General features: G+C 58.8%; 104 protein-coding genes, 2 tRNA genes and 1 riboswitch. Of the genes, 38 read left to right on the top strand and 68 right to left on the bottom strand.

The genetic code is table 11. The features are described 5' to 3' along the window. Positions 1–146: 146 nt before the first annotated feature. Positions 147–386 (top strand): hypothetical protein, encoded by a 240-nt coding sequence (locus tag HUU60_02675; GenBank protein NUL81611.1) that lies wholly within the window; start codon positions 147–149, stop codon positions 384–386. Between the two features lie 57 nt (positions 387–443). Here the strand turns inward: HUU60_02675 and HUU60_02670 are convergent, their stop codons facing one another. Both HUU60_02670 and HUU60_02665 read right to left on the bottom strand, forming a co-directional pair. Beyond that, the gene (locus HUU60_02670) at positions 444–1,091 is read right to left on the bottom strand and encodes a MerR family transcriptional regulator (GenBank protein NUL81610.1); all 648 of its coding nucleotides are present in this window, start codon (positions 1,089–1,091) and stop codon (positions 444–446) included. Between the two features lie 132 nt (positions 1,092–1,223). After that, positions 1,224–1,300 (bottom strand) — tRNA-Pro (locus HUU60_02665). A gap of 38 nt (positions 1,301–1,338) precedes the next feature. Here HUU60_02665 and HUU60_02660 point away from each other — a divergent pair. Then, on the top strand, positions 1,339–2,037 hold the full coding sequence (locus HUU60_02660; protein ID NUL81609.1) for an MTAP family purine nucleoside phosphorylase: 699 nt from the start codon (positions 1,339–1,341) through the stop codon (positions 2,035–2,037). On the opposite strand, the gene HUU60_02655 is transcribed toward HUU60_02660, so the two are convergent. From HUU60_02655 to HUU60_02645, 3 genes are read right to left on the bottom strand one after another with little or no spacing between them, the layout of a single operon-like run. After that, the gene (locus tag HUU60_02655; GenBank protein ID NUL81608.1) at positions 2,027–3,079 is read right to left on the bottom strand and encodes a hypothetical protein; all 1,053 of its coding nucleotides are present in this window, start codon (positions 3,077–3,079) and stop codon (positions 2,027–2,029) included. The two genes, HUU60_02660 and HUU60_02655, sit on opposite strands and share 11 nt — an antisense overlap. Before the next feature lie 49 nt (positions 3,080–3,128). Beyond that, a complete protein-coding gene (gene flhA / locus HUU60_02650) occupies positions 3,129–5,225 on the bottom strand; it encodes a flagellar biosynthesis protein FlhA (protein NUL81607.1) in 2,097 nt (698 codons plus the stop codon). Positions 5,226–5,275: 50 nt separating this feature from the next. Next, complete coding sequence (locus tag HUU60_02645; protein ID NUL81606.1) at positions 5,276–6,352, bottom strand: site-2 protease family protein; 1,077 nt, start codon at positions 6,350–6,352, stop codon at positions 5,276–5,278. Positions 6,353–6,427: 75 nt separating this feature from the next. Between HUU60_02645 and HUU60_02640 the strand changes: the two genes are divergently transcribed. Further along, complete coding sequence (locus tag HUU60_02640; protein NUL81605.1) at positions 6,428–6,883, top strand: DUF1801 domain-containing protein; 456 nt, start codon at positions 6,428–6,430, stop codon at positions 6,881–6,883. A gap of 4 nt (positions 6,884–6,887) precedes the next feature. Then, a complete protein-coding gene (locus HUU60_02635; GenBank protein NUL81604.1) occupies positions 6,888–8,237 on the top strand; it encodes a PQQ-binding-like beta-propeller repeat protein in 1,350 nt (449 codons plus the stop codon). On the opposite strand, the gene HUU60_02630 is transcribed toward HUU60_02635, so the two are convergent. Further along, complete coding sequence (locus tag HUU60_02630; GenBank protein ID NUL81603.1) at positions 8,238–8,903, bottom strand: prolyl oligopeptidase family serine peptidase; 666 nt, start codon at positions 8,901–8,903, stop codon at positions 8,238–8,240. A 62-nt stretch (positions 8,904–8,965) separates the two neighbouring features. Between HUU60_02630 and HUU60_02625 the strand changes: the two genes are divergently transcribed. The 3 genes from HUU60_02625 to hslV are packed head-to-tail and all read left to right on the top strand — an operon-like array spanning position 8,966 to position 12,083. After that, complete coding sequence (locus HUU60_02625) at positions 8,966–9,847, top strand: tyrosine recombinase XerC (protein NUL81602.1); 882 nt, start codon at positions 8,966–8,968, stop codon at positions 9,845–9,847. Continuing rightward, a complete protein-coding gene (locus HUU60_02620) occupies positions 9,844–11,535 on the top strand; it encodes a hypothetical protein (GenBank protein ID NUL81601.1) in 1,692 nt (563 codons plus the stop codon). The genes HUU60_02625 and HUU60_02620 overlap by 4 nt, the downstream gene beginning before the upstream one ends. Before the next feature lie 14 nt (positions 11,536–11,549). Next, on the top strand, positions 11,550–12,083 hold the full coding sequence (hslV, locus tag HUU60_02615; GenBank protein NUL81600.1) for an ATP-dependent protease subunit HslV: 534 nt from the start codon (positions 11,550–11,552) through the stop codon (positions 12,081–12,083). Here hslV and HUU60_02610 read toward each other — a convergent pair. From HUU60_02610 to HUU60_02595, 4 genes are all read right to left on the bottom strand, one after another. Continuing rightward, entirely contained in the window at positions 12,080–12,655 is a 576-nt protein-coding gene (locus tag HUU60_02610) for a hypothetical protein (GenBank protein NUL81599.1), read from the bottom strand. The genes hslV and HUU60_02610 overlap by 4 nt on opposite strands. A 103-nt stretch (positions 12,656–12,758) precedes the next feature. Then, positions 12,759–12,834: transfer RNA gene (locus tag HUU60_02605), tRNA-Asn, on the bottom strand. A 37-nt stretch (positions 12,835–12,871) separates the two neighbouring features. After that, positions 12,872–13,852: a Gfo/Idh/MocA family oxidoreductase gene (locus HUU60_02600; GenBank protein NUL81598.1), complete on the bottom strand. Its 981-nt coding sequence runs from the start codon at positions 13,850–13,852 to the stop codon at positions 12,872–12,874. Positions 13,853–13,864: 12 nt separating this feature from the next. Beyond that, entirely contained in the window at positions 13,865–16,219 is a 2,355-nt protein-coding gene (locus HUU60_02595) for an AAA family ATPase (protein NUL81597.1), read from the bottom strand. Positions 16,220–16,285: 66 nt separating this feature from the next. Between HUU60_02595 and mscL the strand changes: the two genes are divergently transcribed. Then, entirely contained in the window at positions 16,286–16,702 is a 417-nt protein-coding gene (gene mscL, locus HUU60_02590; protein NUL81596.1) for a large conductance mechanosensitive channel protein MscL, read from the top strand. Here mscL and HUU60_02585 read toward each other — a convergent pair. The 15 genes from HUU60_02585 to flgF form a co-directional block, all read right to left on the bottom strand. Next, a complete protein-coding gene (locus HUU60_02585; protein ID NUL81595.1) occupies positions 16,699–17,373 on the bottom strand; it encodes a hypothetical protein in 675 nt (224 codons plus the stop codon). The two genes, mscL and HUU60_02585, sit on opposite strands and share 4 nt — an antisense overlap. Continuing rightward, entirely contained in the window at positions 17,370–18,806 is a 1,437-nt protein-coding gene (locus HUU60_02580; protein ID NUL81594.1) for a hypothetical protein, read from the bottom strand. Before HUU60_02580 ends, HUU60_02585 begins: the two co-directional genes overlap by 4 nt. Continuing rightward, positions 18,803–19,264, bottom strand: coding sequence for a hypothetical protein (locus HUU60_02575; protein ID NUL81593.1), 462 nt, complete (start codon positions 19,262–19,264; stop codon positions 18,803–18,805). The genes HUU60_02580 and HUU60_02575 overlap by 4 nt, the downstream gene beginning before the upstream one ends. A gap of 9 nt (positions 19,265–19,273) precedes the next feature. After that, on the bottom strand, positions 19,274–20,947 hold the full coding sequence (locus tag HUU60_02570) for a YHS domain-containing protein (GenBank protein ID NUL81592.1): 1,674 nt from the start codon (positions 20,945–20,947) through the stop codon (positions 19,274–19,276). A 472-nt stretch (positions 20,948–21,419) separates the two neighbouring features. After that, positions 21,420–21,653, bottom strand: coding sequence for a carbon storage regulator CsrA (gene csrA / locus HUU60_02565; protein ID NUL81591.1), 234 nt, complete (start codon positions 21,651–21,653; stop codon positions 21,420–21,422). A 29-nt stretch (positions 21,654–21,682) separates the two neighbouring features. Next, positions 21,683–22,147 (bottom strand): flagellar assembly protein FliW, encoded by a 465-nt coding sequence (locus HUU60_02560; protein NUL81590.1) that lies wholly within the window; start codon positions 22,145–22,147, stop codon positions 21,683–21,685. Between the two features lie 8 nt (positions 22,148–22,155). Further along, positions 22,156–23,040, bottom strand: a complete 885-nt coding sequence (gene flgL, locus HUU60_02555) for a flagellar hook-associated protein FlgL (GenBank protein NUL81589.1) — start codon at positions 23,038–23,040, stop codon at positions 22,156–22,158. Positions 23,041–23,042: 2 nt separating this feature from the next. After that, a complete protein-coding gene (flgK, locus tag HUU60_02550) occupies positions 23,043–24,395 on the bottom strand; it encodes a flagellar hook-associated protein FlgK (GenBank protein NUL81588.1) in 1,353 nt (450 codons plus the stop codon). A gap of 2 nt (positions 24,396–24,397) precedes the next feature. Beyond that, positions 24,398–24,778 (bottom strand): hypothetical protein, encoded by a 381-nt coding sequence (locus tag HUU60_02545; protein ID NUL81587.1) that lies wholly within the window; start codon positions 24,776–24,778, stop codon positions 24,398–24,400. Further along, positions 24,775–25,056: a rod-binding protein gene (locus HUU60_02540; protein ID NUL81586.1), complete on the bottom strand. Its 282-nt coding sequence runs from the start codon at positions 25,054–25,056 to the stop codon at positions 24,775–24,777. The genes HUU60_02545 and HUU60_02540 overlap by 4 nt, the downstream gene beginning before the upstream one ends. A 4-nt stretch (positions 25,057–25,060) precedes the next feature. Beyond that, positions 25,061–26,170, bottom strand: a complete 1,110-nt coding sequence (locus tag HUU60_02535; protein ID NUL81585.1) for a flagellar basal body P-ring protein FlgI — start codon at positions 26,168–26,170, stop codon at positions 25,061–25,063. 11 nt (positions 26,171–26,181) lie between these two features. Then, positions 26,182–26,775: a flagellar basal body L-ring protein FlgH gene (locus HUU60_02530; GenBank protein ID NUL81584.1), complete on the bottom strand. Its 594-nt coding sequence runs from the start codon at positions 26,773–26,775 to the stop codon at positions 26,182–26,184. Further along, positions 26,772–27,518 carry a flagella basal body P-ring formation protein FlgA gene (locus HUU60_02525; protein ID NUL81583.1) on the bottom strand — a complete coding sequence of 249 codons (747 nt, stop codon included), beginning with the start codon at positions 27,516–27,518 and terminating at the stop codon, positions 26,772–26,774. Before HUU60_02525 ends, HUU60_02530 begins: the two co-directional genes overlap by 4 nt. A gap of 12 nt (positions 27,519–27,530) precedes the next feature. After that, positions 27,531–28,319: a flagellar basal-body rod protein FlgG gene (gene flgG, locus HUU60_02520; GenBank protein NUL81582.1), complete on the bottom strand. Its 789-nt coding sequence runs from the start codon at positions 28,317–28,319 to the stop codon at positions 27,531–27,533. Positions 28,320–28,414: 95 nt separating this feature from the next. Further along, entirely contained in the window at positions 28,415–29,137 is a 723-nt protein-coding gene (flgF, locus tag HUU60_02515) for a flagellar basal-body rod protein FlgF (protein ID NUL81581.1), read from the bottom strand. Positions 29,138–29,326: 189 nt separating this feature from the next. Between flgF and HUU60_02510 the strand changes: the two genes are divergently transcribed. Further along, positions 29,327–30,493 (top strand): Fic family protein, encoded by a 1,167-nt coding sequence (locus tag HUU60_02510; protein ID NUL81580.1) that lies wholly within the window; start codon positions 29,327–29,329, stop codon positions 30,491–30,493. A gap of 4 nt (positions 30,494–30,497) precedes the next feature. Here HUU60_02510 and HUU60_02505 read toward each other — a convergent pair whose 3' ends face one another. From HUU60_02505 to HUU60_02440, 14 genes are all read right to left on the bottom strand, one after another. Continuing rightward, positions 30,498–31,103, bottom strand: coding sequence for an NADH-quinone oxidoreductase subunit C (locus HUU60_02505; GenBank protein NUL81579.1), 606 nt, complete (start codon positions 31,101–31,103; stop codon positions 30,498–30,500). A gap of 1 nt (position 31,104) precedes the next feature. Continuing rightward, positions 31,105–31,554: an NADH-quinone oxidoreductase subunit A gene (ndhC, locus tag HUU60_02500; GenBank protein ID NUL81578.1), complete on the bottom strand. Its 450-nt coding sequence runs from the start codon at positions 31,552–31,554 to the stop codon at positions 31,105–31,107. A gap of 426 nt (positions 31,555–31,980) precedes the next feature. Next, complete coding sequence (locus HUU60_02495) at positions 31,981–33,411, bottom strand: hypothetical protein (protein NUL81577.1); 1,431 nt, start codon at positions 33,409–33,411, stop codon at positions 31,981–31,983. Between the two features lie 71 nt (positions 33,412–33,482). Beyond that, entirely contained in the window at positions 33,483–34,751 is a 1,269-nt protein-coding gene (locus HUU60_02490) for a hypothetical protein (GenBank protein ID NUL81576.1), read from the bottom strand. A gap of 717 nt (positions 34,752–35,468) precedes the next feature. After that, the gene (locus HUU60_02485) at positions 35,469–36,473 is read right to left on the bottom strand and encodes a diacylglycerol kinase family lipid kinase (protein NUL81575.1); all 1,005 of its coding nucleotides are present in this window, start codon (positions 36,471–36,473) and stop codon (positions 35,469–35,471) included. A 42-nt stretch (positions 36,474–36,515) separates the two neighbouring features. Beyond that, positions 36,516–37,850, bottom strand: coding sequence for a neutral/alkaline non-lysosomal ceramidase N-terminal domain-containing protein (locus HUU60_02480; protein ID NUL81574.1), 1,335 nt, complete (start codon positions 37,848–37,850; stop codon positions 36,516–36,518). A 10-nt stretch (positions 37,851–37,860) separates the two neighbouring features. Further along, positions 37,861–39,300: a leucyl aminopeptidase gene (locus HUU60_02475; GenBank protein NUL81573.1), complete on the bottom strand. Its 1,440-nt coding sequence runs from the start codon at positions 39,298–39,300 to the stop codon at positions 37,861–37,863. Between the two features lie 102 nt (positions 39,301–39,402). After that, positions 39,403–40,605 (bottom strand): hypothetical protein, encoded by a 1,203-nt coding sequence (locus HUU60_02470; GenBank protein ID NUL81572.1) that lies wholly within the window; start codon positions 40,603–40,605, stop codon positions 39,403–39,405. Between the two features lie 38 nt (positions 40,606–40,643). Further along, positions 40,644–41,066, bottom strand: coding sequence for a hypothetical protein (locus HUU60_02465; protein NUL81571.1), 423 nt, complete (start codon positions 41,064–41,066; stop codon positions 40,644–40,646). Between the two features lie 77 nt (positions 41,067–41,143). Continuing rightward, on the bottom strand, positions 41,144–42,598 hold the full coding sequence (locus HUU60_02460; GenBank protein NUL81570.1) for a ComEC/Rec2 family competence protein: 1,455 nt from the start codon (positions 42,596–42,598) through the stop codon (positions 41,144–41,146). Next, positions 42,571–43,110, bottom strand: coding sequence for a DUF721 domain-containing protein (locus HUU60_02455; protein NUL81569.1), 540 nt, complete (start codon positions 43,108–43,110; stop codon positions 42,571–42,573). Before HUU60_02455 ends, HUU60_02460 begins: the two co-directional genes overlap by 28 nt. Beyond that, on the bottom strand, positions 43,097–44,221 hold the full coding sequence (recF, locus tag HUU60_02450; protein NUL81568.1) for a DNA replication/repair protein RecF: 1,125 nt from the start codon (positions 44,219–44,221) through the stop codon (positions 43,097–43,099). The genes HUU60_02455 and recF overlap by 14 nt, the downstream gene beginning before the upstream one ends. A gap of 287 nt (positions 44,222–44,508) precedes the next feature. Beyond that, positions 44,509–44,901 carry a VOC family protein gene (locus HUU60_02445; GenBank protein NUL81567.1) on the bottom strand — a complete coding sequence of 131 codons (393 nt, stop codon included), beginning with the start codon at positions 44,899–44,901 and terminating at the stop codon, positions 44,509–44,511. Between the two features lie 43 nt (positions 44,902–44,944). Continuing rightward, positions 44,945–45,883 (bottom strand): zinc metalloprotease, encoded by a 939-nt coding sequence (locus tag HUU60_02440; protein NUL81566.1) that lies wholly within the window; start codon positions 45,881–45,883, stop codon positions 44,945–44,947. 134 nt (positions 45,884–46,017) lie between these two features. Between HUU60_02440 and HUU60_02435 the strand changes: the two genes are divergently transcribed. After that, positions 46,018–46,875 carry a prepilin-type N-terminal cleavage/methylation domain-containing protein gene (locus tag HUU60_02435; GenBank protein NUL81565.1) on the top strand — a complete coding sequence of 286 codons (858 nt, stop codon included), beginning with the start codon at positions 46,018–46,020 and terminating at the stop codon, positions 46,873–46,875. Further along, entirely contained in the window at positions 46,876–47,085 is a 210-nt protein-coding gene (locus tag HUU60_02430; GenBank protein ID NUL81564.1) for a hypothetical protein, read from the top strand. 1 nt (position 47,086) lies between these two features. On the opposite strand, the gene HUU60_02425 is transcribed toward HUU60_02430, so the two are convergent. The 3 genes from HUU60_02425 to HUU60_02415 are packed head-to-tail and all read right to left on the bottom strand — an operon-like array spanning position 47,087 to position 50,275. Next, positions 47,087–48,580, bottom strand: coding sequence for a diguanylate cyclase (locus tag HUU60_02425; protein ID NUL81563.1), 1,494 nt, complete (start codon positions 48,578–48,580; stop codon positions 47,087–47,089). Positions 48,581–48,589: 9 nt separating this feature from the next. Beyond that, positions 48,590–49,810, bottom strand: coding sequence for a (Fe-S)-binding protein (locus HUU60_02420; GenBank protein ID NUL81562.1), 1,221 nt, complete (start codon positions 49,808–49,810; stop codon positions 48,590–48,592). Positions 49,811–49,828: 18 nt separating this feature from the next. Then, entirely contained in the window at positions 49,829–50,275 is a 447-nt protein-coding gene (locus HUU60_02415) for a hypothetical protein (GenBank protein NUL81561.1), read from the bottom strand. 76 nt (positions 50,276–50,351) lie between these two features. Between HUU60_02415 and HUU60_02410 the strand changes: the two genes are divergently transcribed. From HUU60_02410 to HUU60_02400, 3 genes are read left to right on the top strand one after another with little or no spacing between them, the layout of a single operon-like run. Continuing rightward, positions 50,352–51,359, top strand: coding sequence for an NAD(P)-dependent oxidoreductase (locus HUU60_02410; GenBank protein NUL81560.1), 1,008 nt, complete (start codon positions 50,352–50,354; stop codon positions 51,357–51,359). An 18-nt stretch (positions 51,360–51,377) separates the two neighbouring features. After that, positions 51,378–51,854: a 2-amino-4-hydroxy-6-hydroxymethyldihydropteridine diphosphokinase gene (gene folK / locus HUU60_02405; GenBank protein NUL81559.1), complete on the top strand. Its 477-nt coding sequence runs from the start codon at positions 51,378–51,380 to the stop codon at positions 51,852–51,854. After that, entirely contained in the window at positions 51,835–53,076 is a 1,242-nt protein-coding gene (locus tag HUU60_02400) for a type II secretion system F family protein (protein NUL81558.1), read from the top strand. Before folK ends, HUU60_02400 begins: the two co-directional genes overlap by 20 nt. A 214-nt stretch (positions 53,077–53,290) precedes the next feature. Here HUU60_02400 and HUU60_02395 read toward each other — a convergent pair whose 3' ends face one another. From HUU60_02395 to HUU60_02350, 10 genes are all read right to left on the bottom strand, one after another. Next, positions 53,291–56,758: a hypothetical protein gene (locus HUU60_02395; GenBank protein ID NUL81557.1), complete on the bottom strand. Its 3,468-nt coding sequence runs from the start codon at positions 56,756–56,758 to the stop codon at positions 53,291–53,293. Positions 56,759–57,110: 352 nt separating this feature from the next. Next, positions 57,111–57,983, bottom strand: a complete 873-nt coding sequence (locus HUU60_02390; GenBank protein ID NUL81556.1) for a ParB/RepB/Spo0J family partition protein — start codon at positions 57,981–57,983, stop codon at positions 57,111–57,113. Continuing rightward, positions 57,961–58,731, bottom strand: coding sequence for a ParA family protein (locus HUU60_02385; GenBank protein NUL81555.1), 771 nt, complete (start codon positions 58,729–58,731; stop codon positions 57,961–57,963). The genes HUU60_02390 and HUU60_02385 overlap by 23 nt, the downstream gene beginning before the upstream one ends. 27 nt (positions 58,732–58,758) lie before the next feature. After that, complete coding sequence (gene flgM / locus HUU60_02380; GenBank protein ID NUL81554.1) at positions 58,759–59,049, bottom strand: flagellar biosynthesis anti-sigma factor FlgM; 291 nt, start codon at positions 59,047–59,049, stop codon at positions 58,759–58,761. Between the two features lie 36 nt (positions 59,050–59,085). Next, positions 59,086–59,179: riboswitch (cyclic di-GMP riboswitch) on the bottom strand. A gap of 115 nt (positions 59,180–59,294) precedes the next feature. Then, positions 59,295–61,088 carry an elongation factor 4 gene (gene lepA / locus HUU60_02375; protein ID NUL81553.1) on the bottom strand — a complete coding sequence of 598 codons (1,794 nt, stop codon included), beginning with the start codon at positions 61,086–61,088 and terminating at the stop codon, positions 59,295–59,297. A 15-nt stretch (positions 61,089–61,103) separates the two neighbouring features. Beyond that, positions 61,104–62,174 (bottom strand): tetratricopeptide repeat protein, encoded by a 1,071-nt coding sequence (locus tag HUU60_02370; GenBank protein NUL81552.1) that lies wholly within the window; start codon positions 62,172–62,174, stop codon positions 61,104–61,106. Then, positions 62,164–63,288 (bottom strand): shikimate dehydrogenase, encoded by a 1,125-nt coding sequence (locus HUU60_02365; protein ID NUL81551.1) that lies wholly within the window; start codon positions 63,286–63,288, stop codon positions 62,164–62,166. The genes HUU60_02370 and HUU60_02365 overlap by 11 nt, the downstream gene beginning before the upstream one ends. Positions 63,289–63,349: 61 nt before the next feature. Beyond that, positions 63,350–64,648: a Gfo/Idh/MocA family oxidoreductase gene (locus HUU60_02360; protein NUL81550.1), complete on the bottom strand. Its 1,299-nt coding sequence runs from the start codon at positions 64,646–64,648 to the stop codon at positions 63,350–63,352. 69 nt (positions 64,649–64,717) lie between these two features. After that, positions 64,718–65,914: a homogentisate 1,2-dioxygenase gene (locus tag HUU60_02355; protein NUL81549.1), complete on the bottom strand. Its 1,197-nt coding sequence runs from the start codon at positions 65,912–65,914 to the stop codon at positions 64,718–64,720. A 29-nt stretch (positions 65,915–65,943) separates the two neighbouring features. Further along, positions 65,944–67,464 carry a D-aminoacylase gene (locus HUU60_02350; GenBank protein NUL81548.1) on the bottom strand — a complete coding sequence of 507 codons (1,521 nt, stop codon included), beginning with the start codon at positions 67,462–67,464 and terminating at the stop codon, positions 65,944–65,946. Positions 67,465–67,508: 44 nt separating this feature from the next. Here HUU60_02350 and HUU60_02345 point away from each other — a divergent pair, with 44 nt between their 5' ends. The 5 genes from HUU60_02345 (at position 67,509) to HUU60_02325 (ending at position 73,930) form a co-directional block, all read left to right on the top strand. Next, a complete protein-coding gene (locus HUU60_02345) occupies positions 67,509–68,729 on the top strand; it encodes a GAF domain-containing protein (GenBank protein ID NUL81547.1) in 1,221 nt (406 codons plus the stop codon). Between the two features lie 4 nt (positions 68,730–68,733). After that, a complete protein-coding gene (locus HUU60_02340) occupies positions 68,734–69,675 on the top strand; it encodes a hypothetical protein (protein ID NUL81546.1) in 942 nt (313 codons plus the stop codon). Between the two features lie 14 nt (positions 69,676–69,689). Next, entirely contained in the window at positions 69,690–70,568 is an 879-nt protein-coding gene (locus HUU60_02335; protein ID NUL81545.1) for a site-specific DNA-methyltransferase, read from the top strand. Further along, positions 70,528–71,271 carry a cytosolic protein gene (locus HUU60_02330; GenBank protein ID NUL81544.1) on the top strand — a complete coding sequence of 248 codons (744 nt, stop codon included), beginning with the start codon at positions 70,528–70,530 and terminating at the stop codon, positions 71,269–71,271. The genes HUU60_02335 and HUU60_02330 overlap by 41 nt, the downstream gene beginning before the upstream one ends. A 178-nt stretch (positions 71,272–71,449) precedes the next feature. Further along, the gene (locus HUU60_02325) at positions 71,450–73,930 is read left to right on the top strand and encodes an ATP-dependent Clp protease ATP-binding subunit (GenBank protein ID NUL81543.1); all 2,481 of its coding nucleotides are present in this window, start codon (positions 71,450–71,452) and stop codon (positions 73,928–73,930) included. Positions 73,931–73,954: 24 nt separating this feature from the next. Here HUU60_02325 and HUU60_02320 read toward each other — a convergent pair whose 3' ends face one another. The 3 genes from HUU60_02320 to argH are packed head-to-tail and all read right to left on the bottom strand — an operon-like array spanning position 73,955 to position 77,295. After that, complete coding sequence (locus HUU60_02320; GenBank protein ID NUL81542.1) at positions 73,955–74,347, bottom strand: DUF4259 domain-containing protein; 393 nt, start codon at positions 74,345–74,347, stop codon at positions 73,955–73,957. 1 nt (position 74,348) lies between these two features. Continuing rightward, the gene (locus tag HUU60_02315) at positions 74,349–75,857 is read right to left on the bottom strand and encodes an acyl-CoA dehydrogenase family protein (GenBank protein NUL81541.1); all 1,509 of its coding nucleotides are present in this window, start codon (positions 75,855–75,857) and stop codon (positions 74,349–74,351) included. Between the two features lie 22 nt (positions 75,858–75,879). Further along, on the bottom strand, positions 75,880–77,295 hold the full coding sequence (argH, locus tag HUU60_02310) for an argininosuccinate lyase (GenBank protein NUL81540.1): 1,416 nt from the start codon (positions 77,293–77,295) through the stop codon (positions 75,880–75,882). 65 nt (positions 77,296–77,360) lie between these two features. Between argH and gnd the strand changes: the two genes are divergently transcribed. Then, positions 77,361–78,272: a decarboxylating 6-phosphogluconate dehydrogenase gene (gene gnd / locus HUU60_02305; GenBank protein ID NUL81539.1), complete on the top strand. Its 912-nt coding sequence runs from the start codon at positions 77,361–77,363 to the stop codon at positions 78,270–78,272. Then, positions 78,269–79,642 (top strand): glucose-6-phosphate dehydrogenase, encoded by a 1,374-nt coding sequence (gene zwf, locus HUU60_02300; GenBank protein NUL81538.1) that lies wholly within the window; start codon positions 78,269–78,271, stop codon positions 79,640–79,642. Before gnd ends, zwf begins: the two co-directional genes overlap by 4 nt. A gap of 305 nt (positions 79,643–79,947) precedes the next feature. Here zwf and HUU60_02295 read toward each other — a convergent pair whose 3' ends face one another. The 3 genes from HUU60_02295 to HUU60_02285 all read right to left on the bottom strand — a co-directional run bounded on the left by HUU60_02295 (position 79,948) and on the right by HUU60_02285 (position 82,670). Next, positions 79,948–80,844 carry a CehA/McbA family metallohydrolase gene (locus HUU60_02295; protein NUL81537.1) on the bottom strand — a complete coding sequence of 299 codons (897 nt, stop codon included), beginning with the start codon at positions 80,842–80,844 and terminating at the stop codon, positions 79,948–79,950. Then, entirely contained in the window at positions 80,841–81,740 is a 900-nt protein-coding gene (locus HUU60_02290; protein ID NUL81536.1) for a ChbG/HpnK family deacetylase, read from the bottom strand. Before HUU60_02290 ends, HUU60_02295 begins: the two co-directional genes overlap by 4 nt. A gap of 108 nt (positions 81,741–81,848) precedes the next feature. Next, positions 81,849–82,670 carry a hypothetical protein gene (locus tag HUU60_02285; protein ID NUL81535.1) on the bottom strand — a complete coding sequence of 274 codons (822 nt, stop codon included), beginning with the start codon at positions 82,668–82,670 and terminating at the stop codon, positions 81,849–81,851. On the opposite strand from HUU60_02285, the gene HUU60_02280 reads away from it, so the two are divergent. Beyond that, positions 82,657–83,265 carry a hypothetical protein gene (locus tag HUU60_02280; protein NUL81534.1) on the top strand — a complete coding sequence of 203 codons (609 nt, stop codon included), beginning with the start codon at positions 82,657–82,659 and terminating at the stop codon, positions 83,263–83,265. The genes HUU60_02285 and HUU60_02280 overlap by 14 nt on opposite strands. Before the next feature lie 189 nt (positions 83,266–83,454). Beyond that, positions 83,455–83,748 carry a hypothetical protein gene (locus HUU60_02275; protein NUL81533.1) on the top strand — a complete coding sequence of 98 codons (294 nt, stop codon included), beginning with the start codon at positions 83,455–83,457 and terminating at the stop codon, positions 83,746–83,748. On the opposite strand, the gene acs is transcribed toward HUU60_02275, so the two are convergent. After that, positions 83,745–85,697 carry an acetate--CoA ligase gene (acs, locus tag HUU60_02270; GenBank protein NUL81532.1) on the bottom strand — a complete coding sequence of 651 codons (1,953 nt, stop codon included), beginning with the start codon at positions 85,695–85,697 and terminating at the stop codon, positions 83,745–83,747. The two genes, HUU60_02275 and acs, sit on opposite strands and share 4 nt — an antisense overlap. 87 nt (positions 85,698–85,784) lie before the next feature. Here acs and HUU60_02265 point away from each other — a divergent pair, with 87 nt between their 5' ends. From HUU60_02265 to HUU60_02215, 11 genes are all read left to right on the top strand, one after another. Continuing rightward, the gene (locus HUU60_02265) at positions 85,785–86,693 is read left to right on the top strand and encodes a fructose-bisphosphate aldolase (GenBank protein ID NUL81531.1); all 909 of its coding nucleotides are present in this window, start codon (positions 85,785–85,787) and stop codon (positions 86,691–86,693) included. A 6-nt stretch (positions 86,694–86,699) separates the two neighbouring features. Next, the gene (locus HUU60_02260; GenBank protein ID NUL81530.1) at positions 86,700–87,821 is read left to right on the top strand and encodes a hypothetical protein; all 1,122 of its coding nucleotides are present in this window, start codon (positions 86,700–86,702) and stop codon (positions 87,819–87,821) included. Between the two features lie 7 nt (positions 87,822–87,828). Further along, the gene (locus HUU60_02255) at positions 87,829–89,130 is read left to right on the top strand and encodes a nodulation protein NfeD (GenBank protein NUL81529.1); all 1,302 of its coding nucleotides are present in this window, start codon (positions 87,829–87,831) and stop codon (positions 89,128–89,130) included. Positions 89,131–89,146: 16 nt separating this feature from the next. Continuing rightward, a complete protein-coding gene (locus tag HUU60_02250; protein NUL81528.1) occupies positions 89,147–89,692 on the top strand; it encodes a rhodanese-like domain-containing protein in 546 nt (181 codons plus the stop codon). Between the two features lie 3 nt (positions 89,693–89,695). Then, positions 89,696–90,574 (top strand): galactose-1-phosphate uridylyltransferase, encoded by an 879-nt coding sequence (gene galT, locus HUU60_02245; protein NUL81527.1) that lies wholly within the window; start codon positions 89,696–89,698, stop codon positions 90,572–90,574. 10 nt (positions 90,575–90,584) lie between these two features. Next, complete coding sequence (locus HUU60_02240) at positions 90,585–91,988, top strand: aspartate ammonia-lyase (GenBank protein ID NUL81526.1); 1,404 nt, start codon at positions 90,585–90,587, stop codon at positions 91,986–91,988. Positions 91,989–92,089: 101 nt separating this feature from the next. Next, positions 92,090–92,524, top strand: a complete 435-nt coding sequence (locus HUU60_02235; GenBank protein ID NUL81525.1) for an Rrf2 family transcriptional regulator — start codon at positions 92,090–92,092, stop codon at positions 92,522–92,524. Beyond that, the gene (locus HUU60_02230; protein NUL81524.1) at positions 92,521–93,393 is read left to right on the top strand and encodes a 4Fe-4S dicluster domain-containing protein; all 873 of its coding nucleotides are present in this window, start codon (positions 92,521–92,523) and stop codon (positions 93,391–93,393) included. Before HUU60_02235 ends, HUU60_02230 begins: the two co-directional genes overlap by 4 nt. A gap of 13 nt (positions 93,394–93,406) precedes the next feature. After that, positions 93,407–94,585: a polysulfide reductase NrfD gene (nrfD, locus tag HUU60_02225; protein NUL81523.1), complete on the top strand. Its 1,179-nt coding sequence runs from the start codon at positions 93,407–93,409 to the stop codon at positions 94,583–94,585. Positions 94,586–94,587: 2 nt separating this feature from the next. Continuing rightward, positions 94,588–97,857, top strand: coding sequence for a molybdopterin-dependent oxidoreductase (locus HUU60_02220; protein ID NUL81522.1), 3,270 nt, complete (start codon positions 94,588–94,590; stop codon positions 97,855–97,857). 76 nt (positions 97,858–97,933) lie between these two features. Continuing rightward, positions 97,934–98,962, top strand: a complete 1,029-nt coding sequence (locus tag HUU60_02215; protein ID NUL81521.1) for a hypothetical protein — start codon at positions 97,934–97,936, stop codon at positions 98,960–98,962. 6 nt (positions 98,963–98,968) lie between these two features. On the opposite strand, the gene HUU60_02210 is transcribed toward HUU60_02215, so the two are convergent. Genes HUU60_02210 through HUU60_02200 form a run of 3 tightly spaced genes read right to left on the bottom strand, consistent with a single transcriptional unit; the run spans position 98,969 to position 102,467 of the window. Continuing rightward, positions 98,969–100,573: an alkaline phosphatase family protein gene (locus HUU60_02210; GenBank protein ID NUL81520.1), complete on the bottom strand. Its 1,605-nt coding sequence runs from the start codon at positions 100,571–100,573 to the stop codon at positions 98,969–98,971. Positions 100,574–100,598: 25 nt separating this feature from the next. After that, positions 100,599–101,432, bottom strand: coding sequence for a pantoate--beta-alanine ligase (locus HUU60_02205; GenBank protein NUL81519.1), 834 nt, complete (start codon positions 101,430–101,432; stop codon positions 100,599–100,601). A gap of 3 nt (positions 101,433–101,435) precedes the next feature. Continuing rightward, positions 101,436–102,467 (bottom strand): SIS domain-containing protein, encoded by a 1,032-nt coding sequence (locus tag HUU60_02200; GenBank protein ID NUL81518.1) that lies wholly within the window; start codon positions 102,465–102,467, stop codon positions 101,436–101,438. Between the two features lie 126 nt (positions 102,468–102,593). Between HUU60_02200 and HUU60_02195 the strand changes: the two genes are divergently transcribed. The 3 genes from HUU60_02195 (at position 102,594) to HUU60_02185 (ending at position 107,911) form a co-directional block, all read left to right on the top strand. Further along, positions 102,594–104,777, top strand: coding sequence for a hypothetical protein (locus HUU60_02195; protein ID NUL81517.1), 2,184 nt, complete (start codon positions 102,594–102,596; stop codon positions 104,775–104,777). 84 nt (positions 104,778–104,861) lie between these two features. Then, positions 104,862–105,554 carry a hypothetical protein gene (locus tag HUU60_02190; GenBank protein ID NUL81516.1) on the top strand — a complete coding sequence of 231 codons (693 nt, stop codon included), beginning with the start codon at positions 104,862–104,864 and terminating at the stop codon, positions 105,552–105,554. Next, positions 105,551–107,911: an MFS transporter gene (locus HUU60_02185; GenBank protein ID NUL81515.1), complete on the top strand. Its 2,361-nt coding sequence runs from the start codon at positions 105,551–105,553 to the stop codon at positions 107,909–107,911. Before HUU60_02190 ends, HUU60_02185 begins: the two co-directional genes overlap by 4 nt. Here the strand turns inward: HUU60_02185 and HUU60_02180 are convergent. Genes HUU60_02180 through HUU60_02165 form a run of 4 tightly spaced genes read right to left on the bottom strand, consistent with a single transcriptional unit; the run spans position 107,908 to position 110,939 of the window. Further along, entirely contained in the window at positions 107,908–108,381 is a 474-nt protein-coding gene (locus HUU60_02180) for a nucleoside deaminase (GenBank protein NUL81514.1), read from the bottom strand. The genes HUU60_02185 and HUU60_02180 overlap by 4 nt on opposite strands. Then, positions 108,378–109,313 (bottom strand): sugar kinase, encoded by a 936-nt coding sequence (locus HUU60_02175; GenBank protein ID NUL81513.1) that lies wholly within the window; start codon positions 109,311–109,313, stop codon positions 108,378–108,380. Before HUU60_02175 ends, HUU60_02180 begins: the two co-directional genes overlap by 4 nt. 3 nt (positions 109,314–109,316) lie before the next feature. Then, the gene (gene dnaJ / locus HUU60_02170) at positions 109,317–110,429 is read right to left on the bottom strand and encodes a molecular chaperone DnaJ (GenBank protein NUL81512.1); all 1,113 of its coding nucleotides are present in this window, start codon (positions 110,427–110,429) and stop codon (positions 109,317–109,319) included. Between the two features lie 21 nt (positions 110,430–110,450). After that, positions 110,451–110,939 (bottom strand): DNA-directed RNA polymerase subunit omega, encoded by a 489-nt coding sequence (locus tag HUU60_02165; protein ID NUL81511.1) that lies wholly within the window; start codon positions 110,937–110,939, stop codon positions 110,451–110,453. Between the two features lie 140 nt (positions 110,940–111,079). On the opposite strand from HUU60_02165, the gene aspS reads away from it, so the two are divergent. Then, complete coding sequence (gene aspS, locus HUU60_02160) at positions 111,080–112,852, top strand: aspartate--tRNA ligase (GenBank protein NUL81510.1); 1,773 nt, start codon at positions 111,080–111,082, stop codon at positions 112,850–112,852. A 274-nt stretch (positions 112,853–113,126) separates the two neighbouring features. Here aspS and HUU60_02155 read toward each other — a convergent pair whose 3' ends face one another. Beyond that, positions 113,127–113,891: a hypothetical protein gene (locus tag HUU60_02155; GenBank protein NUL81509.1), complete on the bottom strand. Its 765-nt coding sequence runs from the start codon at positions 113,889–113,891 to the stop codon at positions 113,127–113,129. 13 nt (positions 113,892–113,904) lie between these two features. Next, positions 113,905–114,938, bottom strand: a 1,034-nt coding sequence (locus HUU60_02150; protein NUL81508.1) for an alpha/beta hydrolase, incomplete at its 5' end; no start/stop codon positions are given.

Genomic DNA, 114,938 nt, shown 5'->3' with positions numbered 1-114,938 from the left:
AGCGGAAAGGCGTTCCAGATGGCCGGCGAGGACGCCGGCGGTACATTGGGGGCGTTCGAGAAGCAAAGGGCCAGGCGGAAGCCTGGCGGTCCGGGGCAGGATTGGAAGCAAGGGCGAAGAACAGAAGACCCACGGAGGCGCATATTATGGCAAGGGTTACCTTATTGGTCGGGTTGCAGAACGGGCTTGAAGTGGACTGCCCGGTCAACTCGCGCGAGCAGGCGGACGAGGTGCTGGGCAATCTAAAATCGAGCGACAAGCTGGTGCGGCTGCCCGGGATCTGCTTTGTGCGGCGCAGCGGTTCGACGGAACTGGGCGCTCGCGGGCTGGTGGACGTTCATCCTCTGCATGTGTCTTACACGCAAATATTAGGAGCGGATGAATAAGCGGCGGCCCGACACTGCCGGACCGCCGCACGAAAAACGTCTTTCTGATTGTCGGGTTTAGCCCGCTTTCTTCTGCTTTATGGGCGACCGTCTCTCTTTGGCCGGGTCGTAGGCCTTTTGCATGGCCAGTTTCACCAGTTCGGCCAATCGGTTGAGCTCGGTCGCGTTTTGCGATCGCGCGGCCTCGCGGATGACGGTAACTTCCATCCATTCGGTGATGGGGAAGCGGTCAAGCGTTACAGGCGCTGCATAGGGATCGCCCGTGGGGGAAGAGTTGAGCCACGATACGTGGGACCCTTTCATGTCATGTCCGGCGGCCTCGGCCATGCCGGTTACGATCGGCTCATGCCGCGAGTTGAGCACGCTGTCCAGCAACGACTCGAGCTCTTTGACGGATTTGCCTTCGATCATGCGTCGCACGGCGCGCAAAGGAATGTACTGCGCTTGCAGAACCTTGAGCACGATGATCTGAAGCAGGTGATGGTAGGTGTACAGCACGCGGTTGCCCATTCGTTTGGTGGGCGGATCGATAAGGCGCTGGGCCCCATAGAAGCGCACTGTACGCACGTCTGGGTAGGCGACCACTTTGTACCGAGGTTGTCGCGGCGCCCACTTTTCGAGCAACGAACTGGCGACTGCGACGAGTTCCTCAATCGTGAACTCGTTCGTGTCGCGGTAGGGTTTCAGCAGGTCGATCGGTTTCATAGCGTATGGAATAGTACCTAACCCTGGGCGCTCTGTGTCAAGACTTGATAGGGGATTTTTACAATTCAACTGAGGGTTTTTGAGAAATCGCCGAGTTAGTGACACGACTTGCGTTGGCGACAGACTGCTTGCTGGTCGGGGCGCCCGGACTCGAACCGGGGACCTCCGGCACCCAAAGCCGGCGCGCTAGCCAACTGCGCTACGCCCCGCAAGAGCCATAGATTATACCGAGAAGTAAACTATAGGCATGAGAGCGGCTTTGATCGGCGGAACGGGGATGGAGAAGGTAGAAGGTTTCGAGGCGGAGACCAGCGGTCCGATAGTGCAGGGTCGATTGCTCGGGCAGCCTGTCGGCCTGTTGCCTCGACACGGCGCCGGCCACGTTGTGCCGCCCCATCGGATCGATCATGTCAAGCATGTTGCTTTGCTGAAAGAGGCGGGGTGCGATGCGGTTTTTGCGACGGCGGCGGTCGGTTCGTTGCGCGAAGATTGGCCGCCCGGCGCGCTGGCGCTCTGTTCTGATTTTATCGATCTTATGCGATCCGTAACCACGCTCTATCACGACAAGCCGGTGCATACCGATTTTTCGGAGCCTTTTTCGACCGTTCTTCGCGATGCGCTTATAGAAACGGCGAACGAGATCGCGGTCGTCCTGCACCCCGAAGCGGTTTATGCGAGCGCTCCGGGGCCGCGATTCGAAACGCCGGCCGAGATTCGGATGATGCGGCTGTTGGGCGCCGATGTGGTCGGCATGACAGTCGGGCCAGAGGCGATCCTGTGCAGAGAGGCGGGACTGCCCTACGCGGCAATCGCGATTGTAACCAACTTTGGCACAGGATTGACCGATCAGAAACTGGCGCACGGCGAGGTAGAGGCCGTTGTCGCCGAAGCCCAAGGTATCGTCGTTCGGTTGATCGCCGGAGCGATCGCCAAGCTTAGCGCCTAAGCGCGAGGCTGGCTATCGCCATCTGAGCAAAGGCGGATGGACCGACGATCTTCAGGTCGTCCGGCACGCGGTCGCCCGTTCCAAGAGGCCCTAACGGCGTGCGATGCTCGGCGAACAGGCTGACGAGCGGACCGAGTCGGGCAGCCTGGTCCGTCTTGGTCGCAATGATCCGGACCGGTCGGAATCGCTCGTACCGCTTGGCGGCCTGAATCAGGCTGTGCGAATCGGCGTCCGCAGAGAGAACGAGCCAATTTTCTGCGCTCACCGCATCCAGCGTCTGCACCAAGCCAGTTAGGCGGTCTTCCTCTCGAAGCGCGATTCCGGGCGCATCGATGAAGATTTGGTCGCAGTCGCTCATCGTCTCAAGCGTTTCGGCAGCTTCATCGGCGTCGTAAGCGATGCCGAACTGGGCGCCCAGAATCTCTGCGTAGGATCGAAGCTGCTCGATAGCGCCCAGGCGATAGCCGTCCAGCGATACAAGGCCGATGCGTTTGCCTTGCGTCAGGCTGGCTTCTGCCGCCAGTTTGGCCAAAGTCGTGGTCTTGCCGCTGCCGTTCGGGCCAATCAACGCGACGAGTCTGGATTGTGGAAGCCCCTCGACGATCGGCACAAAGTCGGCAACGAGCGCTTTGAGGCGTTCGAGTTGGTTCAGCTCGGTCTCATCCGAAGGAATCTTGTCCAAAAAGCCGACGGCCAGTTCTGGGTCGATGCCCAACTCGGCGAGCGCGGATGCCATGGGGTGGCTCGGCTGGCCGGATTCGGCGTCGGGCGCCTGCCTTCGGGCGCGGACCATGGCGACGGCCTCGCGAAGTTCGGCTTCTAACTGATCGAGCCGGGATTGAACCTCGAGTTTAGCCTCGTTCGCCTCTCGCTGTTGCTCGATTGCGGCAACGATCTCGAACTGCGGTCGCTTGAAGGCCTTTTGGATCCCCGATGGTTGCACGCGGCGTTCGGACAAGACGACGGCCTCTTGGCCCAATTCTTGCCGCATTCGCATCAGCGCCTCTAACTTTGTAGGCGCAGAGTAAGTTTTGACGTCCATTGTTGGCGGTGCCTCCCCGTAGGATTATCGGGTATCGGCGGTTTGGCCTTTAGGCCGCCAGCGCTGTATCAGAGGCGATTTCCACTTGGCCGACGATTCGAAGTTCGGTGTCGGCAGAGACCTCGTGATAGGCCAGCACGCTGAGATTGGCGAATCGTCTGGACAGCAAACGGCGCAAGGGAAGCCGAACGGCGCCCGAACAGAGCAGCACGGGCGGCGAGCCAGCAGCGGTCATGCGCTGAAGCTCGGGCTCCATGGCGGTAAACAGGCGTTCGGCAATGTCGGGCGAAACGAGCAACGAGACACCGTTTGGCCCATGTTGCACTGTCTGGCGCAATTCGGCTTCAAATTGTGGCGCCAAGGTAAGCGCGTCCAGACGCGGGCCTCCGCCGGTCGCTCGATGGGTGATGGCCCGTGCCAAAGCGGCGCGAGCGCTTTCGACCAAGGCGTCCGGGTCTTTGTTCTTGGCGGCGCAATCGGCGAGCGATTCTAAGATCGAGACCAGGTTGCGGATCGGCACGCCTTCCTCGAGCAGCCCCTGGAGCGCTTTCTGAACCTCGCCGAGCGAGAGCAGCCCGGGCACAAGCTCTTCCACGACGACTGCGTTCTGACGCTTTAAGTTCTCCAGCAACTGTTGGGTTTCTTGGCGGCCCAAAAGTTCGGCGGCGGAACGACGGACGACCTCTGTGATGTGCGTCGCGATCACCGCGGACGGTTCGACGATCGTGTAGCCATTGCGTTCGGCGCGGTCGCGTTCGGCCGGCTCGATCCAGTAGGCGGTCATATTGAAGACGGGGTCTTTGGTTTCTGAGCCTTGCAAGGGCGGCGCGTCGGAACCGCTGGGCATGGCAAGCAGAGAGCGCGGCAAGACTTCGCCTTCGGCTATCTTCTCTCCGCGAAGCTTGATTTGGTATTGGTAGGTTTTAAGCTTCAGGTTGTCCCGTACGCGAAGGGTGGGCATGACGAAGCCGAGTTCGACGGCCAGTTGTCGTCGGACCGCGGCGATGCGCTCGAGCAAGTCGCCCCGCTGTCCGCTCTCGACCAACGGCATGAGGCCATAGCCGATCTCTAGCTCTAGCACATCTACTTTGAGAAGCGACATGGCTGCCTCGGGCCCGGATAGCGGCGGCGGAGCCTCGGGTAACGCTTCCGGTTTGGGCGCGGTTCCCGGCATCTGGATGACGCCTCTCGAAGCGAAGAAGCCGATCGCCGCGATGAGGCCGCCGATGACTATGAACTGGAGTTTTGGAAAACCTGGAACCAGGGACATCGTCATGACCGCGGCGCCCGCCGCGAGCAATGCGCGGGGTTGCGATCCGATTTGACTAAGAAGGTCTTGCCCCATGGCTTGGTCGGATGCGGCTCGGGTTACCATTAAGCCTGTTGCAGTGGAGATGAGAAGGGCGGGCACTTGGGCGACCAGACCCTCGCCAATGGTGAGCAACGTATAGGTTTGCAGAACGGTAACCGCATCGCCTTGGCCCCGCATGTATCCGACGGCGAAGCCACCGACGATGTTGATAATGATCATGATAATGGCGGCAATCGCGTCGCCCTTGACGAACTTGCTCGCGCCGTCCATCGCGCCGTAAAAGTCGGCTTCTTGCTGAACCTTTTTTCGCCGTTCCTTGGCTTCGGTTTCATCGATCATGCCCGCGCTGAGGTCGGCGTCGATGCTCATTTGCTTGCCGGGCAAGGCGTCCAGAGTAAAGCGGGCGGCGACTTCGGCCACTCGACCGGCGCCATTGGTAATGACCACGAACTGCACAACGACCAAAATTAGAAAGGCGACCACGCCGACGATGAAATCGCCTTGCACGACGAACTTGCCAAACGTCTCGATGACATGGCCGCCCTGGCCGGTGCCTAGAATGAGCTTGGTAGCTGCGACGCTGAGACCGAGCCGGAAGAGCGTTGTTACGAGCAGCAACGACGGAAAGACCGAGAACTGTAGCGGCGCGGTGATGTTGACCGAGATGAGAGCGATAATGACCGCGACCGTGATGTTGACCACAAGCGCAGTATCGATCAACCAGATGGGCAGCGGCAGTATCAGCATGACCACGATGGCCAAAACCGCCATCGCGATCATCAGATCCGAATACTTGAACCACCGAGCGAGCCTGTCCGACCAATCGGCGTTCATGCTCGCCCCTCGTATGATTGCGGGGACATCCAATTAGGATTGTCGGAGGTTCAGTCTCGTCTATCCAGGGCGGTTCGGACCATCAGGTACTCGCCGACGTTTTCTCGAGTCAGGAGGCCGACCAGCCGCCCGCCAAGGATCACAGGCACGGTGTTGTGCTGTTGCAGCAGCGGGAGTACCGCGGTCAAGATCTGGTCGGGACGGGCGGAAGGGATGTCGCGCTGCACAATCTCCCCTGCGGTCGCGTTCAGCTGCCCCTTAGCCAGCGCGTTGATCAAGTCGTTTCTTGTAACGATCCCTATTAGGGAGTCGCCAAACATTACGGGAAAGTCTTGCTGAGAACCTCGCAGCATGACTTGCACGACTTCGTCCAGCGTGTCTTCTGGCGAAATGGTTTGGAACTCGGTGATCATAGCGTTCTGAACCGGTTCGCCTTCCAAAGCGATCCGGGTGAGTGTGGCCGAAGCTTCCTGTCCCGCTCCTATCCAAACGAACAGGGCTATGAAAATGAGAAACGGATTGAAGAAGATGCCGATAAAGCCGAACAGAAGCGCCATTCCCTGTCCAAGTTGTGCGGCGATCTGAGTGGCACGCCCGTAGGCCATGCGCATGGCCAAAATCGCTCGCAATGCGCGCCCCCCGTCCATGGGGAACGCTGGCAACATATTGAAGACGATTAGGAAGAGGTTGACGACCAACAGCCTTTCGAGGAAAGAGCCCCTCGCAATCTCTAGCGTGGACCATTCTTGAGCGGCGTCGAAGAGCAGAATCGAGACGCCCAATGCAATGGCGATAATAACGTTGACCGCGGGCCCTGCCAGTGCAACAACCAGTTCTTGCATCGGCTTTTCCGGCATCCTCTCCAATTGGGCCAGACCGCCTATGGGCAGCAGCGTGATATTGCGCGTGCGAATGCCATAGCGTTTGGCTGCCAATGCGTGGCCTAGTTCGTGAAGCACCACGCATCCAAAGACGGCCAGTATAAACAGAGCGCCACGAAGAGCCGAAGCCCATGAGCCATCGATCTGCCAGTGTTGGACGGCAACGAACGCGATGATGAATAGGAAAGTCGCATGGACGTAGATCGCGATGCCAGCAATGGTCCCTAATCGGATCGACCATGGCAGCGCGCCCTCGGATTTTCTTTCTTTGTCCATACGTTTGAAAGGTATACCCCTAAATCGAGGTAGAATCTTAGGGCTATGGCCACCAAAGCGACATCGGTCGATCAGTATTTGGCTGAATTGCCTGAAGATCGAAAGGAACTCGTCTTGGCGGTTCGCGATGCGATTCTTAAGAATCTGCCAAAAGGAATGGAGGAGACGATTCAATATGGGATGATCGGGTACGTTGTGCCGCATTCGATCTATCCCAAGGGCTATCATTGCGACCCGAAGCAGCCATTGCCATTTGCTGGATTGGCTTTGCAAAAGAACTATGTTTCGCTCCACTTGATGAGCCTCTATGGCCATTCGCCGACTCTGGCGTGGTTTCAGAAAGCATGGGCCGATTCGGGAAAGAAGTTGGACATGGGTAAAGGCTGCGTTCGCTTAAAGTCTCTCGATCAAACGCCGCTGGACGTGATCGGCCAAGTTATCGGTCGAATGACCACCGAAGAGTATGTCGCGATGTTTGAGAGGTTGACGAGCAGAAAATAGGGCGATGAGGGTCGCTGCACTGGCCTGGCTCGCCATAGCGATTGTAGCAACTTCGGTCGCACAGGGTTGGCCGATGGGGCTGGGCGGCAATTCCGCTAGGGACGGACGTTCATCAGAGATTGGGCCGACGTCCAATAGACTCGAGTGGGAGCATCCGGGCAGCACGCTCGCACCGTTGGCCACTTGCGACGGAAATCTCTTTGCGGCGGTTTACGTAACCAACATCCAAGACCCTTTTAATGGGGCCTCGCTTCAGGTGAGGGATATCAGGAACGGAACGTTGGTGAGAACGATTGCTTGTCCAATTGACGATCAGACGCGAGATTGGCGACCGAACATCTCGGCATTTAAGGATGGGCGGATATATGCTTCACGATCGGGGAACAGCTGGGCGACCTTTCTCTACTGTTACAACGCTTCGAACGGGCAGATTGTTTGGAGATCTGAGATTCGAGTTTTGGAGGAGTTGGGCGAATCGGCGGCATTTGCGCCGGATGGCGATCTGTTGGTGAACACGGAGTTTGGTCTTGCCAAGCTCAATCGGTTCAACGGGACGACCGTTTGGCTAATGGAGAGGGACTCTGCCGCTCCTGGAAGCCGGGCAGCTGCCGTCAGCGGGAACCGAGCTTATATGATCGAAAGCGGGGCTGGGGGCGACCGTCTGACATCGTTCGATCCAATAACCGGTCAACGGTGGAGAGCGGCGATCATCGGCAGTTCGAGCACTTTTCGAGCCTCGCCAGTGGCCGTCGGCGACTTGGCCTATGTTTATCAGAATACCGGAGTCTTGATCAGTCTATGGGACGAAGGGACTTCGATGATTGAGTTCTGGCGAAGGCCGGTCGCGGCTCTGTCGGGCGCCTGTCCGGTGGTAGATGCCGAAGGCATGGTCTATGCCTATGGATCAAACGGCAAGATCGAAAAGATTCACCGATGGACTGGGGAAGTCTTGGCCTCCTCGCCATATATGGGCGCGTGGGGACGCCCAAGAATGGCGATCGACAGGGCTGGGCGTGTCTACTTGGCGCACGGGCTGGACAGCGAATTTCGCGTCGCGGCGTTCGATTCAAGCTTGAACATGCTGTGGTCTCGCGCGTTTCAAGGGGGATTCGCGGCAGGGCCGGCTCTCTGTTCTGGCGGGCTGATGGTTGTGGTTGGTCAATCGGCGATGGGGTTTCGGTCCTCAACGCCTGGCGATGCGAACGGCGACGGTTGCACGGACGATTTGGACTTGGCCATTGTGCTGGCGGCGTTTGGTTCAAGCGGCCCTCCGGAGGCCGACTTTGACCAGAACGGCATCATCGACGATGCGGATCTGGCGGTCGTTCTAGCAGCGTTTGGTTTGGGTTGCTGATCAACGGCCTGACTTCTTCTGCGCCAGAAGCCAATCCCATACCTCTTGGTTGTTATACGTTTCTGTCCAAGAATCGTGACCGGCCGACGGATAGACGGTGAGCTTAGCGCCGCCGCCCGCTTTTTGCACGGCCTCGACCATCGTTCTGGACGCATCGGTTGGAACGACATCGTCCTTTGCGCCGTGAAAAGCCCAAATGGGAGTGTCTTTCATCTTGGGAGCAGCGTTTGGGTCGCCCCAACCGCAGATTGGTATTGCCGCGGCCGCTTTGCCAGGATGTATCGCGAGGAAGTTCCACACGCCGTTTCCTCCCATGCTAAGGCCGGTTATATATAATTTTGCAGGGTCGATCTTATATTTTGCGGCACATTCGTCCATCAGCGCGCCCAGAGCTCGAACGTCCCATCCGCGCACGGGGCTTTGCGGCGAGACAAGAACAAAAGGGAAATCTCTGCCCTGCTCGACCATCTTGGGCGGGCCGTGATACTTGACCATGTTAAGGTCGGAGCCTGTTTCGCCAGCGCCGTGGAGGAACATAACGAGCGGCCATCTGTTTTGCGACCTCTGGTACTCGCGGGGGAGATAGAGCAGGTATTCGAATCGGACGGGAACGCGAATTTCCTTCTCGAAGCGCTCCGCTGTCTGTCGTTTGTCTTGTCGGGCCATGACTCAAACATACGGCGGGCCAGGCCAATATCCTACTTCGATGCGCCATACTTTAACAAAAGATGGCGTTTGACGAGGCGATTGAGACCTATCTAGTGCATTTGGGCGCGAACAAGTCGGCGCACACAGTGAAGGCCTATGCGACCGACTTGGCGCAACTCGCCGCCTACTTAGAAGATCGTGGCCTTAGCGGCTTTGGCGAGACGACCGAAGAGGTTCTTCGGCAGTTTCTGGTTCTGTTCAAAGATTATCAACCATCCAGCCGACAGCGGAAGGTCTATGCGTTGCGAGCTTTCTTCGCCTTTGCCCAAGCCATGGGTTGGATCGATGTCGACCCGATGGCAGACATTGCCGCGCCAACAGTGCGCAAGCGGTTGCCGAAGGTCCTCAGCCAGAGCGAGGCCGAGGCGTTGGTCGAGGGCGACGAGCAGACCAATCCTCGCGATCGAGCCGTGTTGGAACTTCTGTATGGCGCTGGGATGCGAGTGAGCGAACTGGCCAGCTTGAACATTGAGGACGTTGATTTTGAGCGATGCACGGCGAGCGTCCGAGGCAAGGGGAACAAGCCCCGCATGGTGGTTTTTGGGACGCCGGCTCGTGAGGCTCTGTTCGAGCACTTGGGCGCACGAAGAAAGAAGCGGCGCGAACCGGTGTTCGTCAACGAAGAAGGGCGGCGGCTGAGCGTACGGACTTTTCATAGAATAGTAGTCCGTGCGGGCACAAAGATCGGCAAGCGCGCCCATCCCCATGCGCTGCGGCATTCGTTCGCGACGCATCTGATGGAGGGAGGGTCCGACCTGCGCGTCGTGCAAGAGCTCTTGGGCCATGCCAGTCTACGGACCACGCAGGTGTACACTCATTTGAACTTGGATCGCCTGAGAAACGCAATGGAATCGGCGCACCCAAGAGGGCGAGAGGATGAAGGAGGAAGGGGAAAGAAATGATCGGGCTGGAGACGGTTCTGGCTGCGTTGCTGTTTCAGACCAAGACCATCGCACCGGGAGTTTACACCTTCCAACAATTAGCCTCGTTGGTCAGCGAGGAAGACTTCAAACTCTCCGCATCCCCAGAGCTCCAAAATCGAGCGGCCGCGGTGTCGATAAGGGATCGCAAACCGGAGCAGATCCGGCAGATTCTCAGCGACGCTTTTGATCTGGAGGTCGCGCCGATCGAGGGCCGAGAGGGGGAGTACCTCTGGCAGCCCCATCGGGACAAAGAAGCGGCGCACAAAGCGACATTGAAGAGATGCCTTGCAGCGATCGAAAAGGAGTTGGCCAAGAAAGCAGACGCAAGCCGCCATGCGCTCAAGTTAAGTCCGAAGGAGCTATCGGATTCTGTAGAATCAATCGACATACCAAGCCTCCTATCGGAAGAGGCCGCCGCAAGTTTTTACATAGATTTGAAGTCGCTCGCTTTGCCGACGCACCGCCTGGCTCATCTGTGCCTGACTAGGCGACCGCCCGAAATCTCGAAGTTGATGCGCGCGCCTTGGATCGAGGCGAACGTCTCTCAAGAAACGGGCTCGGAGCGAGCGCTGATCGATCGACTTTGGACGGAGTGGCCGAACTACACGGTCGTTGGCTATAGCGACGACCTGCCTCGACCTGGCAAAGGCCCCGTTCCTCAGGACATGCGCGTCCGACTCACCTATGCGTGGAGCCCGATCGATTTTACGCTGACAGGCATCGTGCACTGGTCTGGAGGCGGCTACTCAGAGACGCACTCTGTCAACCTGATTCGATTCGAGCCCGAATGGCTTTTGAAAGAAGCCTTTGGCGACGAATATGAAAGCGCGATCGCCCGACAGCGAAAAGCGACCAATGAGACGCTGAAAGCCTATGCGGAAAACAGGAGGCCTTCCGGCAGAATGCCTACGAACGCATCCTTCTTTCTTCTCCAATTGGCGCGAGACACGGGAACAGAGATCGTTATGGAACTGTTTCCTCAGCGGGAAACCATCTGGTCGGACAACTACGCCAAGCCAAGAAGTCTTGCCAACATGCTGACCGAGCCGCCCTATTGGTCGGCGGCGACTTTGGACGGCGTCTTAGCGGTTCGCAACCTGTTCGCTTTTCTAGATCGAGAAATGGCGTTTCCTCTCGACCGATTTGCACGGCTCGCCGCCGAAGACGCCGGCGGAAGCGATTTCGATCCGCCAATTTGGCATCCATTTAGGAGATTCTTGCAAGGAGACGGCGACGATTCGCTGTGGGCGCTCAGCGGCTATTACTATTCTTATCCGTCTTGGCAGTGGAGCGGCGCGAAGATCGTGTTTCCTTTGATACAAGCCGTTGGCCAAGCCGGACTCGAGCGCTGTTTTCGCGCGACGCTGGAAGCGGGCGTCCCGACGATCGAAATCCCGCTCAGCCGATTCCCCCCTGCGATAGTCGCACAGGTCGAGTCCGGCATTGTTGACTTTTGTGCCAGAGGCGGCTATTATCTTTATAGCCAAAGCATGGGGTCAAAGCCATGGACGCGATCCCCAGACGATTGGGCGCTGAAACTGGGCTGGACTCGAATAGGCGATCGCAATGAGTACAAGTTTTCAGCTCTGATCGCGCCTGCAACAAAAGAAGGGCCGGCAGGCGCGATCTTTAACGGCTGGGAGTTGGGCCGTTGGCCCATGCGCTAAGGTATCCTTGGCGCATGGTTATACGCAGCACCACGGTACTGGCCGTACGGCGCAATGGGGTTACGGCGATGGCCGCCGATGGTCAGGTTACGCTTCAAGATCGCACCATCAAGCATACCGCTCGAAAGGTCAGATCGATCAACAATGGCTCGGCGCTGATCGGCATTGCAGGCTCGGCAGCGGACGCTCAAACGTTGGCCGATCGGATCGAGTCTAAGCTTCAAGCATCGAACGGCAACCTGAGGCGGGCCGCTGTGGAGTTTGCCAAGGAGTGGCGGTCGGACAAAGTATTGCGCCATCTAGACGCGATGATCTTGGCGGCGGACAAGGAATGCGTATTGGCGATCGGCGGGGATGGAAACGTGTTGGAGCCGGACGAAGGCGTGATCGGTATTGGGTCTGGCGGAGGCTACGCCCACGCGGCTGCGCTGGCGCTCATTCGCGGAACGGAGTTAGGCGCGGAGCAGATAGCTAGGGCTGCGCTTGAGGTATCCGCCGAAATCTGCATTTTCACGAACGACAAAATCATCATCGAAACGATCGGTTAGTCAGCGTCCCGAGTCATGCCCAAGATTCGGGCGGCGCGCTCCCAAGAATTTTCCCAGCGGTCGTAAGTCCAATAGAGATCCTGGCATCCTGCGTCTCGGAGTTTTTCGATCACATCGAGCGCATGATCGTAGGTTGGAATGTACTGAAAGGTGTCGATGTCCGCCGCAAGGTGCAGACGGTCGTAGGCAAGATAGTAGGCATAGGCGCCGCCCATCCAGATAGCGCCCAGCGCGAGAAGGCGAATGGGATTGGGAAAGCGCGCGGCCATAAAGTGAGCGATCGCGCCCGCGGCAAAGAGCACGGCGAGAACGATTCGAAGTTTTGACACGGCAGCCATGTGGGCCAGATAGTTAGCAATGACAAACCTCAGTTCTTCTTCGTCCAGCGAGACGGCAACATCTCGGTCTACGATGAGGCGGCGCTTTCCAGAGAGGCGTATGGGCGGGAGTTCGTCGTCTGGGCGGGAGATTGCTTCTGCGGCGCCTTCTAGTTTATATCCGACAAGCCCCGCGGCTTCGAGCGCTATTCGCTCCAAACCCGGGTTGTAGATGATGTCGAATCGCTCGTCCATGGGTCTATTAGGGTACACCATCGACAATGGTCGGTTAAATTGACGATTTGCACGTATTCTGCGCCTACGGCGCGAGACGGGGGGGTTGATAACAGGAGGGTCGTGGCTCCCGGGGCAGGACTCGAACCTGCGACCTGGTGGTTAACAGCCACTCGCTCTACCGACTGAGCTACCCGGGAACGCAAAGGATAATATACCACCCCGGGGGTACGGATGTCAACGAGAATTGCTGGCGAGCCCCATTGACACTATCCGCTGAGCCATCAGGCCGATCTCGGGGCTGACCATGCCCTCGGCCGCTCGACCGCGCTGAAGCAGGCCATAGAAGTACTCTGCCGGGTTGCGTTCGCCTTCGGGCAACGGATCGGGATCTTCGAAGGTCGCGCCGGACCACTTGCGATCGATGCGGAGCTTGCCGTCGATAACGGTCGCGGTCGCTTCTGTGCCATAGACGATTGGGTTGCCCGCGCCGTCCGATCCTTGCTGGCTCCAGGTGGCTTCCAACACGGCGGTCGCCTTTGGATAGCCCAGCAAGAAGGCGGCGTTGTCGTCGCAGACATCATACTCTTTGGTAAAGTTCCCCCTGAACGCGACGACCCGGTCCGGCATGCCCAGCAGATAGGCCGACATCTTGGCGCCGTATCCGCCAAAATCGGCGCTGGCGCCGCCGCCGTTGAGGCGCTCATCGTACAGCCATCCTACAAAGAACTCGTCGCAACCGATCTCTTTGGGTCCGCCGTGCCCTGTTCGGAATCGAAATCCAAAAATCTGCCCGAAGTCGCCTCGTTTGGCTCGGTTCAGCAGCAAGCGAAGGGCCGGTTGCCAGTTAGTGGGCCAGTTGATCATGAGGGTCGCTCCGCTCTCTTTCCACGCGTTGTAGAGCGTCTCAGCGCCTTCGGCATCGGCAGCCATCGGTTTTTCGACCAAGGTGTGGATGTCGCGCTTTATCGTCTCTCGTGCAATCTCGGCGCCCGTACGGTTGTCCGACGTTACGACCACTGCATCGATTTGTTCGGTATCGAGCATCTCGCGCCAATTGCGGTACGGTCGCTCAAAACGCGGCCCTGCCTTCTCAAGCAGAGGTGTTTCATCGGCGACAGCAACGAATTGGTACCCGCCATGCTTTTCAAACTGATCCAGCAATCCCCAAACATGCCCGTGCGTAAGGCCGGCAACGGCCAATCGATATCGATCCATAGGGAAATGGGTTCACGGTCGCTTCTCCAAGTCCTTCAAGACTTCGGCAAAGTCGGTCAATCGCTTTCGAGCCAGGTTGTGCACTTCGTCCGCCTTGCGTCCGGTTAGCAGTTGGATGCCGTCGTCGAGAGTCGCGGCCGTCCAAACTCGAAAATCGCCCTTGGCGGCGGACTCCAACGCCTCGTCGCTCAGCATCAGGTTCTTGGCGTTGCTTTCCGGGATCACGACGCCTTGCTCTCCGGTGATGCCCTGAAGCTTGCACGAGGCGAGAAAGCCTTCGATCTTCTCGTTGACGCCGCCAATGGCTTGGATCTCGCCTTGTTGATTGATGGAGCCGGTAATGGCGATGCTCTGTTTGATCGGAACCTCTGAAAGCGCCGAGATGAGCGCGATCAGTTCCGCGCACGAGGCGCTGTCGCCCTCGACGCCTTCGTAGCTCTGTTCGAAGGCAAGTCTTGCGCTTAGGCTGAGCGGTTTGTGGCGGCCGTATAGGCGCATTAAGCATCCGTGCAGGATCATGACTCCCTTGCTGTGGATGGGGCCGCCCAATTCGACTTCGCGCTCGATATCGACGATGCCCTCTTGTCCGGGGGCGACGGTCGCTGTAATGCGGGTTGGTCGTCCGAACGAATAGTCGCCCAGCCCGATGACCGTCAGACCGTTCACTTGACCGACCCGTTCTCCGTGAGTATCGATTTTGATGAGGCCCTTTTGTGTCGCTTCGCGGAGTTTTTGCTCGATCAGATCGGAACGAGCGATGTGGGCATCCTCGGCCCGCTTGACGTGCTCGCGCATGATGCGCTCAGAACCATCTTGCGCGGCATAGTGATCGGCTTCCCGCACCAAGTCTGTCAAAAGGCCGAAATGGGTCGAGATTTTGGATTGGTCGCCCGCGGTTCGAGTCGCATAGCGCAGGGTTTCCTCTGCGCCGCAGGCCGAAAGGTGGCGCAGGGCGCCGTTCGTGCTGAAGCGGCACATGAAAGATAGCATTCCCATAATGTTCGCGTCGGTGCGATCCATCTCGGTATCGAACTCGGCTTTGATCTTGAAGAGCTCGGCGTACTCTTCGTCGTATGCGTAAAGCAGGTGGCAAAGGTAGGTGCGGCCGACCAGGATCACTTTCACGTCGAGCGGGATGGGGTTCGGACGAAGCCCTTTCGAGGTCATATAGCCTGAGCGCTCGCCCGGATCCTCGATATAGGCGCTCTCTGTTTGCAGGCATCGCTTTAGGCCGTCCCAAACATAAGGGTCCCTGATGACGTCCTCGGCCGGCAGCACCAGGAACCCGCCGTTCGCACGATGGATAGCGCCTGCTTGGATCAGCGTAAAATCGGTGTAAAGCGAGCCGAATTGGGCCTCTTTTTCCGCCTTCCCAAAGAGCTCCGTGTAGGTGGGGTTAAAGTCGATCACGACCGGCGCGCCGTGCGAGCGGGCGTTGTCTACCAGAAGGTTCACTTCGTACTTTCTGGCGGAAAGGTCGGGGCCTTGGGTCAGCGCCGTCATCGGTTCCTCGGGCTGGGGGGAGGGTCGAAAGTCGCCGATGTTCTTGAGGGCGTGATCTAGAAGCGAGGAGAGGTAAGCTACCGCATCGGACACGTCCTCGTACTTTTCGGAAAGGTCTTCGATCAGGCCTCCCAAGATGAAGCGCGCGATGTTCTCATCGATCTCCTGAAGCCGTTCCTGCGCTTTGAGTTCTAAGTCGCGAGTCTCCTTCATGCCCAATTTCAGCAAGGGGTCGAGCGACTCGCGCTTTGCGCCAAGAGCCTTGCGCTCTTCCAAGGGGAGCGCGTTGAACTCCTCTTCGGCCATCGGTCGGTCGCCTGCAAGCGGCACCAGAGCCAGGCCATAGGGCGTCGGCTGGAAGGCAAAGCCCTCTTCCTTGCATTGGGCGGCGATACGTTCGAACACCTCGTTGCGCGCCCTTTCGAGCTCCTTGGTAATGCGTTCGCGGCTGGCCGAATAGTCGTCGCTCTCGAAAGCGCGCTTGAGACCCCTCTTGGCGGCTTGGACGAGTTTGGAAACGTCTTCTTTGAGTTCGCGGCCTCTGCCAGCGGGCAACCCAATAGCGATCGGGCGGTAGGGGTCTTCGAAGTTGTTCACATAAACCCAATCTTTGGGCGGAGGCATCTTTTGGGCTTCGGCATGGAGGAAGCTCTCGATCATCGACATCTTGCCGATACCGGGAGGGCCGGCAGCGTAGATGTTGAAGCCCTTGTCCCGAATACCTATGCCGACGATCAATGCCTGCATGGCTCGCTCCTGGCCAAGAATGCCGGAGAGGGGCTCGACCTCGTCCGTACAGTCGATGCCGAAGCGCTTGAGATCGTATTTGTAGCAGAGTTCGTTGACGCCGAGAGGCTGTGCCATGGAAGGAATGAGTCTACCTGTCAAGAATGCCTAAAGTACTTTCGCCGTTGAACGGAGGATTGCAGGATGCTCAAGGAATTCAAGGAGTTTGCGCTAAAGGGCAATGTGGTCGATTTGGCAGTGGGCCTTGTTATCGGAGCGGCTTTTGGTCGGATCGTGTCGTCGCTGGTCGACGATGTGATCATGCCCCCCATTGGTTATCTGTTAGGCAAGGTGGACTTTAGCAGCCTGTTCGTAAGCCTGACCGGCCAGAGCTACGCTTCGTTGGACGAAGCAAAGAAGGCTGGCGCTCCCGTAATAGGCTATGGCTCTTTGATCAACACCATTGTCTATTTTGTGATCGTGGCGTTTGCGATGTTTATGGTCGTTCGCGGGATGAATCGGATGAAGCGAGCCGAAGCCGAAGCGCCGCCCGCTCCATCCGAGCCGCCTGCACAGGAGAAGCTCCTGGCCGAGATTCGCGATCTGCTGAAACAGCGTTAGATTGCGCTGGACCAGCCCAGACGGGCGCGAATCTCGTTCTTGTTCGACAACCGGCGGAACTCGATGCCCGCGTCGATCACCGACTTGGGATCTGCTTGGTGCCGTATTCCTAATCCGAACCAGGCTTCATCGCCGATCGAGCGCGCGCCGACTTCGGCGACGAACGTTGAGTCAAATCGTCTCGGTACGCCCAGGGGCTTCGAGTAGGCGAGGATGAATGCCGCACCCTCTTTTGGGCCTGTTTCAAGGTCGATGTTAAAGTGGATTCGGTCGTACCGTTGCGCGGTTTTGGATGCGATAAGCCTTAGCTTGGCATGCGCTTTGTCGTTGTCGGATGGCGCAAAGACCTCGATCTTGTAGGCAAGGGCCGGGTCGCCTCTGATTTCCCTGCGGATCCCTGCGAAGTAGCTCAGTTCGATGCCTGAACCCGAATCTGCGCTAACGAGCCTGATCGCCGCATGGCGGTTAGGCGCAAAGCCGGACTTGAGCTCGACCGAGAACTCCGATTGGTCGTCTCCAGCCATGACGCCCAGGCTAACCGAACGCTCGCCAAACTTTGCGCTCATAGCATCGTCAAACCTCAGCGGCCTATTCGACTCCAAGTTGGCGTGGTCGGTTGCGAATGCGGTCGCAACCATGAATAAACCCATTACGGATGTTAGGTTTTTCATGATCTATAGGGATTTGGCCGCTCAATCCGCCTAAAGGTTTCCGGCTTTCCGCCGCTCATACCTGACCAGTCCTCCAGAGAGATCGGTTTTTCGCCCGCGTATTCGGCGTTCTCGCGAACATAGCGATCGAAGGCGCTGGCGCTGGTGAACGCCCTGGACCAACGGTGGCACGTTGGATGCTCGCCCTGTTGCTCAAGAAAGACTACGGTGGAAATGTTCGATGTTAAGTTGCCCATCTCGTCCGAAATGAGCACCAGCGTCTTGTCTGGGTCTTCGGTCGCGGCCCTGATGATCGCTTTGCCGATGGTCTCGGCTGCCATGTCGCGAGCGCACATGATGCATCGCACGAGCATGGTCCAGCCGTTGGCGGTAACCGATGCGCCCCAATTGTCGCCGGACGGCAATGGGACGGAGCAGTGCGCGCACTCCCACATGCGCATCCAGCCCATGCCGGGCATATACATCGTCTCTTCGTCGCTGCCTTTCATCATGCCCATGCCGGGCATTCCCATGGGGTGGCGGTGATCGTGCAGGCCGATCGTTTCGCCTTCGCCCGGTTTGCACTTATGGTGGGTTGAAGACAGAACTTCCCAAATGGCTAGGTCGATCTCGTTTTCCGTCCATTCTCGACCCTTGTTCGCCGCAAGGGCATCGTTTACCCTATCGTGCAGCATGTGCAGGTTGTCAAATGCATTGGCAATGTGCGGAAAGCGCTTGGCAAATCGCGGGCTGACTTCGGCAAACATCGGCATGAACTCTCGGTCTGTCTTGAGAAGCTCGATTGCATGGTATCGCTCGCCGATCACCTTGTACTGAGGCTGGTGAGTCTGCCAGGGCGTTCGATAGAGCATATCGTACATCGCGCCTTGAAGCCAATGATAGCCCCAGAAGAGACCGTTGACCCTTGGGAATCGCTTTCTGAAGGCGCCGCTGTGCGGACGTCCGTCCAGATGCTCCATGTTGAGCGGCAGGCCCGTGATGGCGAAGGGCGCTCTGTTGTAGCGGACCCAAAGGCGTTCGATCTCTTTGTCTTTTTGGGAGTCGCTCATTCTGCGGTCGGCCAAAACGTCGACGGTCTGGGCGTGGAGCGTGTGCGCCCAGTCGAAGACCTTTTGCAGCGTTCCGTAATGCCTAACGAATGTGGGCGATATCGTCGCCTCGTCCGGCATCAACCTGGGAGGCCTTTTCAGCACGGCCCATATTCGATCGTAGGTCTTGGTTTCTAACGTCTCGGCTTCGCCTCTTACAAGGTCTTCGTACGCTATCGCATGGCCGACGGCGACGGCGTTCAGGTCTCGCGCTAAGGCCGGCACGTTGTAGACAGCGTCGTTGTGGCGGGCCTGCAGCCGTGCCCAGTGATCGGCCTGCTTTGAGTTCATCCAGGCAGGCAGATCGGGCTGCAGAAAGATTGCAAGCGCTAGAAGCAGGGTCATGCGCCCTCCTTTTGTCGCTTGATCTCGGCCAAGAGTTGATCGATGGTCAGCGCTTTCGCATTTTCGGGCTTCAGCTCTGCTACGTAAGCGTCAAGGGCTTCTTTCTTCCAGAATCCGCGGCTCAGGTCGGCGCAATCGGCGTGCTTTTTAAACGCGTTCAAGAAGACTGCGCCTTCGGGCGCGCTCCATTGGCCGTCCTTTCGGCGCACAGGCACCGGCTCGCCCTTCTTTTCGCTGGGGGCATAGATAAGGATGTCGCCGTTGTAGCGGCCAGAGTCGACCAAGGCGCAGTTGACGCAGCGATACTCGATCTTCTTGTTGCCAAAGCGCAGAACGACCTCATAATCCAACTTGTCGGTGTTCTGCTTGACGGTCAGTTTGCAGACTGGGCAATCGACCTCGTGAGCGACCGCTGCCAGCAGCGCCATCGACAAGGCTATTAGAATCAGATTTTTCATGGTTGCCTCCTACAAACTCAGTGTGAAGGGGAGCGTTACGATCTGCCCGTTCCTTTTGAACTGTGCGAAGGCGCGATAGAGGCCCGGCTTGGGTATGCGGCCGTTGAATCGTATCTCGCCTTGCTTGACCAGTCTGTCCATCGCCTCGCTCTCTTCGGGATGGCTGTGTACCACTGTTTGGCCGTCCTGGCTGAAGATCATGAGGTGCCCCCAAGCGCCCAGCCACTTCTGCAGGTCGCTGATGGGTCGTCCCGTGTCAGCCTCGGTCAGTTTGATCGTGAAGGTCGCCATTTTGCCGACGGGCGAACCGGCTTCGGGCAAGTTAAATCGACCAGATATGCCGTGCGCTATGGATGGACCAAGGTTCGGTTCCCAACTCACAGGCCATGTCGGCTTAGGGCCATCGGTCTCTATCGAGGCGATGAGGATTTGTGAGCCTTTGCCGACAGGGGCGACATCGCCATAAATCCAGTACTTGCCGCCAGCCGGAAACTCGATCGGTATCGACCATTCGCCCTTGTCGTTCATGGTCGGGTGTTCGTGCAAAAACCATTGAAAGTCCTCGCTGGCGATCAGCAAATGGAACTTTTCTTCGTGCACGACCTGGAAGTGGGTTTCGGGCTGGCCGCTCTTGGTCTCTCTGACGATGAGGACGAGGTTGAACGGTTGTCCGGCTCTGGGTCTGCCGGTCGAGGCGACTTCGAGCCCATAAGGCCTTCGGGCAGAGCGCCCCGTCTCGTCGTTGACCATAACCATGAAGTTGACGGTGAAAGGCGATTCGCCCGACGGCTCAATCTCGATCTTGATCTGATAGACGCCGCCGTGCGGAAAGAAGGCCTCAAACGCATAGTCGCCAGGCACACCGGTGCGGCGGACGGTTGGCGTCGCTTCTGGCATTCCCGGCATTTCGGGCATTGATATGACCGCTCGGGCCTTGGCGTTGGGGACGCCCTTGTGGCCGCCTTCGTAGAGGTCTTCTTGAGTGGTATCGACCAAGCGGATTTCCATCGCGATCTCCTCCCCAGCGAAGAAGCCCTCGTCTGGCGTCTGGAGAGTAGCGATGTACTTGCCTGAAGCGACTTTTGTGGTCGGCTCGAACTCGGGCTTCGGCGGCGCATGGCTGAGGACGGCTGTTGTCTGAACACGAGCATTGCCGATGAACTTGACCGGTGATTCTATGAACGGCTCCTCGCATCCTGCGCAGCAGAAGTAGTAGCGAACGCCCTCATGGTCTGCATAGCCGGACGCCTCAGCATGGTCTCGCACGGCTTTCTTGCCGACCGGGCAGACGAGCGATTCTTTGCTCGGTCGAGTTGCATATCTGTCGGGCGATGCCTTGAAGAGGCTCATGTTCGCCTGGCTTTCGAAGCAGTACCGCAGGCCTGCATGATCGATGTGGCCGACAGCCTTTGCCTTATCAATCCGGTTCTTTGAGACGGGGTCGAACAGAAACAGGCCGACGGTGCGACCCTCTTTAGCAGCCCCATTCAGAGCGGCTTGCGGGTCGGCTTTGAACTTCGGCTCGCAGCTAGAGCAGCACAACCGAAATTCGCTTCCGGCAAAGTAAAAGGGCACCGATTCCTCATCGGCGGGGTGAGACATGATCGGACATTCCAGCGACTGGGCGCCGGCCAGTCCGATGAGCAATGATGCGCTGAAGAGCGCGGTGACTTTGTAAAGCATTTCAATCCTCCTGTAGATGTGCCGAAACGATAAGGCTTACAGGCAGGAATGAGGAGGCGCGCGGCAAGGGCCGGTGCGCGGAGGCGAACAGTCTCTAGCCTCGACGTCTTGTGAAACTAAGGGCTGAGCGCTGACGATTGGAGCGTCGAACCGCGCTGGTTCAGCCTGAACGGCGGGTTCAGAGGCTTTATGAGCCGGAACCGCCTTCTCTTGCTTAGGCAGTTCGGTCAGAGCGCAGTCGCATTCGTGATCGACTGGCTGGGTCTCGCAGCACGACCGGACCGGCTCGATCGGCTTGCAGCATGAGTGGTCAGCGTCGGCAGAACATGCGCACATTGAGGCCAACTGCGCAAAGAGGGGCGCTGCCGCGACCGACAGGCCCAGGCAGAGTACGATCAGCCATCCTCGAAGTCCGACCGGTTTCATCCTCTATCCAGTATACACGAAAGCGGGATCCGTGAAGTTCCTGCGGTTAGGCCGTGCGCATTCCGGTCGAGCCGTCGGTGGGCACGTCTTCGGGCTGAGTCTGAGAGGCTTCTACATTCTCCTGGCTAATGGCTTCGTAAATCTCTCGTCGGTGCACGGGCACGTCTCGCGGCGCCTTGATCCCCAAGCGCACCTGTTCGCCGCGCACTTCCAGCACGACGATTTCGACCTCGTCCCCCACCATTATGCTCTGGTTGACCTTTCTTGTCAAAACTAACATTGATTTGCCCTCCTTGGCTCATCGATGCACTAACCGGCCAGCTTCGTCTGATCTGCCGACCGCCACATCTCCGTCAATAGCGCATGCTTGGTGTGATAGTTGGAATCCTCCATCGCGATCTGCCTCGCCTGTCTCGTATCGCAGTTGAAGATCAGCGGCGCAAGCAGATTGGCGGTCATGGCTTGCGGCTGTCCTGGCGGTATTGTAACCGTAACGTATACCCATCTCGGCGTCTCCTCGGTCAGACCTAATGCTTTGACATCGATGTCCGACAGGATCGCCTCATAATCGCTCACATACTCCCAAGGGTCCGTCAGGAGAAGAGCGAAACCAGGTTCTTCTACCGACTGGAGCCATCTAAACGGGCTGTTCTCAGCGGTCTGCACGATTACGAACTTCTTTAGGAATCGCAGGCCGTACAGCCCATCGCGAAACGTGTAAATCTCGTTTTCGTCTATCTCTATAGTACCAAATCGGGTCGTTGAAAGTTCCATTTTCGCCCTTATCCTCCGCGCAGGAAGTCGAACAGGCTCATGCTGTGGGCATTGGCTGCCACTTGGAGCGCGGCCTGATAGCTGGTTTCTGCGCGTTTCATCTCGTAGATAGCGGTCGGCAAATCGATCTCTTCTTTTGAAGCCAAAAGTTCAGATAGATGTTCCGTTTGCGCTTCGTACTGCAGTCTAAATCGGTCGGTTTCTTGAAGCCTTGCGCCCAGGTCTCCCCGGAGGCGCGAGATCGCTTCCATCTGGTTTTGCAGGGCCTGGATGTCCTCTTGCCCCAGCCTCGTTAGATTCGAGGTTTCTAGATCCTGCTTGACTTGCACGAGCGCCGCATAGAGGCCTGTAAGGAAACTGCCCGGCAGGCTCATGGGAAGGTGTCGGTCGTCGCCCACTTTGGCGGTTAGCGAGTTGTCGTCGCCATTATAGACCAGTTGGTCGCCGTTGACTTCGAACGGTTTGGTCGAGGTCATGTGGCCAGAAAAGAGGTATCGCTCGTCGTCCACGCGCTGGTTGGCCAATTGAACAATGCTGGCCATCGCCTGGCCGACCTGCTGTCCGATCGCATCCCTCTCTGCGGAACCCAAGGTGTCGTTGGCGCCTCGAACAGCGTCTTCTCGCACCTTTCGAACAATTTCGTTGATCTCACCGAGGGCAACTTCGCTGCTAGAGAGAAAGAGCTTGGCTTCGCGAAGATTCCTGGCCCACTGATCATGCCGCGAGATCTGCTCTCGCAGGCTGAGCGCATGACCGGCGGATGTGGGATCGTCCGAAGGGGCTTCAAAGCGGCGGCCGGTTACGACCTTGCCCTGTGCCGAGGCAAGGCGCTCCAAGGCGCTCTTCAGCGCTCGCTCCGTCGATGCGTATTGAAGCTGATTGGTTATTCGCATTTTTAGACTATGCGAAGCAGGTCTTCGATCATCGAGTCAAACGTCGAAATAAGTTTGGCAGCCGCTTGGTAGCTTCGCTGGTAGCGCACCATGGCCGATGCCTCCTCGTCCAAGGAGACGCCTGAGACTGATTCTCGAAGATTTTCAAAGTGCTCCGTTACTAATTTTTGCGCTTCCGCGCTGTTTTTGTAGGTCTGGGCGTCATTGGCGATAAGCGAGACAAGGCTTCGATAGCCTGCCGAGAGACTTAGGCCGCCCAAACTGCCTTGCGGATCGGAACGAAGTTCGGCCAGTTGACGCGCCAAATCGCCATTGCCCGGTGCGCCCGATACAGAGGCCGCGGCCAGGTTTCGAGGATCGATCAGCTCTGTATTGAGGGCGATATCGGAGGCTCCGGCGCCGGTAAAGAAGACCCTGCCCGTGCCGCCGTTTAGGTCGAATCCGGCTTGATGAAGCTCATTGAAGCGCTCTATCATCGTTTGGGCAACGGCGTCCAGCTCCTTCTGATAGCTTCGCGCAAGTTTGGCGGTCTCTAACTGTCCGGCGATCTGCCCGACTGCAAGTTTGACATTGCCCGAGGCGCCGGTCAATCCAGGCTGATCGACATCAAGGTTGGTCGGCAGCGCGTTCGCTTGATAATCTTGTACCAGCGTATGCTCGCCGACAAAGAGAGTTACTGTGCCGTCCGCAGCGTAAAACGCGCGAGCGCCCGTCAAACCAGTCAGCTTGTTCACCAACGCATCCCGTTGGTCCAACAGGTCGTTCGGGCTGTTGTTGGTCGCTTGAGCGGCGCGGATGTCCTGATTCAACCGGGCAACTTCCGACGCTATGCGATTGGCCTCGGTTACATAGGAGGAAGCCAAGTCGAGCGCTTCCTGCTCTTGCCGCTTCATTCCCGCAAAGATCCGCTGGAATCCGGCGGCGACCGCTTGAGCCTTCTGAGCGACGTTTTGCCTTACGGCGATGCTGTCGGGCCGAGTAGCGAGTTCGTCTAGCGAGTTGAAGAAAGCGTTCATCAGCGAGTTGAGGCCTTGATCCGAAGGCTCCTGCAAAACGCCCTCGATGCCCCGCACGCCGTCGCGGAGGGCTGTGAATCGAGACAGTCCGGCGCCGTTCTCGTTGGCCCTTTGCTCCAAGAATAGATCCCGCGCCCGCTGGATGCTGACGGCCAACACGCCCGTGCCCTGCAACAGGCGATTGCCGGCTCTAAACTCTGGCGAGGCTTGAAGCTCCAAACGCTGGCGCGTATAGCCAGGGGTGCCCACGTTGGCGATGTTGTGGCCGGTAACGTTGAGCCCCAACTGAAACGCCCGTAGGGCGCGGCTACCCAGCTCGATGCCAAAAAAGCTGGACAAACTCAGGCCTCCTGATTGAGCAGGCTGCCGAGCGAGGTCGGCTCGCCGGTAGCCTCTTCTTGAATGGCCGCGGCGATCGACATCAGCGCTTGCTGATACTCAAACTCGTTAAAGATCAGAGCGAAGCAGTTTTCTAACTTGCCCCGCGCCTGCAGCGCCAGTTCTTTTGCTTCGCTCGACAGCGGATGCCCGCCTTGGATAACCTGAAGCAGGCCGGCTTCGGCGGCCAACTTCTGAAGCCTGTCCACACGGGCCTGCACGGCCCCGTTCATCCGATCCACGCTGCCAACGTCTCGATGGCACAACACCTCGGCCCACCCGTCCAATATCGGGATAAGCCGCTTGGCCTCGTCGAACCACTGATTCAATGCCCGCTCGTTCATTCGTCCTTTGTCTCCTTGGCTTGAAGGTACGCCAGTTGCCGTTGGAGCGAGTCCGCTAAACCTATGCCGCCCGCTTTGGCCAATCCCTCGGCAAACTGCAGATCGAACATCTCGACCATATTTCCTCGTTCCGGCTTCTGCTGCAGCGTACTCTGCATCGCGCGCCACACTTGCGCCAGCAACAGCGACTCGAAGTCTTGGCAAGCCTGCTTCAGCTTGGCTTGCTCCTGTGAGGCTGGTTGGCCAACAACTTCTATCTTCGGGCTAATGGGTCGCATGGCTCTATTGAATCTCGATCTCGCCGTGCAGCGCGCCGGCTGCCTTTAACGACTGCAGGATCGCTATCAGGTCCGTAGGGGTTACGCCGAGCGCGTTGAGCGCCTTGACCAGCGATTCGACCGATGCGCCCTCGTTCAGCAGAGCGACTTGAGCTGTCTTTTCCTCCACCTTGACGTTGGTTTTGTTGACTACGGTCGTCTGCCCTTCGCCCAGCGGGTTGGGTTGCGAGACGAGCGGAGTAACGCTAATCTTGACCTGGATTCCGCCGTGCGCAATGGCGACCGGCGCGATGCGGGCGTTACCGTTGATGACGACCGTGCCCGTTCGCTCGTTGACCACGACTTTGGCCGAGACGTCCGGCTCTACGCGCAGCGCCTCGAGCGAGGCGACGAGCATCACCGGGTCTTGTCGCTCGTCCTCAGGAAGTTGGATTCGCACGCTGCCGGGGCTGGGCGCGGTTACTTCCAATTTAGGAAACTGCTTTTGAATGGCCGTTGCGATGCGGATGGCGGTGGTGAAATCGGGCTGGAGCAGCTCGATGTCGATCTGATTGTTGGGGCGCACGAAGGTCATGGGCGCTTCTCTTTCGACCGACGCGCCGCCTGGCACTCGCCCCACAGTTGGATGATTCTTGGCGGCGGACGCGCCGCCGGACGAGACTGAGAAGCCGCCGATCGAGACGGCGCCCTGAGCAACGGCATAGACCTGCCCATCGGCGGCCTGCAGTTCGCTCATCAGCAACATTCCGCCCTGCAGACTCCGCGCGTCGCCGATAGCCGAGACGGTTACATCGATGCGCGATCCTGGTTTGGCAAAGGGCGGCAACTCGGCGGTTACCATCACCGCGGCGATGTTCTTAACTTTGATGTCGCGCGCCGGCACGCTCATCTGAAACCGCTCGAGCATATTGGAGACGGCCGCGGGCATAAAGGGCGCCGCCTTGCTGTCGCCGGTTCCGTTCAGTCCAATAACCAAGCCGTAGCCAAGCAGCTGATTGGAGCGCACGCCCTGCACACGAGCGATGTCTTTAATTCTTGCCGCGCCCGCTGCGTCTAATTGCGCGCCCGATGCGCAATAGAGGAGCGCGGCAATAGCCGTTAAGATCAGTTTCATCGGCTTCCTCCTTAGAACAGAATCTTGAAGAGGCGCGTGATAAGACCCTCTTGTTGTCGGCTGCCGATTACGCCTTTGCCTTCGAACTTGATCTCGGCGTTGGCGACGAGGGTGGATTGAATCGTGTTGTCGGGCGCAACGTCTCGCAGCCTCACCATGCCGCCGATGGTCAGCTTCTGGGTTTCGCCGTTGATCTGAACGGTGCGCAACCCCTCGATTTTGACCAGGCCGTTGGGAAGTTCCTCGACGACAAGCGCGGTGATTCGGGCGATGAGGCTCCCTGATCGGGTCGTGGATCCGGAGGCGTTGAGCGATGTGCGTCCGGACGCGCCTAATTCGGGCAGCAACGCCCTAAGGATGGGGCCGATGCCCGGATCGGCAGAGGCCGATTCGGCTTTCGCGGTCTTTGTGTCGGCCTGAGAAGTGGCCACTGCGCTTTCAGACACGATGATCGTTATGATGTCTCCCTTTTTTCGCGCCTTTGCATCGGCATAGAGCGAGACGCCGTTTGGCGGATAGAGCGACCCGCTGGGCTGGTTGGGCTCGTGCGCCATGGACGAAAGAGCAATGAGCACGGCGCCTAACAACAGGATGGCTCGTTTCATAAGATCGCCTCCACTATTCCGCGCTCGACAACGCGCGCTTTGAGCATCTTCTTAGTTTTTGCGACGTAGACCGTGATGATCTGGCCCGTCTGTCCGGCCGAACGAGCGATTGCGGTCGCTTCGAGCGTTACGCCTTCGACCTGCAATCGAAGCAATACCTCTTCGCCCGACTTGACGCCTGGGATAGCGGGCTTCTTGGGCGCTTGGAACTCATATTGCAGACGCCGTTGCGCTTTGCCGTCAACCATGGCCACCACTGTAACCGTGGCCGAGGTCAGCCCGATGCGCGGCTCGCCTTCGATTTTCAGTTCGAGGTCGCCTGCGGGCGCTTCGGTTGGGCTTGGTTTGTGGCGAAGGGCGTAAGCGTCGGCCTCGTCTCCAAGGGCGGCTTTCAGCGCATCCCGAGCGATTTGCTCGGCTCGGTCGGTCTCGATTTTTTTGGAGAGTCGCGCAACGATAACCTTATCGGGCATGTTGAGGGCTGCTGTAAGGCTAGCCTGCCTTAGCCGCATTTCGACATGGCTTTTGAGCAAAGTCCTCTTGAGACCGGGCAATGGAGAAGCGCCCAACTCGATCGCCGAGACTTTGTCGACCAGGAGAGAATCGCCCGAGACGACGGCAACTTCGCCTAACTTCATGCGCTCGCCGCTAACTTCGATCGTAGCTGGTATGTCGATTACAACGCCTTTCTGCTGGGCGCCGGCAATGGCGCCCAATGCAAGCATTGCTAAGAGGGTCTTCATGGCGCTGTCTCCTTATCGCTTGATGTCCTTGGCAACGGCCAGCATGTCGTCTGCCGTCTGGATGGATCGAGAGTTGACCTCGTAGGCTCGCTGCGCCATGATCAGGTTGACCATCTCCTCGACCACTTGTACGTTGGAGAACTCCAGCGTGCCTTGGCTGACCTGTCCGATGCCATTGGTTCCTGGGGCGCCTTCGACCGGCTCGCCCGAAGCGGGCGTCGCTCGATAGAGGTTTTGCCCGACGCGCTGCAGACCCGCCGGATTCACAAACCTCGCGATAGTCAATGTGCCCAATTCTTGAAACTCGTTCTCGCCGCCGCGCCGAGCCGCCACATTGCCGTCTCGGCCTATAGTGATCTCGATGGCATCTGCGGGGATGAGAATCTCCGGTTCGACCGCGTAGCCGGAGGCTGTAACCAAACGCCCTTGACCGTCGATCTTGAAACTTCCGTCGCGGGTGTAACCTGAGGAACCGTCCGGCAACAGAATCTTGAAGAATCCCTCCCCCTCGATAGCCATATCTAAAGGGTTGCCTGTGGTTTGGATTGCCCCGGGAGAGAAAACGCCATAGGTGGCCGCCGGCTTGACGCCCAATCCGATCTGTATGCCGGTCGGCGATTGCGCGCCTGCCGCAGTGCTGGCGCCAGCTGGACGCACCGTTTGATACAGAAGGTCCTCAAAGTCGACGCGCTGCTTCTTAAATCCGCTGGTATTGACGTTCGCCAAATTGTTGGCAATGGTGTCGATGTTCATCTGCTGGGCGCTCATGCCCGTCGCGGCGGTGTGCAAGGCTCTTAACATTCGGTTTGCCTCCGTCGTTATGTAAAAAATAGGCGCAGCCAAAGAGAGATGCTGGCTCTCCATAGCCGCGCCTGGTGCGTCCGTTCGTTCTGTTTTTAGAGCTTAGCCAGTTCGTTAACCGCCAGACCCAAGGCATCGTCGTGCGCCTTGAGGACTTTCTGGCTGGCTTCGAAGGCTCGGAAGTTCTCGATCATCGAGATCATTTCTTTGACGACTGACACGTTGGACGCCTCTAAGGCGCCCTGTGCGATTATCGGCGATTCGACCGGCTGAACTTGACCGACGAATCGGCCCTGGTCGTTCTTCCGCAGATTCCCGTCCACTATTTGAATCTTGTCGATGGTTTGCCCTTCAACGCTGATAGTTCCGTCTGCCGCAACGGTAATCGGCTTGCCGGCAGGGATTGTAATCTCGCCTTGTTCGCCCTTGACCGGATGGCCGTGCTTATCGACCAGCCTGCCTTCCGCATCGAGCATGAAGCTGCCGTTGCGAGTGTAGCGCTCGCCTTGGGGCGTTTCGACTACAAAATAGCCCGGGCCCGAAATAGCGAAGTCCAATGGATTGCCCGTAGTCATCAAAGCGCCTTGTTCATTGGCAGTGTGCGCCGATCCGGCTCGAGAGCCAAAGGCCAAGGAACCGATCGTCTGGGTTTGATCGCCCTCTCGCCGATTGACCGAGCGATTGAGGGCGACCGAGAAGACGGGTCGGTCGGCTTTGAAGCCGCTGGTGTTGGCGTTGGCGATGTTGTTAGCGATCACGTCCTGTGCGTTTTGCCGCGCGATCATCCCTTCGGCGGCGATATGAATGCCTCGTATCATAGCCAGGTCAGATTATCGGCGCGGGGCGCACTGAGGGTTAGGCTGGGATTTGAACGGTATAGTTTTGAGCCGTGGACTATACCAATGGCGACGAATGGTATAGTCCACGATACCATTCCGGCCGAATGGTATAATCTTGGAACGAAAACTGTACCATTCGAGGGGATAGGGATAGTCGGCTATACCATCTTGAAACGCGGAACTCAAGGCGAGTATCGATATGTTGGCCAAGGCGAAGCACGATACCGGGCTTTTCTGCCTTTGCCTTTGCCGCCAAATCCACCTTTGAGAATCGACGCGAAACTGCTCGAGTTGTTGGGCGATGCCGATAGATCGCTCGGCCGTCTTGACATCATCTCCGACCTAATACCCAATCCCAAAATGTATCTGAGACAGATGGTGTTCAAAGAAGCTCTATTGTCTTCGCAGATTGAGGGGACTCAGTCGACCTTTTCTGATGTCTTGATGTTTGAAACCAGTTTGGGCAGACCGCCGAACGACGATGTTAAGGAAGTCTCCAACTATATCGAAGCCCAGACCGAGGGAATCAGGAGAATTAAAGAAGGCGACCCGATTACGTTGCGTCTTCTTAACGACCTTCACGCGATTCTGCTCAGATCCGGCAGGGGCAACAACCGTCAGCCGGGCGAGGTTCGCTCATCGCAAAACTGGATCGGCGGCACGATGCCTTCGGATGCTGTCTATACGCCGCCGCCCCATACGGAAATTGGTCCGATGATCAACGAACTTGAGAAGTTTATTCACGACGTCCCTGACCGAACTCCGCCTCTCATTAAAGCGGCGCTGGCTCATCTACAGTTCGAATCGATCCATCCTTACTTGGATGGAAACGGCAGGCTCGGCAGAATGTTGATCTCGCTCATTCTGTTGCGCGAACGAGCGTTCTCGAGCCCTGTGTTGTATCTCAGCCTCTATTTCAAAAAGAACCGCGACATCTATTACAGCCACCTTCAGTCTGTTCGTGAGACCGGCGACTGGGAGAGTTGGCTGGTGTTTTTTCTTCGCGGGATCGTGGAGACTGCCGAACATACAGTCGACGCGATCAAGAGAATTCGTTCGCTTTTTGTAGCGGATCAAGAGAGAATTCGACAAGACCATTCAAAGTCGTCGGCAACACTCCGGCTGTTCGAGCTGCTTCAGCGCCAGCCCCTGGTAACTCCAGTCATTGCTCAAAAGGAAATGAGGGTTACAAAGGTTACGGCGCTCAAAGCGATTAAGCGGTTGCAAGAAGCAAGCATCCTCAGCTTAGCTATGGTGCGCGGCAGAAGCACCTTCTATCTCTATGATCGATACGTCGAAATCCTACAAGAGGGCGCCGAACCGCTCCCCCGCTAGCTCGCTACCTCCCGCTTACTTCTTCGGTACCGGTGCGGCCCTCGAACGAATCGCCCGCGTGGGGGTGCGTCATTGCCTCGATCGACGGCCCCCAACTCCCCTGGGCAAAAGGTATCTCCTCTCCGCCCAAGGGGAAGTCCTTTCGCAACGGGAAGCCGACCCAATCGTCCGGCAAGAGGATGCGCTTGAGATCGGGGTGGCCTTCGAACTGGATGCCGTACAGGTCAAAGGTCTCGCGCTCTGGCCAGTTAGCGCCTTCCCAGACGGCTGTCAGCGAGGGAATCGGCTCGTTCTCGTCAGCCTCGACCTTAAGAAAGGTGTTGCAAAAGTGAAGGTGGGAGTAGAGCGTGTAGACCACCTCGAATCGCTTGGCCTTCTCGCCAGCCTCCCATTGATGGAGCCAATCCAAGCCTAAAGCGTCGGAGAAATATGCGTATCGGAGTTCTGGGTCGTCTCGAAGCAGTCGGCCGACATCGAGCAGGCGCTCCTTCTTGACATAGATCCAGGTTTCGCCTCGAAACTCGTAGATTCGATCGATGGCATCGGGATAGGCAGCCTGAATCTTGGCGATTTCTAAACGTTGGCCATCAGGAGCGAAGGGCTTTGGCATCTTATCGAACGGGCAGCGCCTCTCCCGCAGGTCTTCGGTCGTCGATGGCCGGCGCGCCCTTTGCTCTTTGGCGCGTGGTAGGCCGTTCCCAATCCAGCGCGCCTTTGTAGAGGACGTAAACATAGCCGACGACCACAAACAGCAAGAAAACGGAGACTTCGATAAAGCTGAATCGCTGTAGATCGGTCTCTGCGCCTCTAAACATCACGAACCATGGGAAAAGGAAGATCGATTCGACATCGAAGATGATGAAAAGCATGGCCACCAGATAGAAATGAATAGGGAAGCGCTCTCGGGCGCCGCCCACAGGTGTAACGCCACATTCATAGATCGAACGTTTGGCCAGCGTTGGGCGTTTTGGGCCGAGCAACCAGGAGCCGACCACCATGACCAAGGCGATAACAGCACCGATGGCGAACAGCATAAGGACAGCGGCGTAATCGGAAACCATGTTCGCGCCTGATTTTGAACGATAGAGAGGTTCAAAGTCAAGGCAGACCGATCGAAAGGACGGCGCTCCAGTCGGAACGCCAGGCTCCCGCCTGGCAGACGAAACGGGGCCGCCCGGGAGGGCGAGCGGCCCCGCGAGCCGAATCGCAGGGAGTTTACATCCCTCCGCGCCTGCGGACGTGGAGGGTCCTGGCCAGGCTGGAGCCTGGCGTTCCGACGGCATGGGCTCGCGGGGACGCTCGCCCTCCCGGCTTGATTCGTGCTCAAAATTGTGCTACATTTTGAAAAAATCCCGTTCGTAAAAGGCGGACTGCCCGGGAGCGGCTTTGTGCAGGGGCTAACGGAGCTTACGGCCAGGCAGGGGGCGGCGTTCTGAGCGTGCGAGGGGGCTGGGCCAGGCAGAAGCCTGGCGTTCCGGACGACCCCTCTACCCCGCGCACCCCAATCCAAAGTTCCTTAAGACGCGCTCTAAATCTCGGTCGTCTACGATGCCGTTGGAGTCGAAGTCGGCGAACGGGTCGTTGGTTCCGAACGCTTCGAGCGTCATCGCCAGGTCTTTGTCGTCGATGCAGCCATCCCCGCTCGCATCCCCCTCCACAAAGACGGCGAGAATCCGCCACTTCTGAATGCGGCTCGGGCCGATCAGGTAGAGATTGTTCTGGGAGTCAAAGATAACTTGGTGAAAACTCTCGGGTACCAGATCTGTCACTTCTATGCCCCAAACGAGATTCCCGTCCTCGTCTAACTTGTGCAGGTGGGACTCGTATCTCGGTGGAGCGCCATACATGCCCCACAGCAAATATGGCGATCCATAATAGTCATAGTATATGCCCCCTGCCACCGTACGCTGGTCGGGCGCGTCATACCTAACAACTCTCAACGACGATCCGTCGGCAGGGTCGAGAATGTGGATGCGGAACGTCTGATCCGTAGGCTTGATCCACAGCCATGGACGACCGGCTTTCGGACTAGCGAGCAGTCCGTTGCCTAACCCGTTGATCAGCCCGATATCCCTGTCCCAGAGGATTTGGCCCGTCGGACTGGACTTGAGCAGAGTCCACCAGAAGGAGTAGCCGCCGTCCGGCGCCGTGCGGTGATAAGCGATGTACCGGTTGCCCTCCTCGTCGATCACGTTGTCCAAGTACATGCCAACGGGCACGTTTTGCGTCCAGATGGTTTGGCCGTCGGGCGTTAAGGAGAACCAAAAGGCTTGACCCGAGAAGTCGGTCTGGCGCAGAAAGGCTGTCGGGTTGATCGTATCAAGAAGGTTCGTCCGCATGTTGGAAGGAAACTCGGGCGATAGCGCACCGCCAGACATGGGCGCGGTGATCGTGGTCGACCAGTCCGGTTCGGTCTGACCCCATCGCCAGCGGTCGATCGTCCACTGATTCGTCGTGCCCTGCGGACCGAGTCCGCCCACGACCAGAGAGCCGTCTTGTTGCAATTGGCCGCGGCGGTAATAACCGCTTTGACTAATCGACACCATAACCTGAGACGAGGTCAGCATAAACAGATTGAAGCCGCTGGTCCATGACGTGCGGCAAATTGAGCACTGCACGAACGCAAGCCCATGATCGATCGGATGCAACGCAATCAAGTCAATAAAATCATCGCTTGCAAATATGAGCAATGTGCTGACAACTTGGCCGTTACTGTCAATTGCTCGCGCATAAGCTCTACCGGGCTCCGTAAATGGTTGGCCTATCATCAAAACGCCTTCGCTGACTTGAGTTCGGGCATCGGCAATGTAGCGAACGCTGGTCGGCCAGCTATATTCCCGATCCCAGAGCAGTTGCATCTGGGCTACGGAAGCGCAAAGGCTTGACAATACCGCTACGACGGTTGCTATGGTCTTCATTTCAAGGCTCCTAAAAATGTCTGTCTTGGAGATGCGCGGCCGGAGCCTTCGGGTCCGGCCGCGTCTGTCTCTTAGTCCCCCTGCCTTCCCAGGTTCCACAGGGCGATGGTCAGGTCGGCCGCATCGATCCAGCCGTCCTTGTTCAGGTCTCTCTTGTCGTCTTGTGCGTATTGACCGGCGGCGGCTATCCGAAACATCTCCTCGGCATCCACAACATTGTCGAACGCCGAACCGGGCGCTACCGAACGGAGCGCCCATCCAGAAGAGGGCGCCGCGGGGTCAAAAAGATAGACCCTCGAATCGGGCCCCGCATAGACCGCGCGATAATGGAGTGTCTGATTGGGCGGGCTGCCCGTTGCCCACGTCGCGCCGTGCAGACGCGGGTACTCGTTGCCGAGCGTAAAGCGCTGATCCGCCTCGTCAAAGTTGTACCAAGCGGCATGGCCGTCGCACCCTCCTACGACGTTGAGGTTGTAGGTTGAAAACGCGTTCGCGTCTGGATCGTAGATCTGGTAGGTGGTGTTGAGGCCATCCGGATGAGTGCACAGGCGATTCGCTTCTGCCTGGGTGGTGCCGCCTGCGATCAGCATCTTCTTGTCCGGCAAGAGCAAGGTCGAAGGGTACCAGCGGCGAACGCCCATGCCAATGCGCTGCGAAGGATGAGACCCATAGGGACCAAGCGGCAGCGACCAGCCGTTGTGCGCAGGCTGGCCGTCAGCGTTTCTCCATTGGGCGCTGTCGAATAGATAGCAGGCCCTGGTGCCGTGAACTTCTGTTGGAGCAGTCGCGTTCTCCTTCCAATAGTGGCTGCCGCCCGACACGCAGAGCTTGCCGTCCGGCATAAAGGAGTGCCCGGAACAGAAGATGTTCGCAACGTCCATGTAGCGAACGGATGTCGTCGTCGTGTCCGGATCTTTGGTGTAGCCCACAAAACCGAACAACAGCCGATCGGCCGACCCGTTGCCGTGGAGCAAAGGGTTCCAGAGCAGAAAGGATGAGTAGGAATAGTTGTAGGTGCGGGGATCGTTAATGGGTGGTTCGGGAAACGTGTACCCGGTGCCGTTGCCCCATAGCATGACCGTCCCCCGAACGCCGACCGGATCCAGATTGGGGAAATAGACCTTGGTGGGCAACACCGCCGCATGGATGCCGTAGGTGTCGTAGATGTCGATCCGATCGCCGCCGTTGTAACTCGACTTCGGATCCTGATACGGGCTACTCAGGATGTCGTTTCGCCACCGAACGCGATAGTCGGTACTGGCGGTCAGGTACTCCCAATTGCCGGTCTGGCTGTAATGGGGCTGGGCGGGGGATTGCTGAAAAAGGGTCGAGGCGAGCACGAAGGAAAGGGCGGTCAGGCTAATTCGCCTCCGTGTCGGTAGAGTTGAGCGGGATCGGCGCGGAAGTCGGTTCGGCGCACAGAGAGCCGTTCCGTTCCGTTCCGTTAAGACGATAGCGCATTTCAACGCCTCCTTGATTTAGATTATAACCCCGATTTTGCCATCCATGACTCAATTCCTGCTTTTTGTTGCGCGTTACTGTTTCGGCTAACTTTCTCATCCTGTCATCGCCGTTATGCTTATAGAAGGTGCGCCCGGCTCCCGCCGGGCAGGACAGAGCTGCAACGGCAGGTTTCGCGCAAAGGGCGCGAAGACCGCCAAGGCGAGCCGCCCGGGAGGGCGAGCGTCCTCGCGAGCCGAATCACAGGGAGTTTACATCCCTCCGCGCCTACGGACGTGGAGGGTCCTGGCCAGGCAGGAGCCTGGCGTTCCGACGGCATGGGCTCGCGGGGACGCTCGCCCTCCCGGCTTGATTCGTACTCAAAATTGTGCTACATTTTTGCAAAAGGCCGCTCAGCGGCGAGCGCTCGGTCTGACAACATCCTCCACAGGACGCGGGACGGCCTGCTTCGAAAGATTCGGTCGTCTCGGCGGCCTGCGGAGGCAACTGAGATCGTGTTTTAGGATGTAACTTATTTCATCAACCGTCTCTAAGTACGGAACGCCAGGCTCCTGCCTGGCCCGGTCTTTCGCCTCGCGGGGGTGCTCGTCCGCTTGTTAAACTTCGGCCGGCGCTCTGTCGGCTTGCTCTCGGGTCGCGATAGGCGGGGTTTCGTCCAGTTCGTCGTAGAGGATGGCGTTAGAGTAGCAGCGATCGGGGAGCAGGAAGGGCACGCCGCGGGGCATGACCTCGATCTTGCAGGGAGCGCAACCCAGCGATTCGCCGTCGACGCTGAGGGGTTGGGGCGGATCGACCTGTATCTCGATCGAACGGGCGCGCATCATTCGAATCTTGGGGTGCGAGAGGTGCGTGCCGCGAAAGACCTTGGGGAAGTTGACAGCCAGTTCTATACGGCCCACTTGTTCGACAATGATCACGTCCAACATGCCGTCGTTGAACTTGGCCAGTGGCGCGACTTTCATTCCGCGGCCGTACATGGGGCCGTTAGCGATAGCAATGAGGGTTACCGGCGCTTCGTATTCGATTTGATCGAGCGTTAGCCGCACATGGATGGGATGGAGCTTGGCGAGCGTTTTGGCGACGGCGGCGAGATAGGCGACCAGGCCGAAGCGCTTTTTGAAACGCACGTCCATGTTAGCGTTGACTTGGGCGTCGAAGCCGACGCCGCAGATGTCGATGTAGAACTGTTCGGGCTTGTCTGGTTGGATCAGTTTGGCAACATCAAGCATCACAGCGCGCCCCGTTTCAAGGCGGCTGAGGTTGGCAAGCGGGTCGCGCGGGAGGCCGAGCGCCGCCGCAGTGTCGTTGCCCGTGCCCAAGGGGATGACGCCAATGCAGGCTTCCGGGTGGATCGGGCCGCTCTGTTTGGCCTGCATGAAGCCGTTGAGCACGCTACTGAGAGCGCCGTCGCCGCCTACCGCGATGCAACATCGCTCGCCGTCCAAAAAGAGCTGTTTGGTTTGGCGAACCGCGGCCTCGAAGCCCGATGTGAAGAATGTTCGCCACCTTGAGTTAGCCGCGGTTACGAGCGCTCCCGAGCGCTTGGCGGCGCGTTTGCCGCCCGCGTTTGGGTTGATGATCAGCGAGCCGATGGGCTTCATGTTGGTTCCCGTTTCGCTCTGATGGGCGCGGCTTCCTGCCTCTTAGGGCAGATGCGAGGCTTTGAGCGGCGTCCAGTCGGGTTGCGCGACGCCCATTATTGTATACGCGGCTTCGCGCGTTTCTTGCTCGCATTTTTCGGGGTCTAAGAGGGGTTGTCCATAGAATTGAGGCGCCGTTTTGACCTCGTATCCGCCGAGAGGGGCGTCAGATTTAGCGAAGAGATAACCTATGGAAGCATTGCAGTAACCGGCGACCAGGGTTGCCGGGCAAGGCGATTGCCGCCGAAAGTCGATGCCGTAGGATTGAAACGGCTCGCAGGCCAGGCCAAGAAGCGCGAAGTCGCCCGCGCGAAAGAACGCAACTCGCATGGACGGATTGGGCGGTACCAGCATGTCCCATTCGACCTCCATGCGCCTGTATTCGACCTCTCCGCGCCAATACTCTAGCGCCCCGGGCGGCTTGTTACCTCGTTCAGCCTCTTCTAGAAGCAGTTCGGAGTTGCTCAATCGCATGGGCGCGCCGGGCGGCGGCGGGAGCGGGGTGAGTTCGACTACGGACTCTCTGGCGCCAAAGATGCCTTCGGCGCTCACTGGGATCGCGATTTCTAGCGCTCTTAGGGCGGCGTGTGCCAATTCGGCGCCGATCGGTTTGGGGTCTCCGCCTCTGATTTTGGGGTTGAGGTCGCCCGCGCAGCCGTTGACAAAGAAAGGAACGGCGCCCGTGGCATTGCGGATCTCCGTATAAAGCCCTGATGGATAGTCGGCCGAGATCTGACGATTGTCCGGGCCGAGGACGACGGGGTGCATGGCGTAATTGACGAGCACTGCCAGGGGTTTGCCCGATTCGTCGCTAAACTGGACGACGCGGACGTTGGGGTCGGCAAAGGCTTCTGGATTCGGCTCTAGAGCAGCGACCTGAAGGTGCGGCTTTCGCCGGACGATATTGAGTCGGGCCTCGCCTTCGCTGAAGGCGATTTTGCCCGGCGTTTCGGTTTCGATCGTCTGGTCGGCCAGCATGATCAATCGCTTTGCCAGTTCGCGCTCGTATCCGTGATGCTGCTGACCGAGGCCCAGCAGGCGCTGCGTTGCGGGCGAAGAGTGAGTGTGAGTGCAATGGAGGAGGATATGGTGATCGGGACTGCCTTGTCTCTTGCCGATCTGAGCGCGCACAAAGTCGACCAAGTTGGGATTGAGGCCGATCAGGTCGCAGGCGATGAACGCAAGGCGGGTTCGGTCGTCGCGGATGGTGAGACACCGGGCGGCGAGACGGTCGAGAATGCCGATGGACGGTCCTTCGCGGAAGCCGAAGCCTCCCAGCCAGACGGGTTCTTCGGGCGTTATGTCTATTTCGGCAACGCCAATGTGCAGGGCGCCCATGTCTAGATCGTTAGACGAGCGATTCGGCCAGTCGCACTAGTGCGCGCACCGGCACTCCGGATGGTCCTTGGGCCATTCCTGGCTGGTGCTCGCCGACGGTCGCTGTCGAGGCGATGTCAAGATGCACCCAGGGTCGGTCCTCGACGAACTCCTTTAGGAAGACGCCGCCGGCAATGGCTCCTGCGCGTCGATTGGCAGAGGCGTTCTTGAGATCGGCGATGGGGCTTTTGATAAGTTGAGAGTAGTCGTCCCACGCGGGAAGTTCCCAAATGCGCTCGCCGACCGATTCTCCTGCCGAGCGGACGAGTTCGAGCAGTTCTGGGTTGTTGGTCATTGCGCCCGTAGCATAGGGGCCGAGCGCAATGCCGACCGCGCCTGTGAGGGTGGCCAGGTCTACTATTCGTTCGGCGCCTTGCCTGGCGGCAAAGGTGAGGGCATCGGCGAGGGCAAGGCGGCCTTCGGCATCGGTAGTGATGATTTCGACGGTTTTGCCGTTCATCGCTTTGATCACGTCGCCCGGGCGATAGGCGGCGCCGTCGGGCATGTTTTCGACCGCGGGGGCGACGCCCAGAACGTTTATAGGCAGATTGAGGCGCCCGATGGCCTCCATAGCGGCGATGGTTGCGGCCGCGCCGGCCATATCGCCCTTCATGGCTCCCATGCCTTCGGTCGGTTTGATGGAGATGCCGCCCGTGTCGAAGGTAACTCCCTTGCCGACCAGCGCGAGCTTATAGGGCTGGTCGGGATTTGGGCGATGGCTCATAACGATCAGCTTGGCACGCTTTTCGGATCCGCGACCGACAGCGAGCAGACAGCACATACCCAGCCGGTGCATGTCGTCTTCGTCCAACACCGTCAGGCTGAGCCCGGATCGCTCGGCGGCTTGCTGGGCTTGATCGGCCAGAGCGGTCGGCGTTAGGCTGTTTGCAGGCTCGTTGACCAAGGTTCGGCAGAAGTTGATCGCTTCGCCGACGATGCGGCCCTTTTCAACTTCCGATTCGTTCGCGTTGGCGAAGCAGAGCGTCGAGATGGTGGTCGTCTTGCGTTCCTTGTGATAGGCATCGGGCTCGAACAGCGCCATGTAGGCGCCTTCGACGATCAAGCGAGGATCGCCCGGGAGATCGATGGCGACTTCGGCGATGCCCTTGTCTTTCAGCTCGCGAACGGCGACGGTCGCCGCGTGGGTGAGGGTTCTTGGGTCTAGGTCGGCTTGCTTACCGAGTCCGACTATGGCGATTCGTTTGGCGGAGATTCGACCGAGAGGTGTGAGGACGGTTACAGCGTGCTTCTTGCCGGGAAGTTCTTTGTCGCCCATCTGACCGATGGCGCCGTCCAGCGCGGCGTCGAGCTGGGTCAGACTCTCGCTAAGGGGCTCGTCTTGAAATCGGCCGTAGACGAGGGCTTCGGCGCTGCTAGAAAATATCGGGGCGGGAATTGGCTTTGCGTTCATGGGCGTAGGGTTGATTATACACTTCATCGGGGCAGACAAAGAAAAAGCGCTCGCGGGCCAGTAGTTGCCCGCGAGCGCTTTATAGTCTGACGCCCTAGAGCGCTACTTCCACGGTCGGTCGGACGAGCCGGCGTCGATCAGGTACCAGGAACGTCCGTCCTGCTGGAAAGCGTACATGACGTAGACTCGGCGCGTGTTGCCCTGTTCGTCGACGTAATCGTGCGTGCCGTACATGACGAACTGGTCGTTGCCGCGCTTGAAGGTCTTCTCGAAGGTGAGTCGAGAGGTTCTGACGCTACGAAGCGCATCTTGGGTCATGTTTAGGTAGTCCTCGGCGGGGAGCGAATAGGCGTACTGGCCGTCCAGGAAGATCGAGACGTAGCTATTGGGCCTCACGTATCGCTCCAGATAGTCCGGGTCGCGCAGCGTCCAGGCTCGGCGGACGTCGCCTACCATGATCTCGTAGACGCTCTCTTGCCGGGCTGGGCGCTCCAGATAGTAGCCCGAACTAATGACGAAGGGCGTTTCTAAGATCACATAGAGCGGACGGTCGAATATGACCACTCGCCAATAGGGGATAAAGGCGGGCGTGGTGATGTAGTACCAGTAGGGCGTGTAGCAGACTCGCTGGACGACGGGCTCCCAGCAGTAGTAGCCGTAGTCCCAGTTTTTGGACCGCCAGTAGTCTCTGTGCGGCTCCCAACGGTTGCGGTCGATGTGCTCCGCGCGAGTTACCAAGCCGCGCAGATTGCCGCCCGATGGAACGGGGCGATTGTCAAAGCGGGTCGATAGTTCGCTGGGATAATACATGGGGTCGTTGCTTCGATCGCGCAATCGATAGTACTGGTCGTCTGCCGGGCTCCCGGGTCTATTGAACGATCTGTCGACAGGATCGATGGGTTGGGTTCGCTGATCGCTGCCCTTTCGGAACAGATCGCCCGTTCGAATGGTCGTGTCTCGTTCGAACTTGCCGTTCGGATTGGTGGGGCTCGCAGGGGTGCGAGGCGCATCGGCCTGAACGGGTCTATTGGCGCCCGCGCTCGACTTGTTGTTGAGCTCTTGAGAGCGCGGCTCCGATCGGCCCTGCGCGGGCGGGCTCGGATTGGACGGGGCCGGCTTGTTGCTGCCCGCGCTCGATTTGTTGTTCAGGTCGGGCTTCTTGTCTTGACCAGGCGAACTCTTGGAAGGCGAGTTGGAACTTTCGCTCTTCTTGCCCTCGCTCTTGTTCGCCAGGCCTTTCAGCCCTTGCGCTTCTGCGCCTCCGATAATCAGGAGGCAGACCAGCCAAAGCAATGCGTTCCGCATCTTTGCACCTCGCACCATGCGATTATAACTCGGATTTCCTATAGTCGAATATCCAGTATGGCCGAAATACCGACGCCGGCCACGCGATCGACGCTTTTGCCCGGCTTGTCGGTAGTGATCGGGATCAGGCCCTTAACGCGCACAGATTTGCCCAAGAAGTCGCCTTCGATTTGGCCGACGGCGCGCACGGTCTTGACAATTCCAGGCGGGCCCATTACCTGTGCGGCCCCCACATGGGTGCCGTTGCCCAACGAGATGATCGGCACGACTTTGGTGCCAAATCGGCTGTTAGGCTTAGTACCGGTTAAATTGTTGACAAACTTGTCGATTTCTGGGCCGGACCGATCGATCAGCACGCCGATGCCCGCGCCTTTGACCAGCTTGTCCAATTGGCTGAAACCCGTGAGCGTTACCGCGCCGAGCAACAGCCCTATGACCAGTGATACGTAGACCGCTTTCATTTTTCATTACCTCCGGTTTAGCAAATGTATAGACGAGCGGCGATTGCAGGCCGTTCCGCTCTTGTCTTTGGCCTATTCTACTCCAATGGGTCTTCGGTCGCCGGCTCCGGCGCTAGAGCCAGCAAGAGCGCAAGATAGGCGAGGATCGCCCAATCGGGCAGTGCGGGCAGGCTCAGAACGGGCGCCGTCGGATCTCCGAGGCGGTCTGCGACAAAAAGGATCCAGCGAGAGCCAAGGTCGGCGATCAATCCGCCAAGCCAAGGCCAAAGAGCTGCGATCGCGCCGCCGAACATGACGACGGGCAGGGCCGGGCTGGCCAGAAGATTCGCGGCAATGGACATGACGGGAAAGAACCCAAAGGTCGATGCCTGGACAGGCAGGAGGCCTATCAGGGCGGCCATCGATACCGCGGCGCCTCCTGCAATGAAACGTCGAGGCTTGTAAGGCAGCGGTCTTAGGGAACTCTCCAATGGTCGCTTGATGCGGATGTAGAGCAGCAGAATCCCGATCATGGCGGCGAACGAGAGTCGAAATCCGGCTTCCCATAGGGCGTTTGGGGCGATGATCAGCCAGACGACGGCGGCACAGGCGAGAGCGGAGAGACCGTCGAACTCGCGCCAGATAAGAGGCGCGATCGCCCAAGCTGAGATCATGATCGCGGCGCGCACAATGGGCGGGTTGAAGCCTGCCATTGCGGCGTAGAGCCAGACGGCGGCTAGGATCAGCGCTCGCCGCGACCAAAACGGCCACGGCAATAGCCCGGTCAGCCACGTTACAATTAGGGCTGCGACGCCGACGTGCAAGCCAGAAGCCGAGAGCATATGCGCCAGGCCCGATCGGGCGAAGCGTTCTCTGTCGCGCTTGGGAAAGTCGGATCCTGCGCCAAGAATCACCCCTTCGGCGACCGCGGCGGTTCTTTCCGGCATGGCTGCACGAAGCCGGGTTCGGAAAGCGCGGCGAGAATCGGCCATTCTCGCTGCAAGTCCTGAGTCGGGCGGGCTGAGGGTTTTCAGGTCGCCCGGGTAGAGCGAGGCGGTGTAAGCGATTCGGCGCTTGATCAGGAATCGGAGGTACGGCTCGCGCATTCGGGTACGGATGATCGGCGTCAGAGGCCGTGCAATTTCCACCCATTGTCCGCGCTCGGGCAGTCGATCCCATGGCCCGTTGAGATAGAGATAGGCCTTGTGCCTGTCGGACACCCTCGCGAGCGCTCGATGGCCGTTTCGCGTCGGCTCGGCATCCTCCAGGCATTGGGCGACGATAGGTGGTTGGACGGAGCCTCTTGGGAGTTCTGCCGGGCCGACGGCGAACCAGTATCGATAGAAGCCAAGAGCGAGCAGCGCCGCGGGAATGATCCAGCGAGGGTTGAGAGCGAGAGAAAAGGCCAGGCAAAGAACGGCGATCAGCGGGCCGGACAGCCACTGGGCTTCGGCCAGGCAAAGACCCGAAACGAGCCCTATCAACGACCAGGTTGCCGGGCGATGGCGCAGCGATTCGAAAAGTCTTATCGATAGCCGCGGCAGACGGCGCACAAAGGGGTCTCCTCATCGTGCGGCACTCCGCACGCGATACAGGCTCGCCATCCCATCGCCATCCGGATTGCATTTAGTCGCGCATTGCCGACCCATGCGCGTTTCAAACTCGCCTGAAGATCGGTCGGTACGCCAGCGAACTCGGGCGGGTCTGGGATTTCGACCTCGATGTGGTTTGGTTCTTTGGGCGCGGGCGCGGACTCGATTTTTCGCGTTCGTATCGGCAGAATCTTGAGGGTTATGCGCTTGACCGCTTTTCTGCCGGCAAGGGCGTTGAGGCGATTGAGTATTTCTGGGAGGTGGAACTGGATTTCTTGCAGCCATACGCTGTTCTTGACGGCGACGACCAGTTCGCCTCGATCGAGGCTTTTCGCCTGAGTAGCCGAAGCGATCTGTCGTCCGACGGCGTCCGGCCAGGAGTCGACCACCGTTCGGTCCAGGTACTCTTTGTCGATACCCAGCCGACGCAATGCGCCTAACTTTGCATCGGCTGCTTTTTCAAGTTTTTTCAATCGACATCAGCCTCCCGCCCAATACGCGCGTAATCCTTGCGCGCTCCAGTATCTTGTCGCTAAACGAGCCGAGGTCGGTACAGGTAATCAGTGTTTGGGCGCGGCCCTCCAAGAACTTCATAAGGTCTTGGCGACGATTGGGGTCTAGGTCGCTGAAGACATCGTCTAACAGCACGATCGGCGCGTGCTTGAGCCGATCTTCGACCAGTCCGATCTGCGCCATCTTTATACTAAGGGCGGCCGTGCGCTGCTGGCCCTGCGAGGCGAAACTACGGGCGTCTTTATCGTCCACATAGGCAACAAAGTCGTCTCGATGAGGGCCAGAAAGGGTCATGCCTCTGCGCTGCTCCTCCTTCGCGTTCAGTTGCAACGATTGCAACAATCTATCAGCCCATTCGGCCTCTGTGGTCGAACTGCCTTCTTGAACCGCTGGATGGTACTCCAATTTTAGTCGATCCTTTCCGTTAGAGAGTTCTGGGTGGATCGCGCTCGCCCTGCCGTTTAGGTCGGTTAGAAAGAGTTGTCGGATGGCCATTACTCGGCCTCCGTGTTTGCCGAGCTGGGCGTCCCAGTCGGGCAGATCGTCCAATCCCCCTCGATTTTCGGCGTAGTTTCTAAGGAGCGCGTTTCTCTGCTCCAGGCATCGCTTGTACTGTTCAATCGCGGAGCGGTATTTATGGCTTATCGAGGCCAAGTTGTCATCTAAGAACCGGCGACGATCGGACGGCTCTCCGGAGACGATGGCCAGGTCGGTCGCGCAGAAGCTGACGACCGATAGGCGACCGATGGCATCGGACAAACGGTGGACGGGCGAGCCGTTGATCTTGCACCGCCTTCTGCCCGAGGTTGGAATCTCAATCTCTATTTCTTCTCGGGAGCCGTCCCTCTCGTACGCGCAGAGCAACCATGCTACGGACTGACCATGGAGCACGAGATCGGCGTCGCGCGAGCCTCGGAATGGAGTAAGCCGCCCGGCGTAGAAGATCGCCTCCAAGAGATTCGTTTTCCCTTGCGCGTTTGGACCAACAATGACGTTGAGTCCAGGGTCGGGGTAAAACTCTTCGGCGCTCAGATTTCGGAAGCTCCTGACCTGAAGGCTCCGGATCCACATGACGGAGTAAGTATATCTGGCGACCTCCGTCCACAGCCCTTTAAGAATCCCAACCTCCTTTTATTAAGGACTCTGATTCTTTGTTAGCACGGGGATATGTGGATAAGATCAAGAGCGGGCGAGAATCCGAGGTTAGATCGGCGGGAATACGTAGAAACCGAAATGTGGACAACTCTTTGGGGAGTGTGGATAAGACAAACGGGACTGTGAACAAATAGTAGAGGCGCGGCACGCTCCACGCTCGTTCACGCGGCTATCCCCGGACTATGTGGATAGCGGGGATAAGGCTAATCGGCATACCATTCGACCCACTCATCGTAGGGCCGGTCATCCATCGCGTCCGAGCCGAATCGCAATACATGGCCATCGGGGTCTTGGACGTGGAACTCCAGCGCCCAAGGGTAGTTCGAGGGCGGCGTCTTGACGTCGGCGCCTCGTTGCACATATTCTTCGTAGAGCGCCTGTGCGTCGTTCACGCCGAACCAGACCCACGTCCCGGGCTGTCCCTGCCCGCCTTGACAGAGCATGATTCCCTTGCCGCCTCTTGAGATACCGGCATAGCTGCCTGGGTAGACGAAGTCTTCGACAAACCCCAGTTTGCCCTTGTAGTATTGAAGGCTCGCGTCAAGGTCGGTTACGCTTAGGATGGGCACGACGCATTCGAAATGGATGGGGTTCATAGAGATTTGCCCGGAGGCAAGGCCGCCTCCGGGCGTGCTTAGTTTATAGTCCGCGATAGTTGGCGGCCATCGTGCTCATGCGACTGGCTTGGCCCGCTGTGAATTGGAACATGCAGGCATCGTCGGTGTAGTCCATGAAGTTCTCGATGGGGTCGCGTCCTGGGTATCGATTGCCGCTACAGGTGTTCGGATAGGAGCCCGGGCAACCGTAGTAAGGCCATCGCTCTGCAGGGGTGTCGGAGACGTAATCGTTGTTGGTGGTGCATCCGCCTTGGAAGGTGTGGTAGAGCCCCATCCAGTGCCCGACTTCGTGGGTCGCAGTATCGCCCAGGTTATACGGCGCGGCGGAGCCGCCCGGCAAAGTGGAATAGAGCACGACGACGCCGTCGCTCTTTGGATTGGAGGCGTAGTTCCACGGGAAAGTCGCCCAGCCCAGATAGCCGCCCGAAGGATTGGCCGTATAGATGTTCAGGACGTTGGCTCCGCCGACGCGCAGGGCGTTTTTGGCCTGGGCTTCGGCGGAGCTGCCGGGAGTCATGCCGAACCAGGTGTTGTTCTGCGTTCGGGTGATTCCGCCGAGGACGAACTGAAAGTTGGTGTTCGCGGTGGGTTGGGCGGAGGGGCCTTGGCCCGAGCGCGGCAAGTCTTGACCGGCGAAGCCCTTGTTCATGACGGTCAGTTGATTCTGAATCTGGGCATCGGAGACGTTGCCAGCTCCGGTCGTGCTGTAGATGACGTGGAAGTAGACCGTTATGTATCGGACCGCCTGGATGTCCGCTCCGCCAGCCTGTTGGAGGCATTTTTCGACGGCCTCCATCTCGGCAAGGGTCGGATCGGGCGTAGCGCAGCGCGCGCCGCTCAGGATGAAGGCCTCTTGCGAGGCGAAGGCATAATCTCCGATCCAGAAGGTTGGATCGTGCTTGTGCTGGGCCGTTGCGGACAGCGCGAAGGCTGTTGCAATGGCCAGAAAGGTAAATCGCATATCCCTGCTCCTCTTGCTTCTAAGATTTCTACGTCGCGCATATATTCAACCAGCCCGGAACGGATTCCTTCTACAGGGCGCAGGATTTGCCCCAAAATTATCGTATAATAGAGGCCGATGGAGGTGTGCGAACTATGAACCGACGGGGCTTTACGCTTATTGAACTCTTAGTCGTGATCGCGATCATAGCGATATTGGCGGCTATTCTATTTCCTGTGTTTACCCAGGCTCGCGAGTCTGCCAGGCTGACGCAGTGCGGCAGCAATATGAGGCAGCTAGGCACGGCCTGGATGATGTACGCCCAAGATTGGGACGAGTACGTCGTTCAATTAGTGAAAGGCGGCTGCACGGGCGAAGGCGTGTCGAATAACGAGGTATGGACCGGCACCCTGCAACCGTATGTGAAGAACCTAGGGGTGCTTTTGTGCCCAACATCGACCAGCACGACCCCTGGCACCCATTTTGGACTGAACGACTTGCCTCAAAACTTCGACTATCGAGTTCAGCCGATTGGGATGAACAGCTACCTGACGCCCTATTGGAACTATGCGTATTACACGCGAAACAATCAATGCCGGTATCTCCACATGTCGAGACTGGACGAGCCAGTTCGGACCGCGGTCATCACCGACGGCGTGCCCGGACCTAATCTCAACACCTCGGGCTTTGGCGGCTATTGGGTGAACATTTGCAACGGCATCAACCGCGGGTTTGCCATTTCGGATCGGCATCGAGGAACGGGCAGAGATTTTCTTCAAGGTGGCGTGCCCAGCAATCCGAACGCTTTTCGGCTCTATGTCGGCGTGAGCAACATGGTGTTTGCAGACGGGCATGTGAAGGCGACCCCGACAAGAACGCTGGCCAACTGGCGCGTGGTGGGGCCTGACCCCAATTGCTTCTGCGTGAACTATAACGCCGCCCGAGTCATTTTCGATCCAGAGGCGCCTCGTCCGGACGACACACCGCTCTGCAACGGACACGGAATCGAATAGATGAAGCGCGAAATCCCAGGATGGGCAGTGCTCGCGATCGTTGTGGCTCTGGTAGCCTTGATCGGCGCCTTTTTCTATCAGGGCCAGCAACCCTCTGAGCAGGGTTCGCCAAACCCGAACCCGAAGGGACAGGGCCAGCCCGGATTTGCTCCGGGCAAAACGCCCGAAACGCAACAGCAGCAGCCCGGCATGCCGAACGCGCCCGGATAGATTAAGAGGCCCTGGCGCCAGGGCTCTGATCGGAAACGCAAACTCGGTTGCGTCCCGAGCGCTTGGCTTCGTACATCGCTTTGTCGGCGCACAAGAGCAGATTGCCGGCCATCACGTCCGGTCCATAGGCGGCGGAGACGCCAAAGCTCGCGGTTACTCGCCCTCCGATGCAATCGAGCAGGCCGATCGCCTCGCGCAATCGTTCGGCAGCTTGCACGGCGGCTTTCAGGTCGGTGTTGGGCAGAATCAGCGCGAACTCTTCGCCGCCATGACGCGCGACGATGTCTGCATCTCGACCGGTGATTCGGAGAGTCTGAGCGACTAACTTCAGCAATTCGTCGCCTGCGGGATGGCCAAAGGTGTCGTTGTAATCCTTGAAGTGATCGATGTCGAGCACGACGAGAGCGATCCACTGCTCATATCGCCGGGCCATCTGGCACAGATGCAGAAGCGCGTCTTGGAACGTGCGGTGATTGGAGAGTCCGGTCAGACCGTCCGTCGTCGCGGCTTCTTCGAGTCGGGCGTTGGCGTCCAATAGCTGCTGATTCGCTCGCTGAAGCTCGCCGTTTGCTTGGGTGAGTCGATCGTTGAGCTGTTCGAGGTTGCGCTTGTTGAGTTCGATTTCGCTCTGTTGTCTTTGCGAATCCTCGAATGCGCGATTGAGACTTTCGGCCATGCGATTAAAGGCGAGCGACAATTGGCCGAATTCGTCATTAGCGGCGTAGATCACGCGGCTTTCCCAATCGCCTACCGAAAGACGGGCAGAGGCCTCGACAAACGGCCTCATCAGCCTGCGAAGCGTTACGACGAGGCCGAACGTTGCGCCCAAGATCATGATCAGCCCAAAGCCGAATAGAAGCCAACCGGCCTGCTCGACCGCAGGCGAGACCTTTGCCAATGCGCTGTGCGGAAGATCGACCTTCCAAGCGCCGATCGGATTGCCCAGCCCGTCTCGCACCAGTTGTGCGGCCGAGATCGGCGCATTCGGGGCTGGAACAAAGGAGATCTTGCCGCCGATTCTAGAACCATCGCCAAAGTCGACGGGTTCCGCAAGGAGAATCTTTCTGCCCTCTTCAGAAATCGAGACGGCGCCGCGATAAAGCAGGCCGTTATGGGCAAAGTATCCGGAAGTTTTCCATCCGGCCATCTTCTGCATAGCGAGGCGGGATTCCGCCAAAAGTCTCCTGTTTGTTGCAGCGAGATTTCCGCCAGAAACGAGCTCTAGGCTTCGAAGGCGCTCGTCTTCCACCATCAGCCAGGCAGAGAGCGCTGAGGCGACGGCCTCTTTGTGGAGCGCTCGCCCGTTCGCAACGGCCAACTGTCGCGCGACGAACGCATAACCTAGCAAGATTACGAGGCCCCCAAGGAAGAGATAGAACGAAAGCCTCTTTCCGATGGGTATCTTCATCCATCGGTAGCGTGCCACTTCGCCCACATAGCGCAAGACATCCAGAGCCAATTTCGCCCTGGAGCGCTCGATTCTCGCCCCTCGCATTCCGAGGGTTTATTCCACAGTGTAGGCCTGTGCCAACAACTCGATCGGGTGCAGGATGGGCAGCGGGCGTTTGGCTTGAGCCAGACCTTGGGCGATCCAAAGCGTGCAGCCAGGGTTAGCCGAAACGACGGCCTGCGCGCCCGAATCGAGGATGGATCGAACCTTGGACTTGAGGGCGTCGGTAGCCAGTTCAGGTTGAAGCAGGTTGTAGATGCCCGCCGAACCGCAACAGATTTCGGGGATTTCGAGCAGTGTTAGGCCTTGGATCGATCTTAGCATCTCTCTCGGCTGATTGCGAACGCCCTGGCCATGAGAAAGATGGCAAGCATCGTGGTAGCCCGCAGCGAGCGGATTGAGCAAGACGCCCGGCTTGAATCCCTGTTCGATCAGGAACTCCGTAATGTCCTTAGTCTTTTGGGCGAGTCTGACGATTGTCTCGGGCGCTTGCCCGTCGGGCCAAAGAGAGGCGTACTCTTTCATGGCCGATCCGCATCCGGCCGAGTTGACGATGACATAGTCGTGGCCGGCAAAGCTACGAGCAAGCTTAAGGGCGGCCTTTTTGGCTCGGTCGGGGTAGCCATTGTGCGCCCAGAGAGCGCCGCAGCAGCCTTGGTGCTTTGGCGCGCAGACCTCAAAGCCGTTTTGGCGCAGAACGGCTACCGTAGCGCGATGGACTTGGGGAAAGAGCACCGACATGGCGCACCCCTTGAGCAGGGCGACCCGGCCTCTGGATTCTCCGATGGCCGGGTAGACGGGGCGCGGCCGCCATCGATACTCCGGTAGCCTGGGCAGGCGCATCTTGACCTCGGCCGCGCCCAACTTTCGGGCGAGGAACCTTGGCGGGCGCTTGATACCGAGCGTTCGGGCGGCGACCAAGCCGAAGCGAAGCAGCCCGGGCCGTGTGAAGGCAGTCAATGCCAGGCGTCGCCAAAAGGCTTCGGGCCCAGAGCGGGCTTCTTCTTCGACCTGGGCGCGGGCCGATTCGATGAGTTTGGCGTAAGGGACTCCGCTGGGGCAGGCCGTCTGACAGCTCAAGCAACCCATACAGCGATCGATGTGGGGCTGAACTTGAGACCAGTCCATGCGGCCTTCGACCGCGGCGCGCATCAGATAGATGCGGCCTCTGGGAGAATCGGCCTCGGAGCCGGTGGAAAGGAAGGTCGGGCATGATTGCAGGCACAGGCCGCAGTGGATGCACTTTTGCAGATCGAGCAAGGACGGCTCCGCCATAGGATTATTGTAGCCGTTTTAGTCGAAGTAGGCCTTTACGTCGCTCCTTGTGTAAACATACCAAGCAATCAGACCAACTGCGATATACCTAATCCCGCGGAACATGTCCCCGCCGGCAGTCTCCGGCTCATTGCCTGTCATCATGACGTACACGAGTATTCCAAGCCCGTGCAGGCAAGCGATGGAGCCAAAGGTCTTCATCAAAATCAGTCCGAGCGGGTTGCGCATCAGGCTGTAGACTGAGCCGAATAGGAGGAAAAACCCCTCTAAGGATAGCAATAGGTAAAGCGCTCTGAATCGACCAAGGTTCTGTTCGCCCCCGATTTCAGTCAAGAATCGTGGATTGCTAGCGTCTGATCCCAACGTCAGATAGAGCGTCATTAGGCCGAGAAGCAATACGAGAACTCCAAAGACTATTCCTAACCCTCCGCACCCTAACAGCGCCAACGGCCTTTCCTTGTTCATGACGGAATTACTGTTCGACACTAAGTAACTCTGCACCTGCAGGATGAGAGGTCGTCTGCACGAAACATGATTAAGGATGAAAGTACTGGTAACCGGCGCGAGCGGACGGATTGGCGCGAACATTGTGGCTCGGCTCTTGAAGGAGGGCATGAGCGTGATCGCCGCCGTTCGCCCCCGGTCCAAACGAATAGGCAAACTGGCCGCTCTGCAGGGCGACATACAAGTCGTAGAGTGCGATTTGACCGACCGGGCGGGATTGGCCGCGCTGTCTGCGGGCGCCGAAGCCATCGTGCACAACGGCGCGCATTTGGGAGCGGGCGGGCCATTGATGCAGTTCGACGTTACGCTGGGCTCGACGGTAACGCTCTTAGAGTCCGCGCGCGACCGCGCGGACTTGAAGCGGTTCGTTCAGATCTCGTCCAGCATCGTCTACGAGGGGCCGACGGTGCGCGACGAGCCTCAGACAGAGGACGAGGCAGATTACCGCATCACTAGCGGACCATACGGCGCGGCCAAGATTTCGACGGAAAGTTGGTGCTGCATGTTTCATGCGCGATTTGGAGTTCCGACCACGGCGCTGCGACTTCCATTCGTTATCTGCGGCAAGGAGATTCTGGAGCCGAGTCCGGAGGCTTCGATCTTTGGCTTGCAGGGTCAGATCGGTCGGATGGAGGGTCGCTCTGACGCTCAGTCGTTTGTCAACGAGGCGAAGTCTGCCATTGAAACAGGCGCCGGGCTGGTTGCACCGTTGAACGAGGATGGCACGGCGCATTTGCGACATTGGTGCGACGTGCGGGACGCGGTGGAGGGCGTTTGGCTGGCTTTGACCAAGGATGAGGCGACTGGCGAAGCGTTCAACATCATGAGCCGTCCGATGGACTTTGGCGAGGCCGCCGAAACGCTTTCGGATCTGACGGGGCTGACGGTGGCGCGATTGAAGCATCCGGATCAGTATCGGTATCGATTCGGCCTGGAGAAGGCCGGGCGCTTGCTGGGCTATTCGCCGCGCTACGACGGTCGGACGATCGTGACGGACGCCTATCGCCATTGGAACGGGCAGGACATTGGCGTGATCGCGACCTAAACCGTGGCGACGGCATACTTGAGCCTGGGCAGCAATTTGGGCGACCGGCTGGGCTATCTGCGCCGAGGGCTTAGGGAGGTTCGTCTGCTGGGGACCGTTCTAGCGTCGTCTTCGGTCTATGAGACGGCGCCTGTGGGCGGCACATCTGACCCAAGGCCATATCTGAACATGGCAGTTCGCCTAGAGACGGAATTAAGCCCCGAGGGGTTGCTACTGGCTCTAAAGAGCGTCGAGAGCAGGGTCGGGCGGAAGGACTCGACCAAAAACATGCCGCGGGAGCTCGACATCGACCTTGTGCTTTACGACCGTTTGGCGCTGAAGTCGGAGCGGCTGGAGATACCGCACCCTCGGATGAAGGAGCGGCGATTCGTGTTGGAGCCGTTGGTCGAGATCGAGCCGGACCTGGTTTTGCCCGACGGCGCGAAGGCGATAGATCTTTTGAGCCTAGTACTAGATCAGGAGGCGGCCAAGATCGATGCCGACGTTTCGATTTGAGGGCGTAACGCCGCAGGGGAAGAAAGCGCAGGGTTCGATCCAGGCCGAATCGAGGGATGAGGCGATGCGTCGGTTGTCGGACGGCGGCGTAATGGTTCAGATATTGTCCGATACGGTCGCTCCGGTTGCGCCCTCGGTGCAAGCGACAGAGAGGCGCCCTTGGGCCGATTCGGTTTTATCGCACAAGGACTTATCGCTCTTCTTTGCACAGTTCAGCGCGACGATCAAGGCCGGGATGGGCGCGGCCCAAGCGCTGACGCACTTGTCGCAATCGGTGAGAAACCGGGCGCTAGCGCAGGCGTGCCGTTCGATGGTTCACGAGGTCTCCACAGGCCAGCGGATCAGCGAGGCGATGGGGCGGTTTCCGAAGCTCTTCCCCGAGTACGTTATAGGCACGGTCCGAGCGGGCGAGGCAGCCGGCTATTTGCCCGATGCGATGACGGAGCTGGCGGACTACAACGAACGATGGCACAGGCTGCGAATATGGTACTGGATTCCAAAGCTGGCATTGTGGAACGCGGTACTGATCGCCCCGTTTATCGCAATATCGACCAAGGTGTTCTTGGACGGACTTGCGGCATACGGCGAGGATGAAAATTTGGGCGTGTCTGGGGCGTTGGGCAAAGCATTTAAGCCGCTGTTTTGGAAGTTCATCATGCCTCTTTGGGCGGCCGTGCTCTTTGCTTGGGTGGTGTGGTCTTTTGCGCTGCGTTCGGCATTGGAGCCGTTGCGGGCAAGGGCGGCGTTGGGACTGCCGATCATTTTCGGGTATGGGCGGTATACCCTGGCAAACTCGCTGCGGGCTTTCCTGAATCATCTGGAACGGCTGTACGAGGCGGGGCTTGCGCCTTCGACCGCGTGGGATTTGGCCGCAGGCGCCGTGCCGAACCAGTATGTCGCCTCTCGACTAAGAGCGATACAGACCGGCGATCGCAACCTGAACGTAGCAGAGGCGGCGCGGCAGACGGGGCTGTTTTCGGAAGATCTGATCGGGGTTTTGAACACGGGCGTGTCAACGGGCGACGTGCCGGGGATGATCGGGCGTATGGCGCGATATTACGAAGAGGAGGCCGGGAATCAATATGCAATGACAAAACCCGGCGTATTGCGGTTAGGGCTGTTGATACTCTTGATCTCGTCGGGTATCGGCATGATCGGCCTTGCGAACAACTACTTCGGTCGGATTTTCGATGCGGTCGAGGAGTTCATGGGGACGAGGTGAGGCGAGGCGAGGGCAACGGGCAGCCCCCGCGACGCCGCGCGCCATGCGGCAGGCCTCCGGGTTGCGAGCGAACGAAAGGGCTCGGCCATTGCAGATGGCCGGGTTCCCTAAGCTAGTTTGAGCCCTATAGAAAAATGGAAGGCACAAACTCCTCTTTCCCTCGCCGCAGCAAGGCGGATCGGGAGAGAGGAGTTTGGCTCGCGTAGCGCCGTCGCTAATGCGGTTGCGGCTTGTGGCGCTGGCTCTTCTCGTCAGGCTGGTTCCACAGCTCTGGTTGCAGATACGTGCCGCGGAACTCGGCAGGCTTGGCGACCTCGGCAGGCGCGCCATAGCGCAGCACGAAGCGATCGTTGCGCACACCTTTCACTTCCCAAGAAACTCCGACGTGCGGACGGTTGGTCTTGATTAAGAAGCGGTTGTCTTGGATTTGTCGCGCAACTCTTGCCATGGCGAAGTCTGCGTCGTCCACGATGGTCAGCGTGTAGCGAAAGTCGCGGTTGACGGCTTCGAAGTAGTCTGGAAGGGCGACCCAAGCTTCGCCGTTGGCATCGGTGGTTACGTTGCCGCTGTAGACGTTCATGGGGTCCGGGCCTTCCGAGCAGTAGTGCATCAGGTAGCTGTTTTCTGGGTCGAGCGGGTGGTCGATCACGAACGACTTGGTGCCAGACGCTCCGAATCGGCCCTGCGCCCATACTCCATAGCCGGTAGAGCTTGTCGACCGTCCGTAGACGCCGTAATTCGTGCCGGAGCCCGATGTGGCGTATCCGTACACTCCGACGCCTCCCGTGCTAGCGCTAGTGCCGTATACGCCCCAGGCGAACGTGGACGACGCGCCCGACGCGACGTTGGCCCCGACAAGCGCGGGGCTGTCCGGCGAAGCGGTCGTGAAGCGTCCCCCAAAGCCGACGAACCCGGTTGTGGCGGTCGATTCGCCCAGAACAACGGTGCGGTCCGAAACGCTGCTGGTTACATGGAGCTGGCCCGACGGGGATCCTGTATTGATGGCGATGCGGCCGCTGTTGACCGTCATGATCCCCGCTGACACTTTGCCCAGCGATGCGCCGTCCGAAGCGAGCATGCCGTTGACAACGCCGTTGGAAGCGATGGAGTACTGGGTCCCCGCGAGGGCCAGTCCGGCGCCGGCGGTAAAGGGACCTTGCCAGGTTCCGACGCCGTTGGCGTCCGCCATTAGCGCTTGCCCCGCAATGGCGGAGGTTCCCAATCGCAAACCGGTCATTTCCGCCGTGCCGTTGTCCATGACTTTAAAGAAGCCCGCCGGGTAAATGCCGGTTTGGACAAAGGTTCTGAAGGACAAGTCTTCGGTTGCCGAGAAGCTGGATCGCCCGCCCGCGTAGGGGTTCCCGGTGTGCGTCAAGACGTTAAACGAGTCGCCGGTATAGCGGAAGGTATAAACCGTTCCGGCGGCGAGGTTTGGAGCGGAGCCGATAGATATGGGAAAGGCTTTCCAATCGTTCACCGAACTGTTGGTGTCGATGACGTAGTTGCCTGTGAACAAAAGGGCGCCTCCGGTGCCTTCTCCAAGATAAATCCTGAGCGTGGCGTTAATGATGCCGCTGGCGCCGTTGGGGTTGAACTCCACCTTTACAAGCGGTCCGGTTAATCCGGCTGTAAAGGATTGCCAGTGATCGACCAGGACGCGTCCGTTGTTGAAGTTGGCCAGGGACTGGTCGAGCGTTTCTGTGCCCGAACTGGCTTGGGTGGCAACATGGAGCGGTCCTTGAGGCGAATTAGTTCCGATGCCGACTCGACCGTCGTTGTAATAGATGTTGGATCCGTTGGCGAGCCAATAGATGCCCGAAGGGGCCTGCCAGGTTCCAACGCCGTTGGCATTGGCCGTCAGCACGTAGCCGGCCGTGGCCGATGCGCCCATTTGAAAGCCGCTCACTTTTGCCGTTCCGTTGACTTCTAGCTTAGCGGTCGGGCTCGTCGTTCCGATGCCGACGTTTCCGCTGTTTTCAAGCAGGACGAGGCTGTCGGCCGCTCCAAAAACGGAGAGCCTTAGACCGCTGGCGTAGACGGCGCGGATCGAAGCGTTGGTGTCGCCGAGGTACAAACGCGCCGTCTCGCCGCTAGCGTCATAGCCTTGCGTTCCCTGAACGAGAGCATTGCCGATCACGGCGAGCTTGTGTCCCGGAGAACCCGTTCCAATGCCGATGTTGCCGCCGGAGTTGACCATGGCGCCTCCTGAGACCTTGTTCAGCGAGCCGGCGTCTGAGAGAAGTTTGGCCGCGCCGACCGAGTTGGCAGCGATGGTTGGGTTAGGATAGGTTCCTGTGAGATCGCCTCCCGCCGACGCGCCATTCATGATGAAATCGGGAAGGGCTTGCCATGTGCCGTTCCCGTTCGCATCTGTCGTCAATACGCGGCCGGCTGTAGCGGAGGAGCCGAGTTGGAAGGCGGTGACCCGCGTAACGCCCTCGCTGACGATCAGGTGGCCTGGCGCGACATATCCATTCGTCACGTAGGTCCTGAACGTAAGATCGACACTGGGATTGAAGCTCGATCGACCGCCGCCGTAGCCCGACCCTGTCACGAGGTTGATCTGGGAGCCGACGGTAACGGTCATACGGCATGTGTAGACGTTGCCGGAGGTGACGCTCACCCGACTGGCGAGGGGGATGTCGAGCGGTTCCCATGTGAGTTGCGTGCCGGCAAAGTTGTAGACGCCAAAGTAAAGCTCTTGTCCGCTTGTGCCTTCGCCTTGATAGATTCTCATGTGGACGATCGCATTGTTTCCTGGGACGCCATGCAGAAACTCCACTTGTGAAAGGAGCCCGGATATTCCGGCGGTAAACGATTGCCAGACTTCGACGGCTCCTACGCTGCTAGTCTGCTGAGTCTGCGATTGGTCCAACGTCGTGGTCCCGTTGTTGCCCGTCTCGACGTGCAAAGCGCCTTGGGGCTGGTTGGTGCGAATGCCCACGTACCCATCGTTGTACCAAATGTTTGAACCGTTGGCTTGCCAATACGTTGGAACCGTAGGAATGGCTTGCCAACTGCCGACGCCGTTGGCGTTCGCGGTTAGAACATGCCCTGCGGTCGCTGAAGTGCCGAGATGGAAGCCCGTCATCTTGACGGTACCGACAACGTCGAGCTTGGCGCTAGGCGCAACGGTGCCGATACCGATGTTGCCGCCGGATGCGGCGGCCGCGCCGCCGGAGACTTTAACCAGCGACGAAGCATCGGAAAGCAGTTTGTTGGCGTCCACAGCGTTGTTCGCAATGAGCGGATTGGGATAGGAGCCGGTCAAGTCTCCGCCGGCCGAGCCGCTTGGCGGCATGCTGGCGGGTGCGCCAACAATGCCGCTCCATGGAGCGTTGAAAGCATAAAGGGCATAGGGCGCTAAGGCGATCTTGACTCGCGGCGAAAGCACCGTTCCGTTCACCTCGACTTCCAGCCATCGGTCGGCTCCGACAAATGCCGACGCCCCAAAGTCGAGCGCGACCGAGAAAAGGCCGTTGGCGACGGCTAGGCCGTCGAAGTCGGCTGTCGATCCGATCTGGTCGTTTCCGGCGGGCGAGCCAAAAAGCTTGAAAACCATGTGAAAGCTACCGTTGGCAGGGCTGCCGTTTTCACGAAGTTGGCCTTGATAGGTAAACGGCTGAGCCGAAAGCGAGAGCAACGTTGAAAGCGCGGCCAGCGCTAAAGTCAGAATCTTCATCGCGATCTCCTGTCAAGCAGTTTTGTGGTTTGAGGCGTCGGATCAAGCAGACAGTATCCCTGCGGAGCGCACTATATGGGTCGCTCTGCCGCCGCGTTACAAAACGGCCAAAACCTTCGTGCAAGCATGGGCATCGCTTCTGGCTCCGGTTAGAACGGATCCGCGAGGGCTCCATAAGATGGTCCGACAACCAAAAAAATATACCATAACGCGCCTCGTTCCGGATTTTATGCTACAGATCGAAAAAATCCCGTTCGCGCAGCTCCGTTTCTTCTGCCAGGCGGGAGCCTGGCGTTCCGGGAAAGCGGTCCGGCGCCAACAGGCTCGGTTTTGCGCAAAGGCGCCTCTCTGCTTAGAGGTTGGCCAGGCCGTCCGGCGCGAGGAGGGAGACGAGGCGGTCAAGGTCTTCGTCCGAATAGAATTCGATCGTCAGCCTATTGATGCCGCCGGGGCTGGAATGGATGCGCGTTTTGTAGCCCAACGCCAGCGAAAGCTCGCGCTCCAGAGGCGTCTCGACAGGGGCGGGCGGTAATGCCTCGGTATAGCGAGAGCTCATCGAAACGGCCATGCGCGGCTTCGGCTTTTGGCCAAACTGCTCGGTCGCGGCGCTCACGCTCAGGTCTTTCTCGATGATCATTTGGAGCGCGGGGTCTTGCCGCTCCGGTTCCAGCGAGAGCAGAAACTTAGCGTGGCTCTCGGTGATTTTGCCCTCTATCAGCGCTGCTTGAGCGTTTTCCGTCAAGTTCATCAGGCGAAGTTTGTTGGCAACGGTCGATCGTTTTTTGCCGACTTTGACCGCGATTTGCTCTTGGGTCATGCCGTGGCGACGGATGAGCTGATAGTAAGCTCGAGACTCTTCCATCGGGTTGATGTCTTCTCGCTGGACGTTTTCGATGAGGGCGAGCGCGAGAGAATCGTCGCCGTCGGATTGGCGCACAATGGCCGGCACGGTGGTTTGTCCTGCAATTTTGGCCGCGCGCATGCGGCGTTCGCCCGCGATGAGCTCGAAACGGTCGTCGGCGATTTGTCGAACAATGATTGGTTGCAGTATGCCGACAGATCGAATGCTTTCGGCCATTTCTTGAAGCGATTCGCCATCGAAGGATTGTCGCGGTTGCAAGGGGTTTGCGGCGATTTGGTCGAGCGGGATCTGTCGGACGCCCTGGTCTGCGGCGCTGGTTCCTAAGAGTTCTGAAAGTCCCTTACCCAATCCTCGACGTTCCAAGTTCTGCGACCTCCTTTGAAAATTGGACATAGGCTCGTGCTGCGGGCGATTTTGGGGCAAATACGACCAATGGTTGGCCAAAACTAGGCGATTCGCTTGCTTTTATGTTGCGCGGGATTGCTATTTCGGACACTTTCTGTCCCAAATAGGCTCGAATCTCCGATTCGACGTGTTGGGCAAGCTTGGTGCGCGGGTCTCGCATGGTTAGGAGCGCCTTCCAGATCGATAGGTTGGGGTTGATCGACCGGGCAACGAGGTCTACGGTTCGAATCAGGCTGGCCAGGCCTTCCAGTGCATAATATTCGCACTGAATAGGTACGATCAGGCCATTGCAGGCCGCCATCGCATTGATGGTCATCAGGCTTAGGGAGGGCGGCGCGTCGATGACGATCCAGTCGTATTCGGGTTTTACGGCGTTGACGAAGGATCTTAGGCGAAGTTCTCTTTCGGGTTGGTTTGCCATGATCACGTCAAATCCGGCCAGGTCGATGCTGGCGGGGGATAGGAAGAGGTTTTCGATGGCGGTGGCGACTATGGCCTCTTTGGGTTCGGCTTCGCCGGTCAGCGCCTCGAACAGGGTGGCGCCTTCCTTTTTGGCTCCGACCCCGCTGGTGGCGTTGGCCTGGGCATCGGCGTCGATAAGCAGCGTTTTGTAGCCGAGGGCCGCCAGTCCCGCGGCTAGATTGACAGCCGTGGTGGTTTTGCCCACCCCGCCCTTTTGGTTGACGACGGCGACTATATGAGCCATGCCGTCCGATATTGTACCGGAGCGGGCTTACTTGATTCGGTCGGCCAGGGCGCGTCGCACGATGGCATCGGCCACGGCTTTGGCGTCGACGGTGTATTGGCCCGATTCGTAAGCGGCTTTCAGCTCGGTTACGCGTTCGTCTCGGATGTCGGGCTGGGCTTTGACTTCGGCCAAGACTTCCTTGACCAGTTCGGCATCGTCGGTCAGGGTAACGGCGTCGGTGGTCGGTGGCGTTACGGATGCCAGGTCGATTGAAACTTCGCCTTCGGCTTGGTAGAGGCGGGCTACGTTTCTCGCCTCGTCTATCGATATTCTCATCTTGCTGCCCCCTTGCGCGGCTGTCGCGCAGTTTGGGCAGGCAACCCGGCTGTCTGCTTCCCCTGTCTTGAGGCTTGCAGACCCTTGGGCTTTGCGTCGCCGCGTCGCCGCGACTTTGCCTTTTTCTGCCTGGACGCATCGTGGCGCCCTCAATCTAATCTTGATTGTTGGCCGCTGGGCGATAATTCTTTAGGGCTGTCTTGACGAAAAGTTCGAGAGCCTGGCAAAGTTTCCTGCCGTCGTGCCTATTCGCCCACTTTGAGCACGCTGAGGAAGGCTTCTTGGGGTACTTCGACCGATCCGATCTGCTTCAGCCGCTTTTTGCCCTCTTTTTGTTTTTCCAGCAATTTTCGCTTACGAGTGATGTCGCCGCCGTAGCATTTGGCCAGCACGTTTTTGCGGAAGGGGCGAATGGTCTCTGAGGCGATGATGCGCGCGCCGATGGAGGCTTGTATTTTGACCTCGAACTGTTGGCGAGGGATGACTTCTTTGAGCCTCTCTGTAAGGGCGCGGGCGCGAGGGTAGGCGCGATCCTTGGGCGTGATGAAGCTGAGCGCATCGACCGGCTCGCCGTTGACTAGGATGTCGAGCTTGACCATCTGTGCCTCCTGGTAACCGCCGATCTCGTAATCGAATGCGGCGTAGCCTCGGGTTTGGCTTTTTAGTTGGTCGTAAAAGTCGAGCAGAATTTCGCTGAGGGGAAGCTTGAAGTATAGAATGGCTCGGGAGGGCACGGGGTACTCCATGCGAACGTACTCTCCGCGGCGGCCCATACAGAGCGACATGACGGCACCGATGTATTCGGCGGGCGCGGTGATGGTGGCATTGACGAAAGGCTCCTCGATTCGGGCAATGGCTGTGGGGTCGGGAAACTCGTTCGGATTGTCGATCTCTTGAACTTTGCCGTCCGTGCCGTGCACTCGAAAGAGAACGCTGGGGGCAGTGGCGATCAAATCGAGGTTGTATTCGCGCTCCAACCGCTCTTGTACGATCTCCATATGAAGCAGTCCGAGGAAGCCGCATCGGAATCCGAAACCGAGCGCGGCGCTGGTGTCGGGCTCAAAGGCGATTGCGGCGTCGTTCAGCCGCAGTTTTTCGAGCGCCTCTCGCAGGTCGGGGTATCGATCGCCTTCTACGGGGAAGAGGCCGCAAAAGACCATCGGTTTGGCTCTTCTAAAGCCGTCGAGCGGTATCGAGGCCGATTTGTCGGCCGAGGTGATGGTGTCGCCGACCTGTGCGTCTTTGACCGATTTGACGCTGGCGATGACATAGCCGACTTCGCCAGTGTGGAGCGCTTTGGCGGGCACCATGCGAGGGGTGAAGTAGCCGACTTGGGCGACTTCGAATTCGGCGCCGGTCTGCATAAAGCGTATCTTTTGCTTGGGTTTGATCTCGCCGTCCATGATTCGGACGTAGGCGACGACGCCGGTGTAGGAGTCGTAGTGGGAGTCGTAGACGAGCGCGCGCAAGGGGGCATGGGCGTCGCCTTTGGGGGGCGGTATTCGCTCAACGACGGCTTCTAAGATTTCACGGATGCCGATTCCTTGCTTGGCGCTGGCTAATACGGCGTCTTCTGCGCTGAGGGCGAGGGCGCTCTCGATTTCCTCTTTGACGCGCTCGGGCTGGGCTGCAGGCATGTCGATTTTGTTGATGACGGGGATGAGCGTTAGGCCTTGCACCATGGCGAGGTTGGTGTTAGCGATGGTTTGCGCTTCGACGCCTTGAGAGGCATCGACGACGAGGAGGGCGCCTTCGCAGGCGGCGAGGCTGCGGGAGACTTCGTAGGCAAAATCGACATGGCCGGGCGTGTCGATGAGGTTGAGCTGGTAGGTTTTGCCGTTCTGTGCAACGTAGTTCAGACGGACGGCGGTCATTTTGATGGTGATTCCGCGCTCTCGCTCCAGGTCCATGGTATCCAGCATCTGGTCGACGCCTGCGGTTTGGGCGCCGGTGGCCTCGATGATCCGGTCGGCAAGGGTGGACTTGCCGTGGTCGATGTGGGCGATGATGCAAAAGTTTCGGACGTTCCGCTGGTTCATGGAGCGGGCGAGATTTTACCTGTTTAGCGGCAGCCCGGCAGGATCGATCGGCGGGTCTTGGGCGCTCCAGTTGAGTCCGGATCCCCAGAATAGGGTTGCCGGGTCGAGAAGCGCCAGACATTCTTCCAGATTGAGCTCGCGGGGGTCGGGCAAGGGTTGGGGCGGGCGGTGAACGACGGCGCTAAAGGCGACTTCTCCTCCGCGCTCGGTGGATGGGGCGAGCGCCATGAGGCGAACGGCATTGGCTCCGGGCACGTTTTGGAACAGGCCGCGCGCGATGGCAATGGCGGTCTGGGCCACGCGCTGCTGGCTGAGTATGCCGGAGGAGACGGAGTATCGGGCGCTCCAGACGCCGGCGATTCCTTCTTGCGCCACCCAGATGGTGGGCGGCGCATCGGCCATAGCGGCCGCGATTTTGGCGGCGGCATCGGCCTCGACGGGAGTCATCATGGGCGATGCCACCACGTTCAGAACGGGGGGCGGCTCGATCTGGGTTTCGTTCGGCGGGCTGTTTTTCGGCTGCGGCATGGATTGAAGCGGGACCGGTTCATTTTGAGCCTGAACGGAACTGCGACCGGCCAAGTAGGATGCTGCAACGAGTCCGACCGCGAGGATAGAGAAGAGGGCTGCGGCCCACGCTTTGCGTCCCGGCGCGCCTGCCCGGGCTTGATCGGCGGACTTTTCCAAGGCTTGTTCGGCCTTGACCGCTTCTTCGACCAGTTTAGACTTTCGCGCTTCGTCCAAGAGTTTTCTGTACTCTTCCTTGTCGGGGTTGAGTTCGACGACCATCTCGTACCATTGGATGGCTTGGTCGTATCGCTTTTGGTCGAGGCAGATGTCGCCTAATAGGACGTGCGTCGTTTCGTTGTTGGGGAATTTGCGAAGGATGCCGATGCAGACTTGTTCGGCCGATTCGAACTGCTTGTTGTTGCGCAGCCGGTTGGCTTCGGCGATTTCGGGATAGACGGCCGCGTCAGAGCCTTGCGCATAGAGGGCGTCGGTCGAATCGTTCTTGACGGCCGCTCCGCATTCAGGGCAGAAGGCGGAGGCGTCTGGGATGTTGGCGAGGCATTTGCTACAGACCATGGGCGGTGGCGGCGGGCGCGTTCGCGGCCTCTTGCACGATTTCTGCTCGTCCTGCGTTGCGGCGAATTTGGTCGATCTGTTCGGGGGTTACGGCCTTTTCAAAACTTCTGAAGCCTGCGAGTTTGAAGCCGTGTTTGGCGGCCAGGGCGGATATGGCGTTTGCCTGGTCTGCCGTAACCTCTTTGCCCAGGGTGAAGCTTTCGATTCGGCCTTCTAAGGCAAGAATCATGGTTTCGGACATACAGGCATAGGCGGTTTTGGGCGGGAATCCGAAGTTAAAGTTGAACTCGACGTCTCCTGGAACGGCGATGACGCCGCCTTCGATAACGAGCACGTCGTTGCGCTCCTGGGCGACGCGCACCGAGACATCTCGGGGCCGGGCCACGTCGCAGACGACCGCGCCCGGTTTAAGATGCTCAGGGAAGATGACGGCATCGACTGCGCTGGTTACGGTGATGAGGATGTCGGCTTGGGGCAGAGATTCGGCGGGATCGGTGCTGACGTCGATCGAGCCAGAGGCCAAGGGCCGGAGGCCCAAGGCGATGGTTTCGAGCCGGCCGTGGTCGCGTCCGACCAAGATCGTTCGAGCGGCCTTCGGACATAGGATTTCGGCGCAGGCTCGGCCGATGGAACCGGTTGCACCAACGATCGCGACTGTAGCATGGTTAAGGGGCGTGCCCATCAGCCTTGCGCCTTCTATCGCGCCTTCGATGGCTGTGGCGACGGTGTAGCTATTGCCGGTTGTTACGGCGATGTCGAGGTTAGAGGCGACGGTGATTCCGCCGTCTCCGACCACAGAGGTGAAGGCTCCCAGCCCTATGATTTCTGCGCCAAGGCTCTCCGCCATTCGTCCGCACTCTATGATCTTTTCGTACACGAAGTCGAGGGGCAGTTCCATCATCATCTTGGGAGAGAGGGGGCACCCGATGAACCAGCCTTCGGTTTCTGCACCGGTAACGGATCGCACGCCGGTAATCTGGGAGACCTGCATGGGCGCTTTGCGCTTGAGGAGGCTTTCGACCCACGATTCGGGCAGGTATTTGGCGATGGGGTATTTGCGGGCCACATCGCGCTTGGCGTCGATCGGATGAATGACGAAGGCGAACCGGTGCATCGGGGTTATAGTACCCGCTACAGGGGTGTTCCTTGCAGAACACCCCTGACAGCGAGACAGTTTACAGTAAGACCCAACCCTCTCGATAGGTGTGCCGCACGATCTCCTGAAGCTCTGGAGCGTTCTTGGCGACCAGCCGGCGAGCATCCCACTCGATCTTTTTGCCATCGGCGAAGACCGCGAGGTTGCCCAGGAGAACGACCTCGGTCAGCGGGCTGGCGTAGTCGGGGAAGTTAGAGACAGCCGGTTTGCCGTCCTTGATCATGCGCCCCAGCTCTTCCATGTGGCCGGGCGATTCCTCGAAGTTGATCGTTTTGAACTCGGCGTTGCCCAGAAGACGACCCTCGCCGCCGTTGTCGCCGGGCGAATAGAGCTTGCCTTTATCGCCGATGATCAGGCAGCCCGAGTCGGCCAGTCTTTCGCCGTCCAGCCATTCTGCAGGGACTTTCTTGCCGCCATCGTACCATGTGAACTTGATGGCCGGTCGTTGCCGCGTGGCGGGAAACTCGTAATGAACGATCGACCATCGCGGGTAGCTATCGCCGTTATGGCCGGAGGTTTCCGCTACGACGCTGGTGGGATTCTTGAGATCAAGCCCCATAAAAGGCATGTTCATCGTATGGCAGCCCATATCGCCCAGCGCGCCGGTGCCAAAGTCCCACCAACCGCGCCAACTGAAGGGATGGTAGCCGTCGCCGTAAGGTCGATGTTTGGCGGGGCCTAGGAACAGGTCCCAATGGACGTGGGGCGGCGGGTTCTTTGGGGCGGGACGCGGGTTGCCTTGAGGCCAAACGGGCCGATTGGTCCATACGTGCACCTCGGACACGCGACCTAACGCGCCGGCTCTAAGGAGGGCGGCGTTCATGCGCAGTCCGGAATTAGCGGTGCCTTGGTTGCCCATTTGCGTGGCCAGTTTGTTCTTCTTGGCGATTTCGCCCAATCGTCGCGCCTCCCAGATGCTGTGGGTGAGGGGTTTTTGGCAAAAACAGTGCATGCCCATGTTCATGGCCATGCCCGCGGCGACGGCGTGGGTATGGTCGGGCGTGCTGACAGTAACGGCATCGATGTCCTTGCCCATTTCGTTCAGCATCTTGCGAAAGTCGTTGTACTTTTTGGCGTTGGGAAAGATGCCGCCGGCCTCGTTAAGCGTGTTGTCGTCGATATCACAGATGGCGACGATGTTGCCGATCCTGGCGGCGTCTTCCATGTCGCTGCGCCCTTTTCCGCCAACGCCGATACAGGCAAAGTTGACGGTCTGATTGGGCGATTTGGCCAGCGTCCAGCCTTTGGCGACGGCAAAAAGGGCGACGCCCCCGACCGCTGCGCGCTGAATGAACTCGCGCCGAGTGTGTTCGCTCATGTTTCTTCTCCTGAGAAGCGCTTAGATTGCTGAACCTAAGTTACGACGCGGCCTGCGGCGGTTCCTGCCTTACCAGGTGTCGGCCGTGTCTCCGTCGGGCGGTTTGATCGGATCGCCCAGCCAGCTGGTCGGGTAGCCGGGGTCTTCGATCTCCAGCGCAGACTTGGTCGCATGAAGAGGGTAGAAGGTGTCGATCATGACGGCCAGTTCTTCGGTGTGGGTCTTGCCCAGGCTGGCTTCGACGGCGCCGGGCTGGGGGCCGTGAGGCAAGCCGCTCGGGTGGAGAGTGATCGAGCCTTCCTCTATGCCCTTGCGACTGCCAAACTTGCGATTGACGTAGTACAGCACCTCGTCGCTATCGACGTTGCTGTGGTTGTAAGGCACCGGAACGGCGTTGGGGTGGTAATCGAGCATCCTTGGGCAGAAAGAGCAGACGACGAAGTTGGGGCCTTGGAAGGTCTGGTGGATGGGCGGCGGCATGTGCACGCGGCCTGTGATGGGCTCAAAGTCGTTGATGTTGAACGCCCAAGGGTAGACAAAGCCGTCCCAACCGACCACATCGAAGGGATGGTGCTCGTAAGTGTATGAAAAGACTTTGCCGCGGCGATGGATTCGGACTTCGAAGTCGCCCGTGTCGGTACGGGTCTCCAAGGCCTCGGGCGTTCGGATGTCGCGCTCGCAGTAAGGAGAATGTTCGAGAAACTGGCCGAATTCGTTTCGATAGCGTCGAGGCGGTTCGTATTTACCTCTGGATTCTGCCCAAAGATGGCGCTGAGGATTGGAATCGGCAATGATTCGCCAAATTGTGCCGTGAGGAATGATCAGATAGTCGCCTTCGCGATAGTTCAGATGGCCGAACTGGGTCTCCAAGCGCCCTGTGCCTTCGTGAATGAAGACGAGGTCGTCGCCGTCCGCGTTCTTGTAAAAGTAGTTCATCGGGTCGGTCGGGCGCGAGAGCGAGATCGTAACGTCGTTATTGAAGAGGAGTTCGACGCGGCCGTCGATGGGGTCGCCGTGCGGAGGAATTTCGGTAGTGCGAAGGTGGCGCATCTGGAGCATCTCGTCGCCAATGGGGTCGATCGAGCGTTCGTAAGCCTTGGTGAAACGAGCGACGCGGGTGGGCGGATAGTGGTGGTATAGAATCGACTGATTGCCCGAAAAGCCTTCTTGTCCCATCACCTCTTCGGCATAGAGGCCCCCGTCGGGACGGCGATATTGAACGTGCCTCTTGGCCGGCACCTGGCCCATTTTAACGTAAAACGGCATGGCTAAACTCCTCCTGATGCTTTGTCAGATTATAGCGCTTGCCGCCGGACTGCCATGCCTGCGCGAGCGTTGAGGCAACGATCCTTTACGACGGCCTCTTTTCCGTTCACCAAGACGGCCAAGAAGCCTTCTGAGAATTGATGCGGGCGATCGTAGGTCGTTCGTTCGACGACCCGGTCCGGGTGAAAAATCGCAATATCGGCCCAATAGCCTTCTAGGATGCGGCCGCGCTGAGGAATGCCGAACGCTTCGGCGGGCAGCGAGGTCATTTTGCGGACGGCCTCGCTCAGTTCGAGGCGCTTTTCCTCTCGAACGTACTTGTGCAAAGCACGGGCGTTGTTGCCATATCCGCGGGGATGCGGGACTCCTTCGCCCATTCGGCGCACGCCGCTGTCGCTGGCGATCATGGTGCGGGGATGGGACATAAAAGTACGGACGTCGGGTTCGCTCATGCCGTGAAAGACTCCCGACGCGCCGCCGGAGGCCTCGATTTCGATGACCAGTTCGATTTGATGATCCAGAGTGTCGCCGCCTTTGGCGATCTTGGCAGCTTCGGGCAGATTCTTACCCACCAGGCGACGATCGCGGGCGTAGGAGGCGATCACTGCGTACGAGTAGTCGGCGGCTCCGCGCCGCTCAAGGTTCTTTTTCATCTGCTCGCCGATCTGTCGCCTAATTTCCGGATCGTTGATGCGCTGGCGAAACTGCTCGCGCCCGCCTTCGCGGAACTCGGACGGGATGAGCGTTGAAATGCCGGTGCTGCTGGCGGTGTAGAGATATTGGTCTTGATAGATTCTCAGCCCCTCTTCGCGCGCTTTGTCGATTTTGTCCAGAATTTCATTTGCTTTGCCCCACATGGAGGGACCGCTGAGCTTGATGTGGGAGATCTGAGCGCCGATCTTGTTGTGGCGGGCAACCTCGAAGAGCTCGTCCAATGCGCCGTGGATGCCGGCGCCTTCGTTGCGCATGTGGCTGACATAGAGCGCTTTGAATTCGGTGCAGGCGGAGGCGAGCTGGACGATCTCTTCTGTATTCGAGTACGTTCCCGGCACGTAGATCAGCCCGGTGGAGAGACCGAAAGCGCCTTGGGACAGGCCTTCGCGGACGAGCCGCTTCATCTGTTCCATCTCGGCGGCGGTTGGAGGACGGTTGTGGCTGCCGCCCATTGCTCGGCTGCGCACGGTGTTATGCCCGATCAAGGTTGCGATGTTGACCCCCGCGCCTTTGGAGACCGCGTCCTTGAGGAACTGGTCGATGTTCTGCGCCGAACTCCCGCAATTTCCCGTTACCAGCGTGGTTACTCCCATGCGCAGAAAGTTCTCCGCCTGCGGCAGGGTAAGGATGTTTTCCGCGTGCGTGTGCACGTCGATAAAACCGGGGCAGGCGATCGCGCCCTGAGCGTCGATTTCCTTGGCGGCGCCGTTAGAGAGGTTGCCGATGGCGTCGATGCGTCCGTTGCTGATAGCGATATCGCCGTGGAGTTCGGGCTTGCCCGTGCCGTCTATGATACGGGCGTTCTTGATAATCAGGTCGTACTTTCTCTGGCGCATTTGAGTTCACTCTTCCCGGTCAAAGGGGTAGACTCCTGCTAATCATGAGCCAGAATCGCTTCTTGGACGCTGTTCACTTGGTTGCTCGGCTGCTCTCGACCACGACAGACATTCAGGAGGCGATGCGGGGCATTTTGGAGGCCGCCATGCAGGCCGTCGGGGCGACGGGCGGTTCGATTCTGCGCCATGAGCCTCGCTCTAAGGAGCTTCGTTTTCGGTATGTTATCGGTCCAAAGGCGATGCTGCTCATGGGGTTTTCGCTGCGCGACGATCAAGGTATTGTTGGCACGGTTTTTCAGACCAATCGGGGGCAGATCGATAACAATCCAGACGCAAACCCCGCCCATGACGACGAGATCGATGAGCTGCTGAAACAGGAAACCCGCAATCTGGTAACGGTGCCCATCGCCTATCCGGGCGGTGTTGTGGTCGGCGTGATGCAGCTGGTGAACAAGCCGAGCGACTTTACGGATGAAGACTTGACGACGCTCGACGTTATTGCCAGCATTGCGGCCATGAGCATCGAGCGGGCCGATTTGGCCGAGCAGGGGCGCCGCACGGCGGTCGTGGACTATCTGGGAGACATGGCGCACGACATTCGGGACAAGGTTACGCCGATCTCTTCCGGCATCGAGCTTCTGGACGTTGTGCTGCAAGAGCATTTTGAAAAACTCCGATCCCAGCCCAACTCGGACGAGTATTTGGGGGCGATTCAATCGATCGCCGAGGTGATGGAGCCGATCAAGACCGGATCGCACGATCTCATTCGATACGTCTCGTTCTTGTCCGATATGTTGAACGATCAGATGCCCACGCCTCAGTTGGGCGAGCACTTGCTTTCGGCAGTGGCCGACTACCAGTTAGATCGCATTCAAGCAAGGATGGTCGATCAGTACGAGGTGAAGCTAGTTCGGGAGCACGAGCCGGGCGTTAAGGCGACGTTCGACCGTTTCATGATCGGTCGGGCGCTGAGAAACTTGGTGGAGAATGCCTTTCATGAGACTCCGGAAGGCGGTACGGTCAAGGTGCACACGTACGGCCAAGGCGACCGGGCGGTGTTCGAAGTAGCGGACACCGGCCGTGGAATCACGGAGCATGTGCTGAAAAGCCTCTTGCGCGGCGAGCCGATGAGCACTCGCATGGGGCGCGTCGGCTTGGGCGTGGCGATCGTAAAGAAAGTCGTTGACGCGCACCGGGGCGAGTTCGAAGGCGAGAGCACAATGGGCAAAGGCACGACGTTTCGAATTCGTCTGCCAATGAGGTGATTGGATGGCTCAAGAAAGGCCGATCGATGTCAAGGTTTTGGTTCTCAATTTCGATCCGATCGTTCGAAGCGAGGGCGGCAAGCGTCTGCACGCTGTAGGCAAGTGGAACGATCCGCGGAAGTTGGCGGACGGCTACATGGGCGACTTGCGAGAGGCGTCGAAAGGCTTACTGCGCCACCGGATCGTCGAGTGGCGCGATCTGGACGTTTATCCGGTCAAGACGGACGGCTATCAGTACGACGAAGACATGTACATGGCCTGCATGAAGGCTTGGAAGGGCTGGCACGAACCGGACGGGCTGGACTATTATCGCGCGATCTCGGACAATAAGGTCGAGCAGGCCATCGATTCGGGCAAGGCGGACGAACTTTGGATCTTTGGGGCGCCTTACTTTGGATTTTGGGAGTCGGCGATGGCCGGACCGCGGTCGTTCTACATCAACGGCGGCGTATACGAGAAGGCTAAGACCAAGAAGCCCTTCGCGATTATGGGCTTTAACTATGAGCGGGGCGTTGCAGAGATGCTGCACAACCTGTGCCATCGCACAGAGGCGACCATGACGCGGATATCGGGCGGATGGCGAGCGGACGAGCTGACGACGCCCTGGGCTCGGTTTGGGGCGAACGATCGGCAGTCGAACGGCGTTGCGGCGGTGGGCACGTGCCATTGGCCGCCGAACGCCGAGAAGGATTACGACTATGCCAACGAACGCACCGTGATGAGCTCCGCTGACGACTATCTGAACTACCCCAAGCTGACCGGGCAGAAGAAGCCGGTGAATCGAGAGACTTGGGGCGGGCCGGACTATCATCGCAACTACATGAAGTGGTGGTTCGCTCGCTTGCCCAGAGCCCCCGGCCAGAGCGCGGAGGGCTTGCTGCACAACTGGTGGCGCTACGTCTACGAGTTTGACCAATACGACGATCGGGGCCGACCAAGGAGGTAGCATAGCGAAGCGATATGGAGCTCCGAACCGAACTCTATTTAGGCGACGCCAAGGAAGAACTGAAAGCACTTCCCGACAACTCGGTCGATTTGATCTTCACCTCGCCGCCCTATGCCGACCAGAGAGCTAAGACCTACGGCGGTGTACACCCTGATCAGTATGTCGAATGGTTCTTGCCTATTTCCGAGCAACTTCTCCGAGTATTGAATCCCAGAGGGACCTTCGTGCTGAACATCAAGGAAAAAGTGGTCAACGGAGAGCGCAGCACCTATGTGATGGAGCTGATACTTGAGATGAGAAAGCAGGGCTGGCTGTGGACGGAGGAGTTTATCTGGCACAAAAAGAACTGCTACCCGGGCAAATGGCCTAACCGATTTCGCGATGCCTGGGAACGGTTGCTGCAGTTCAACAAGAGTAGAACGTTCAGCATGTACCAGGAAGAAGTCATGGTGCCTATGGGCGACTGGGCGCGGTCTCGGCTCAGAAATCTATCGGAAACGGACAAGGTGCGGGACGAATCGAGAGTGGGCAGCGGTTTTGGCAAGAACATTTCGAACTGGCTTGAGCGCGCGCAGGCTTATCCGACCAACGTGCTTCATTTGGCCACGGAGTGCGGCAACAAGAACCATAGCGCCGCCTTTCCGGAGGAGCTTCCCGAATGGTTCATTAAGCTTTTTACACGGGAGGGCGACACAGTGCTGGATCCGTTTATGGGTTCCGGCACGACTCTTCGAGCCGCTCAGCGAATGAGAAGGCACTCGATCGGGATCGACATTGTGCCGGCCTATTACGATATGGTGAGGGGGGAGTTGGAGTCAAAGGTTCTGCTCCTCTTCGAGCCGAAGGCTCAATATGAAGAGACTAAACCTAAGCAGCGTAAAGCAGTACGTTGAGGAGACCATAGGCGACTTTCACGCCAAGCGTTTACACGGCTTGGACGGGCTCAGGCTTACCAATGTCATAAAACGGAAGAACCCCTATCTCTTTCGAGCGAAGAACGCGCTGACTGCCGAACAGATCGTGCGCGGCATTGTGGACGCCCATCTTTCGTCGAACGAAGAGACCGTCTTTGGCGACTGGCTGGAAGGCCTTGCCATCTTCGTGAACGCTCAAGTCTATGGCGGTTGGAAATCAGGGATTACGGGAACCGACTTGGAGTTCGACAAAGACGACGCGCGCTACATCGTAACGATCAAGTCTGGCCCAAACTGGGGCAACAGCTCGCAGATCAACAAGATGGCGTCAGACTTCAGGCAGGCAAAGAAGACGCTCAGGACAAGCAACTCGCAGCTAAACGCGATTGCGGTCAATGGATGCTGTTACGGCAAAGAGCGGAACCCCGACAAGGGCGAATGGTTTAAGTACTGCGGCCAGAAGTTTTGGGAGTTTATCTCCGGCGATCCGGAACTTTATGTAACGCTGATCAAGCCTTTGGGCTACAAAGCGAAGGAGAAGAACGATCTGTTCGTCGAGTCGTACGCCGCGACGATCAATCGGTTGACAATGGAGTTCGCCAAAGAGTTCTGTAAGCCGAGCGGCGAAATTGATTGGGAGCGACTGGTTATGTTCAACTCTCAATCCGCATGGCGCACTTGAATGCGCCGGGAACCCTGGGAGCCGAGGCGTCGTTCTCAATATAGGCGAACCTACCAGGTCGGCCAGAATGGTATTATTGAAGCATAGGCCGTACCCGCCCATCCGTGAAATGTGCGGGCAGACATGGAAAGAAGAGTAGGCAAGGGCAACGAGGCCCGCGCCGGAGGCAGATTATATGATGTGGCAAAGATTTACTGAAAGGGCTCGGAAGGTGGTCTTCTATGCCCAAGACGAGGCCTCTCGTCTTGGAGAGAACCAAGTATCCACCGAGCACCTTTTGCTGGGGCTGGTGCGGGAGACGGACAGCGTCGCCTCGCGCATCCTGGATCGATTGGGCGTTACGTTGCACCGCGTCAAGCAAGAGGTCGAGCGATTTGCCCACAAAGGCGAGCCGCGCCAAGGCTCTGAGATGCAGCTGACTCCTCGCGCAAGGCGGGTCATCGACCTGGCCTACGACGAGGCGCGACAGCTCAATAACAACTACATCGGCACAGAGCACCTGTTGCTGGGCCTGATTCGCGAAGGCGAGGGCTTGGCGGCCCGAATCCTCTCCAAGTTGGGCGTCGATCTGGAGCGAGCGCGCAAAGAGGTCATGCATCTGCAAGAGACCGAGCAGCAGTCCAGCCCGCATCGCAGCCAGCGATCCCGAACGCCCACGCTGGACGAGTTTGGGCGCGACTTGACCGACCATGCGCGCAACAGCAAGCTGGACCCGGTCATCGGACGGCATAACGAGATCGAGCGCGTCATGCAGATTCTGTCTCGGCGCACCAAGAACAACCCGGTGTTGATCGGCGCTCCCGGCGTTGGCAAGACGGCTATAGCTGAGGGATTGGCGCAAAGGATCGTTCAGGGCGATGTGCCCGAAGCTTTGAAAGACCGCCGAATCGTCGCGCTGGACTTGGCCGGGCTTGTGGCCGGCACCAAGTATCGCGGCGAGTTCGAAGAGCGGATGAAGCGCGTTCTGGAAGAGGTTCGCAAGTCTCAGGGCGAGGTGGTGCTCTTCATCGATGAGCTTCACACCTTGGTCGGCGCGGGCGCGGCCGAAGGCGCGATCGACGCGTCGAACATCATGAAGCCTGCATTGGCGCGGGGAGAGCTCCAGTGCATCGGCGCGACGACCATGGACGAGTACCGCAAGTATATCGAGCGCGATGCCGCGCTGGAGCGACGATTCCAGCCGGTGCAGGTTCGCGAGCCGGTGATCGAAGACGCGATCGAGATTTTGAAGGGTCTGCGAGACCGGTACGAGACGCACCATAAGGTGTTCATCACGGATGGCGCCATCGAGCAGGCCGCCAAGCTCAGCTCGCGCTATATCAACGACCGATTCTTGCCCGATAAGGCAATCGACCTGTTGGACGAGGCGGCCTCAAGAGTTCGTTTGCAGCAGACCTTGCCGCCGTTGGAGCTTCGACGCGCCAAAGGACAGAAAGACCTGCTCGAGAAGCAGATAAGCAGCAACAGGCAGCAGGGGCTTTTCGACGAAGCCAAAGCCCTCGAAAACGAGATGGCCGAGCTGGTGACCAAGATCGAAGAACTGGAGCAGCAGTGGGAAGCGACCAAAAAAGAAACCAGCAACATCGTGGGCGAAGAAGAGATTGCGCACATTGTGCAGAGCTGGACGGGCATCCCCGTAACGCGCTTAGTAGAGGCCGAGACGCAGAAGCTTCTGCGAATCGAGGACGAACTGCATCGACGTTTGATCGGCCAGGACGAGGCGGTCAACGCCGTCGCAAGAGCCTTGCGGCGCGCTCGCAGCGGGCTGAAGGATCCGAAGCGGCCGATGGGCACCTTCATCTTCATGGGGCCGACCGGCGTTGGTAAGACGGAGCTGGCCCGCGCTTTGGCCGCACTGCTGTTCGACAACGAGAACAACCTGATCCGGATCGACATGTCGGAGTATATGGATCGGTTTACGGTTTCTCGATTGGTCGGCGCGCCGCCCGGATATGTCGGATACGACGAGGGCGGACAATTGACCGAAGCCGTTCGACGCCAACCCTACTCGGTCGTGCTGTTAGACGAAATCGAGAAGGCGCATCCAGACGTGTTTAACGTGCTGTTGCAGGTGATGGAGGACGGCCGTTTGACCGACAGCCAAGGTCGGACGGTGGACTTCCGCAACACGGTCATTATCATGACCAGCAACGTGGGCGCCCGCGAGGTGACCGATACCGAGGCAATGGGCTTCCGCTCGGCTAAAACGCCGATCGACGATTCCAAAGCCTACGAGGCGATGAAGAACAAGATGACGGCCGAAATGAAGAAGATGTTCCGTCCCGAGTTCATCAACCGAGTGGACGAGGTGATCGTGTTCCATCCGCTGGTGCGCGAGGACATTCTGGCCATCGTCGATCTGCTGGTGCAGAGACTGGAGCAACAACTGTCAACGCAGAAGATGACGCTGACGGTGGAGCTGGACGTCAAGGAACTGATCGCGAGAGACGGTTTCGATGCGAACTTTGGCGCCCGGCCGTTGCGACGAGCCGTTCAGCGCATGATCGAAGACCCGCTCTCGGAGGAGATCTTGATGGGCCGCTTTGCCGAGGGCGATTCGATCATCGCTCAGTTGGACGCAGACGAGCGCGTGATCTTTCGCAAGGGCGAGAGCTCGCCGCCCGATTTGCCGTTCAAAGAACCAGCGATCAGCAATTAGCCGTTCCGAGTTAGAGCGCAGGCGTCAGACCAGCCTGCGCTCTAAATCGGCCAAGCCTTTCAACCAATCTTCCAACTCTTCCGACTCGTCCCACAGATCCTTCAGCTCCGATTCGGAGCGCACCCTCACGACCGCTTGCCTGGCCAAGGTCAGCAGATCGGGAGGAGGCAAGGTGTGGTCCTCTTCCACCCAGGCGCTCGCCTCTTCGGGCAGCGATTTGTGCGGCAGGCCTCTTAACGCAGCGACGATCTCCGCCGCGGCCAATGCCGTTTCGCAGTCGGGCGCCTCGGCATATTCGGCGTTTACCACCGCGCGCAGCGCGTCATAGATAAGACCGTGGCCTTCGGACTTTTCTAAGTTCGCAAGCCAGTCCAACGCATCGTCGTTCTCGAAAACCGTAACCCCCCAAGCGCCCATCTTATGCTCCTCCGGTTGAATCTAATATTGCGTCAGCAGTCGTCGAGCCCTCCAAATTTTCTATGTCGGCGCGCCAACCGGGCAAACCGCGGAAAACGCGCAAAGAATACCAATTCGCCATCGCTGCATGGTCGGGTTTGCCGGTCATCGCGCATCGCGCCTGCGCCGACTCCATGGCGTACAGGCCAATGAGCGCGTCGGCCAACGGTTGTGCCGTGCGCTGATCCTGGTAATCGGTTAGACCTTTCTTGACCAGCGTGCGCAACGGATCGTCGGTCGGTCTCGCTGTCAGGCTGGCGCCGCTTCGCTTTTTCAGCATCTCGATCAGGTTCAAGCGATTGATCTCGTTCGTGCCCTCGTAGATGCGAGACACGCGGATGTCGCGATAGATGCGGGCGATGGGGAACTCTTCGGAGAATCCGTAGCCCCCATGGATCTGCAAGGCTTCATCGACCACGAACTGGAGCATCTCGGTGGCGAACACTTTGACCAAGGCGCACTCTGCAGCAAACTCCGCCGCGGCCTTTGCGAGGTCGTCCTTGTTGGCCTGGAAGACGGCCTCCAAATCGCCCGCCAGCCGATAGACCGACGATTCGGCCGCGAAGATCAGGGCCCGCATAGCGGCCAGCTTCTGACGGATCATGGGAAAGCTGTCTATCGTCTGGCCAAACTGTTTGCGCTCGGCGGCGTATTCGGTCGCCAGTCGGATCGCCTCCTTGGCCAGGCCCGTTGCGGCGGCGGCAATCTTGAACCGCCCTAAGTTCAAAGTGAAGAGAGCGACCTGTGCGCCTTGGCCGACCCTGCCTAACACATCGTCGGGCGCAACGGGCACGCTTTCCAACACGATACGGGCAGTGGACGAGCCCCGAAGGCCCAGCTTGCTCTCTTGTTGCCCGATCGACAGGCCGGGCGAATCTCCGTGGACTAAGAAAGCCGTGAACCGGTCGCCCTCGGCCTTGGCGAAGACGATGAACAGATCGGCAATGTGGGCGTTGGTGATCCACATCTTTCCGCCGGTCAGTCGATAGCCGCCTTTGCCGTCCGATTCGGCTCGAGTTCGCCCGGCCAGCGCGTCCGATCCGGCCTCGGCTTCGGTCAGCGCATAGGCGCCGATCAACTCTCCCGCAGCCAGTCGAGGCAGATAGCGCGCCTGCTGGTCGGCCGTGCCAAAGATCATCAATGGAAAGGAGGCGACGCTGGTGTGCACGCCTTGAGAGACCGAAAAGGAAGGCTCGATCGCCAAGCTTTCCGCGATCAGGGCCGATGCGGGTTTCGAGAGCGCCAGCCCCCCATATTCTGCGGGCACGTCCACGCCCAACAGGCCCAGATGGGCGGCCTTTTCGAGCAACCCCCGCATCTTCGAATGGCCGCCCGATTCCAGCGCCGGCAGCGCCTCTTGTCGGGCAAAGCGCATGGCGGCCTCGCCCATCAGGCGTTCTTCGGGCGCAAAGCGCTCTGGGATGAACGGGTTTTTGGGCGGCTCTGTCAGGAACGATCCCCCGAAACTCATGGCGAGATTGTATACCCGATTCTTAATCGGCAAACGGTTCGTGGCGGCGCAAGATTCTGCGCGCGCGGCGAATCTGTTCTTGCACTCGCTTGGGAGACGGGCCTCCCTCGGTATTGTGAGCCATCAGCGCTCTTTCGGGCCGAATCAGTTCGAGCGCATCCTCGCCAAACAGCTTAGAACGCTTCCGCAACTGCGGAAGCGTCATTTTCTCTAACGGCTGCCGCTCGCTGATGCAATGCAGCACGATCTCTCCGACGATCCGATGCGCCTCTCGAAACGTCTCGCCCTTTTGTACAAGGTAGTCGGCCAGTTCGGTCGCGGTCGAAAAGTCGCCCCTGGAGGCCGCCCGCATCGCTTTGACGTTCCATTCGGCCGTGCTGATCATCGCTGCCATCAAATCAAGAGAAGGCAGAGCGATGTCGAAGGTGCCAAACAGCAACGGCTTGTCGTCCTGCAGATCGCGGTTGTAGGTCAGCATCAGGCCTTTCAGCAGGCTCAGGATGCCGGCCGTGTTGCCGATCGCCAGCGCGCTGCGACCGCGAATCAACTCGGCGATGTCGGGGTTCTTCTTTTGGGGCATGATGCTGCTACCGGTGGTAAAGGCGTCGTCCAACGTTACGTAGCCAAATTCGGGCGAGCTCCAGCTGATCAGCTCCTGCGAAAGGCGGGAGAGATGCACCATCATCAGGGAGCAGGCGAAGATAAACTCCGCCGCAAAGTCGCGATCCGAAACGGCGTCCATGCTGTTCTCTACTACGCCCGAAAAGCCCAATTCTTCGGCGGTAAAGCGGCGATTGATAGCGAACGAAGTGCCGGCCAAGGCGCCCGAACCCAGCGGCGAATAATCCATGCGCTTTTGGCAGTCCCACAACCGTTCGAAGTCGCGCTCGAACATCCAGAAATAGGCCATCAGATGATGCGCCAGGCTGACCGGCTGCGCGTGCTGCTGATGGGTCAATCCCGGCATGAGCGTCTTGGTGTGCTTGGAGGCAGTCGAGACGATAATCTCTTGCAGGTAGTGAAGGTGGAGCAGGATAAGGCGGATCGCGTCCTTGACCCAAAGGCGGGAATCGGTGGCGACCTGATCGTTGCGGCTTCGCGCGGTATGGAGCTTCCCCGCCACCGGGCCGATCTTGTTGTGCAGCGACGCCTCGATGAAGGTGTGGATGTCCTCTGCGCCAGGATCCAACTGCAAGGCGCCAGATTCGATCTCCTGTCCCAGCTCCAGCAATCCTTGCACGATCTGTTCGGCCTCTTGAGGCGTCAGAATGTTGCAAGAGGCCAGCATCCGGGCATGGGCGATGCTTCCCCAAACGTCCTGTCGCCACATTCTCGCATCGATCTCGATCGATCGAGAGAAGGCTTCGGCCTCTGGAGAAGGCGGCTTTTGAAATCGCCCTCCCCACATTCGAGAGGGCTTGTCGGTCGCTCGTCTCATCGCGCTAAGGGTTCGACAGATTGGGCGGCCTTCCTGTGCGGCTATACTTCTGAGGGAGGCGAAAGATGAAGCTAGCGATGATCGGACTGGGGCGAATGGGCGGAAACATGGCGAGACGCTTGGCAGCGGCGGGGCACGAGGTGATAGCGCACGCGCGCACTCGAGAGGCAGTGGACGAAATGGCCGCCGCGGGTTGCGCGGCAGCCTATTCGCTGAGCGAGGCCGCCGAGTTGGCCGCTCCCCAACGCATTATGTGGCTGATGCTGCCGGCTGGGGCGCCGACCAGCGACACGATCGACGCGCTGATTCCTCTGCTTCGATCGAGCGATATCGTGGTCAACGGCGCCAACAGCAATTACAAGGATTCTGTGGAGTATGGCCGTCGTTTGTCGCAGCACGGCATTCGCTATGTGGATGTGGGCGTCAGCGGCGGCGTTTGGGGCTTGGAAAACGGTTACGGGCTGATGATCGGCGGGGACGAGGCGACCGTGCGCATCTTGACGCCCATAATTCGAGACCTTGCGCCCCATCCCGAAAAGGGCTGGGTTCATGCCGGGCCGGTCGGCGCAGGGCACTACGTCAAGATGATCCACAACGGCATCGAATATGGGATGATGCAGGCGTTTGCCGAAGGCTTCGACCTGATGCGGCAGAAGGAGGAGTTCGGCATCGATCTGGCAGCCGTCGCAGAAGCCTGGAGGCACGGCACGGTCGTCCGAAGTTGGCTGCTGGATTTGATCGCTGGATTTTTGGCCGATGACCAGGAGTTGGAAGGGGTCATCCCGTTTGTGGCCGATTCGGGCGAAGGACGATGGACTGTGAACGAGGCAGTGGAGCTGGGCGTGCCGGCGCCGGTGCTGACCATCGCGCTGCACGAGCGGTTTCGGAGTCAAGATTCGGACGGTTACCAATATCGGCTTTTGGCGCAGCTGCGCAATGCGTTCGGCGGCCATGCGGTCAGGCGGTCGGACGATTGAGCCAGACGCTGGTAATTTTTGGCGCGACGGGCGATCTGGCTCGGCGATTGCTGATTCCCGCTTTGCACCGTTTGCACGAGCACGGTCGGCTGCCTGAAGATCTGAGCATCTTGCCCTATGGTCGCAAGCCCTTTACGATTGGGGAGTATTTGGCCGAAATCGAGTCGGAAGATGGCGAGTTTGCTCGGCGCTTTCCCGAATATGTGCAGGGCGGATTAGAGATGGAGGGCGTCTGCTCGCTGGCCGAGCGCATACAGGGCAGCGCGCTCTTCTATCTGGCGCTGCCTCCGGGTCTGTTTGGACAAGCGGCTCAGCTGTTGGCCGATTGCGAACTGCACGACGAGACGCTCGGCTATAGGCGGTTGGTGGTCGAGAAGCCGTTTGGCAACGACCTGGCCTCGGCGCAGACGCTCAATCGCCAAGTCAGCGAGCATTGGCGCGAGTCGCAGATTTACCGCATCGATCACTATCTGGGCAAGGAGACGGTGCAGAACATCCTGGTCTTCCGGTTCGCCAACGCGCTCTTTGAGCCTATTTGGAACCGCAACTATATCGACCACGTGCAGATCACCGCGGCTGAGGCGAGCGGCATGGAGGGTCGGGCAGGCTATTACGACGAGAGCGGCGCGCTGCGCGACATGATGCAGAACCACATGATGCAACTGCTGGCGCTGACCGCCATGGAGCCGCCGGCATCGCTCTTTCAGGACGATTTGAGGACAGAAAAGGTCAAGGCGCTCAAATCGTTGCGCCTGGTGTCGCCAGAGGAGTCCTCGGCGTGCGCGACCAGGGGTCAGTACGAGGGCTATCTGCAGGAGGAGGGCGTGGCGCCGGACAGCCGAACGGAGACCTATGCGGCGGTGAGGCTGTATGTCGACAATTGGCGGTGGAGCGGAGTGCCTTTCTATCTGCGCACGGGCAAGCGACTGTCGGCCGACCGCACAGAGATCGCGATCAAGTTTAAGGCGCCGCCGATGCGACTGTTTCGGGAGACGCCGCTGCAACGGCTGGAGCCGAACCGACTGCTCTTTGAGCTAAAGCCTAAGGAGCAGATGATCCTGGAGGCTCAGGCGAAAGCGGTCGGGCTAGAGATGCGGCCACGAACCGTTGCGCTGACTGCGCCCTATCGGAACGGCACCGAGACGAGCGCGGGAGCGTACGAAAATCTGATCATGGACGCGATAGAAGGGGATCGAACTCACTTTTTGCGCTTTGACGAGGTGGAGCAGGCCTGGCAGGCATTGGATCCGATCTTGCGGGCTTGGGCGTCGGACGCACGCCCTGTTCCCTTGTACGCGCCAGGCTCGGATGGTCCCGAAGAGGCGGATTTGTTGTGGCCAGGCGCCTCCGAATGGCGCGCCTTGGGCTGATTCGTACTCAAAGTTGTGCTACAAATCGAGAGATTCCCGTTCAACTTCCACTGAGACCAAAGGGAGGGCGAGGAGGGCGAGCGTCCCCGCGAGCCGAAGCCGCCAAACGGGAGGGCGAGCGTCCCCGCGAGCCGAAGCCGCCAAACGGGAGGGCGAGCGTCCCCGCGAGCCAAAGCCACCAAACGGGAGGGCGAGCGTCCCCGCGAGCCAAAGCCACCAAACGGGAGGGCGAGCGTCCCCGCGAGCCTAAATCGTCCCTCACGAACGGGATTTTTTCAAAATGTAGCACAAAACCGAGTACGAATCTACTCTAAGAAAACCGGCTGGGTCCAGGCGAAGCCGTGGTTGGAAGATACGACCCTAGCGCGGACATAGCCCTCGTCTCCGCGCATCCGATAGGCCGGCGACAAGCCGGGAACTACCGCCAACGTTCTGCCGCTACTGCCGATAAAACAAGTGTCGTACTTGAAGTCGGCTATCGGCGCGATCTCCAGCCGAATCTCGTCCGCGTCGACCGCATAGTCCAGAAGTTCGACCTCGGTCGAAGCGTAAAATCGGCCTTCCGCCAGCGCCCGGGCAATTTCGGCAGGCTCGTTCGCCGCCGCCTCGACGCAAACCCAGCCAAAGCCGGGCCAGTAGCGCCGCCGATCCGCCGGATCGCCCGTCAAGTGGTGCATGTCGTCGCTCGCAACGCCCCAGATTCTCAGCCCCGCCGTCAGCGCCTCGTCCCACATCTCGTCGGTCGATGGGCTGCCGCCCCCGCCAAAGTTGTTGGTGTCCCAATTCGCGTTGAAAATCTCTAACAGAGCGCAGCCTTTCACCTGAGTCAGCTCCTTGGCGCCGAAAGCCCAATGCCAGTTGGGGTGATTGGCCTGCGCCACGCCGCCCGCGGCTAAGATCGCATCCGTGGCGATCTGGAGCGTCTCGACGATCGTCTCGCCCGGTTGGGGCGTCGGCAGATTGGGCGTGTCGATGCCGCAGACGTGCACCGGCTTGCCCTCTGCGCTCAGGCTGATCTCATTGCCTGCCAGCAGCGTCAGCCGCCCCGAATAGCCGCTCACGTCCGTTACGCGATTGTGATCGGTGATGACCAGAAAGTCGTATCCGTGATCTTCGTACCATCCGGCGACGGCCTCCAACGGGCTGTCGCCGTCGCTCTCGGTCGTATGCGTGTGGGTATTGCCCTTCAGCCAGCGGCTCATACCGCCCACGCTCGCGCCAGCTCGCGATATCCGATCAGCTTCACCCCGTGCCGGTCGATCATCTGGCGCATTTCGGGGTCGACGCAGACCCGGCCTTCAATAAAACGATTGCGCCAATTGCCCGTGATTTCTCGAATCTCCGCTTCGTCCCCGCTCAGGTGCACGATGATCTCGCTCACGCCCGGCTTGAGCGCGGCCAAATAGGCGTCGAACTTGCGCTTGCGGTCGGCTTCGTCCGCTCCGTTCTCGCCCGTGTGCAATCGGTCTATCATCACGAACTTCTGCTCCTTCAGCCTCTTGTGGATCGGTTTGTAATCGATACCCAGCGCGGCGGCCATCAGCAAGGTTTCGGGCGTGTCCTCCATCAGCATCGGCATGATCCGATATTCGCGCCCCAATTTGACATAGACCTCGAAGAAGCGCGGATCGGCAAAGAGCGTACCCATGTGTGAGTCGAGGTGCGTCGGCTTCATGCCAAAGTGAAGCGCGCGCTCGATCTGCGCTCTCACCTCGATCTCGACCTCTTGCGGCGAGGCGCGCTTGACGACGTCCTCCACTTTGCGATGCATGAAACCGTCCTGATCCAGCAGGCCTTTCACCTTGTCGATCGAGGCGACGGGCCGCCATCGATAATGCTGCCATTCGCTGGTCAGAGTCAGGTGCAGCCCCAAATCGGCATCAGGATTGGTCTTTGCCCAGGCGGCCATGGCGGGAAACCAGGGGCACGGAACCATCACGCTCGCGCTGGAAACGATGCCTTTGGTGAGCGCGGCGATGGAGGCGGCATTGACCGAGCGGCACATACCCAGGTCATCCGCATGAAGAACCAGGAGCTTATCGTCCGGCTTGTAGCCTAACTTGGTCAGCAGTTCAGAGTCGGTCGCTCTACGCGGCATGGCGATGTCCCTCCTGGGCTTGATGAGATTATAGCGCCGGGCCTGGCCGTTTTTGTCAGTCTCCTGAAGGCAGTCCGGGCCAGACTACGGCCCGGACTCAGCAGTTGATCAACAGCCAAAGCCGAACGCGGTCAACACCATCGCCAGATCGGTGTCGTCGACGCAACCATCGCCGTCCACGTCGGCGACATACTCATCCGCGCCGATATCGATGACGTCGTTGATGATCCGATCGTGGCCGTCGATGTCTTTGTCGCCGCTGACGAACGCGCCGTTGTCGCCTGCATCGCGGCACGGCGAACCGTCGGCGAGATGAAATCCACAGACGATCAGGGGATCGGGATCGCCCTGAAGAGTATGGTGTTCGGTCACATCGCCAGCCTGCTGTTCCTCGATGTTGACGCCGTTGTCGTGGAAGCATGTGTAGCCAATCTCGACATTGTCGCAGTCGTCCTCGACGAAGATGCCGTTGTGAGTCTCGCTCCAAGCCACAATGTTGTTGATCAGCGTTGCGGGGTCTGCCAACTTCAACTTGATAGCGCCGCCTTTAGTAGCCCCAGAGTTGCGAATAAAAGTGTTGTTGAGAATGGACGGGTTGGTCTGGAAGGAGTAGATTCCGCCGCCTCCTCCGGTGCCGCCGGCGACATTGCCTTCGATGAGATTGTCGGCGATCACCGGCTCGCTGCCATTGCTCGCCCCGATCGCGTAGATGCCTCCGCCCGCGCCGCTGGCCGTGTTGTTCAGGATGCGGTTCCCAGTAATCGTTGGACTGGCATATTCAACGTAGATACCGCCGCCTAAGGTCGCTTGATTTTGTTCAATGATGCAGCCTGCGACGATCGGCGTCGGCTGATGGGTCGAGTTTCCGATGATCTGGATGCCGCTTGCAGTCGCCCCTGTGATAACGAAGTTCTCGATGCGCGTCGTCATGCCGGCGTTGGTAGCGAAGGTAACCGTGTACGTTTCGCCGTTGGCGTCGATGGTGGTTCGGTTGGTGCTGCGGCACAATGTGTGCATGTCTAGCTGGAACCGAATCTGGGCGATTGTGTTCGTGTTTGGCTGCGCCTTTCTTGCAGGCCCTTCAGCTGTTGCCCAGTGGCGGGCGATCAGCCTGCATCCCGACTCGGCGGTTCAGACCTGGGGCCATGGCACAGGTTCAGGGTTTGCGGGGGCGTCGATCAACGATGGCGGTGCCACTATGCCGGGTTTGCTCGCTCCGTCCGGTTCGACGATTATCCTAGCGCCGCCGAATGCGTCCTCTGGGCGCGTACTCCATATGCGTGGGAGGAACGTCGTCGGCAATGTGCGAATCTCGGATGTTAGCCATGCCGCGTTGTGGACATTGAACGACAACGGCAACTCAGTTGCGTTTACAGATCTCCATCAGCCTAACGCGACGTTTTCGGCCGCTTACGGCGTCGGCGGAGGGCAGCAGGCGGGAACCGTCCGATACGGCGACCCGAACGATCTCTTGAACAATCGTGCGGCGCTCTGGCGCGGTTCTGCGTCGAGCTTCGTGCGATAGCATCCTTTCGGCGATTGGTTCCATTCCGACGCTTATGGTACGGACGGCGAGATTCAAGCGGGACATGCCGACAACAAGGCCTGCATTTGGCGCGGCAGCGCGAGCAGTTTTCAACTCATCCATCCGGCCGGCGCCAGTTCGTCCGTCGCGCTGAGCGCCCACAGCGGCCGGCAGGGCGGCTGGGCGAGTATGATAACCGGCGCAGGCGCGCGCAGCCATGCCGCGCTCTGGTACGGCACGGCCGAAAGCTTCGTCGATCTGCACCCGGCGGGAGCCCGCGAATCGCAGATCAACGACCTGTTCGGCGACTATCAGGTCGGCTGGGCCTTTTGGCCGACGCGCAAGGCGGTTTTATGGAACGGCACGGCCTACAACTCGCGCTTCGGCGGCCGCGCGGAAGCGGTCATGTGGACCTATGTCGTGCCGGAGCCCGCGTCCTTGGCCGTGCTTGCTCGCCGGCGACTGTCCAGAATCCCCGCCTAATCCTCTTGCCCTTCGTACTTTTCTTTAAGGGCGGCGACGACGGTCGGGTCGGCCAGAGTCGTCGTATCGCCTAAGGCGCGTCCCTCGGCTACGTCTCGAAGCAGACGCCGCATGATCTTGCCGCTGCGCGTTTTGGGCAGATCGGCGCTAAAGATCACGTCGTCCGGCCGGGCCAGCGCGCCGATTTTCATAACGACGTGCGCCTTTAGGTCGTCCTTCAGCGCGTCGGTCATCTCGAACCCTTCGCGTATGGTTACGAATACGGCGACGGCCTGTCCCTTCATCTCGTGGTTCTTCCCGATCGCGGCCGCTTCGGCTACGGCGGGATGATCGACCAATGCGCTCTCGACCTCCATGGTGGAAAGGCGATGGCCGGAGACGTTGATCACGTCGTCCACGCGACCCATCAGCCAAAAATAGCCGTCCTCGTCTTGGCGAGCGCCGTCCCCGGTAAAGTAGATGCCCGGATACTTGGACCAGTAGACTTCCCTAAACCGCTCTGGATCGCCATAGATGCCCCGTAGCATTGAGGGCCAAGGCTTGGTGAGCGCCAGGTAGCCGCCCTTGCCGGGCGGAACGGGATTGCCTTCGGCGTCCAAGACTTGAGGAAAGATGCCGGGGAAGGCCTTGGTGGCCGATCCTGGCTTGGTGGCGACCAGTCCTGGCAGCGGCGTTATCAAGATCGAGCCGGTTTCGGTCTGCCACCAAGTATCGACGATGGGACACCGCTCGCGCCCGATGTGCTTGTGGTACCACATCCAGGCTTCCGGGTTTATCGGCTCGCCGACCGTGCCCAGCAGTCGCAGCGATGAAAGGTCGTGCTTGGCCGGGTAGTGGTCGCCCCATTTCATAAAGGCTCGGATGGCGGTGGGGGCGGTGTAAAACACGGTCGGCCGATACTTGGCGACCATTTGCCAAAATCGGTCGCGGTCGGGATAGTCGGGCGCGCCCTCGTAGATGATGCAAGAAGCGCCGTTGGAGAGCGGGCCGTAGACGATATAGCTATGCCCGGTTACCCAGCCGACGTCCGCCGTGCACCAAAACACGTCTTCTTCCTTCAGGTCGAACACATAGTGCGAGGTGGCCGTTACGCCGGTCATGTAGCCGCCCGTAGTGTGCATGATGCCCTTGGGCTTGCCTGTGGAGCCGGAGGTGTAGAGCAGGTAGAGCAGGTCCTCCGAGTCCATCGGTTCCGGCTCGCAATCGCGGCTGGCATCCTGCATCGCTTCGTGCCACCAAACGTCCCGGTTCGGCTCCATGTGGACCGGAATCTCATCGCCGATGCGCTTCAGTACGACGCAATGTTTTATCGTGGGGCACCTGGCCAGAGCCTCGTCGGCGTTCTTCTTTAGCGGAACGATCGAGCCTCTGCGCCATCCGCCGTCCGCGGTAATCAGCACGTTGGACTCCGCGTCATTGATGCGATCGACCAGGCTTTCGGCGCTGAAGCCGCCAAAGACGACCGAGTGGGGCGCGCCGATGCGGGCGCAGGCGAGCATGGCGACCACCACTTCGGGCACCAGCCCCATATAGATGCAGACGCGATCGCCCTTTTTGACGCCAAGCGATTTGAGCACGTTGGCGAACTTGCAGGTCTCCCGATACAGGTCGGCATAGGTCAATACGCGCTCGTCGCCCGGCTCGCCCTCCCAAATCAGGGCGGCCTTGTTTCTGCGCCAAGTTTTTACATGACGATCTAAGCAGTTGGCCGAGGCGTTCAGCTTGCCTCCAAGAAACCACTTGGCGTTGGGAGGCGACCATTCCAGCACGGCGCGCCAGGGCTCGATCCATTCCAACCGCTTGGCCTGCTCCGCCCAAAATGCTTCATAGTCGCCTGCCGTGCGGTCATAGATCGCGGGGTCGTTCGCATTGGCTTGGGCAACAAATTCTGCCGAGGGCGAAAAGGCCCGCTCTTCTTGCAAAAGGGCATCGATCGCGTCTTGACTCATGGGGCGATGTTTCGACGCGGCGACGAGCGCTTCCTACCTGTCGCAGGTATAATTCGCTAAACTTTTTGGCAGGCGGAGGGCACGGATATGGCTGTTAAGGCGCTGACTTTGGCGGATATGGATCACTTGAGCGCGGGCAAGCGCGCACGATTGCATCGATTGCTCTATAAGTACGGCCCGGGCCATGGAACGCTGATGGTGCTGCCGTACGATCAGGGACTAGAGCACGGGCCAAGAGACTTCTTCCCCAATCCGGTGTCGGCCGATCCGGCTTATATATTGAGCCTGGCCAAGGATGCCGGTTTCTCCGCGGTCGCTTTCCAATACGGCACATCGGAAAAGTTCATCGGACGGTTTGCGGGCGAGGTGCCTTTGATTCTGAAACTGAACGGCAAGACGGAAGTCCCCTCCGACGCGCATCCGCTGTCGCCGCTCAATTCAAGGGTTGAGGAGGCGGTTCGACTGGGCGCCGACGCGGTGGGCTACACGCTGTATGTGGGTTCTTCGCGCCAGGATGAAGACTTTCATCAGTTCATGGAGGTTCGATCCGAGGCCGAGCGGTATGGGATGCCGGTGGTGGTTTGGGCCTATCCGCGAGGCGACGCTGTGGAGGCAAGGGGCGGTCGCGATTCGCTGTGGGCGATCGATTATGCGGCTCGGACGGCTGCGGAATTGGGTGCAGACGTAGTAAAAGTGAACTTTCCTAAGCTGCCTCCGCCAGAGAAGCGGGCCAATCACCCCAAACCCTACAACGAATTGGAAGAGAGCGACGACGCGATGATCCGTCGCGTCGTCGCGTCGGCGTTTAAGACCCTTGTCATCCTTTCGGGCGGCGAGAAGGGCGAGGACGAGGCCGTATTGCGCAAGATCCAGCTGACGATGGAGGCGGGCGCCACCGGGTTGATCTTTGGCCGCAACATCTGGCAGCGGCCCTACGACCAAGCCATCTCGATCTGCGAGAAGATTCGCGAAATCCTTGTCAACGTAAGGCGGTGATCACGGATGATCCGAGCGGCGATTGGTCTGCTGCTTCTATCAGGCGTCGCACTGGCCGATACCGAGATTTTTGACGCGAAGCTGATCAAGCTGGACCCGAAAGAGAGCGAGGCAGTTGTTCAGAAGCGAGGCGGCGCAGAGCAGACCGTGCCCTTGGGAAAGAGCGCGAAGCTTTGGGCGGACAAGAAGCCCGTTACTCAAGAGGATTTCAAAAAGCAGGTCGGCAAGACGGTGCGAGTGCGCATGAGCGTGCGCACGAACGCAGGGGATCACATCCGCGAGATGGCCGATCTGGAGACCGCAAAGTGGCTGGACGCGATTCGACGAGGCGAGCACAAAGCGACTTTAGAATCGATCGAAGACGAGACGGTCGAAGTGAAGTTCCCCGACGGCGCCAAGTTCACCTATCGAATTAGCGACAAGACCGCGATCACCAAGCAGGGCAAGCCTGCGACCATGGAGGAGTTTGAGAAGGGCGATTTGGTGCACGTTTCGCCCCGATTGCTGAGCAATTTGGAAACCACGCTGCTCAAGGTTAGCGATGCGGCGCAAGCAGCAGCCGTCGCAAAGCCGACCGCCGAGCGAGGGCTGTTGAAAGGCGTCGATCAAACGGGCAAAAGGCTGCGCTTCGCGCTGGCAGGAAAGGCCGACGCTTTGATCGCCTTCGACCAATCGACGCTGTTTCTGCTTTCCGGCAAGACGATCCAGCCCAAAGACGTCGCCGTTCCCGTCGAAGCGAGCATTGAGAAAAAAGGCGAGATCGCGGCCAAGGTCATCCTCTATCCCCCAAGCGGCGCCGAGGCTGCAATGGCTCCCGCAATCCCAACTGTAGCACCAAAAGAGCCCTTCACTCCGACCGTGGCCGGACTACTAAAGAGCATCGACGAGCGTTGGCGCACCTTGGTGTTCGTTACTAAGAATGGATCGGAGATCGAGGTCGAGTATGACGACGGGAGCAAGTTCTTGATCAAGGGCAAAGAAACACCCGTTACCGAAATCATACCGCCGGTCGAAGCGACGCTCTATCGAAAGAAAGGCAAATCGGGCAAGGATCTGATGACGCGGATGATCCTTTACCCAGAAGGACGCGAGCCTGCGAAGGCGCCGGCTAAGAAACCGGTACAATAGTCTTGCCATGAAACGTGCCGTTTGGATGCTGTTGTGGCTGGTCGCCGTCAGCGCATGGTCTCAGCGTCCCGTCTATTCGATCAAGTTTGAGGAGATCGTAACGCGGGCGACGGCCGACTATGTCGTTCGCGCCCATACGGAGGCGGTCGAGAAGGGCGCTGAGTGCTTCATCATGCTGCTGGACACTCCGGGCGGCGAGATGGAGGCCATGAAGCGCGTCGTCCAACTCTTCCTCAACAGCCCCATTCCGGTCGTCGTCTATGTGTCGCCGTCGGGCTCGCGCGCAGGGTCGGCAGGAGTCTTCATCACCATGGCAGGGCACGTGGCAGCCATGGCCCCCGGCACCCGGATCGGTGCTGCGCACCCCGTCTCTGGCGACGGGAAAGACATTGAAGGCGAGATGGCCAAGAAGGTTACAAACGACGCCGTTGCCTTTGCGCGATCCATAGCCGAACAGCGCGGAAGAAACAAAGAGTGGGCCGAGCTGGCGGTCTCGGAGAGCAAAGTGCTCAACGAGAAGGACGCGACCAGCAAGAAAGTCGTCGATCTGATCGCCGTCGATATGCAAGATCTGTTAGGGCAGATCGATGGAAAGACCGTAAAACTGGCATCGGGCACAGAGATCGCGCTCTCGACCAAGGGCAAGCAGCCGATCGACATCCCCAAGACGACGGCAGAGGCGTTCCTGATCTTCATTGCAACCCCGGCCGTCTTTTACGTGCTCATTTTGCTGATGTTCTATGGCTTGATCGGCGAACTTCAGAATCCGGGCGCGACGCTGCCGGGCGTCGTGGGCGTCATCTCGTTGCTGTTGGCGCTCTATGCGTGGTCGGTGCTGCCGGTTAACGTGTTGGGCATCCTCTTGATACTCTTGGCCTTTGCTCTTGTGATCATCGATCTGTTTGCGGCGACACATGGAGTGTTGACGGCCGGGGCGATCGCGTCCTTTGTAATGGGATCGGTGCTGCTGTTCCGAACCGATTCGCCCGCTTTTCGATTGAGCATGTGGCTGATCGCGGTGATGACCGTGCTGACCTTTGGCCTGATGACCATCGCGCTCATGGCAGCATGGAGATCGCAAAAACGCAAGAAAGAGAGCGGCAAAGAGGGGATCATCGGCAAGACGGCCGTCGTCAAGGCAAAGTTGGATCCGGTGGGACAGGTTTTTGTCGAAAGCGCTCTTTGGACGGCGGAAACCAAAGACCCACCCATAGACGTAGGAGAAAGCGTGGTCGTCGAGGCGGTTGTCGGCCTAAAACTGATCGTGCGCCGACCGATCGCAGAGGACATGGCCGCCGATACCGCATAACATCAGGAGATACATAATGCAAGGGTTGATGAAGCCGAAGGAACTGCAAGAATTATTGGAAAGCGGACAGAAATTTCAAGTGATAGACGTCCGATCTCCGGGAGAGTATGCATCCGGGCATGTGCCTATGGCTGTCAACATGCCATTGGAACAGGTAGAGGGCCGTCTGGACGACATGCACCCCGAAGAGCCGCTTGTTCTGGTGTGCCAAAGCGGAACGCGCGCGGCCATGTGCGGCGAGATTCTGAAGTCGCATCGGGGCGACTTCTATCTGCTAGAGGGCGGTACGACCGCATGGGCGAACGAAGGACTGCCCGTCGTTCGCTCGACCCAGTCTCGATGGGCGCTGGAGCGTCAGGTCCGACTGATCGCTGGTCTGCTTATTCTGACCGGAGTCGGCCTCTCGCTCTCGGTCCATCCCGGATGGATCGGTTTGAGCGCATTCGTCGGCGCTGGATTGACCTTTGCCGGAGCGACCAATATCTGTCCTATGGGGATGATCTTGTCGCTGATGCCCTGGAACAAGCCCAAGGCGAGCGCCCCCGAGCCGCGCCTGAACTAAAGATTGGCCGAGCTACGCTGGCACCCGTTGCGACAAGAATGGGTTGCGGTCGCGCCCGCTCGACAGGATCGCGCCTTTTTGCCCGACGACGCGGAGTGCCCATTATGCCCTGGCGGTAAGGAAATCGCGCAATCCGAGTTCGACATCGTTGTCTTCGACAACCGGCACCCATCATTGCCGCCCATTCAGGGCAAATCGGCCTGCGAGGTCGTGGTCTACACGGATCGCCATAACGGGACGTTTGCCGATCTCGAACCCGATCGCGCCGAAAGGCTGGTCGAAGTCTGGCTGGATCGCTATTTGGAGTTAGGGGCATTGGACGGCGCGGAGTACCTCTACATATTCGAGAACAGGGGCAAAGAGGTCGGCGTTACGCTGACCCATCCGCACGGACAGATTTATGCCTTTTCCTATCTTCCGCCAGTTATCGAGAAAGCCATGCAGGCGCAAAAGGGGAACGCCCGCCTGTGGCGCGAGCTAATGCAAGACGGAGCGACGGTCTTCGAGGACGATCATTGGCGGTGCTGGGCGCCTTCGTTTGCGCGTTTCCCCTACGAAACATGGCTGGCGCCCAAGCGCCATGCAAGGGATTTGTCGGATTTGAGCCTCGACGAGCGGCGCTTGTTAGGTCGCGCTCTGCTCGACATAGCCCAGCGATACGACGCCCTCTGGGCCGATCCGATGCCGCTGATGATGGCGCAATATCCTCGACCGACCGACGGGCAAGAACATGGCTATTGGCGCTTTCACATAATCCACTATCCGTTGCGCCGAGACGCCCATAAGCTAAAATATCTTGCCGGTTGCGAAACGGGCGCGGGCACGTTTATAACCGACGTGCTGCCCGAAAACGCTGCCGAGCGATTGAAAAACGCACGCTAAGGAGCCATCCATGAGTTATAGAACCGAACGCGACTCGCTAGGCGAAAAATCGATTCCCGTCGATGCTTATTGGGGCTTGCAAACCCTCCGAGCCCAAGAGAATTTCCCCATTAGCGGCATTGCCGAACCCGCATTGATGGTCGAGGCGTATGTGTTGCTCAAAAAGGCCTGCGCAGTGGCGAACGGCGAACTCGGTCTAATTGAAAAGCGACAAGCGGACGCCATCGCACAGGCGGCGGACGATGTGCTGTCGGGCAAGCTCCGCGATCAGTTCCCCACCGACATCTTTCACCAAGGCGCCGGCACATCGTTTCATATGAATGTGAACGAAGTCTTGACCAACCGAGCGATCGAAATTATGGGCGGGCAGATAGGCGATTACTCCATCCTCAATCCCAACGATCATGTGAACTATGGCCAATCGACCAACGACACCTTTCCCTCCGCCATGCGAATCGCGACGCGCCTCGCTTTGCGGGAGATGATGCCGAAGGCGAAGGCGCTGGCTGAGGCGTTTGACGAGAAGGGACGCGCGTTTGACCGTGTCTTGAAATCAGGCCGCACCCATTTGCAGGACGCCGTGCCCATACGTTTGGGCCAGGAGTTCGCCGCCTACGCCGCGACGATCAGAAAGTGCCATGCACGATTGCAGGAAGCAGCCGAACAGATTGAGGAACTCGGCCTGGGCGGAAGCGCGGTCGGCACAGGTCTGAATACGCATCCGAACTATCGCTCTCGCGCAGTCCAGTTGTTGGCCGAGTACACCGGCATTCCATTTCGTCCCGCCACAGACATGCGAGAAGCCATGCAGAGCCACATCGCGCAGGCGCAAGTCGCGGCGGCTTTTCGCATCTATGCTATGGAACTGGGTCGGATCATGAACGACCTGCGTCTGCTTTCGTCCGGACCGCTCACAGGGCTGGCCGAGATCGTGCTGCCTGCGGTTCAGCCTGGCAGCAGCATCATGCCCGGAAAGGTAAACCCCAGCATTCCCGAAATGGTCAACATGGTCTGCTTTCAAGCCATCGGATGTGCGACGGTGGTGGACTTGGCCGTGCAGGCGGGACAGTTGGAACTGAACGTCATGATGCCCGTCATGGCTTACAACACCCTTTTCGCTCTCCAAATATTGGGCAATGCGTCCCAGGCGCTGGTCGATCGGTGCGTGAGCGGGATCGAGGCCGACGAAGAACGATGCCGCTGGTATGCCGAGACAAGCCCCAGTCTGGCGACCGCGCTGAACGCCTTTGTCGGGTATCAAAAGGCTGCCGAGATTGTCAAGACGGCGCTGCGCGAAAAGAAAAGCGTGGTGCAAGTAACCCGAGAATCGGGTCTGTTGACCGATGATCAGCTGGCCGAGGTGTTCGACGCGATCAAGATGACCGAGCCCGGCATTCCGGGCAAGACGGGGTAGACGCTCCGTCCGGGGGCAAATCAGATTCCGACGCTCTTGACAAAATCCGACAAAATGTGGTATTCTCCACTATCTCCACTGAAAAACTGGAGAATATGGAAATGTCAGGCCTGCTGAAGATATCAAGAGGAAGCCAATACGCGCTCGCCGCAATTGCACGGTTAGCGACGTTAAAGGAGGGCGAGGTCTGTACCTCCGCCCAGATTGCCGCAGAAGCCGACATTCCCAAAAAGTTCACGGCCAACATTCTCAGTCTTCTGGCCAATCACAATCTGCTGTTGGTCAAGCGAGGAAAGGATCAGGGCTATTCGCTGGCCCGTCCAGCCAGCCTGATCTCCGTGTTAGATGTGATCGAGGCCTACGGCGGCGAATTCGACAAACCCTACTGTTTCTTGGACAGCCACCGACTGTGCAACGCCGAAGATCCGTGCGCTCTGCATGAGACATGGCAGGCGATGAAAGAGAGCGTGCGCCAGGCGCTGGCTAACAAGTCCGTTGCAGATTTGGCTGCGGAGATGAGAGGGAGAAAACGATGAGCGATCAAGAGTTGTTGCAAATAGCGCCCACCATCGACCGGCGCACAGCGATCAAGTTTGGCAGTGCGGTTTTTGCGTCGCTGATTCTGCCACAAGCCATCGCGCAGGCACTAAAGGGCGAGAGACAGAACTACGTCAAGTTGCCGGAGTTGCCCGATGAAACAGCCGGCGAGGATGTTCTCATCCGAATGCTTCGCGATCTAAAGAGGGCGTTGGCCAAGCCGGAGGCCGAGCGACGTTGGGCGATGGCGATCGACCTTCGAAAGTGCGTCGGTTGCCATGCATGCACGATAGCCTGCATTGCAGAAAACAAGCTTCCGCCCGGCGTTGTTTATCGACCGGTTATCGAGGAGGAGTTTGGCGAGTATCCCAACGTCGGTCGACGGTTTGTGCCTCGCCCCTGTATGCAGTGCGACAAGCCTCCTTGCGTGCCAGTCTGCCCGGTTCACGCAACCTGGAAGGGAAAGGACGGGATCGTCCACATCGATTACGATAAGTGCATTGGATGTCGCTACTGCTTGACGGCCTGCCCTTACGGCGCGCGCACCTTTGATTACGGAGAGAACTACTCCGATGGGACGCCCGCAAAGGCGGACTATGAGGAGGCGCCGAGCTACGAGTACGGCGTGGAATGGAAGCGCGAGCATGACCGGTCCCCTGTGGGCAATGCTCGAAAGTGCCACTTCTGCACGCACCGTGTAAGCCGCGGCATGCTGCCGATGTGCGTCAGCAGCTGCATCGGGCGAGCGACGTTCTTTGGCGATGCAAACGATCCTCAAAGCTTAGTGTCCAAACTGATCGCGCTTCCAAACGCTTCGAGATTGAAGGAAGAGCTAGGCACCGAACCGAGAGTTTACTACTTGAGTTAGAAGGAGAAGCGCCATGAATGCGACGACTACATTGGGACCCAGAGCGCCAAGGCTTCCGGGCTGGGCTTGGGCGATTTGGCTTGCTTTATTCGCTCTGGGCAGCATTGGAATGTTTCAGAGGTTTGCGTTCGGCCATCGATTGGCCGGCTACGGCAGTTACGTTCCCTGGGGGTTGTGGGTCAGCGCCTACATTTGGCTGGTCGGCATTTCGGCCGGAGCGTTCTTGGTCTGCTCGTTTGGAATAGCCTTTCGCGTCGAGCCAATTAAGCGAATTGCTCGAATAGGGCTAGTCACAGCATTGATCGCTCTCGTCTGCGGCCTCTTCGCGATCGGCCTAGACTTAGGGCATCTATTTCGAGCCTATGCGGTGTTTACTCGCCCCAATTTTGGCTCTATGATGACCTGGATGATCTGGCTATACGCAGCTTACGCGATCTTGATCGTTGTACAGCTCTATTTGATGACGTTTCGTTCTAACAGCGATCATGCGGTGAGAAAACTGGCAATCGTCGGCATTCCCCTCGCCATTGCCTTCAGCGGTGGCGTAGGCGCGCTGTTCGGCACAGTTTCGGCTCGCCCGCTTTGGCACAGCGGGCTGTTTCCAATTCTGTTCCTGACCGGGGCATTGGTCTCGGGCACGGCGCTGCTCTTGGCGATAACGGCGCTCTTAAAGCCTCTGCCCGCAAGAGCGCTCGAAGAGACCGCAGGGTTCCTGGTCAGGTTATTGATAGGTTTGCTGTTGCTGGACGTGGTCTTGGAGTGGGCGGAGTTTTCTATACCGCTTTGGTACGGCATCGGGCACGACGTGGGCACGTTGAAGCTGATTCTGTTCGGACCGTTTTGGTGGGTCTTTTGGATCGTTCATCTGGCCTTAGGAACACTCGTTCCGTTGTGGGCGCTCGCGCGGTCGAAGAGCATGGCATTGCACGGCCTTGCAGGGCTTTTGGTAGCGGTGATGTTCATGGCCGTTCGGCTCAACATCGTCATTCCTGCTCTGGTTACGCCCGAGATCGAGGGGCTGCAAAACTCGTTTAGGGACCACCGGCTGACCTTTACATACATTCCGACTTTGCACGAATGGCTGGTCTTGCTGTTCATTGTCTGTTTGGGCCTTGGACTGTTTGCCGCGGCCTACAAGTTTTTGGCAGGAGCCACCGGTAAGGCGGGCTCTCCCAGCCATAAGGAGATGTGAACATGGAGCACAATAAAGACAATCGAATTTCGCGACGCGACATGCTGAAGACGTCGGCGCTATTGGGCGGCGCAGTCGCTCTGGCGGGCTGTTCTCGAGAGGCGCTGCATCGGCAATCAAGAACAGCGGCAGTCGATGGCCAGAACGACCCGGAGAACATCATCTATACATCCTGTCTGCAATGCAATACCGGATGCGGGTTGAAGGTTAAGCTCTGGAACGGTACCGCTGTCAAGTTAGATGGAAACCCGATTGCGCCGCACACCCTCTACCCTCACTTGGACGCCGACACATCCCCGTTCGTCATGGCAGGGATCGATGGCGCGATCTGTCCAAAGGGTCAAGCGGGCATACAGACTGTATACGATCCCTATCGCATTCGCAAGGTTCTGAAGCGGGCAGGCAAGCGAGGCGAAGGCAAATGGGTCAGCGTCGACTTCGACCAGGCCATCAGGGAAATCGTTGAGGGCGGCGCGCTGTTTGCCAATGTGCCGGGAGAGGAAAACCGGGTTGTGCCCGGCCTTCGAGAGGCGTATGCTCTTCGGGACCCGAAGATAGCTTCGGCGATGGACAAGGAGATACAGTCGATCAAGAAGGTCATCAAGGATGTGCGGAAGAAGAAACTCCCTGAGTCGGCTATTGTCGATGCAGTAAAGGGGTTCAAGGCGAAATTTGCTGCCGAACTGGACGCCATGATCGACCCAGATCATCCCGACCTAGGCCCCAAGAACAACCAACTGGTGTTCAATTGGGGTCGAATGAAGGCGGGTCGCGATCAGTTTTGCCGACGGTTTATCCAGAATGCCTTTGGATCGACTAACGCGCACGGGCACACGACGGTGTGCCAAGGCAGCCTTTACTTTGCCGGAAAGGCGATGAGCGAGCAATGGGAGTACGATCCCAAGTCCAAGGAAGTGAAATGGACGGGCGGGGACAAGTTCTATTGGCAGGCCGACACCGCCAATGCGGAGTTTATCCTGTTCGTGGGGGCTTCGCCTTTTGAGGGCAATTATGGACCGCCCGGCCGTACGCCGCGCATCGTCAACTCTATCGCCGAAGGGCGTCTAAAGATCGCGGTCGCAGACCCTCGCTTCTCTAAGACGGCGTCCAAAGCTTGGAAGTGGCTTCCCATCAAACCGGGGCACGAGGCGGCGCTGGCGATGGCAATGATCAGATGGTTGATCGAGAACGACAGATTCGACGCCAACTATCTGGGCTGTGCGAACAAGGGCGCTGCAGACGCAGCTGGCGAACCGACCTGGTCGAATGGAACTTGGCTCGTCAAGATCAATGACAAGGGCAAGCCGGATAAGTTTGTTCGTTCGCACGAGATCGGCGTCGCGCCGGCCAAGAAGTTGTTGGGCGACGATGGCGAGGCCTATGAGCGCGAGATGTTTGTGGCAAAGAGCGGCGGTCGCCTCGTGCCGGTCGATCCCAACGATGCGGACCACCCTGTCGTCGGCGACCTGTTTGTAACGGCCGAATTGACCGACAAAGAGGGCAAGCGATTTGTGGCCAAGAGCAGCCTCCAGTTGCTAAAGGAGGCGGCCTTCGAACATTCAATCGAGCAGTGGTCCGAGATCGCAGGCCTTGATCCCAAGGAGGTCTTGGAACTCGCGGCAGAGTTCTCGCGACATGGCAAGAAGTCGGTCGCGGACATTCATCGCGGCGTCAGCCAGCATACCAACGGATTTTACAACTGTCTAGCGTTCAATTCGCTCAACCTCTTGATGGGAAGCTATGATTGGAAGGGCGGCGTCGTTAAAGCGACGGTTTGGAACGTAACCGGAGACAAGAAGGGCGAGCCGATGGAGTGCAAGCCGTTCGTACTAAAGGATATGCACCCGCGCGCGGCCAAGCCGTTTGGGATCAGCAGCATTCGGCACGATGTGAAATACGAGGAGACGACGATCTTTGACAGTTATCCGGCAAAGAGACCCTTTTATCCGCTCTCTTCGGATGTCTATCAGGAGGTCATCCCGAGCATCGCGGATCAGTATCCTTATCCTATCAAGTGCTTGATCCAGTACATGGCCAGCCCTGTCTATTCGTTGCCGGCGGGAGACAAGCTGATCGATGCGCTGATGGACACGGAGAAGTTGCCGCTGTTCATCTCGGTCGATATCACAGTCGGGGAAACCTCGATGTACGCAGACTACATCTTTCCGGACCTGAGCTACTTGGAGCGATGGGAGTTTCAGGGCAGCCACCCGTCCTTCACGAACAAGATAATGCCGGTCCGGCAGCCCGCGATAGCGCCGATGACGGAAGAGGCAACGGTCTTTGGAGAGACGATGCCGATTTCTCTGGAAGCGATGTTGTTGGCATTGGCCGAGCAGTTGCAATTGCCCGGCTATGGGACCGACGGATTTGGCCCAGGCATGGACTTCAAACGTCCCGAGGATCTGTATCTCAAGATGGCGGCCAATGTGGCTGCCGGAGACAAAAACGGGGAGGCCGTGCCCGATGCGTCGGACGAGGAGTTGACGCTGTTCGAGACGGCTCGGAGGCACCTGCCCAAGTCGGTGTTCGACGTCGAAAAGTGGCGGGCAGCCGCTGGAGAAGCAAATTGGCGAAAGGTCGTGTACGTTCTCAACCGAGGCGGTCGATATGAAGACTTCAGCAAAGCGATCGACGGCGATAAGGTAAAGCACAAGTACGGCAAGCTGATCAATCTGTACAGTGAGAAAACCGCATCGGCCAAGAGCGCCATCACCGGAAAGAGCTTCGACGGTATTGCGCGCTACTTGCCTCCTGCTATAGACCTGGCAGGCAATTCGACCGAGGGAGGCGAGTTCGATATGAAGCTGATCACGCACCGCGAGATCACCATGACCAAGTCTCGAACCGCAGGCAACTATTGGTTGACCAGCGTGCTGCCCGAGAACGCCCTGCTGATGAACAAGCGAGACGCAGACCGGATAGGCTTGGCGCACGGCGATCTGGTTACGGTTCAGTCGTCCTCCAATCCCAATGGCGAATGGAGCCTGGGGCATGGAAACAAGAAGATCATGAGGCTGCCGGTTAAAGTGGTGCAGGGAATTAGGCCGGGCGCTGTCTCATTTGGGCTGGGTTATGGCCACTGGGCGTACGGCGCTTCCGATGTCGAGGTGGACGGAGAAAGGCTTCGGGCCGACCCAAGGCGAGCGAAGGGAGCGCACTTGAACGCAGCGATGCAGGCGGACCCGATTCTCAAGAACACTTCTCTGGGCGACCCGGTCGGGGGTAGCGTCGCCTTCTACGATTCAATGGTTCGAATCGTCAAGGGTTGATCCAAACAGGCATACTGTCCGGGCTTGTGCTCGGCCAGCAATGTTAAGAATTTGTTAATGCAAGAAGGAGAAGACCATGAAGCGCATTGCGCTGATGATGATAGTCGTTGCGTCATTTGTTTCGATGGAAGCCTTTGGGCAAGTCAAGCTGGGCGATGGCAAACTGAGCGGACTGTTCTATCTTGACTTCTACACCGTTGGCGAGCATCACGACGCGACCATTGACGGCAAAGACGGCATATGGATTCGACGGGTCTACCTGACCTATGATCATAAGTTGGGAGACCGGGCAACCTTTCGAATACGATGGGAAGGCAAGGACAAAGGCAACTTCAGCTCGACAGCGAACAAAGACAGCTTTGCCAAAGACGCCTGGGTTCGATACTCGACGGGCGGATACACCATCATGTTCGGGCTCATACCGACGCTGACCTGGGAGCCGAACGAAAGCACATTGGGCTATCGCGGCATCGAGAAGACGCCCTTCGACCTGTTTAGAATGGGATCGGCTCGAGATAAGGGCATTTCGGTTGAAAAGAACTTGGACGCCAAGCGCCTCACCAGATTAGCGCTAATGTTAGGCGACGGAAGCGGTACAAAGACGGCCAATGGCGATCCCCGCGTCTTCTCAGTCAGGGTCTCTCACAAAGCGAACAATACCTTGACGCTCGATCTGTACGGCGACTATTGGGAGCGGCCAGCGGGCGTCGAATGGTACACCATCAAGGGCGAAGCGTTTATTACCGTGCCCGAGGCGAAGATCGGTTTGCTGGCCGGTTCGCAGAGGCGCGAAAGCCCATCCGCTGCGACGATTAATCTCACAGTCGGCTCGATCTATTTAGAGCTGACGGCATCGAAGAAGATACGGCCCTTTGTCCGCGCCGATGTAGTGAGCGATGCGGTGCCGGGGGCCGACCGGATCGAGTTTCTGAAGCTGGCGACTACGGGAAAGCCGACATTTTATGTGGCCGGCATTCGGTTCAAAATCAACGATTACTTTGAGATTGTGCCGAACGTAAAGGTGGCAACCTATCGGCAAAAGGGGGCGAATCCCGCTCCTGGTCGAGACGTCTTTTATCAACTGACCGTCCTAGGCAAGTTCTGATAGCGCTTACTTGACCGCTTCGGTCAGCACCTTGCCCATGTTGCCGCTGGGATACTCGATGTTCAGCAATTGCGAGAGGGTTGGCGCCAGGTCGAGCGTCGTAACGCGCCTCATGTATCGTCCCGGCTTGATGCCGGGGCCGGTCAACAGCAAGGGCACATGCGTGTCGTAAGCCCAGGGCGTAAAGTGGCCGGTGCCGGTCGGGTAGGACGACATATAAACGTTCGGCGCGGTGATGACGATCAGATCGCCCGAACGGTGCGGATGCATGGCGTTGTAGACCAGCGGCGACCAATCCCAGCCTGGCGCGCGTCCGTTCAACAGCTGGGTGCGAGTGAAAGCAAAGTAAACCCCGTCTACTTCGAGCGCGGCGTCTGCAGCCGCTTGCTCAATCGATTCTCGCGTGAACAAAGGGCTTTGAATCGCACCGAAGTTGAGATAGAGATGCGGTTCGGAGTAGGCCAGGACCCAGTCGGCCGGACCGATCAGTTTGTCGAGGGCAGTCTCCACTTTTTCCTCGACCAAGCGAGAGGCTATGCGCTTGCCCGGGCCGCGGTACGATTGGGCCAGTTCTTCGGGTACGGGCGCGACGCCATGATCGGCAGTGATCGCGATCAGGGTCGATTTGAGGCCGCCTTTGACCTTCTTGTCCAAGAACTTAAGAAAATCGGATAGTCCGCGGTCTGTGCGCACCGAGATGTCCAGCACCTGAGGGCTATTGGGGCCAAAGGCGTGGCCTATGTAGTCGTTGGTGGATAGGTTGATAGCCAAAATGTCCGGCGTATCGTCGGCGCCCAGCCCTTCGGCTTCTACGGCTCGCATCGCGGTCAAGAAGACGTAATCGTTGCCATATCCGCTCGATGCAAAGGCTTTGTACAACGGTTGGCCGGGAGATGCAGGCAGCGTGGCCGTGAAAGGCTCGGGATTGCCCAAAGGCCGACAATCTTTGTAGGCTTCCGCAGGCAACAACGGCTTCCACGTTCGACCGGCGAACATGTCGATATGCTTCTCGTCGTTCAGCGCCTGCACCCATTGCGGCAGCTTGCCATCGGGACAGTAGTGCTTGCTGCTCACCCAGTTGCCCGTGCTGTCGTCGAACCAGACGACGGTATCGGCGGCGTGCCCAGCCATTAGAATCGAGGCGCGATCTTTGTAGGCGATGCCGACGACCTTGGATCGCTTTCCCGTGGCCATTTTCAACTCGTCGCCCACGGTGGTAACCTGTAGCGCCTTGGGGCTCATCGGCTTGGATCGGCCGCCGACGGTCTCGGTGGTCAGGTCGTCCACGCAGTAATGCTCGCGCTTGTTCTGCCGGTCGTACCATTCGTTGCCCACGATACCGCTCAAGTGCGGCGGCGCGCCGCTCAGCAGCACCGCATGGCCCGGCCCGGTAGCCGTGGGCACATGGCCAAAATGCGCGTCCCGATAGTGGGCGCCGTTGGCGATCAGATAATTAAAACCCTTTTGGCTGGCGGGCAGGTAATGATCGTTGAATCGGGTTAGATAATCCGCGCGGCACTGATCGATGCTGATGACGACGACCAGTCGTGGCGTTTGGGCGAACGAGACGACGAACGAGGCGACAAGGAACAGCAGCGACAGGCTTCTCATGCCCCTAATTCTACCGGTATAGAGGTTAAGGGATTATGAAGCCGTTGTCGATCAATCGGGTTTTGCCGACATGCGCAGCGAGCGCTATAAGGCCTTTCTCTTCGATGCCGCCAATTGGTTGCAGGGTGTCCGGGTCCACAATTTCAAGATATTGAAGCTTGACAAGCGGCTCCTCTTGGATTCGGCTAAGAGCGATTTGACGCAGTTTCTCAGCGCCTCGCTCGCCATCGGCACAGGCAGCCTGAGCCCGAAAGATCGCGCCGCTTAGGGAAAGCGCGGCCATCCGCTCTTCAGCCGACAGATAGATGTTCCGACTGCTCATGGCCAGTCCGTCCGGCTCCCGCACGATCGGACAGCCCACGACCTCCACGCTCAAAAAGAAGTCCGACGCCATCTGCTGGATAGCGCGATATTGTTGGTAATCCTTTAGGCCAAAAAAGGCCTTGTCGGGCTGCGCCAGGTTGAAGAGCTTCAGCACGACCGTCAGCACGCCTTGAAAGTGGCCAGGCCGATGCGCTCCGCACAGGCCGCTCGCTAGATCGCCTGGAATGACGCGAGTCTGATCGCCGGGAGGATAGATTTCGCTTGCGTCGGGAGCGAACAAGACATCCGCGCCTTCTTGTTCGCACAGCGTCCGGTCGCGCTCCAAATTTCTCGGATATTGGGCAAAATCCTCGTTCGGGCCAAACTGCGTAGGGTTGACGAAGAGCGTTACAACGACCTGGCCGCACTCCTCTCTTGCACGACGAACGAGCGAGAGATGCCCTTCGTGCAGACACCCCATAGTGGGCACAAGGCCGACGTCCGTTGCGCCGGCTCGCCACCTTCGCAGTTCTTGGAGGCTATCGATAACGACCATCGTTCAGTTGGTCTTGGTTACTTTGGTCAGGCCGCGCGGCTGATCCGGGTTGAGATCGCGCGAAACGGCTAGGTAGTAGGCAAAAAGCTGTCCGATGATCGCGTAGACGATCGGAGAGAGGGACTCATCGACCTGAAAATCGATCGGGATGGGCGATCGGGCAAGGCTAAGGATGTCCTTGTTCGCCGCTGCGACGATCAGCTCGGCGCCGCCGGATTTGAGCTTGGCCGCTCCGTCAACCATAGATTGAAGAGCAGCTCCGTTAGGGGCGAGCAAAAGGCAAGGGTAGGCATCTTCGATCAATGCAAACGGACCGTGCATGAAATCGGCGATGGAGAAGGGTTTGGCAGGAGAATAGGTCGTCTCCATCAGTTTGAGCGCGACTTCGTCTGCCGTGCCCAGATTGATCCCCCGTGCCAGCACCGCGCACTCTCGCATGTATCGATAGCGCTCGACCAGCGGCTGGATGACGGGTTCGAGCAACAGCGTCTTAGCAGCCAGATCTGGGATCAGAGCCGCTTCGGCGCCATCGTTGGACAGTGCCTTGGCCAATAGAAAGGCGAGGGCAAGCGTACAAGTGTAGGTCTTTGTCGCGGCTACGCTCAATTCCGGCCCGCAATGTAGGGCCAGATGGCTTTCAGCAGCCTTAGCAAGGGGCGAACTCGGGTCGTTGGTTATGCTGGCGGTTAGCGCGCCGCCGGCACGCGCGACAGAAAGGTACTCGGTTACGTCTGGGGCCTGGCCCGACTGAGAGATGCCGATCACCAGGGCATTGGATAGATCTAAACGACCCTTATATAAAGTAACTACGCTTGGAGCAGCGAGAGCGACCGGGAGACCGGCCATGATCTCCAAGAGGTACTTGAGAATCTTTGCGGCGTTGTCGCTACTGCCGCGCGCGACGATGACGGCAAAATCGACGTTGCGCTGTCTCACTCTATCTGCCAGGGCTTGAACGTTGGAGGCTTCGTTTTGCAGGGTGGCCTGAAGCGCGGCGGGCTGCTCGCGGATTTCCTGGATCATCAAGTGGCTCATGCGATTGCTTGGATTGTACCTGCGCCGAGCTACGCCCTGTCCCGTCAGAGTTCTTGTCAGAGTTGTGTCAGACCCCGTGGATATGCTTTGCCCATCAGTAGCACGAAAACCATGGAGGCAACTCAAATGAAACTAACAACGAAGGCAGCCGTTCTCTTGGCGCTCGTTTCGGGCGTCTCGATCGCATCGGCGCAGACCGCCGCTTGGACGGCGCGACACAACGAGTCGAACACGGCCGACTATGGCGTCAAGGTATTGGTCGATTCCAGCCGAAGCGTCTATGTCGGCGGGTACACGATCGGCGCTGGCCAAGGCGCGAACATGATGGTGGTCAAGTACAGCAGCAACGGCGTTCGATTGTGGACGCGCACGATCAACGGCACGGGAAACAGCAGCGACCAGGTGAGGACTATGGCGCTGGCGCCCGGCGGCGGCGTCTACGTCGGCGGTCACATCACCGATTCGGGCACGGGCTCGCTCTTTGCCGTGGCCAAGATTTCGGACACCGGATCGCACGAATGGACGTACAAGTACAACCACCCGGGCGGCGGCGACAACTGCTCCGCGCTCAAAGTGGACAATCAGGGCAACGTACTAGCGACGGGAACGGGCGGCACGGGCACAGCGATCGTTACGGTCAAGGTAACTCCAGCTGGAACGCAAAGCTGGATACGCACCTTCACCAACCCGAACGCTTTTGTGCCGTCGAACATTGCCCATAACCTGACGCTAGACGGCAGCAACAACGCTTATGTCGTTGGCAGTACCGAGAACGGAGCCACGGGCGACGATATGCTGGTTCTCAAGTACTCCCCCAGCGGCACGCTGCTGTTCAGCTACCTGAAGAACGGCCCTTACGGCCAAAATACGAGCCAGCCATACCCAGGCTATGTAGAGGATGCGGCTTACGCCTGTCACTTTGACGTTGGCCAGAACGCGCTCTATGTTACAGGCACGGTGATGACCGCCTTGTTCTTTAGCAACGGCAGTTACTATCCGATCAAGAACTACATGACCCTGAAGCTGAACACCAGCGGAGGGGAAATCTGGACTCGACAGTTGAACGCTGTCAGCGGCGAAAACGAGGCGTTCGCGCTGGCCGTTAACGACCTAGGTCAGGTCTACATCACTGGCAACGGCGGAACTGCCAAGTACACCGCCAATGGAACTCAAGAGTTCCACGTCGCCTACAATGCGGTCGCCATCAAAGTGGACAGCGCGGGCAGCGCCTATCTCTGCGGCACGTCGAACAACGACTATCGGACGTTGAAGCTGAACGGAGCGACCGGCAGCGTTACCTCGACCATCCTTTACAACGGGCCAGGCAGCGGAAACGATGCGCCGACCGACATCGAGCTGGACGCCACCCGCAATATCTACGTTACAGGCGCATCTTGGGGCGGCGCGACCGAGACGGACGCGGCGACCATCAAGTACGTCCAGACTCCCTACGTAGAAGTGCAGCTCACCCATTCCTACCAGGGCGACGTCGTGGTCGAAGTGGGCGTGGGCGATCCTTCCAACCCGCTGTACAGCAAGGTGATTCGCAATCGCGAGGGCGGCGCCACCAATGGCCAGACGACCATGATCGAGTCGATCTTCGACGCCCCCGAGTTTTATCAGACGCCGAGCGAGTCGGTCGTTTGGTACTGCAAAGTGTCCGACCAGATCAATGGCGACGGCGGCACCCTGGACAGGTTCCGGATCGTAACTTCGGGCGGACTCTACACCAGCGGCAACATTCCTCAGGCCATTCCTACGGTCGGCACGGTTCATGCGTTCGTTCCTACTCGAACAAGCCGCTATGCTCTGATCGACATCGAGCACACGTTCCGAGGCGACATTTACCTGACGATCGGTCGCGGCAATCCGACCAATCCGGCATGGTCCAAGGTGGTGTCGATGTATACCGGGCATGGTCTGGACGGTATGTGGGCGCAAGTCGATCTGACCCTTCAAAGCGGCCACTTGCCTCCGAACTACCAGAATATGTGGTGGGTGTCCGTCTACGACGGCGGCGGCTCGGATATTGGTCAGATCAGGTCGGCAAAGATCGTCGTGGACGGCGTTACTTATGCCGCGAACTGCGTGCCTGCGCCGATCGCCGACTTCCAGACAACGCGGGTCTTCGTCCCGAAGCTCCAGGGAGATGCGAACTGCGACGGTTGCGTGGACGACAGCGATCTCGCGGCCATCCTGAGCGCGTTCGGCAGCGTTGGCCAAAACATGGTCGAGGATGTGAACGGCGATGGGCATGTCGATGATGTGGACCTGGCCATCGTGCTGAGCAACTTCGGTCTGGGCTGTTAAGGCTTAGACACCCTCCTACCCTGCACATGGGCGCGGGCGAAAAATCGCCCGCGCCTCTTTTTTCTTACTGTGCCAAAATAGGCCATGCGCGGCGCAAAGGTCATTCTTCTACTGATCGTCGCGCTTAGTTCGGGCTGCGCGCGGTTTCCGGCCAACCCGACCCCGGGCGGAGTCGCACGAATTATCGTTGAGCTGAGGCTAGACGGCCGGGTCAAGCCCGAGTATCTTTACTTCGCCGTCATCAACTTCTCGAACGATTCCTTTGGCGCGGCAGGACCTGTGCCGGTGGTCCAGCCGCCTTGGGGCAACGGATTTGCAGCGGGCGCGTTCACCCACTTTGTGCTTTATAGCGGAGTTCGAGGCGGCTATGGGCTGTTTCAGGGCAGCCCGCTAATAACGTTGGACGCTTCGATCCCGCTGGGGCCGCCCTCATCCTTCGAGCCGGTAGGAACGGACTCTCGCATCTTGCGATTTGAGGTCGATCTAACGCAGTTCATCCCCGACGTGGACGATGCGCGGGCCATGCGGTTTGCCCAGGTAAACCTGATGTGTGCCGACCGTGCGCCGATCGATCCGCACGATCAGGCCTCTCGGTTTTGGGAGGCTTTTGGCGATGGGCGGTCTCCGGCCGACCTGAGCCGCTTCATCACCATCAGGCTAGATCAGAACCGCATTTACCGGAACGTAGACTTTGCGCAACTGGAACCGTCGGGCGACGTGCCCGATCCCGATCTGGATCTGATCGACTGGAGCATCGAAGTCAGGACTTTAGAGTGATGGAGGCGACCGGTCTCACTCGATTAGACACCTTGCGCGCTTTGCGATGGGCCAATTGGGACGCCGCGCTCTTTACTGTCTACGTCGGCTTTACGGGCGGCGCGTTTCAGACCGGTTTCGCGCGGCAGTTAGGCGCTAGCGACTTATGGCTGGGCATCATGACGGCGCTGCCTGCGCTGGTGGGGTCGTTGCAAGTGTTTGCGGCCTATTTGGCAGAAAGAGCGCCCTCCAGACGCTCGTTTGTGCTCAAATGGACCCTTGGAATGCGGGCGCCGTGGCTGCTGATCGCGCTCATTCCTTTAATGGCGATCTCTTTGCCTCGCCTCGAGCTTTTCATCGGCTTGATCACGCTCTCGGCGGTTTTGGGCGCTGTGGCGGGTCCGGCATTCCTGGCTTGGTTGAGCGATCTTATCCCTGCAGACTATCGCGGTCGCTACTTTGGCAAGCGAAACATGATCTTGGGGCTGGTAGCGGCCTTTACGGCGCTGCCGCCGGCGCTTTTCTTGGACCAGGCAGTCAAGCACGATCGATTCTCGCCCCAGATCGCTTTTGCCGTCTTGTTCGGCGTCGGCGCGGTCTTTATGTTTCTGTCTTACTTCGCCTTGTCCAGGATGCCCGAAGCGCCGCGAGGGCCGATGGCCGGTGGCGGATGGTCGGAGTTTGCTCGGTTTTATCGCGAGCCGTTTCAGGATCGAAACTTTAAGCGGATGTTGCGTTTCATCGGCTTTTGGACGGCGGGGCACACCTTCGCCGGGCAGTTCTTCACCGTCTACCAATTAGAAGAACTGAAGCTGCCTTACATATGGATCCAGGGGTTGGGCGTGATCACCGCCGTCTTCAGCGCGCTTGGAATGCCGTTTTGGGGCTATCTGTCCGATAAGTATGGGAACAAGCCTCTGTTAGCGATCGCGGGCGGTGTTGTCGTTTTCTTGCCCCTGCTTTGGATTCTGACAACGCCCGAAAAGCCCGGCATGAGCCTTGGCATTCTGATCGGGATACAGATTATGGCCGGGCTGTTTTGGGCGGGCGTCAACCTCTCTCAGTTTAATATGATTTTGGGCATGGCGCCGGACGGTCAGCGCACGGTCTACATGGGCGCTGTGGCGGCGGTCGGCTCGTTGGTCGGCGGAATCGCCCCCGCTCTTTGCGGCGCGATGATGGAGGGATTGCAGGGCCTTCTTCCAACCGAGGAGCGTTACCACGTGTTGTTCGTTACGCTCACAGCGATTCGGCTGTTCGGTTTGTTCTGGCTGCGGCCATTGGTCGAGCCGCGCAGCTCGGCGGCCGGTTATGTTCTAGGCCAATTGACCTCTAGCGTGCGGCCGCGCGGCTGGAGGGCCGCCAGACGATTGAGCCGGGGCACGGACGAAGAGACCCGAGTGGAGGCTGCAAAAACATTGGCCGAAGCCAGAACGCCTTTGGCAGTCGAGGAGTTGGTTCGCGCCCTTCAGGACCCGAGCCCCGATGTGCGCCGCCACGCGGCGATCGCGCTGGGCGAAATTGGAGATGTGCGTGCTGTGGCGCCTCTAATCGAGGCGGTGAACGACCCCGCGAGCGACATTGCGATCGAGGCGATCGAGGCGTTGGGCGGAATAGGGGATGCTTCGGCGGTCGATCTAATGCTAGGGCTGTTGGAACACGAATCAATGGCAATCCGAGTGGCGGCGGCCCGCGCTGTGCAGACGATGGCGTCGCCCGAGGCAATTCCAAAGCTGCTGATGAGGCTTCGTTCTGCGTCCGAACCGGACGAACAGCGGGCGATATTGCGCGCCGTTACCGAGTTGGCGGCCAGGAGACCGGAATCGGTCCCCGCCGACCGGACGCTTGCGTTAACGCTGATCGCCGCGCTGAGCGCCGATTCGGGCGAAGTTCGAGCCGACGCAGCCGAAGCGCTGGGGAGGCTGGCCGTTGCCGAGGCCGATGCGCCGCTCAGAGAGAAACTGGCGATAGAGCCGCACGATCGAGCTTTAGCGGCCATGGCCTCTGCTTTGGCCTCTCGCAGAGATGAGAATGATGCAGGCTTGATACTCTCGTCGCTGGCGCGCGCCGATTCGGACATTGCTCGAAGGCGAATAGCGCTGGCCGTCGCGGTGATCTGGGGCATCGATCAACGGCTTTATCCGATGCTGACGGCCGATGAAATGTCGTTAGGGCGTTTGGTCGAGCGGGCGGTCGAGCCGTACGTTAGAAACTCTGCCGAGGCTCGCCAAGGATTGGAGGCATTTGCCGAAGGTCGGTATTCCGACGCCGCTCGCTCGTTCGTCGCGATCGTTCCCGATCATCCGTTAGCGCCCTACTTGGATAGCATCAAGGGCGATTGGGAGGTTGCGCTGTTGGCTGTCGCAGCGCTGCGCTAATAGGGCTTTGACCGACCGGCCTCGTGCCATTGTTCGAAAAGTTCTCGGCATTCGTCCCTGAGCGGCCCTGGTTCAAAGGAGGTCGGGCTGCCGCCCATCTTGGCCATCACGTCGGCCGGCAGCCGCAGTTCGTTGAATCCCGCGGCGTCGGCATCGGCGATGGTCGCTCCATAGACGCAGCGACGAATCTTCGCCCAATGGATGGCGCCCGTGCACATGGGGCACGGCTCGCAGGTCGCGTAGAGTTCGCATTCTGAAAGGTCGATCGTGCCCAAGACGATCGCAGCCTGTTTAATAGCGTTGACTTCGGCATGGGCGCAGGGGTTGGTGTCCTGCCAAACGGTGTTGTGTGCAACGGTGATTAGTTGACCGTTCTTGCTGATCGCACAGCCAAACGGCGTCTGACCGGCCTCGATGCCCTCTTGGGCTTTTGCGATGGCCGCTCGCATCATCTGTTCGTCATGAATCATGGGTTCGTTTCGCTCCGCTTCATAAATTCGATCGTTTCGTCCCATCCGATCAGTCCGGCCGTCGCGCCTAACCGAGTAACGCAAAGAGCGCCGACCGCATTACCCAACTGCGTCGATTCTCTGGCCGACAGACCCTTGGCCAAGCCGGACAGAAAGCCCGCGCAGAACGCATCGCCGGCGCCCAGCGCATCCCTATATTCAACTTTGTAGGCGGGCAGCCGCTCTATCTTCTCATTGTCGGCAAGCCAACAGCCCTGTTCTGCCTGTTTGATCGCGACTGTGCCGATACCTTGATCTAATAGAAAGCGCGCCGCGTCGTCCGGCTTGGATCGTCCCGAGATCATCTTGGCTTCTTCCCAACTGGGCAAGAAGTAGTCCAGATGAGGCAAGAGCGGCCGAATGAGAGAGAGCCAACGGCCTTGAGCGTCCCAAGCCGTATCGGCGCAGGTTATAACGCCTTTTGTTTTCAGCGTTCGCATTATCGATGCGCCGGGGTCTATGCCGGGCAATAGAAACACGCCCGCTAAGTGAACGATTCGGGATTGCGCCAATCGATCGGTATCGAGCGTTTCCGGCGTCAATCCAGCGTTTGCGCCGACGACATGAAGAAAGGTGCGCTCCCCGTCCGAGTGGCCCAGCACGACCGTGCAGGATGTTGGCAGGCTCGCGTCTCTTGACAGGCCCGCCGTATCGACGCCTTCTCGATTCAGCCTATTTGAAACGGCATCCCCAAAGGCATCGGCTCCCACATGTCCGAACAGCGATACATCGAGACCAAGGCGAGCGATACCGACAGCGGAGTTAGCCGCGCATCCTCCTATGTGAAGTTCTATCGCGTCGATCAGTCGGAGAGAGCCTCTTTGAGGCAAGTCGTCGACCGGTTTGGCCACGACGTCGGCCACCACGACGCCAACGCAGGCGATATCGGCCAAAAGTTACTCCTCGCTCTTTAGGCCGCTCTTCAATTTGGAATAGAACGACTTGTCGGCGTCCGGTTCGTTCTTGACTTTGTGGCCGCTGGCCTCCGCATATCGCTCCAAGAACTGCTTCTGAGCGGCGTTGAGCTTCTTGGGCACTTTCATACCGATCTGAATCCGGAGGTCGCCTCTCGCCCCGCCATTGAGCCTGGGCATGCCTTGGCCCTTTATTACGACCTCGTCGCCTACCTGGGTGCCTGGCTCGATCGTTATCTTCTGCTTGTCTACCAGCGTTTCGATTTCGATCTCGTCTCCTAACGCCAGTTGAGGAAAAGTCGCGTTGAGAAGGGTTACCAGATCGGCGCCGCGCCTCAAAAACCGGTTATGCGGCTTGACGCCGATGACTACATGAAGATCGCCCGCCGGCCCGCCGCGAAGGCCATGGTCCCCCTGAGCTTGAAAGGTCATGACGGAGTTATGCTCGATGCCGGGAGGAATGTTGACCTCGATTTTCCGCTCTACCGAGCGACGCTTCTGTCCATGGCATGTCTTGCACTTCTTCTCGACGATGGTCCCCTCGCCTCCGCACTTGGGACAGGTCCCGACCTGAGTGATTGAGCCGAGCAGAGTCGAGCGCGTATGCCGCACACGACCGGTTCCTCGACAATCGGGGCAAGTAATCGGCGGCGAGCCCTTTTCAGCGCCCGTACCGTCGCAAACGTCGCACGTCTCTAACCTTTGAATAGGCAAAGTTAGTCGCTTGCCCGTCAGGACGTCGACCAGCTCGATTTCGACATCGGCTCGGCGGTCGTCGCCTGGAACATAGGTGCGGCCTTGCGCCATGCCGCCAAAAAACATGCTGAACAGGTCCTGCATGTCGGCAAAGGGATCGAAGTTGGTCTCGCCTGCAAAGGCCGGACCATCGGGCCCATAGCGATCGTAATGCGCCCGTTTGTCCGGGTTCCCCAACACTTCATAAGCTTGGTTGATGGCCTTGAATCGCTCTTCGGCTTCCGGATCGTCTGGATTGACGTCAGGGTGGTTATCCCTCGCCAACTTGCGGTAGGCCGCCTTCAGTTCGTCCTGCGATGCGTTGCGAGAAACGCCCAACACCTCGTAGTAGTCGGCCATGCTTGAAAGTCTGAGCGTCGGTTATGAAGCGTCAGCCGATTCGGACGGCAATAGGTCGTCCAGATTGCCGCCAAACTCCTCTTCTTTGAGCGGCTCTTGCGCTTCGTCTCCTGCCAAGTCGCCGAGCGTCATGGGAGGCGCGCTTGGTTCCGCCGGCTCATCGACAATGGCAAAGGGCTCGACAATGGCCTCTGCGGCGGCGATACCCGGAACGGGCGGAGCGACAACCTCTGCTTCCTGCGGCTTCGGTTCGCTGCCCATCACTTGCTCTAATGTCGAATCGCTCACCTGGTCGGCGAACTCGACCTCTACCTCGTCGGGCGAGAGAATGCGAGGCTTGATTTTGCCCGCAGCGATCTCGTCCAGTGCTTCGGTCAGATAGTTGCGGGTGGTCAGGCCAATGTTAGCCGTGTTGTCTTCTGCTTTCAGCTCCTGCGCCCGCTTTGCGGCCAGAAGCGCCAAAATGTATCGCGGATACTCGCGAAGACTGTCTGATTCAGGAAATATCATCGCTTATCACCCTTGTCCCTCGTTCGGACGCTACATAGACGGCAAACATTGCAACGTTTGCCTATGATCATGCGAAACGCACGAATGGCGATTATACCCGATCCGCGCCGCAGGGACGCCGTGCCATAATGAAAACGAATATGAAAGCATGGAAGCGCGATCACTGGTGCGGCGAGCTTCGCACCGATCATATAGGGCAAAACGTACGGATTAACGGTTGGGTTCATCGCAATCGCGATATGGGCGGCCTGATCTTTATGGACGTTCGCGATCGAACCGGATTGGTGCAGGTTTTCTTCGGCCCGGATACAGATGCCCAAACGATGGAGACCGCCGCGTCGCTTCGGCCCGAATATTGCGCGGCCATCGAAGGCACGGTGCAAAGACGCCAGCCCGGCGCGGAAAACCCGAAGCTGGCGACCGGCGAGATCGAGATCATCGCTCGATCGGTTCAATTGTTGAACGCCTCGCGCACGCCGCCTTTTCCCATCAACGAAGAAGACACAGAGGTTGACGAACAGCTCCGCTTGAAATACCGATACCTTGACCTGCGCCGCCCGACAATGTATCGGCGCATGGAACTTCGCCATCGGGCGATCAAGATGATCCGCGACTACCTCAGCGAGCGCGGATTCTTGGAAATAGAGACGCCGATCCTGATCAAGAGCACGCCGGAAGGCGCCCGAGACTTCTTAGTGCCCAGCCGCCTGTTCCCTGGCCGCTTCTACGCTTTGCCCCAATCGCCGCAGCAGATGAAGCAACTGCTGATGGTGGCGGGCATCGAGCGCTATTTTCAGATCGCCAAGTGCTTTCGCGATGAGGACCCGCGAGCCGACCGCCAACCAGAGTTCACCCAGCTCGATTTAGAGATGTCGTTTGTCGAACAGGACGACGTCTTAAGCTTGATCGAGCCGCTCTGGACGGAGATCGTCGAGACGCTGTCGCCCATGCGCGTGACGACCAAGCCCTGGCCGCGGCTGACCTATCAAGAGGCGATGAGACGATTTGGCACGGACAAGCCCGACATGCGCTTTGGCTTGGAGCTGACCGACCTGACCGAACTCTTTCGAAACACCGGCTTCAACGCCTTTAGACAGGCGATCGAGGCGGGGGCGACGGCCCAAGCTGTCTGCCTGCCAGACTGCGCGGGCCTCTCTCGCAAGGAGATTGACGAACTGACCGAGTTGGTCAAGCGGTTTGGCGCAAAAGGGCTGGCCACATTCGGATTTGCAGGCGAGGAGGTTCGCTCCCCTGTCGCAAAATTCTTGACGCCAGAGGAGATTGCCGGAATCCGCGAACGATGCGCGGCAAACGACGGCGACCTGGTCGCCATGGTCGTCGACCAGCCGCGAGTCGCCCTGGAGTGCATGGGCCGACTGCGATTGGAGATGGGACGGCGCCTGAATCTGGCCGACCCCAACGTCATGGCGTTCGCTTGGATCGTCGACTTTCCACTGTTTCATTGGGATGAAGAAGCGCAGCGCTGGCAGTCGGAGCACCATCCTTTTACCGCGCCGAACGACGAAGACGCGCCTCTGCTGGAGTCCGATCCGGCTAATGTCCGGGGTCAATGCTACGACATGGTGGGCAACGGCAACGAGTTGGCGAGCGGCAGCATCCGTATTCACCGCCCGGACGTGCAGAACAAGGTCTTCAAGATCCTGGGCTATGCGCAGTCGGAGATTAAAGAGCGTTTCGGGCATCTGTTAGAGGCGTTTGAGTTTGGCGCGCCGCCTCACGGCGGGATTGCCCCCGGCATCGACCGCCTGATCATGCTGTTGGCCAACGACGATAGCATACGGAACGTCATCGCCTTTCCCAAGAATGCGGCCATGGCCGACGTGATGTTCGGCGCGCCCGACGCGGTAACCGAGGAGCAACTGAACGAACTGAGGCTGACGGTCCGCGAGTAGGGCTTCGCGTTGCGCGAGGCCATGATTCGCCCTCCACGCCCGCCGTTTGGTGTGGAGGGTGCACGACCCTGAGCACGCATGCAAAGACCAGTCTACCCCCACCCCGGTTTCCGCTCGCGCATAGGTCTTGCCCCGCTCCCAAACCCTTCGCCCAAAGGCGTCGTAAGCGGCCTCGTATTCGCCCACGCACGGCGAGCCCGCATAGACCAGATTGCCGTAATCCTCGCTGCCCCAGGCCAGATCGGTGTGGTTTTCAACCAGAGCGGCCTTCAAGTTAGCATCCCAAGTATCTGTCAACCAGCCCAGTCCACAGTGCTAACGCAAGTACCATTGGCGCAAACCCAATAACAAAGAATGTTACAAGATCTGCCCCTTCATATGGAAACGGAATGATCATCGGCCAATTCATTAGCAGGATAGCTCCAACTAAGACCATTGACTTCGTTGACATAGCAGTGCGCCACTTTGGATGTTCTATCGCCATTCTACGCGCCGAGATGACCAGCGCGAGCCATCGGATTGACACTGACAACGATAACAACCCAGCACAGATCAAAACATATGCCGTCGGAAATGCAAGCGCCAGCCCCCAATCGATGCCTCTATAGTTCAACATATCGACACCATACGGTGCGGGGAACGCTGGCAAGATAACCGTTAGCGGAGCCAACACGGCGCCTTCGTAGCTCCACAAAGCCTCTTTCAAAGGAAGAGTTGTTGCGATCGAAAAATCTCCATAGATTTGTCCATCCAGCAAGAATCCAAGGATCACGGCTGTGCTCGCAACTAACAAACCACGGAAGATGGCCACAGATTTTAGAGCAATCGTGGGCCCCCAGTTAGACATTAAGCACAGTACAAAAGCCAGCGAGAATATGATGCGGCTTGAACCATACAGATGAAAGTTGATTGTCATGAACTCAGAGAAGGGTGGCACGTTCTGGCTAAGGGCGTATGCAACGACCGGACCAATAAACCAAGAGAAGAGGATTCCGCAACAGGCCAGAAGGCATTTGGTTACCGGGGTCTTGTTGGTCATGGTGGCTCCCACTCTAGCGATTACCTTTAACGCGCTTCAGCCACTCAGTCACTACTGGACCTAGAGCACGCCGCCATACTCCCGCATTTAAGAATTGAGCGTGAACTCCGATACCGGAGACCTTGCCTGGATTCCCAACGTCGACCTCCAACGTAGTCCAGTTCCTGTGAGTCATGGAAGTTGCGCTAATTGGCCTGCCACCGTCCGTGACGGACGCATAGAACTCAGCAACTGCGTCATCTACATCATACAGGTTCAAAATCGGAGTCATCACTGAGTGATTGGTAAACTCCGGATAGTTGAAAGGATCTGGCACCGGAGACCCCAGGCGAACTAATCCCGCTACAGGAGGCACTATCGCGCATGCGGCGCTCGCAACGTTGCCTCCATTTGAGTGAGCTACAATGAACACCGGCTTGCTAGGATGCCTGCTCTGTACATACTTCATAAACTTTGCAAACACTTCAGCATCTTTTGCAATGTCCGAGTAACTCGTGTTCCCATCCCAGTGATAAGAGACATGGCCATCCGCCCTGAAGGTCTCTTTAACCGCACGCAAGAATTCCGCGGAGAACCGGCCCGATCCACTCTTTGATCCGTGGACAAAGATGACTATGCCTTCAAACCCGCTCGGGTCGCTCGCATTGACCGCATCGTTTCCGCAATACCGATAGAGGTTGGGGTCGCCGGAGGATTGGCCTATCGGGTCTCTTTGCAGCCATCTCGCGGTCCGAGGGTCGTACTCGCGAGCGCCCACGTGGTACAGCCCGGTGAAAGGAACGTGCTGGTAGCCCGCCGCCGCGTTCCATTTGAACAGGTTGGGCGTCGAGCCGTAAGACCCCGGCAACAAGTTGCCCCAGGCGTCGTGCTCGTAGTAATCGGTAACCGAACCCGTGCTGTCAACCATCGCCCGCGCATGGCCGCGAGCGTCCAAAACATAATACCTCGCGTTCGCGCCGTTCTGCAAATCGACCCGCGCGATCGGCCCCAGCAAGCCCTGCACGTACTGAACCAACGGCGTCCCGTTCGGCGAAAGCTCCAGCACAA

This window comes from Armatimonadota bacterium, from assembly GCA_013359125.1.
GTDB lineage: Bacteria > Armatimonadota > Fimbriimonadia > Fimbriimonadales > GBS-DC > JABWCR01.
This window is presented reverse-complemented; position numbering and strand designations above follow the sequence as displayed.

Excerpts from the sequence above, each read along its gene's own strand:
- HUU60_02675 (NUL81611.1), top strand. The coding sequence starts at position 147 with ATGGCAAGGGTTACCTTATTGGTCGGGTTGCAGAACGGGCTTGAAGTG.
- HUU60_02670 (NUL81610.1), bottom strand. The coding sequence starts at position 1,091 with ATGAAACCGATCGACCTGCTGAAACCCTACCGCGACACGAACGAGTTC.
- HUU60_02660 (NUL81609.1), top strand. The coding sequence starts at position 1,339 with ATGAGAGCGGCTTTGATCGGCGGAACGGGGATGGAGAAGGTAGAAGGT.
- HUU60_02655 (NUL81608.1), bottom strand. The coding sequence starts at position 3,079 with ATGGACGTCAAAACTTACTCTGCGCCTACAAAGTTAGAGGCGCTGATG.
- flhA (NUL81607.1), bottom strand. The coding sequence starts at position 5,225 with ATGAACGCCGATTGGTCGGACAGGCTCGCTCGGTGGTTCAAGTATTCG.
- HUU60_02640 (NUL81605.1), top strand. The coding sequence starts at position 6,428 with ATGGCCACCAAAGCGACATCGGTCGATCAGTATTTGGCTGAATTGCCT.
- HUU60_02635 (NUL81604.1), top strand. The coding sequence starts at position 6,888 with ATGAGGGTCGCTGCACTGGCCTGGCTCGCCATAGCGATTGTAGCAACT.
- HUU60_02630 (NUL81603.1), bottom strand. The coding sequence starts at position 8,903 with ATGGCCCGACAAGACAAACGACAGACAGCGGAGCGCTTCGAGAAGGAA.
- HUU60_02625 (NUL81602.1), top strand. The coding sequence starts at position 8,966 with ATGGCGTTTGACGAGGCGATTGAGACCTATCTAGTGCATTTGGGCGCG.
- HUU60_02620 (NUL81601.1), top strand. The coding sequence starts at position 9,844 with ATGATCGGGCTGGAGACGGTTCTGGCTGCGTTGCTGTTTCAGACCAAG.
- hslV (NUL81600.1), top strand. The coding sequence starts at position 11,550 with ATGGTTATACGCAGCACCACGGTACTGGCCGTACGGCGCAATGGGGTT.
- HUU60_02610 (NUL81599.1), bottom strand. The coding sequence starts at position 12,655 with ATGGACGAGCGATTCGACATCATCTACAACCCGGGTTTGGAGCGAATA.
- HUU60_02600 (NUL81598.1), bottom strand. The coding sequence starts at position 13,852 with ATGGATCGATATCGATTGGCCGTTGCCGGCCTTACGCACGGGCATGTT.
- HUU60_02595 (NUL81597.1), bottom strand. The coding sequence starts at position 16,219 with ATGGCACAGCCTCTCGGCGTCAACGAACTCTGCTACAAATACGATCTC.
- mscL (NUL81596.1), top strand. The coding sequence starts at position 16,286 with ATGCTCAAGGAATTCAAGGAGTTTGCGCTAAAGGGCAATGTGGTCGAT.
- HUU60_02585 (NUL81595.1), bottom strand. The coding sequence starts at position 17,373 with ATGAAAAACCTAACATCCGTAATGGGTTTATTCATGGTTGCGACCGCA.
- HUU60_02580 (NUL81594.1), bottom strand. The coding sequence starts at position 18,806 with ATGACCCTGCTTCTAGCGCTTGCAATCTTTCTGCAGCCCGATCTGCCT.
- HUU60_02575 (NUL81593.1), bottom strand. The coding sequence starts at position 19,264 with ATGAAAAATCTGATTCTAATAGCCTTGTCGATGGCGCTGCTGGCAGCG.
- HUU60_02570 (NUL81592.1), bottom strand. The coding sequence starts at position 20,947 with ATGCTTTACAAAGTCACCGCGCTCTTCAGCGCATCATTGCTCATCGGA.
- csrA (NUL81591.1), bottom strand. The coding sequence starts at position 21,653 with ATGTTAGTTTTGACAAGAAAGGTCAACCAGAGCATAATGGTGGGGGAC.
- HUU60_02560 (NUL81590.1), bottom strand. The coding sequence starts at position 22,147 with ATGGAACTTTCAACGACCCGATTTGGTACTATAGAGATAGACGAAAAC.
- flgL (NUL81589.1), bottom strand. The coding sequence starts at position 23,040 with ATGCGAATAACCAATCAGCTTCAATACGCATCGACGGAGCGAGCGCTG.
- HUU60_02545 (NUL81587.1), bottom strand. The coding sequence starts at position 24,778 with ATGAACGAGCGGGCATTGAATCAGTGGTTCGACGAGGCCAAGCGGCTT.
- HUU60_02540 (NUL81586.1), bottom strand. The coding sequence starts at position 25,056 with ATGCGACCCATTAGCCCGAAGATAGAAGTTGTTGGCCAACCAGCCTCA.
- HUU60_02535 (NUL81585.1), bottom strand. The coding sequence starts at position 26,170 with ATGAAACTGATCTTAACGGCTATTGCCGCGCTCCTCTATTGCGCATCG.
- HUU60_02530 (NUL81584.1), bottom strand. The coding sequence starts at position 26,775 with ATGAAACGAGCCATCCTGTTGTTAGGCGCCGTGCTCATTGCTCTTTCG.
- HUU60_02525 (NUL81583.1), bottom strand. The coding sequence starts at position 27,518 with ATGAAGACCCTCTTAGCAATGCTTGCATTGGGCGCCATTGCCGGCGCC.
- flgG (NUL81582.1), bottom strand. The coding sequence starts at position 28,319 with ATGTTAAGAGCCTTGCACACCGCCGCGACGGGCATGAGCGCCCAGCAG.
- flgF (NUL81581.1), bottom strand. The coding sequence starts at position 29,137 with ATGATACGAGGCATTCATATCGCCGCCGAAGGGATGATCGCGCGGCAA.
- HUU60_02505 (NUL81579.1), bottom strand. The coding sequence starts at position 31,103 with ATGCCAAAGCCCTTCGCTCCTGATGGCCAACGTTTAGAAATCGCCAAG.
- ndhC (NUL81578.1), bottom strand. The coding sequence starts at position 31,554 with ATGGTTTCCGATTACGCCGCTGTCCTTATGCTGTTCGCCATCGGTGCT.
- HUU60_02495 (NUL81577.1), bottom strand. The coding sequence starts at position 33,411 with ATGAAGACCATAGCAACCGTCGTAGCGGTATTGTCAAGCCTTTGCGCT.
- HUU60_02485 (NUL81575.1), bottom strand. The coding sequence starts at position 36,473 with ATGAAGCCCATCGGCTCGCTGATCATCAACCCAAACGCGGGCGGCAAA.
- HUU60_02480 (NUL81574.1), bottom strand. The coding sequence starts at position 37,850 with ATGGGCGCCCTGCACATTGGCGTTGCCGAAATAGACATAACGCCCGAA.
- HUU60_02475 (NUL81573.1), bottom strand. The coding sequence starts at position 39,300 with ATGAACGCAAAGCCAATTCCCGCCCCGATATTTTCTAGCAGCGCCGAA.
- HUU60_02470 (NUL81572.1), bottom strand. The coding sequence starts at position 40,605 with ATGCGGAACGCATTGCTTTGGCTGGTCTGCCTCCTGATTATCGGAGGC.
- HUU60_02465 (NUL81571.1), bottom strand. The coding sequence starts at position 41,066 with ATGAAAGCGGTCTACGTATCACTGGTCATAGGGCTGTTGCTCGGCGCG.
- recF (NUL81568.1), bottom strand. The coding sequence starts at position 44,221 with ATGTGGATCCGGAGCCTTCAGGTCAGGAGCTTCCGAAATCTGAGCGCC.
- HUU60_02445 (NUL81567.1), bottom strand. The coding sequence starts at position 44,901 with ATGAACCCCATCCATTTCGAATGCGTCGTGCCCATCCTAAGCGTAACC.
- HUU60_02440 (NUL81566.1), bottom strand. The coding sequence starts at position 45,883 with ATGCGATTTACCTTTCTGGCCATTGCAACAGCCTTCGCGCTGTCCGCA.
- HUU60_02435 (NUL81565.1), top strand. The coding sequence starts at position 46,018 with ATGAACCGACGGGGCTTTACGCTTATTGAACTCTTAGTCGTGATCGCG.
- HUU60_02430 (NUL81564.1), top strand. The coding sequence starts at position 46,876 with ATGAAGCGCGAAATCCCAGGATGGGCAGTGCTCGCGATCGTTGTGGCT.
- HUU60_02425 (NUL81563.1), bottom strand. The coding sequence starts at position 48,580 with ATGCGAGGGGCGAGAATCGAGCGCTCCAGGGCGAAATTGGCTCTGGAT.
- HUU60_02420 (NUL81562.1), bottom strand. The coding sequence starts at position 49,810 with ATGGCGGAGCCGTCCTTGCTCGATCTGCAAAAGTGCATCCACTGCGGC.
- HUU60_02415 (NUL81561.1), bottom strand. The coding sequence starts at position 50,275 with ATGAACAAGGAAAGGCCGTTGGCGCTGTTAGGGTGCGGAGGGTTAGGA.
- HUU60_02410 (NUL81560.1), top strand. The coding sequence starts at position 50,352 with ATGAAAGTACTGGTAACCGGCGCGAGCGGACGGATTGGCGCGAACATT.
- HUU60_02400 (NUL81558.1), top strand. The coding sequence starts at position 51,835 with ATGCCGACGTTTCGATTTGAGGGCGTAACGCCGCAGGGGAAGAAAGCG.
- HUU60_02395 (NUL81557.1), bottom strand. The coding sequence starts at position 56,758 with ATGAAGATTCTGACTTTAGCGCTGGCCGCGCTTTCAACGTTGCTCTCG.
- HUU60_02385 (NUL81555.1), bottom strand. The coding sequence starts at position 58,731 with ATGGCTCATATAGTCGCCGTCGTCAACCAAAAGGGCGGGGTGGGCAAA.
- flgM (NUL81554.1), bottom strand. The coding sequence starts at position 59,049 with ATGAGAATATCGATAGACGAGGCGAGAAACGTAGCCCGCCTCTACCAA.
- lepA (NUL81553.1), bottom strand. The coding sequence starts at position 61,088 with ATGAACCAGCGGAACGTCCGAAACTTTTGCATCATCGCCCACATCGAC.
- HUU60_02370 (NUL81552.1), bottom strand. The coding sequence starts at position 62,174 with ATGGTCTGTAGCAAATGCCTCGCCAACATCCCAGACGCCTCCGCCTTC.
- HUU60_02365 (NUL81551.1), bottom strand. The coding sequence starts at position 63,288 with ATGCACCGGTTCGCCTTCGTCATTCATCCGATCGACGCCAAGCGCGAT.
- HUU60_02360 (NUL81550.1), bottom strand. The coding sequence starts at position 64,648 with ATGAGCGAACACACTCGGCGCGAGTTCATTCAGCGCGCAGCGGTCGGG.
- HUU60_02355 (NUL81549.1), bottom strand. The coding sequence starts at position 65,914 with ATGCCGTTTTACGTTAAAATGGGCCAGGTGCCGGCCAAGAGGCACGTT.
- HUU60_02350 (NUL81548.1), bottom strand. The coding sequence starts at position 67,464 with ATGCGCCAGAGAAAGTACGACCTGATTATCAAGAACGCCCGTATCATA.
- HUU60_02345 (NUL81547.1), top strand. The coding sequence starts at position 67,509 with ATGAGCCAGAATCGCTTCTTGGACGCTGTTCACTTGGTTGCTCGGCTG.
- HUU60_02340 (NUL81546.1), top strand. The coding sequence starts at position 68,734 with ATGGCTCAAGAAAGGCCGATCGATGTCAAGGTTTTGGTTCTCAATTTC.
- HUU60_02335 (NUL81545.1), top strand. The coding sequence starts at position 69,690 with ATGGAGCTCCGAACCGAACTCTATTTAGGCGACGCCAAGGAAGAACTG.
- HUU60_02330 (NUL81544.1), top strand. The coding sequence starts at position 70,528 with ATGAAGAGACTAAACCTAAGCAGCGTAAAGCAGTACGTTGAGGAGACC.
- HUU60_02325 (NUL81543.1), top strand. The coding sequence starts at position 71,450 with ATGTGGCAAAGATTTACTGAAAGGGCTCGGAAGGTGGTCTTCTATGCC.
- HUU60_02320 (NUL81542.1), bottom strand. The coding sequence starts at position 74,347 with ATGGGCGCTTGGGGGGTTACGGTTTTCGAGAACGACGATGCGTTGGAC.
- HUU60_02315 (NUL81541.1), bottom strand. The coding sequence starts at position 75,857 with ATGAGTTTCGGGGGATCGTTCCTGACAGAGCCGCCCAAAAACCCGTTC.
- argH (NUL81540.1), bottom strand. The coding sequence starts at position 77,295 with ATGAGACGAGCGACCGACAAGCCCTCTCGAATGTGGGGAGGGCGATTT.
- gnd (NUL81539.1), top strand. The coding sequence starts at position 77,361 with ATGAAGCTAGCGATGATCGGACTGGGGCGAATGGGCGGAAACATGGCG.
- HUU60_02295 (NUL81537.1), bottom strand. The coding sequence starts at position 80,844 with ATGAGCCGCTGGCTGAAGGGCAATACCCACACGCATACGACCGAGAGC.
- HUU60_02290 (NUL81536.1), bottom strand. The coding sequence starts at position 81,740 with ATGCCGCGTAGAGCGACCGACTCTGAACTGCTGACCAAGTTAGGCTAC.
- HUU60_02280 (NUL81534.1), top strand. The coding sequence starts at position 82,657 with ATGCGCGTCGTCATGCCGGCGTTGGTAGCGAAGGTAACCGTGTACGTT.
- HUU60_02285 (NUL81535.1), bottom strand. The coding sequence starts at position 82,670 with ATGACGACGCGCATCGAGAACTTCGTTATCACAGGGGCGACTGCAAGC.
- HUU60_02275 (NUL81533.1), top strand. The coding sequence starts at position 83,455 with ATGATAACCGGCGCAGGCGCGCGCAGCCATGCCGCGCTCTGGTACGGC.
- acs (NUL81532.1), bottom strand. The coding sequence starts at position 85,697 with ATGAGTCAAGACGCGATCGATGCCCTTTTGCAAGAAGAGCGGGCCTTT.
- HUU60_02265 (NUL81531.1), top strand. The coding sequence starts at position 85,785 with ATGGCTGTTAAGGCGCTGACTTTGGCGGATATGGATCACTTGAGCGCG.
- HUU60_02260 (NUL81530.1), top strand. The coding sequence starts at position 86,700 with ATGATCCGAGCGGCGATTGGTCTGCTGCTTCTATCAGGCGTCGCACTG.
- HUU60_02255 (NUL81529.1), top strand. The coding sequence starts at position 87,829 with ATGAAACGTGCCGTTTGGATGCTGTTGTGGCTGGTCGCCGTCAGCGCA.
- HUU60_02250 (NUL81528.1), top strand. The coding sequence starts at position 89,147 with ATGCAAGGGTTGATGAAGCCGAAGGAACTGCAAGAATTATTGGAAAGC.
- HUU60_02240 (NUL81526.1), top strand. The coding sequence starts at position 90,585 with ATGAGTTATAGAACCGAACGCGACTCGCTAGGCGAAAAATCGATTCCC.
- HUU60_02235 (NUL81525.1), top strand. The coding sequence starts at position 92,090 with ATGTCAGGCCTGCTGAAGATATCAAGAGGAAGCCAATACGCGCTCGCC.
- HUU60_02230 (NUL81524.1), top strand. The coding sequence starts at position 92,521 with ATGAGCGATCAAGAGTTGTTGCAAATAGCGCCCACCATCGACCGGCGC.
- nrfD (NUL81523.1), top strand. The coding sequence starts at position 93,407 with ATGAATGCGACGACTACATTGGGACCCAGAGCGCCAAGGCTTCCGGGC.
- HUU60_02220 (NUL81522.1), top strand. The coding sequence starts at position 94,588 with ATGGAGCACAATAAAGACAATCGAATTTCGCGACGCGACATGCTGAAG.
- HUU60_02215 (NUL81521.1), top strand. The coding sequence starts at position 97,934 with ATGAAGCGCATTGCGCTGATGATGATAGTCGTTGCGTCATTTGTTTCG.
- HUU60_02210 (NUL81520.1), bottom strand. The coding sequence starts at position 100,573 with ATGAGAAGCCTGTCGCTGCTGTTCCTTGTCGCCTCGTTCGTCGTCTCG.
- HUU60_02205 (NUL81519.1), bottom strand. The coding sequence starts at position 101,432 with ATGGTCGTTATCGATAGCCTCCAAGAACTGCGAAGGTGGCGAGCCGGC.
- HUU60_02200 (NUL81518.1), bottom strand. The coding sequence starts at position 102,467 with ATGAGCCACTTGATGATCCAGGAAATCCGCGAGCAGCCCGCCGCGCTT.
- HUU60_02195 (NUL81517.1), top strand. The coding sequence starts at position 102,594 with ATGAAACTAACAACGAAGGCAGCCGTTCTCTTGGCGCTCGTTTCGGGC.
- HUU60_02190 (NUL81516.1), top strand. The coding sequence starts at position 104,862 with ATGCGCGGCGCAAAGGTCATTCTTCTACTGATCGTCGCGCTTAGTTCG.
- HUU60_02180 (NUL81514.1), bottom strand. The coding sequence starts at position 108,381 with ATGATTCATGACGAACAGATGATGCGAGCGGCCATCGCAAAAGCCCAA.
- dnaJ (NUL81512.1), bottom strand. The coding sequence starts at position 110,429 with ATGGCCGACTACTACGAGGTGTTGGGCGTTTCTCGCAACGCATCGCAG.
- HUU60_02165 (NUL81511.1), bottom strand. The coding sequence starts at position 110,939 with ATGATATTTCCTGAATCAGACAGTCTTCGCGAGTATCCGCGATACATT.
- aspS (NUL81510.1), top strand. The coding sequence starts at position 111,080 with ATGAAAGCATGGAAGCGCGATCACTGGTGCGGCGAGCTTCGCACCGAT.
- HUU60_02155 (NUL81509.1), bottom strand. The coding sequence starts at position 113,891 with ATGACCAACAAGACCCCGGTAACCAAATGCCTTCTGGCCTGTTGCGGA.